We start from the raw sequence: 115,343 nt of genomic DNA on the forward strand, positions 1-115,343 counted from the left end.
GTGAGCAGTTCACGCAGCGGATGACGGGCCAGCACCTCGTCCACCTCCGGCGTCAGCGCCGCCGCCAGCCGCGCCGCCACCGGCAGGGACTCGTCACGCAGGGCGGCCACGGCGGCCCGCAGCACCGACCGCTGCCCGGTGGACTTCGGCACCCCGGCCCGCGCCCGCTCGTACAGCCGCGCGCCCTCCTCCAGGACCAGATCCGTGTCGAGGCCGGCCGGGATCTTGATGCGCGCGAGGTGCCGCCAGGTGGTGACCGGATCCCCCCACGCCTCCACCGTGAAGGACCAGTGGCCGGGCGTGTCCGCGGTGACGGTGGCCCCCCAGCGGTCGGTGCCCGGGGCGAGTTCACGCATCGGGGTCCAGGGGCCGGGGCGGCCCGCGGGATCCCTCAGTACGACGTTGGCGGCGACGGCGTCGTGGCCCTCGCGGAACACGGTGGCCGAGACCTCGAAGGGTTCGCCGGTCACGGCCTTGGCGGGCCTGCGGCCGAGCTGGACCAGCGGACGGACGTCCAGGACGGGTATGCGCCCGACGGCGGTGGCCTCGCCCGCGGAGGGTGGCTCCGGGGCCGGCGGCCCTGCCGCGGCGGTGCGTACGGGGGGTGCGCCGGTACGGGGGGTCGGGGGTGGTGACGAGTGGTGCGTGGCGGGCATGACCGCTCCTGTCCGCGTCAACGTGGGTGGGCGGATGGCTGTGGGGAGGTGGGTCCTGCGAACCCGGGGTCCACCTGCGTGGTGTACCCGTGGGCGTACCGAGGAAGCCTTCCCACCCTATTCGAGTGGGCAATCCGGCACTTTGGTAACTACTCACGCGTATGTCTACACACAAGTCCGGCCCCGTTCGCGGGGAACGGGGCCGGTGCCGAAACCGCGCCACCATCGGCCCGGGCTCTGCGAGCATCGGTCCCGGACTCTGCCGTTACCCGGACGGCACCTGGAGGATCCGGTCCGGCGAGCCCGCCCCCCGGTCGGACACCCGGCCCTGCGCGGCCCGCGCGACCAGCGCCGCGGCCACCTGGGCGGGCGTCGCGCGCGGGTGGTCGGCCAGATAGAGCGCGGCCGCGCCCGCCGCGTGCGGCGCCGCCATCGACGTACCGGAGTAGGTCGCGCTCGCGGTGTCGCTCGTCCGGGACGCCGACGTGATCGACACCCCCGGCGCGAACAGGTCGAGGGCCGAACCGTAGTTGGAGAACGGCGCCCGCGCGTCGTCGCGGCCGGTCGCGCCGACCGTGACGGCCTCCGGCACGTCCGCGGGCGAGTACAGGGCGGCCGCGCGCGCGTCGTTGCCCGCCGCGACCGTGTACGTGACGCCCGAGGCGATCGAGGCCCGGACGGCCGCGTCGAGCTGGGCGTTGTGCACACCGCCCAGACTGAGGTCGGCCACCGCGGGTCTGTGCGCGTGCCGCGTGACCCAGTCGATGCCCGCGATGACCCGGGCCGTGGTGCCCGCCCCCTTGTCGTCGAGCACGCGTACGGAGACCACGTCCGCCTTCTTGGCCACGCCGTACGACGTACCGGCGACGATGCCCGCGATGTGCGTGCCGTGGCCGTTGCCGTCGTCGGCGGTGGCGTCGCCGTCGACGAAGTCCCAGCCGTAGGCGGCGCGTCCGCCGAAGTCCCGGTGGGTGATCCGGACCCCGGTGTCGATGACGTACACCGTCACCCCGGCCCCCGCCGAGTCCGGCGCGGTGAAGCTCCGGTCCAGCGCCGGGCCCGGCCGGTCGAGCCGGTCCAGACCCCAGGACGGCGGGTTCGTCTGGGTGCGCTCCAGACCCACCCGGGTGTCCTGGACGACCGAGGCGACCCGGGAGTCCGCCGCCAGACGGCGGGCCTGTCCCTCGTCGGCCCGTACGGCGTAACCGTTCACCACCGTGTCGTAGGTCTGGCTGATTCTCACCCCGTATCGCACGGCCAGGTCCCGGCCGGCCGTCGACGGAGCCCGCGTGCTCCCCTTCAGCACCACCAGGTAACTTCCGTCGACGGAGCCGGGATCGCCGGCGCCGAGTATCCGCCCCTCCGGTACGGCGTGCGCGGGCAGCGTGGTGGCCGAGAGCACCGCGGCCGTGGTGACCGCGGTCAGGCCCGCCGCCCAGCGCAGACGCCGCTTCCGCGTCCGTGCCATGGTCCGAGTTCCCCTCCTCGACTCGGGCGTACGGCGGCCGCGGTGCCGGGTGCCCCGGCGCCGGCCGGTCCGCCACTGGCAGCTTTCCGTGCCACGTGAAGCGCCACAAGAAGGCCTATGGTGGTGGAATCGGCCATATCGGCCGGGAGGTGTCGGTTCCGGCCGAACGGGGGGTCTGCGGGCGAAGCTCCCAGCGGCGGCGCCACCGACGCCGGTACCGTCGACTGACGACGAGACGCACACCGCCGTGCGTCCGCACAGCGACATGCGCCGAGGTGGAATGTGAAGGCGATCCGTCGATTCACCGTCCGTCCCGTTCTCCCCGACTCCCTCCGGCCGCTCAGCGATCTGGCCCGCAATCTGCGCTGGTCCTGGCATACGGAGACCCGCGACCTCTTCCAGTCCGTCGACCCCGAGTGCTGGGCCGCCTCCGGCGGTGATCCGGTACGCCTGCTGGGCAGCGTGCCGCCCGCGAGGCTCACCGAACTGGCGGGCGACCGTCGCTTCCTGCGCCGCCTCGACGCGGTCGCGGGCGACCTCAACGACTATGTGACCGGCGCCCGCTGGTACCAGGCGCAGTCCGCCGAACTGCCGTCCGCCGTCGCCTACTTCTCACCCGAGTTCGGCATCACGGCCGCCCTGCCCCAGTACTCCGGCGGCCTCGGCATCCTGGCCGGCGACCATCTCAAGGCGGCCAGCGACCTCGGGGTGCCGCTCATCGGGGTCGGGCTGCTCTACCGGCACGGCTACTTCCGCCAGAGCCTGTCCCGGGACGGCTGGCAGCAGGAGCACTACCCCGTCCTCGATCCCAACGAGCTGCCGGTCGTCCAGCTCAAGGAGGCCGACGGCACCCCGGCCCAGGTCTCCCTCGCGCTGCCCGGCGGCCGCTCGCTGCGCGCCCGGATCTGGCTGGCCCAGGTCGGCCGGGTGCCGCTGCTGATGCTCGACTCGGACGTCGAGGAGAACGACCTCGGCGAACGCGGCGTGACCGACCGGCTCTACGGCGGCGGCAGCGAGCACCGGCTGCTCCAGGAGATGCTGCTGGGTATAGGAGGTGTCCGGGCGGTACGCACGTACTGCCGGCTGACCGGCCACCCCGAGCCGGAGGTGTTCCACACCAACGAGGGCCACGCGGGCTTCCTCGGTCTGGAGCGCATCGCGGAGCTGGGCGAGCGGGGGCTGGAGTTCGACGCGGCCCTGGAGGCGGTCCGCGCGGGGACCGTCTTCACCACCCACACGCCCGTCCCGGCCGGCATCGACCGCTTCGACCGCGAGCTGGTCGCCCGCCACTTCGGCCCCGAGGCCGAACTCCCGCACATCGACGTCGAACGCGTCCTGCGGCTCGGCATGGAGAGCTACCCCGGCGGCGAGCCCAACCTGTTCAACATGGCCGTGATGGGGCTGCGCCTGGCCCAGCGCGCCAACGGGGTGTCGCTGCTGCACGGCCAGGTCAGCCGGGAGATGTTCGCCGGGCTGTGGCCGGGATTCGACGCCGAGGAGGTGCCGATCACCTCCGTCACCAACGGGGTGCACGCCCCGACCTGGGTGGCCCCGGAGGTGCTGCGGCTCGGCGCCCGCGAGATCGGCGCCCAGCGCGCCGAGGACGCGCTGACGGTCGGCGGCTCGGACCGCTGGGACGCGGTGCGCGGCATCTCCGACGAAGAGGTCTGGGACCTGCGCCGGGACCTGCGCGAACAACTGGTGGTGGAGGTGCGGCGGCGGCTGCACGCCTCCTGGCGGCAGCGCGGCGCCGGTGCGGCCGAGCTGGGCTGGATCGACGGGGTCCTCGACCCGGACGTGCTGACCATCGGCTTCGCCCGCCGGGTCCCGTCGTACAAGCGGCTCACGCTGATGCTGCGCGACCGCGACCGGCTGATGGAGCTGCTGCTGCACCCCGAGCACCCGATCCAGATCGTGGTCGCGGGCAAGGCGCACCCGGCGGACGACGGCGGCAAGCGGCTGGTGCAGGAACTGGTGCGCTTCGCCGACGACCCGCGGGTGCGCCACCGCATCGTCTTCCTCCCCGACTACGGCATGGCGATGGCGCAGAAGCTCTACCCGGGCTGCGACATCTGGCTCAACAACCCGCTGCGCCCCCTGGAGGCCTGCGGCACCTCCGGGATGAAGGCGGCCCTGAACGGCTGTCTCAATCTCTCCGTCCTGGACGGCTGGTGGGACGAGTGGTTCCAGCCGGACTTCGGCTGGGCGATCCCCACGGCGGACGGCTCCGGCACGGACCCCGACCACCGCGACGACATCGAGGCGGCCGCGCTCTACGAGCTCCTCGAACAGCGGGTGGCACCCCGGTTCTACGAGCGGGGCCAGCACGGCCTGCCCGACCGCTGGATCGAGATGGTCCGCGAGACCCTCGCCCTGCTCGGCCCGAAGGTGCTGGCCGGGCGCATGGTCCGTGAGTACGTCGAGCGGCTGTACACCCCGGCCGCGCACACGCACCGCGCGATGACCCCGGCCGCGGCCGGTGAACTCGCCGCCTGGAAGACCAGGGTGCGCGCCGCCTGGCACGGGGTGAGCGTCGACCATGTGGAGACGGCCACCGCCACGGCCAGCGCCGAACTCGGCACCACCCTGGTGCTGCGGGTCCGGGTCGGCCTCGGCGCCCTCGCCGCCGACGACGTCGAGGTCCAGGCGGTCTCCGGCCGGGTGGACTCCGAGGACCGCATCACCGACGCGGCGACGGTCCCGCTGAAGCCGACGGGCGGCCCGGACCTGGAAGGGCGCTGGGTCTACGAGGGCCCGCTCTCCCTGGACCGCACCGGGCCCTACGGCTACACGGTCCGCATCCTGCCGACCCACCGGCTGCTCGCCTCCGGCGCGGAACTGGGCCTGGTGGCGGTGCCCTCGGAGGAACCGGGCGAGGGGGCGGGGGTGCTGATGCGGTAGCGCTCTTGGCGCAGCGTCCACCGTGGGTCGGTCTGGGTGAAAGGCAACGTTCACTTGTGAGGTTAATCACCGCCCGATCTTTGTGATCCCTTGAGGGACCAGTGATCGTTTGCCCGGTTTCTGCGATCTGGACGCTTTCACAGGCCCCGCCTAGATTCCCCTCCCGTTCGTGCCGTGAGAGGCGCGTGAGGGCATGGGGGAGGGATCGCGATGGGGAGACGTCTGTCCGGGCGTCCGTCGGTGCGTGGCTTAGGTGGACTGCTCGGCGCTCTGCTGGTCGCCGGGCTGCTCGCCTCGCCACCGTCGGCGGCCGCCGCTCGGACGCAGGCGCCGTCCGCCGCAGCCGGCGGCGCCGGCAGCGCGGCGGGCAGTGGCACGGCGAGCAGCGACACGGCGAGCAGTGGCACGGAGGACGCGGCGCTGGCCGAGGCCCGGCGCACCGGCAAGGACGTCGAGGTCGTCGCGCTGCGGAGCGAGACGGCCGAGGTGTTCGCGAAGCCGGACGGCACGCTGGAGGCGAACGAGCACCTGCGCCCGGTGCGCACGCGGGTCGACGGGGCGTGGAAGGACATCGACACCACGCTGGTGCGGCGGTCCGACGGATCGGTGGCGCCGAGGGTCACGGCGACCGGCATCGTCCTGTCCGGCGGTGGCGACCAGCCGCTGGTCCGGCTGGAGCAGGCGGGGCGGGAACTGTCGCTCTCGTGGCCCGGCCGACTGCCCGAGCCGGTGCTCGACGGCGCCACGGCCACCTACCCGTCGGTCCTGCCGGACGTCGACCTCCGGGTGCGTGCCGACATCGACGGCATCTCCCAGGTGCTGGTGGTCAAGTCGGCCGAGGCCGCGGCCGATCCGAAGCTGGCCGAGCTGCGGCTGGCGATGGACGCCGACGGCATGACCGTGAAGGAGGCCGCGGACGGCAGCCTCGCGGCGACCGACTCCGCCGCCGGCGGCACCGTGTTCGAGGCGCCGCGGCCGTTGATGTGGGACTCCAGCACGGCCGGGAACACCCCCGCCGACGCGGGCACGGCCGGATCGGCCTCCGCGAAGTCGGCCACCGCGAAGTCGGCCTCCCTGCGCACCGCCGCCGTCACCGCCACGGCGGTCGCCGCGGTCGACGACGAGGCGCCGGCGCCGGACGAGTCCGCCCAGGTCGCCCCGCTCGGCGTGCAGGTCACCGACGACGCGCTGGTGCTGACCCCCGACCGGAAGCTGCTGAAGGACGCGACCTACCCGGTCTACATCGACCCGCAGTGGTACTCGCCCGGCGCGGCCAACTGGACGATGGTGTCGCGATACTGGGCGTCCTCCCCGCAGTGGCGCTTCAACGACGCCTCCGACGCGGGCATGGGCTACTGCGCCGGCGACGTCCGCTGCGCCCCCCAGGACCTCAAGCGGCTCTTCTACGCCGTGCCGACCTCGCGGTTCGCGGGCAAGACGATCCTGTCCGCGGAGTTCGTGGTCAAGGAGACCCACTCCTACGACTGCAACAAGACGGACGTGCAGCTGTACCGCACCAAGGGCATCTCCAAGTCGACGACCTGGAACTCCCAGGACAACGACGCCTTCTGGATCGACCTGCTGCAGACGCGCAGCGAGGCGAAGGGGTGGAGCGGCGACTGCCCCGGCGGCAACGTGGAGTTCTGGGCGCTGCGCGCGGTCCAGCAGGCGGCCGCCAACGGCTGGGCGACCACCACGTTCGGCCTGCGGGCCAAGAACGAGAGCGACCCCTACGCGTGGAAGCGCTTCGCCGACGACGCCTGGCTGCGCGTGCAGTACAACCGGCCGCCCGGCCAGGTCAAGATGTCCCAGCTCAGCCAGAAGCCCGGCGGTGACTGCTCCACCACCGTCAAGCGGGTGCGGATCCTGCCGACGCTGCGCGCCGACGGTGTCAGCGATCCCGACAAGGACGACATAGCCGTGCAGTTCCAGGCGTCCTGGGACAACGGTGACAGCAAGGGCTGGGCCGCACGCTGGACCTCGTCCCTGTCGAAGTACAAGTCCTCCGGCTCGTCCTTCTCGGTGACCCTGCCGTCGAGCATCCCCAAGAACACCAAGATCGGCTGGCATGTGCGCTCGTACGACGGCGCGCAATGGTCACCCTGGTCCTACGAGGGTTCGGCCACGGACTGCGCGACGCTCTACGACACCAGTGTGCCCGCCGAGCCGTCGGTCGCCTCGACGCAGTACCCGGAGTCGAACCCGGAGAACCCCGACGACCCCTGGCTGGACGGCGTGGGCCGGTACGGCAGCTTCACCATCGACTCCACCGCGGCGGACGTCACCAAGTACTGGTTCGGCGTCAACGGCCAGCCCAGCAGCGCCCACACGCTGACCACCTCGGCCGGCGGCGCCAAGACCATGAAGTTCATGCCGACGAAGTCGGGCGTCAACTACATCACCGCGCAGGCCTTCGACGCCGCCGGCAACGGCAGCAGCATCGGCACGTACTACTTCCGGGTGCGTTCCGGACAGCCCGAGCGGATGTCCTGGCAGCTGGACGAGAACGCCGGCAGCGCCACCGTCGACGGCGCGGGCGGCCCCTGGGAGGCCACGCTGAGCGGGGGCGCCCAGACCGGCGTCGCCGGGGTCAGCGGCACCGGTCTCCACCTGGACGGCGTCGACGGCCACGCGGCCACGGTGTCGCCGGTCCTGAACACCGCCAAGAGCTTCTCGGTGTCGCTGTGGGCGAAGGTCGGGGACATCCCGGCGAACGCCCCGGAGGGTGCGGTGGCCCTCTCCCAGGCGGGCGGCGTACGCAGCGCCTTCGAGCTGTACTGGTCGCCGTCCCGCGCGGGATGGGTGTTCACGCGCAACAGCGCGGACTCGGAGAGCGCCACGGCGGCGCGCGCGATGCAGCCGGCCTGCGCGAGCGGTGACACGGCCTGCGCGAGCGCGCGGGCCAACACCTGGACCCATCTCGTGGGCGTCTTCGACAACCCCAACTCCCAGGTCAAGCTGTACGTGAACGGAGCGCTCTCCGGAACGGCCGCCTACAGCGGCCCCTGGGACGCCCGTGGCGCGACACTGATCGGCGCGACCCGCAAGTCGGGCGTCCTGGGCAGCTTCTTCAAGGGCGACCTGGACCAGGTCCAGCTGTTCGACTACCAGCTGACCGACAGTCAGGTCTCCACCCTGAACGCGAAGAATCCGGTGGTCAGCGGCGGCCGGCCGGCGAAGCTGGTCTTCCCGCTGGACGAGGCCGCGGGCACCACGCTGGTGACGGGCCGGTCGCAGAAGCTGTCGGCCACCCTGCGCGGCGGCGCCACCCTGGGCGGCGAGGGCGCGGCGGGCACGGCGCTCACCTTCGACGGCACCGACGACTACGCCGAGACGAGCCAGCCGCTGCTGGACACCTACCAGAGCTTCTCGGTGTCCCTGTGGGCGAGGCTGCCCAAGGACAAGGAAGCCCGGGCTATGACGGCGATCAGCCAGAGCAGCACCGTCAACCGCGGCTTCGAGGTCTACCACTCCTCCGCGCTCGGCGGCTGGGTCTTCCTGCGGGAGAGCGCCGACACCGCCGACGCGACCGTGGTGCGCGCCCAGGAGAACGCCTGCCCGGCGAACACCAACTGCGCGGCGGCCGGACTCGGTGAGTGGAGCCACGTCGTCGCGGTGTACGACTCCGACGCGGGCGAGATGCTGCTGTACGTCAACGGCGTGCTCAAGGCGACCAGCGCGTTCACCACGCCCTGGCTCGCCGTCGGCAAGGTGACGCTCGGCGCGGCGGGCAATACCACCGGCAGTCCCACGAGCCTGTTCCGGGGCGACCTGGACGACGTCCGCACGTACGACCGGGTGATCTCCGGCGACGAGGTCAAGAACCTGTTCAAGCAGCACCCGGTGGTCAAGGGGCGCTGGAAGCTGGACGCCGCCACCGGCACCCCGGCCACCTCGCCGGACGCCTCCACCGGCAACCGTCCGGTGACCCTCTACAACGGGGCCGGCACCGGCAGCGGCTGGGTGGACTCCGGGGCACTGGTCCTGGACGGCACCGACGACTACGCGGCCACCGGCTCGGTGCCGATCGACACCGGTCAGAGCTTCACGGTGACCGCCTGGGCGCAGGCCACGTCGGGGCGGCCGCAGCAGCCCGGCGCGGTGCTCAGCCAGGAGGGCTCGGTCAACAGCGCGTTCGTCCTGGGCTACGAGCCGGGGCCGGACGACGGCGACCCCTCGACGCCGATCGGCACCGGGCGCTGGCGGATCACCATGCCGGACAAGGACGGCACCTCGGCGACGGAGTCGACGGCGGACAGCACGCTCTTCGACGACTACAGCGCGAACGGCTGGAACCACCTGGCACTGGTCTACGACGCGTTCGCCGACACGATGAAGCTCTACGTCAACGGCCAGCTGGAGCAGTACGTCTGCGCCGACGACGACGCGGACGGCACCCAGGACGACCCGTCCTGCACGGACCACGTCTCCTGGGCCGACAACACCCTCGGCTTCAACGCCACCAGGACCCTCCAGCTGGGGCGGGCGAAGAGCGCGGGCGCGTGGGGCGACAACTGGTCGGGCGGCATCGACGACGTCTGGGCGTTCCAGGGCGCTCTCGACCAGGACCAGATCCAGCAGCTCTCGCTCGGCGCGGCGGGCCTGCCGACCACGGTGCCCGGCAGCGAGGTCGCGGAGTGACGGCGGCGCACGGGTGCACGACGACGGAGCGAAGGCAGCGAGGGGTGGGGAAGTGAACGGAAAGTCATGGCGGCGCGTCCGCAGACGGACGGCGCTGTTGATGTCGGCGACGCTGGTGGGCGTCCTGATCCAGGCGGTGACCGGGCAGTCCGCCGCCGCGGAACCCACCGGGCCGCCCGGCCTGCACGACCTGGAAAGGTCTCATCCCGGGCACGCCCGCACGATGGAGCCGCGCAGGCAGGACACCTCGTCGCTCACCCCGAAGGGGGACCCGGCGGCGGCCTGGCCGGCCGCCGGTGAGGCGACCGCCGCGGTGCCCGCCGCGCGCATCACGGCCGCGGGCGGCGCGGCCCGCACCCGGTTAGGCGGGCTGCCCCTGTCCGTACGCGCCCCGAAGGACGCGGGCAGGAGCGCCGACCGCGTCACCAAGGCGGATGTGCGCGTCCTGGACCACAAGGCGGCCGAGCGTGCCGGGGTCGGCGACGGCCTGCTGCTCACCGTCGGCCGGGCCGACGCGGGCACCCGGACGGGCAAGGTCGGCCTGGAGATCGACTACAGCCGGTTCGCGCAGGCGTACGGCGGCGGCTACGGCTCCCGGCTGCACCTGGTCAGGCTGCCCGCCTGTGCCCTGACCACCCCCGCCCAGGCGTCCTGCCGTACCGCGACACCGGTCGCCGCGGCCAACGACGTCGAGCACCACACCCTGACCGCGGACACGGTCACCGTCCCCGCCGGACCCGCCGAATCCGCCGGGACCGCCGGCCGGAGCGCGGCGGCGGTGGCGCCCTCGGCGACCGTCCTCGCCGTCACCGCCGCCGCCTCCGGCACCCAGGGCGACTACAAGGCCACCGCCCTGTCCCCGTCCGCGACCTGGCAGACCTCGCTCAACACCGGCGACTTCTCCTGGTCGTACGACATGGACGTACCGGACGTGCCCGGCAGCCTGGTCCCGAACGTGGGTCTCACCTACTCGTCGGGTTCCGTCGACGGCCGTACGACCACCAGCAACAACCAGGCCTCCTGGATCGGCGACGGCTTCGACATGTGGCCGGGCTCCATCGAGCGCTCGTACAAGTCGTGCGACGACGACGGGATCAAGGTCGACGGGAACAAGCCCGGCGACATGTGCTGGGGCTACGACAACGCCACGCTCAGCTTCAACGGCCACGGCGGCGAGCTGATCCAGGGCTCCGACGGCACCTGGCACCTGAAGAACGACGACGGGACCCGCGTCGAGCGACTGACCGGCTCCGCCTCCGACGCGCGCGACAACGGTGACAACAACCAGGAGTACTGGAAGGTCACCACCACCGACGGCACCCAGTACTACTTCGGCTACAACAAGCTGCCCGGCTGGAGCTCGGGCAAGGAGACCACGGACTCCACCTGGACGGTGCCGGTCTACGGCGACGACGAGAACGAGCCCTGCCACGCGAGCACCTTCGCCGGCTCCTGGTGCCAGCAGGCCTGGCGCTGGAACCTCGACTACGTCGTGGACACGCACGGCAACGCCATGGCGTACTACTACGACCAGGAGTCCAACAGTTACGGCCGCGCCCTGAAGGCCGCCGACGACACGCCGTACGTGCGCGGCGGCACCCTGGACCGCATCGAGTACGGCCTGCGCAGCGACACGGTCTACTCCGCCCAGCCGCTCGGCAAGGTCGACTTCACCTCCACCGAGCGGTGCATCCCCGAGACCGGGGTGACCTGTGCGGCGGACACCATCGACAGCAAGTCCTTCTACTGGTACGACACGCCCTGGGACCAGAACTGCAAGGCCGGCACGGACTGCACCGGCCAGTACTCGCCCACCTTCTGGACCCGCAAGCGCCTGGCCAACGTCACCACGCAGGTCCTCAAGGCGGACGGCACCTACGGCAACGTCGACTCCTGGGACCTGACCCAGCGCTGGGGCCAGGCCGACATCGACTACCAGCTGCTGCTGGACTCCATCCAGCACACGGGCAGGTCGGCCACCCCCGCGGTCACCCTGCCCAAGGTCACCTTCACCTACCACCAGGACGCCAACCGCCTGGACAGGACGGGTGACGGCACCGCGCCCTTCATCAAGGCCCGCGTGTCGAACATCGCCGACGAGTCCGGCGGCCAGGTGTCCGTCAACTACTCGGCGGCCGCCTGCTCCTGGGACAGCCTGCCGACCCCGGAGACCAACACCACGCGCTGCTACCCGCAGTACTACACGGCCTCCGGAGACGCGGACCCGAGCCTGCAGTGGTTCAACAGGTACGTGGTGACGTCGGTGACCCAGACCGACCGCACCCGGCAGTCCCCCGACGAGGTCACCGAGTACTCCTACCTGGACGGTGCCGCCTGGCACTACGACGACGACGAGGGCCTGACCAAGGAGAAGTACAAGACCTGGTCGCAGTGGCGCGGGTACCGGCACGTCCGGGTGGAGTCCGGCGGCACCTCCGGCATGGTGACCCAGGCCGACCACTACTTCCTGCGCGGCATGAACGGTGACCGGCTGAACAAGGACGGCGGCACCAAGGACGTCACCCTCGACAACGGGGAGGGCGCCACCATCGCCGACTGGGAGGCGCTCGCGGGCTTCGAGTACCGCACCGAGGACTACTCGGGTCCCGGCGGCCGCATCCTGGACAAGACGGTCAACCACGGCTGGTTCCACGAGACCGCCAAGCGCTCCCGCTCCTGGGGCACCACGACCGCCAACCACTCCGGCACGGACTCCACGCACACCTACACCTCGCTGGACGACGGCGTGGGCGACCGGTGGCGCGAGACCACCAGCTACACCACGTTCGACGACGCCACCGGCCGGGCCACCCAGGTGAACGACCTCGGGCAGACCGGTGACAGCGACGACGACCAGTGCACTCGGACGACCTACGCGGACAACCCCACGGCCAACATCTACGCGCTGGTCTCCCGGGTGGAGACGGTCTCGGTCAAGTGCGAGACCACACCCCAGCGGGACAAGCAGGTCGTCTCCGACGAACGTACGGCCTACGACGGGAACGACTACAACGCGGCACCCACCAAGGGCGACGCCCGCTACACCGCGACGCTGACCACCCACGACGGCAGCACCGCGACGTACCTGGAGAAGGGCACCGGCTACGACACCTACGGCCGCGCGGTCAGCACGACCGACATCACCGCGACCGTGAAGGCGGACGCGGCCGGCAAACTGACGCGCACCGCGCGCGGCGACGGCCGGACCACGACGACCGTCTACACCCCCGCCACCGGTGTCCCGACGAGCTACAAGGTCACGGGCCCGCCGACCAAGCCCACCGATGCCACCACCGCGCAGTCCGTGACGACCACCCTCGATCCGCTGCGCGGCGCCACCACGGCGATCGTCGACACCAACCTCAAGCGCATCGACTACACCTACGACGCTCTCGGCCGCTCCCTGAAGGTCTGGCTGCCCAACCGCGCCAAGGACACCCAGACGCCGAACTACGAGTTCAGCTACACCGTCGCCGACTCCCAGGCACCCGCCGTCGGCACCAGGACCCTGCGCAACGACGGGACCCAGGAGACCGCGTACGACCTGTACGACGGCTTCCTGCGGCCCACCCAGACCCAGGATCCCGGCCCGAACGGCGGCCGGCTGCTCACCGACACCTTCTACGACGCCCGCGGCCTGACCGTGAAGTCGTTCGCGAGCTACTACAACAGCTCACCGCCCTCCACGGTCCCGCTGACCCTGGACGACGCCCTCAGCGTGGAGACGCAGACCTGGATCGCCCACGACGGTCTCGGCCGGGAGACCGAGCGCAAGGAGGTCGCCGGCAACGGCGACGGCGACAGCACCACGGTGCTGTCCACCACCACGACCCGGTACGGCGGTGACCGCGTCACCGTCACCCCGGCCAAGGGCAGGGCCGCCACCACCACCGTCACCGACGCCCGCGGCAACACCCGCGAGCTGTGGGAGTACCACGGCAACACGCCCACCGGCGACCACGACGTGACCACCTACGACTACACGCCCGCCGGCAAGGTCTCCAAGGTCACCGACCCGGCCGGGAACAAGTGGACGTACGAGTACGACCTGCTCGGCCGTGCCACCCGGACGACCGACCCCGACAAGGGGACGATCGTCTCCACGTACGACGACCGGGGCAGCCTGCTCACCGTCAAGGACGACCGCACCAAGGACGCCGACAAGGTCACCCTCGCGTACGCCTACGACGGCATCGGCCGCAAGACCGAGCTGCACTCCACGAGCGTCACGGGCCCGTTGCTGGCCAAGTGGACCTACGACACGGTGACCAACGCCAAGGGACAGCCGGCGTCGTGGACGCGCTACGACGGCTCCAACGAGTACACGACCGCGGTCACCAGCTACGACGCCCTGTACCGGCCGACGCGCACCACGACCACGATCCCCGCGTCCGAGGGCGCTCTCCAGGGCACCTACCAGGAGGACACCGGCTACAACCTGGACGGCACGTTGAAGGGCGTCAGCTATCCGGCGGCCGGGTCGCTGGCCGGTGAGTCCGTCGCCTACGGCTACGACGCCACCCACCGCCTGATCACGGCGAAGGGCGCGACCGACTATCTGACCGCCGTCACCTACGACGACATCGGCAGGGCCCGCCGGGTCGAGGTCGGCACGACCGGCGGCAAGAAGACCTACCTCGACAACTCGTACGAGTGGGGCACCGGGCGGCTGAAGACCTCCCGGGTGGAACGCGAGGGCATCGCCGGCGTCGACCGCTCGACCGTCTACGGCTACGACGAGTCCGGCGACGTCCTGTCCATCTCCGACGCCTCACGCGACGGCACGGACAACCAGTGCTTCCAGTACGACTACCTCCAGCGCCTCACCGAGGCCTGGGCGCAGGGCACCACCGGCTGCGCGGCCGCACCGTCGGCCTCGCTGCTCGGCGGACCGGCCCCGTACTGGCGGTCGTACACCTACGACAAGACCGCGAGCGGCGCGTCGGAGGGCAACCGGTCCCGCGAGGTGGTGCACGACCCGAGCGGGGATACCGCGAAGGACATCGAGCACGACTACAGCTACCCGCCCGCGGGCACCACGCAGGCGCACACGCTGACCCAGGTGGACACCGCCGGCCCGAGCGGGAACACCGCGCGGAGCTCCTACTCCTACGACGAGACCGGCAACACCCACACCCGCACCATCGGCGGCAACACCCAGAACCTGGACTGGGACGCCGAGGGGCACCTGGCCAAGGTCACCGAGCCCGACGGCAGCGGCGGCTCGAAGACCACGACGTACGTCTACACCCCGGACGGCGAGCGGCTCGTCCAGCGCACCCCGACCGAGACCACGCTCTACCTGGGCGGCAGTGAGATCACGCTCGCCAAGGGTGCCACGAAGGCCAAGTGCACGCGGTACTACGACCTCGGCGACGGCGTCCAGGCGATCCGCGGCGACGACAACAAGGTCTCCTTCACGCTCGCGGATCACCAGGGCACCGGCCAGCTGTCCGTGGACGCCGCGTCCCAGGCGCTCCAGCAGCGCCGTACGACTCCCTTCGGCGCGCTGCGCGGCAGCACACCGTCCGCCTGGCCGGGCACCGAGGGCTTCGTCGGCGGCACGCAGGACACGGCGACCGGACTGACGCACCTGGGGGCCCGGGAGTACGACGAGTCCCTCGGCCGGTTCATCAGCGTCGACCCGCTGATGAACCTGGACGACCCGCAGTCGCTGAACGGCTACGCCTACAGCGACAACAACCCGGTCACCCTGAGCGACCCCTCGGGCACGACCCACTGCGACGTCGTCCCCGAGCTGTGCCACCACTCGACCCCCAAGCAGGGGGGACAGTGCCCGAGCCTGAAGAACCCGCAGTGCCCCGAGTACAAGGGCGGTGGCGGCACCAGCGACAAGGGCTCCGTCGGCGACCAGGTGAACAACCCGGACGTCGCCAAGGCCAAGAAGATCCAGAAGACCAGCCTGCTGGACGTCGCCAAGAACGTCGGCTGGGACTTGTTCAAGTCGTTCATCGGCTGGGACGACTTCATGGGCTGCCTCAACGGCGGTGTCTCCAGCTGCGTCAGCCTGCTGATCGACGTCATCCCGTGGGGGACGATGTTCAAGAAGGGCGCCGAGATCGTCAAGGGCGCCTGGAAGCTCTCCAAGGCCGTCATCAAGTTCCGCAAGGAACAGAAGTGGGCCCGCAAGATCATCGACGCGGCGGAGAGCTGCGTCGTCAAGCACAGCTTCCTGCCGGGCACCAAGGTCCTGATGGCGGACGGCTCCACCAAGAACATCGAGGACGTCAGGACCGGTGAATCGGTCGTCGTCACGGATCCCGAGACCGGGAAGACGTCGACGAAGAAGGTCGTCGCCACCATCACCACGGAGGACGACAAGGACTTCACGACCCTGACAGTGGCCACGGGCAAGGACGGCGCCACGTCCAAGCTCACAGCCACGGACACACACCCCTTCTGGGTACCGGAACTCCACTCCTGGATCAAGGCCGGCGAACTGAAGCCGGGTGAGGGACTGCGCACGAGCGCGGGTACCCGCGTCCGGATCACCGCGGTCTCCCACTGGACGGAGCTGCACCGCACGCACGACCTCACGGTCGACGAGGTGCACACCTACTACGTTGTGACGGGCGGGGTCGGCCTGCTGGTTCACAACATGGGGCGCAAGCCCGGCCAGCGACCCAACTATGACGCCGAGGGACCGCACACCACGTTCGTGCGACACGGCACGACGGGGCAGATCAAGAAGTATGCGGAGTGGGCGCCGCAGTCGAACCCTCGTAACCCGGCTCCGTTCGAACCCGTCAAGAGATTCGACCTGGAGGGTCCGTTCCACACCAATCCGGATGGCACTAAGGTGGATACGCCCCATATGAACCTTCCGGATGGGACGGCGCGTGGTCTCGAGGACTGGGAAAAGCCCATCGGATGCCCCTGAGGGAGATCGAGGTATGCGTTTCATTCTCTCCTGGTACGCGTCCAACTGCGACGGGGAATGGGAGCACGAGTTCGGCATCAGGATGGCCACGTCGGACAACCCCGGCTGGCACATCGAGATCGACGTGAGCGAGACCACTCTGGAAGGCGTGCTCGTGGAGCGCGTGCGGCGTGAACTTCCCGGAGGAGGCTGGATGATGGCCTGGAGCGACGGAACGGTCTTCCAGGCGGCCTGCAGTCCGCTCGTAGTCGGCGAGGTGGACGCGTTCTTCCAGAAGGTTGTCGAGGAATCCGCTCCCGGCTCGGGGGAGATTTCGGGCTGACTCGCCGGCGTCACCCACCCATCGGGGCCCACGGATCTTCCGTGGGCCCCGAAGCACTTGGCTCCGGCAGGCGCTCACTGCGTCGACAGGTCGTGTCACCGCTGGGCGGTGGTGGTCTCGATCTCTGCGGTGAACTTCTGGGCGGCTACGGGCTTGCCGTTGCTGTCGAGGACCGTGATGTCCCGGCCGTCGGCCTTGACCGCCGGGGTGCCGGTGACGTCGCTGTCGTAGAAGGTCTCGCCGACCTTGTCGGCCCAGGCGAGGTAGGTGCCTTCCTTGACGGCCTTGTTGAAGGCGTGCGTGCGCAGACCGGGCACCTTGTCGGCGATCTTCAGCAGTTCGGCGCTGCTGCCGAAGGTGTCCGTGGTCTCCTCCCGCGGCTGGGCGGCGTACAGGGCGGTGTGGAACTGCTTGAACAGGGCGGGGCTCTCGTTCAGGGCCGCTCCGAGCGCTCCGAGCGCGGTCCGGGAGCCCTTTCCTTCGAGGCGCTTGTCCAGGAAGGTGGCCATATGGAACTCGACCTTCACCTTGCCGGAGTCGGCGAGGGAGGTGAGGGTCGCGCCCAGGTCGCGCTCGAAGCCCGCGCAGTAGGGACAGCGCATGTCCTCGTAGACGCTCACGGTGACGGGGGCGCCCGCCTTCCCGTACGTGATCACCGTGCCGTCCTTGCCGGTGGTGTGCGCCGGGACGACGAGCTTCGCCGTCTTCGAAGCACCCCCCTCGGAGTCGCCGTCGGCGGCCAGCCCGATGCCGACACCGGCGGTGAGCGCGAGCGCGGTGGCCGCGGCGCCGATCACCAGGGCACGGCGTGAGGTCTTGTTGACGGGCATGGGCGTCCCTTGTCGCGTGGAGGCAGTGGACCGGTGGAGCCACTCTCGAGGCTAGAAGGGCGCACCATCTCCCCGGAAGGGTCCTTTGTCCCTTCCGGGGCGGGCCCGCCCACGCGGGCGCAGGGGGCTCAGACCTGGTCGTGCGGCGCGCACAGGCGGCGCAGTACCGTCCCGCAGCGCCGGGCATAGGCGTGTTGCAGGGTCCGCGTGGCCGCGCCGCCGGCCCGGGCGTACCACTTGGCCGGGCGGCTGAAGGCGGAGACGGTGAACCAGACCGTGCCGTCGCCGGTGCGGTGGACGACGAAGGACTCCTCGCCGCACTCGGGGTGACCGGGCAGCGTGCCGTAGGCCCAGCCGGCCCGGCGGGGCTCCTCGACCGCCCAGACCACCCGGCAGGGGGCCTTGATCAGGCCGGCCAGGGTGATGGTGACGTCCGCGCCGGGCTCGGCCCGGTCGGCCTTCGTGGTGACGCCGACGCCGAGCGCGCGGTGCATCTCCCAGGTGAGGACGGCTTCGGCGGCCCGGCGGAAGAGTTCCTCGCCCTCGCCGAGCCGGGTGCGTATGTGCAGGGGGTGGAAGCCGGGGGGACAGAAACCGGCGTGCTCGCGGGTCGCGCCGACGTCCGCGTACGTGAAGGACATGGGAAGCAAGGGTAGGGCGGTACCCCGGGACGTCGGAGTCCCGGGGTACCGCCCTGTCGACTGCCGTGCGGTCAGCTGACGTTGACCGCGGTCCAGGCCGCCGCGACCGCGGCGTACTGGGTGCTGCTGGAGCCGTACAGCGCGGACGCCGCCGACAGGGTCGCCGTACGGGCCGACTTGTAGTTCGTCGTCGACGTCATGTACGTCGTCAGCGCCTTGTACCAGATCTGGAGCGCCGCGGCCCGGCCGATGCCGGTGACCGTGGTGCCGGTGTACGTGGGCGAGTTGTAGGAGACGCCGTTGATGGTCTTCGCGCCGCTGCCCTCCGAGAGGAGGTAGAAGAAGTGGTTCGCGACACCGGACGAGTAGTGCACGTCCTTGCTGCCGACCGAGGAGGACCAGTAGTCCGCCGAGCCGCCGTCCTTGCTGGGCTTGTCCATGTAGCGCAGCGGGGTGCCGTCGCCGTTGATGTTGATCTTCTCGCCGATGAGGTAGTCGCCGACGTCGGAGGAGTTCGCCGCGTAGAACTCCACGCCCGTGCCGAAGATGTCGGAGGTCGCCTCGTTCAGGCCGCCGGACTCGCCCGAGTAGTTCAGGCCCGCGGTGTTGGAGGTGACACCGTGGCTCATCTCGTGGCCGGCCACGTCCAGCGAGGTCAGCGGGTGGGTGTTGCTGGAGCCGTCGCCGTAGGTCATGCAGAAGCAGCTGTCGTCCCAGAAGGCGTTGACGTAGGCGCTGCTGTAGTGGACGCGGGAGTAGGCGCCGACACCGTTGTTCTTGATGCCGTTGCGGCCGAAGGTGTCCTTGTAGAAGTCCCAGGTCTCCTGGGCGCCGTAGGCGGCGTCGGCGGCCGCGGTCTGGTCGGTGGAGGAGCTGGAGGCGGCGCCGGTGCCCCAGACGTTGTCCGCGTCGGTGAACAGCGTGCCGGTGCCGGAGGTGCCGTGGGCCAGGTTGTACGTCTTGTGGCCGCCGCGCGTGGTGTCGTACAGCTGGTACGTCGAGCCCGACAGGTTGGTGGTCAGGCTGACGGTGCCGGAGTACAGCGTCTTGCCGGTGCCGGTCGACGCGGTCTCGATGCCCTGGTACTCGAAGAGCTTCTTGCCGCTGGCCGCGTCGGTGATGACGTGCAGCTGGTTGGGGGTGCCGTCGTCCTGGAAGCCGCCGACGACCGTCTCGTAGGCGAGGACCGGGGTGCCGTTGCCCGCCCAGATCACCTTGCGGGGCGCGGCGTCCGCCGAGGTCTTCGCCGAGCCGGCCGCCTGCGCCGCGGTCAGCGCCTGCTTCTCCGCCGTGGCGGCGGCGATCTGCGGCTTGACGGAGGCGACCTTGAAGTTGGTCTTGAGACCCTTGGTCACGCCCTTGGTCGCGCCGGAGGCCGACTGGTGGACGATCAGGTCGCCGCCGAGCACCGGCAGACCCGCGTAGGTGCGCTCGTAGCGGGTGTGCACCGTGCCGTCGACGTCCTTGACGACGTCCTTGACGACCAGCTTCTCCTGGGAGCCGAGGCCTATCGCGGTGGCGGTCTCGGGCGCGTCGGCCTGCTGCTGCTGGATCAGCGTGGTGCGGGCGGCGGTGGAGAGCTGGAGGGGGGCCGCCGCGAGCGGTGCCGCCTTGGTGGAGTCCGCCGGGCTCTGGGCGACGGCGGTGCCGCTGGCGAGGCCGGTGGTGAGCAGGGCTCCGGCCGCGACCGCGGTGGCGATGGCCAGGGTGGTGCGCTTGTGACGCGCGTAGAGGGGGCTCACGCAAGCTCCTTGGTGGGGGAGTCCGGGCAGGGTGGGGTACTGCCCGGGTGATGTGAAGTTGCTGTGCTACGGCGGTTGGGGGAAGCCTCGCATCAAGGGCGCGTACATGTCAGGACCCCAAGGTGATGTTGACCGAAAGTCGACTGTCGGGTGAACGTTGCGGGAATGTAAATGGACTTGACCTCGGTAATGGACCGACCAGGTTCGCGCATGCGCATGGCAAAAAGCGGGCGCCGCCCCGGGGAGTCGAACCTCCGGGGCGGCGCCCTGTCCGCGGGTGCCGGGTGCGGCCCGCGGCCTACGGGAAGGTGAGCTTCCAGCTGTTGATGTAACCGGTGTCCTGGGCCGCCTGGTCCTGGACCTTCAGCTTCCACGTACCGTTGGCGACCTCGGAGGACGCGTTCACCGTGTAGGTCGCGTTCACGTTGTCCGCCGAGTCGGAGGAGCTGAAGTTCTTCAGGCGGTACGCCGACCCGTCGGGGGCCACCAGGTCGATCACGAGGTCGCCGCGCCAGGTGTGCACGATGTCGACCGAGACCTGAAGGTTCGAGGGGGCGTTGCCGGTCCGTCCGGAGACCGTGATCGACGACGTGACGGCCGCTCCGTTGTCCGGAATCGATACGTCGGCGGTGTTCTCGAAGGACGTGCCGCCACCGCCGCCGCCACCGGAGCGCGAGCCGACCGCGACGGCCGCCCAGGCGTCCTGCACCGCCTTGTACTCGGCGCTCGTCGTACCGTACAGGTCGCCCGCCGCCGCCAGGGTGCCGGTGCGGGCCGCCGCGTAGTTGGTGGTCGAGGTGAACTTCGTGGTGAGCGCGCGGAACCAGATCTTCTCCGCCTTGGCGCGGCCGATGCCGGTGACCGGAAGCCCGTCGGAGGTGGGCGAGTTGTAGCTGACGCCGTTGATGACCTTGGCGCCGCTGCCCTCGCTCAGCAGATAGAAGAAGTGGTTCGCGGGGCCCGAGGAGTAGTGCACGTCCACCGAGCCGATGCCGGAGTACCAGCTGTCCTTGGACGCGCCGTCCTTGCTGGGCTTGTCCATGTAGCGCAGCGGGGTGCCGTCGCCGTTGATGTTGATCTTCTCACCGATGAGGTAGTCGCCGACGTCGGTGGCGTTCGCCGCGTAGAACTCGACCGCCGTGCCGAAGATGTCGGAGGTGGCCTCGTTCAACCCGCCGGACTCACCGCTGTAGTTGAGGCCGGCGGTGTTGGAGGTGACGCCGTGGCTCATCTCGTGGCCGGCCACGTCGATCGCGGTGAGCGGGTGGGTGTTGCCCGAGCCGTCGCCGTAGGTCATGCAGAAGCAGCTGTCGTCCCAGAACGCGTTGACGTAGTTGTTGCCGTAGTGGACCCGCGAGTACGCGCCCACCCCGTCACCGCGGATGCCGGACCGCCCGTGCACGTTCTTGTAGTAGTCCCACGTCACCGCCGCCCCGTAGTGCGCGTCGGCGGCGGCGGTCTCCAGGTTGGACGCGCTGCCGTTGCCCCAGGTGTCGTCGGAGCCCGAGAAGAGGGTGCCGGTGCCGGAGGTGCCGTGGTTGAGGTTGTACGTCTTGTGGTTGCCGCGGGCGGTGTCCGTCAGGTTGTACGTCGACCCCGACTGCGTGCTGCCGAGCGTGACCGTGCCGCTGTACATCGTGTTCCCGGTGCCGGTCTCGATGCCCTGGTACTCGAAGAGCTTCTTGCCGGTGGCCGCGTCGGTGATCACGTGGAGCTGGTTGGGGGTGCCGTCATCCTGGAGGCCGCCGACGACGGTCTCGTAGGCGAGGACGGGCGTGCCGCTCGCGGCCCAGACGACCTTGCGCGGTGCCCGGTCGGCCGTGGCCCGCGCGGCGCCCGCGTCCTTGGCGAGGGACAGGGCCTGCCGCTCGGCCTGCGCGGCGGGGACGGCGGCGGTGAGCGAGGCGACCGAGACGGCGGACCGGGTGGCCCTGGTGACGGACGCGGTGGCTCCGGAGGCGGTGGTGTCGACGACCAGGTCGCCGCCGAGCACCGGGAGGCCGTCGTAGGTGCGCTCGTAGCGGGTGTGGACCGTGCCGTCGGCGTCCTTGAGGACGTCGCGGACGACGAGCTTCTCCTTGGCGCCCAGGCCCAGGTCCCGGGCGGTGTCCGCCCTGGCGGCGTCGGCCTCGCGGATCAGCGCGGCGCGCTGGGCCGGCGTCAGCCGGACCGATTCGGCGCCCGGTCTGACCTGGCCCGACACGGGCGCGGTCGGCGTCCGGTCGGGGGCGGCGGACGCGGCGCCGGACTGCACGGCCGCGGCGATCAGCGCCGAGACGCCGACGAGGGCGACGGCGGCGGTCTTGCGGTACGGGGTGTGGGAGGTGCGTCTGTGAGAGGAACTGCTGCTCAACACTGACTCCTTCTGCACGGCCGCGGATCGCACGGCCAGGGGAGACCGGACGGCTGGCCGGCCGTCCGGGCAGAACAAGGCGGTACGCAGAACCAGGTGCGTGAGAGCTGGGCCCGGCACAGGCACGAACCTGTGGGGTTGCTGTGAGCGGGCTGTGTGTAGCGTCGCAGGAGATGCGCCGAATGTCAGGAGCGTGTCAGGAAGTTGGCCGGAAACGGTTCGTTGTCCGGGGGTTCGTGTTCGATATACGGAGTGTTGGTCGAGGGGCCGGGTGCGGCCCCTCCGGGGAGTCAGGCGGGGGCGCCCCCACCCGCGCGGTCAGCCGGGGCGCGCCCTCCGACGGGTCAGACGGGTACGGAGCCGTCCGCCGGGTCGCCGTGCCAGGTCGCCCACAGCGCGGCGTACGCCCCGCCGGCCGCCACCAGCTCGTCGTGCGTGCCGAGTTCGGCGAGACGGCCGTCCTCCATCACGGCGACGCGGTCGGCGTCGTGCGCGGTGTGCAGCCGGTGCGCGATGGCGATGACCGTACGGCCGCGCAATACCGCGGCCAGGGCCCGCTCGGTGTGCCGGGCGGTCGCCGGGTCCAGCAGCGCGGTGGCCTCGTCGAGGATGAGCGTGTGCGGATCGGCCAGCACCACGCGTGCCAGGGCGAGTTGCTGCGCCTGGGAGCCGTCGGTGCCCAGGCCGCCCTCGCCGAGCTCGGTGTCCAGGCCGTCGGGCAGGGCGCGCACCCAGGCCTCGGCGCCGACCGTCGCCAGCGCCGCCCACAACTGCGCGTCCCCGGCGGACGGTTCGGCGATCCGCAGGTTGTCGCGGACCGTGCCCAGGAAGACGTGGTGCTCCTGGGTGACGAGCACGACCTGGCGGCGCAGCCGCTCCGGCCCGAGCTCCGAGACCGGCACCCCGCCCACCGTCACGGCGCCGGCGCTCGGCGCGTCGACGCCCGCGAGCAGCCGGCTCAGCGTGGTCTTGCCGGCGCCGGACGGGCCGACCACCGCCAGTCGTTCCCCGGGCCGCACGGTCAGGTCGACGCCGCGCAGCACCTCGCCGCCGCGGTCGTAGGCGTACCGCACCCCGGTCACGTCGATGCGGTCGTCCGAGGGCGGCGCGTACCGCCCGGCGGCGTCCGCGCGCGCGGCCCGCGCCAGCCCCTCCACCCGCGCGAACGACGCCCCGCTGCTCTGGAGCATCTCCACCCGCATGAGGACCTCGTCCAGCGGTGTGCCGAGCTGCTTCAGATACAGCGCGCCCGCCACCACCGCGCCCAGGCTCGTCCCCCCGTGGCCGTGCAGCACCCCGCCGACCAGCAGCACCCCGGCCACCGGCAGGACGTACGACGTCTCCACCGCCGGGAAGAACACCGTCCGCAGGAACAGCGTGTACAGCCGTCTGCGCCGGGAGACCTCCAGCGCCTCGCGGCTCGCCGCGATCCGCCGCTCGCCGAGGTGGAACGCCTCGACGGTACGCGCCCCGGACGCGGTCGCCCCGAGGATCTCGGCGACCTGCGAACCGGCCGCGCCCTCCGCCAGATAGCCCTCCCGGGCCCGGCGCAGATACCAGCGCAGCACCACCCCGATCGGGGCCAGGCAGGCCACCCCGACCACGCCGAGCAGCGGGTCGAGCGCGAAGACCGCGCCCAGCAGGAACAGCGCCTGCACGGAGTTGATCAGCAGCTCGGGCCCGGCGTCGCGCAGGGTGGTGCCGACGGTCGTCACGTCCGCCGTGCCGCGCGCCGTCAGATCGCCGGTGCCGGCCCGCTCCACCACGGACGCGGGCAGTGCCAGCGCCCGGTCGACGAACTCCTCGCGCACCCGCGCCAGCGTCCGCTCCCCGAACCGGTGTCCCGCGTACCGGGCCCAGCGTGCCAGCAGCAGCTGCCCGAGCGCGCACAGCACGATGCCGGCCGCGAGCCGGTCCACCGCCGCGACCCCGCCCCCGGCCCGCACCGTGTCGATGATCCGCCCCAGCAGCCAGGGCCCGGCCAGTCCGGCTCCGGCGGCCGCCGCGTTCAGCGCCAGTACGGCCCAGAACCCGCGCCCGTCGGCCCGCACCAGCCGCACCGCCGCCCGCCGCACCTCGGCGGGTCCGGCGACGGGCAGCTGCCCTCGGCTCATGCCACGACCTCCTCGGCACCGGCGGCCGCGCCCGTCCCGGTGCCCGCTCTCGTCCCGATGTCCGCGCCCGCCTCTGTGTCCGCGGCTGTCTCGGTGTCCGCGTCCGCGTCCGCGTCGGCGCCCCGCGCGACCAGGGCCCGGTAGCCCGGCTCCCGGGCCAGCAGCTCCCGGTGCGTGCCCGTCGCGGCCACCTTGCCGTCCACCACGAAGTGCACGGTGTCGGCGTGGTCGAGGACGAGCGGGGAGGTGGTGGTCAGCACGGTGGTGCGGCCGCTGCGGGCCGGCCGCAGCCGGGCCGCCACCGCCGCCTCGGTGTGCGCGTCGAGGGCCGACGTCGGCTCCACCGCCAGCAGTACCTCCGGGTCGGCCAGCAGCGCCCGCACCAGCCGGACCCGCTGCCGCTGCCCGCCGGACAGATTGCGGGCCCGCGCGTCGATCGCCGAGTCGAGCCCGTCCGGCAGACCCTGCACGATGTCGTCGGCCACCGCCGAGTGCACCGCCCGCCGGATGTTCCGCTCGGCCGGCTCCCGGCGGCCGCCGACCAGTTCCCGCAGCGTGCCCGCGAACAGGTCGGCGTCGTGGTCGGCGACCAGGATCCGCGCCCGGACCTGCGCCAGCGGGATCTCGTCCAGACGGGTCTCGCCCCAGGTCGCCGCCGACGGCGCGTACCGGCCGAGCCGGTCGAGCACGGCCGCCGTGTCGGCGGGCCGCGCCCCGGCCAGCGCGGTCAGTCGTCCCGGCGCCACCCGCACCCCGGACTCCGGGTCGTACAGCACCGCCGGTTCGGCCGGGGCGGCACACGCGCCGCCGTCCGGTTCGGGCTCCAGCCGCAGCAGCCCCACCACCCGCCGGGCGGCCACCACGCCCCGGGCGAGCTGGTGGCCGAACTCGACCAGGAACGCCACCGGGCCCACCAGGACCGCGACATAGCCGTACACCGCCACCAGCTCGCCCACGGTGATCTCGCCCTGGGCTGCCGACCGGGCCGCGAGCCAGGTCACCACGCCGAGGAACAGGGTCGGCAGTCCGACCCCGAGCGCCTGCATCCAGCTCGTCACCGCGCCGACCCGGTAGCCCTGCTCGCGCAGCCGCCGCGAGTCCCGGCGGAAGGCGTCCGCGAACAGCTCCTTGCCGCCCAGGCCGTTGAGGACCCGCAGACCGCCCGCCAGATCGCCGATGCGCGCGGTCAGTACGCCCTGCCGCTCCCGGTACTCCGACTCCGCGCCCTGCAACCGCCCCAGCAGCGGCCCCACCAGTACGACGATCACCGGCACCCCGAGCAGCACCACCACGGCCAGCCGTGCCGAGACCGACAGCAGCAGCCCGGCGACCACGGTGTAGGCGACGAGCGCGCCGACCCCGGGCCCGACCACCGTGAGGGACGTGCTGATCGTCTGCACGTCACCGACGCCGATCGTGACCACCTCGCCGGCCCCGGTCCGGCGGGCCAGCGAGGCCCCCAGCCGCACCGTGTGCCCGACGACCACCTTGACCGTGCGGAAGTTGGCGTCCATCCGCACCCGGGTCATCGTGCGGTGCCGCATGATGCCCAGCCAGGCGTTGAACGCCCCGACCGCGAACAGCGCGGCCGTCCACCCGGCGAGCGCGCCGAGGTCGCCCTGCTGGAGACCGTCGTCGATCGCCCGGGACATCAGATACGGCGTCGCCGCGCCGAGCACCATCCAGACACTGGCGATCACCGCCCCGGCGACGGACCGCCGGGGCTGCCGGGTCACCAGCCACCACAGGTAGTGCCAGCCACCGCGGACGTCGGGCGTGCCGGGGTCCTCGTACGCGTCGATCACTTCCGGGTCCCCCCGCTCAGACCAGACTGTCCCGCCAGGCCCGGTGCAGGTCGGAGAACCTGCCGGTGCCCGCGGTCAGTTCCGCCGGACTGCCGTCCTCCACGATCCGTCCGTGCTCCATGACCAGCACCCGGTCGGCGATCTCGACGGTCGACAGCCGGTGCGCGATCACCACCGCGGTACGGCCGCGCAGCACCGTCGTCATCGCCTGCTGCACCGCACGCTCCCCGGGGATGTCCAGCGAGCTGGTCGCCTCGTCGAGGATCAGCACCGCCGGGTCGGCGAGCAACGCCCGCGCGAAGGCGACGAGTTGCCGCTGACCGGCGGAGATCCGGCCGCCCCGCTTGCGGACGTCCGTGTCGTAGCCGTCCGGCAGGGCGCTGATGAACTCGTGCGCGCCGATCGCCTTCGCCGCCCGCTCGATCTCCTCCCGGCTCGCGTCCGGGCGGCCGATCGCGATGTTCTCGGCGACCGTGCCGGAGAACAGGAACGCCTCCTGGGTCACCATCACCACCCCGCGCCGCAGTTCGGGTAGCGCGAGGTCGCGCAGGTCGACGCCGTCCAGTGTGACGCGGCCCGCGGTGGGGTCGTAGAAGCGGGCCAGCAGCTTGGCCAGCGTGGACTTGCCGGCGCCGGTGGAGCCGACGACCGCGACCGTCTGCCCGGCCGGCAGGGTCAGGTCGAAGCGGGGCAGGATCTCGCCGCCGGTGCGGTAGGCGAACCGGACGCCGTCGAAGACGACCGTGCGCCCCGGGTGGTCGCCCTCGCGCGCGGGCAGCTCCAGGGGCCTGGCGGCCTCGGGCACGGACGGCGTCTGTGCCAGCAGGCCCGCGATCTTCTCCAGCGAGGCGGCCGCCGACTGGTAGGAGTTGAGGAACATGCCGAGCCGGTCGATGGGGTCGTACAGCCGCCGCAGGTACAGCACGGCCGCCGCCAGCACGCCCAGCGCCAGCGAGTCGTCCGCCACCCGCCAGGCCCCCCACAGCACGGTCAGGGCCAGGGCGGTGCCGGACACCAGCCGGGAGCCGACGACATAGCGGGCCATCTCCAGCAGCGCGTCGCCGTTGGTGCGCTCGTGGCGCCGGTTGAGGACGGCGAACTCGGCGTCGTTGGCGGCCTCGCGGCGGAAGGAGCGCACCGGCCGGATGCCGTTCATCGTCTCCACGAACTTCACGATCACCGCCGCGATCGCCGTGGACCGCTCCCGGTACACCTCGCCCGCGCGCCGCTGGTACAGCCGTACGAGCAGGTACAGCGGCACGGCCGAGGCCACCGCGACCGCGCCGATCCCGAGGTCCAGCCAGAGCAGCATCGCCCCGATGTACACGAACGACAGCAGGACCGTCACCAGCTCCTGCAAGCCCTCGTTGAGCAGCTCGCGCAGCGACTCGACGTCCGTCGTGGAGCGGGAGATCAGCCGGCCCGAGGTGTAGCGCTCGTGGAAGTCCACGCTGAGCGCCTGGGCGTGGCGGAAGATCCGGCCGCGCAGATCGAGCAGGACGTCCTGGTTCACCCGGGCGGAGACCACGGTGAACGCGTACTGCATCCCGCCCGACACCAGCGCGCACAGCAGATAGGCGACGGCCACCGCGATCAGCGGCCCGCGGTCGCCGTCGCGCAGCGCCGGCACGGCCCGGTCGATGGCGTACGCCACCAGCAGCGGCCCCGTCTGCACCGCCGCCTGCTGGAGCAGCAGCAGGGCCGTGGTCAGCGCCACCCGCCCCTTCATCGGGGCCAGCAGGGAGCGCAGCAGCGCGGCCGTGGCACCGGGCGGGGTGGGCAGTACGTCGCGGTCGAAGGGGTCGGCGGCCTGCTCGGGGCGCTCCGGTTCGTCCTCCCCCTCGGTGGCGGCGGCGGACGTCGTGGCGGCGGTCATCGGTCGCCCTCCTCGTGGCCGGACGGGTCTGCGGGATCGTCCCCGGACATCAGCCGGGCGTACTCCGTGCTGGTGCGCAGCAGTTCCTGGTGGGTGCCGACGGCCTGGATGCGTCCGTCGGCGAGCAGGGCGACCCGGTCGGCGAGCAGGACCGTGGACGGCCGGTGGGCGACGATCAGGGCCGTGGTGTCCACGAGCACCCGGCGCAGGGCGGCCTCGACGGCGGCCTCGGTGTGCACGTCCAGGGCCGACAGCGGGTCGTCGAGCACCAGGAACCGCGGCCGGCCGACCACCGCGCGCGCCAGCGCGAGGCGCTGCCGCTGGCCGCCGGACAGGCTCAGGCCCTGTTCGCCGACCTGGGTCAGCGTCCCCTGCGGCAGCGCGTGCACGAAGTCGGCCGCCTGGGCGACGGTCAGGGCCCGCTCCAGCTCCGGCGCGCCGGCGTCGCCGCCGGCGCCCATCAGGACGTTGTCCCCGACGCTCGCCGAGAACAGCGTGGGCTCCTCGAAGGCGACCGCGACCTTCGCGCGCAGCTCCTCGCGGGGCATGGCGGTGATGTCCTCGCCGTCCAGGGTGATCCGCCCGGACGTCACCTCGTGCAGCCGGGGGACGAGCGCGGTGAGCGTGGTCTTGCCGCTTCCGGTGGCCCCGACCAGGGCCATCGACTCACCGGGGCGGACGTGCAGTTCGATGTGGTCGAGGAGCGGCGGGGAGTCCGGCGCGGCGTCCGGATAGCGGAACCGGACGCCGTGGAAGCGCAGCCCGCCGTCCTCGGCGGGTGAGCCGTTCGCGGCGGGCGGGGCGTCCGGAGCGGTCGCCTCCGGCGGCGCGTCCATCACCTCGAAGAACCGCTCGGTCGCCGTCGACGCCTCCTGGCTCATCGCCAGCAGGAAGCCGATGGACTCCACCGGCCAGCGCAGCGCCAGCGCCGTCGACAGGAAGGCCACCAGCGTGCCCGCCGACAGCGCGCCGTCCGCCACCTGCACCGCCCCGACCACCAGGGCCGCCCCGATGGCCAGCTCCGGCAGGGTCACGATCACCGCCCAGATCGCCGCCAGCAGCCGCGCCTTGCGCAGTTCCGTGTCCCGCAGCGACCGCGCCAGCTCACGGAACGCCCGCGCCTGACTGCGGTGGCGCCCGAACCCCTTGACGATGCGGATGCCGAGCACGCTCTCCTCGACCACCGTGGTCAGATCGCCGACCTGGTCCTGCGCGCGCCGCGCCGCGTGCGCGTACCGCTCCTCGAAGACCACGCACATGACCACCAGGGGCACCGTCGGCCCCAGGATCACCAGGCCCAGCGTCCAGTCCTGGAGCAGCATGATGACCACGCCGATGGCAATGGTCACCCCGTTGACCAGCAGGAACGTCAGCGGGAAGGCGAGGAACATCCGGACCAGCATCAGGTCGGTGGTCGCCCGTGACAGCAGTTGTCCAGAGGCCCACCGGTCGTGGAAGGCCACCGGCAGCCGCTGGAGGTGCCGGTACAGCCGCGCCCGCATCGACGCCTCGACATGCGACAGCGGCCGCGCCACCAGCCAGCGCCGCAGGCCGAACAGCAGTGCCTCGGCGATTCCGAGCAGCAGCAGGTACAGCGCGCCCCGCCACACGCCCGCGGAGTCCCGGGCGGCGATCGGCCCGTCGACCATCCACTTCAGCACCAGCGGTATCACCAGCCCCACGCAGGAGGCGACGATCGCGATGAAGGCGGCGGTGAACAGACGCACCCGCACCGGGCGCACGTACGGCCACAGCCGTAGCAGGGTGCGCACGGCGGAGCGGTTCTCGGCGGCGGCAGGTGTAGTGGACATCAGGAGCGAGCCTACGGAACGCCACTGACGTCGCCCACCGAGTTTTGGCCGGACCCGGTTCGGACGAAGGTCCTACGACCTGCGTGTTCGCCAGGGTCGTACCCCCGCATCATCCGATCGGCTGATGCCCGTTCGAGCGGGACGGCCGATGTGCCCGCGGCGCTCCCCGCGGCACGCTCGACGCATGTCCGTCATAGAGGTAACCGACCTGCGCAAGGTCTACGGGGGCCGCGCCGTCGTCGACGGTGTCTCCTTCGCCGTGGAGGAGGGCGAGATCTTCGGCGTCCTCGGCCCGAACGGCGCCGGCAAGACCACCACCGTCGAGTGCGTCGAGGGCCTGCGCGTGCCCGACGCCGGCCGGGTCCGGGTCACCGGCCTCGACCCGGTCGCCGACCACGAACGGGTCGCCCGCGTCCTGGGCGCCCAGCTCCAGGAGAGCGAACTCCAGGCGAAACTCACCGTCCGCGAGGCACTGGAGCTGTACGCCGCCTTCTACCCCGACCCGCTGGACTGGCGCCCGCTCGCCGAGCGGCTGGGCCTGACCGACCGGCTCACCACCCGGTTCGGGAAGCTCTCCGGCGGCCAGAAACAGCGCCTGTCCATCGCGCTCGCCCTGATCGGCAACCCGCGGATCGTCGTCCTGGACGAACTGACCACCGGCCTGGACCCCCGCGCCCGCCGGGACACCTGGCAACTCATCGAGGACGTACGGGCGGGCGGGGTCACCGTCCTGCTGGTCACCCACTTCATGGAGGAGGCCCAGCGGCTCTGCGACCGGATAGCGGTGATCGACAAGGGCCGGGTGGCCGCCCTGGACACCCCGGCCGGACTGATCCGGCGTTCCGCGGGCGCCACCGTCATCAGCTTCACCCCGTCCGCCCCGCTGGACGACCGGGAACTGGACGCGCTCCCCGCGCTCGCGTCCGTCGAGCACAAGGACGGCCGCGTCACGCTCTCCGGCACCGACGAGACGGTCGACGCCGTTATCACCCTGCTCGCCCGCCACCGGATCACCGCCCACCAACTGCGCGTCACCGACGCCACGCTCGACGACGCGTTCCTCGATCTCACCGAGGAGAAGGAGAAGACACTGTGAACACCGCGGTCCTGCGTGCCGAGTTCCGGCTGTTCCGCCGCGAACCCGGCGCCGTCTTCTGGGTCTTCCTGTTCCCGACCCTGCTCCTGGTGATCCTCGGCTCGATCCCGTCGTTCCGGGACGCCGACGACTCCCTGGGCGGGCTGCGGCCGGTCGACGCCTACGTGCCCATCGCCGTACTGATCGCGCTGATCATGTCCGGGGTGCAGATCCTGCCCCAGGCGCTGACCGGCTACCGGGAGCGCGGCATCCTGCGCCGGATGCGGGTCACCCCCGTGCGGCCCACCGTCCTGCTGACCGCGCAGATGACCGTGCAGGGCGCGGTGGCGCTGGGCTCGGCGCTGCTCGCGCTCGCCGTCGGCAGACTCGCCTTCGACGTACGGCTGCCCGGACAGCCCGCCGGGTACCTGCTGGCGCTGCTGCTCGCGGCCGCGGCGGCCCTCGCCCTCGGCGCGGTCGTCTCGGCGCTGTCGCGCACCACGAAGGTCGCCGGCGCCATCGGCTCGGCGGTGTTCTTCCCGATGATGTTCTGCGCGGGCGTGTGGATCCCGGTGCGGGCGATGCCGCACGCGCTGGCCCGGGGGGTGACGCTGACCCCGTTCGGCGCGGCGGCCCGCGCCCTGGACCAGGCCGCCGCCGGACACTGGCCCGGCTGGGACCACCTGGGCGTGCTCACGGTCTGGACGGTGCTGCTGACGGCGGGCGCGGCGCGCTGGTTCCGGTGGGAGTGAGCCGACCGTGCCGGACACTGGCTGCATGACACAGGCCGAACATCCGGAGCGCAGGGCCTTCTTCGACCTCTGGGGGCCCTACGCCCTGCTCGCCGTGGGCGTGCTGACCGCCGCCGGTTCGGCCCGGGCGGTCGGGATGACACCGGCCGCGATGTGGGCCGCCGGCGTGCTGGTGGCCGCGTCCTTGCTGCTCCAGCTCTGCTGGGGACGGGCGGCCCGGAAGTGGTCGGGGCCCAACCGTACGAGCGCGACGCTGTACCTCGTCCGCTGGGCCCTCGGTTTCATGCTCACCTGGCTCAACCCCTTCTTCGCCTTCTACGCCGTCACCGGCTACTACAGCGCCGCCCGCCAGTTGACCCGGCGGCTGATGCTGCCGGGCCTCTTCCTGACCGCCGTCACCATGGCGGGCAGCGAGATCGGCGGCATGCCGCCGCGCGATCTGCTGTGGTGGCTCGGCTTCCTCGTGGTGTTCGGCGCCAACCTCGGACTGGTCGCCCTCTTCAACCGGTTCAACGTGCAGGAGCAGGCGCACGCCCGCACCCAGGCCGAGACCATCGCCGAACTCGGCCGCACCAACGCCGCGTTGCAGCAGGCCCTCGACGAGAACGCCGCGCTGCACGCCCAACTCCTCGTCCAGGCGCGGGAGGCCGGGGTCGCCGACGAGCGCCGACGGCTTGCCGCCGAGATCCACGACACCATCGCCCAGGGCCTGACCGGCATCATCGCCCAGCTCCAGGTCGTCGCGAGCGCCCCCGACCTGGACGTGGCCCGCACCCACCTGGGCCGGGCCGCCGACCTGGCCCGGCACAGCCTCGGCGAGGCCCGCCGCAGCGTGCACAACCTCGCCCCCGTCGCGCTCGCCGACGACGGGCTGCCCGAGGCACTGAAGAAGACGGTCGGCGAGTGGGGCGAACGGACGGGCATACGCGCCGAGTTCACCGTCACCGGTACGGCGGAGCAACTGCACGAGGAGGTCGCGGCGACCCTGCTCCGCATCGCCCAGGAGGCCCTGTCCAACGCGGCCCGGCACGCCGCAGCCACCCGCCTCGGCGTCACCCTGAGCTTCATGGGCGACGAGGTCACCCTCGACGTCCGCGACGACGGCACCGGCTTCGACCCCGAGAACCTGCCGCGGCGCACCCGCACCGGCGGGTTCGGCCTCGACGGGATGCGCGCCCGCGCCGAACGCATCGCCGGTTCCCTCGCCGTGGAGTCCGAACCGGGCCACGGCACCGCGCTGTCGGCTCGCGTACCGTTGGTGCGCCATGACCGATGACACCGCCATCTCGCTGCTGATCGTCGACGACCATCCCGTCGTACGCGACGGCCTGCGCGGCATGTTCGACTCCGCGCCCGGCTTCACGGTCGTCGGCGAGGCGGTGAACGGGGTGGAGGCCGTCGAACTGGCCGCCGCCCTCGACCCGGACGTGATCCTGATGGACCTGCGGATGCCGGGCGGCGGGGGAGTGGACGCCATCGCCGAACTGACCCGCCGCCGGGCCCGCGCCAGGGTCCTGGTGCTGACCACCTACGACACCGACTCCGACACCCTGCCCGCGATCGAGGCGGGCGCGACCGGGTACCTGCTGAAGGACGCGCCCCGCGACGAGCTGTTCACCGCCGTCCGGGCCGCCGCCGAGGGCCGTACGGTCCTCTCCCCGGCCGTCGCCTCCCGCCTGGTCAACGCCGTGCGCGCGCCCGGCGCGGAGCCGCTGTCCGCGCGCGAGCGGGAGGTCCTGGCCCTGGTCGCCCGGGGTACCCCGAACCGCGAGATAGCCCGCGAGCTGTTCATCAGCGAGGCGACCGTGAAGACCCACCTCACCCACCTGTACGCCAAGCTCGGCGTCAAGGACCGGGCGGCCGCGGTGGCGACGGCGTACGAGCGCGGGATCCTCGGCTGACCCGAACGCTCGCCGTTCAGCCGACCTTCAGCAGCAGCACGGACCGGGCCGGCACCGTGATCGCCTCCCCCGCCCGGTGCGTCACCCCCGGCGGCTGAGCCTGCTCCTCCCACGAGGTGTCCACCACCACCTCGTAGCGCTCCGCCCACGGCGGCCCCGGCAGCACGAAGCTCACCGGCCGGTCCCCGGCGTGCAGCACCGCCAGGAAGCTGTCGTCGACGACCGGCGCGCCCCGCTCGTCGCGGCCCGGGATGTCCCGCCCGGAGAGGTACATGCCCAGCGTGGCGGCGGGCGCGTACCAGTCCCGTTCCGTCATCTCCGCGCCCCGCGCGGTGAACCAGGCCAGGTCCCGCAGCCCGTCCGCCGAGTGCGCCCGCCCGGAGAAGAACGCCCGGCGGCGCAGCACCGGATGGCGGTGGCGCAGCGCGATCAGCCGTGACGTCAGCTCGAACAGGGCACGCCAGCCGGGTTCCTCCAGCAGGCTCCAGTCCAGCCAGCCGATCTCGTTGTCCTGGCAGTAGGCGTTGTTGTTGCCGCGCTGGGTGCGCCCGAGCTCGTCGCCCGCGACCAGCATCGGTACGCCGGTGGACAGCAGCAGGGTGGTCAGCAGGTTGCGGAGCTGGCGCCGCCGCAGCGCCCGTACCCCCTCGTCCTCGCTCTCGCCCTCCGCGCCGCCGTTCCACGACCGGTTGTCGTCCGTGCCGTCCCGGTTGCCCTCGCCGTTGGCCTCGTTGTGCTTGCGCTCGTACGACACCAGGTCGCGCAGGGTGAAACCGTCGTGCGCGGTGACGAAGTTGACCGAGGCGTACGGCCGCCGCCCGCCCCAGGCGTACAGGTCGCTCGACCCCGACAGCCGGTAGCCCATCTCGCGCACGTCCGGCAGGGCGTGCCGCCAGAAGTCCCGTACGGCGTTGCGGTAGCGGTCGTTCCACTCGGTCCACAGCGGCGGGAACGCGCCGACCTGGTAGCCGCCGGAGCCGACGTCCCAGGGCTCGGCGATGAGCTTCACCCGGCGCAGCACCGGGTCCTGGGCGATGACGGCCAGGAACGGGGAGAGCATGTCCACGTCGTGCATGGAGCGGGCCAGCGCGGCCGCGAGGTCGAAACGGAAGCCGTCGACGCCCATCTCCGTCACCCAGTAGCGCAGCGAGTCGGTGATCAGGCGCAGCACCTGCGGCTGGACCACGTGCAGGGTGTTGCCGCAGCCGGTGTAGTCGGCGTAGCGGCGGGCGTCCGACTGGAGCCGGTAGTAGCCGCGGTTGTCGATGCCCTTGAGGGAGAGCGTCGGGCCCAGCTCGCCGGCCTCCGCGGTGTGGTTGTAGACCACGTCGAGGATGACCTCGATGCCGGCCGCGTGCAGCGCCCGGACCATGTCCTTGAACTCGCCGACCTGCTGACCGGTCGTACCGGAGGCGGCGTACCCGGCGTGCGGGGCGAAGTAGCCGATCGAGTTGTAGCCCCAGTAGTTGCGCAGCCCCCGCCGCAGCAGATGGTCCTCGTGCGCGAACTGGTGCACCGGCAGCAGTTCCACGGCCGTCACGCCCAGCTTCACCAGATGCTCGACCGCCGCCGGGTGCGCGAGGCCCGCGTAGGTGCCGCGCAGCTCCGGCGGGATGCCGGGGTGCAGCTTGGTGAAGCCCCTGACGTGCAGTTCGTAGATCACCGAGTCGGCCCAGGGCGTCTTCGGGCGGCGGTCGTCCGTCCACTCGTCGTCCGGCGCGTCGTCGTGCACGACCACGCCCTTCGGGACGTACGGCGCGGAGTCCCGGTCGTCGCGCACGGTGTCGGCGACCTGCTGCTGGGGCCAGTCGCGGACATGCCCGTACACCTCGGGCGGCAGCCGGAAGTCGCCGTCCACCGCGCGCGCGTACGGGTCGAGGAGCAGTTTCGCCGGGTTCCAGCGGGCGCCGGTCCACGGGTCCCAGCGGCCGTGCACCCGGAAGCCGTACCGCTGACCCGGCATCACCCCCGGGACGAAGCCGTGCCAGATCTCGTGCGTCAGTTCGGTCAGCCGGGCGCGGGTCTCCCTGCTGTCCGGGCCGCGCCCGTCGAACAGGCACAGCTCGACCGCCTCGGCCCCGCCCGCCCACAGCGCGAAGTTGGTGCCCGCCACCCCGTCCGGGCCGACCCGGAAGCGGGCCCCCAGCGGCGTCGGCGCACCCGGCCACACCGGCATCCCGGGCGTCCTGCGCCGTGCGCCGTTGGCGGCGGCGACCGGACGCCCGTCCCCGGTGGCGCGCTCTTCCGCCACCGCCTCCTGCTCGGCTGCGCTGGACACGGTTCGGCCTCCCGCGGCTCATGGCACGACGTGGAACAACGGGTGACGGGCCCGCGGCGTCCCGGCCGCGGTCACCTGTCGCGTCGTCCTCCCCACTGTTCTGCCCAGCTCATGGCTCGCACTCACGTTTCCACGGGGCGCGCCGGTCGTTGGCATCCATGTGAGGCACGTACACGGGCGCGCACGGCGCGCGGGGGCCGCGCTGGCCGCCGTACTGACATGGGCAGGGCTGCTTGCGGGCGCCGCCGGCTGCGACACGGACCCGACGGGGGTGATCGGCGCCGGCGGGGCGCTCGGCAGAGCGCCGGCCCCCGAGGACGTCATCCGGATCTCGCCGGACGACGGCAGCAAGGAGGTCCGCCCCGGCCGGGCGCTGGGGATCCAGGTGCCGGACGGGCGCCTGGAGTCGGTGAAGGTCGTCAAGTCGCAGGACGCGCAGGAGACCCCGGTGCCCGGCCGCGTCTCCCCGGACCGGCGGCGCTGGGAGCCCACGGAGCAGCTGGCGCTCGCGGCGAAGTACACGGTCGACGTGGTCGCCGTCGACGACGACGGCCGCCGCTCGGCGCGGCACACCACCTTCACCACCTACGTCCCCGCGGAGCGGTTCATCGGGTACGTGACCCCGGAGAACCGTTCCACGGTCGGCACCGGAATGATCGTTTCGCTGGCCTTCAGCCGGAAGATCGACAACCGGGCCGCCGTCGAGCGGGCCGTCAGCGTCACCGCGCAGCCGCCGGTCGAGGTCCGCCCGCACTGGTTCGGCAAGGACCGCCTGGACTTCCGCCCCGAGCAGTACTGGAAGCCCGGCACCAGGGTCACCGTCAGCCTGCGCCTGCGGGACGTCGAGGGGGCGCGCGGGGTCTACGGACTCCAGTACCGGACGGTCTCCTTCACCGTCGGCCGCAGCCAGGTCTCGCTGGTCGACGCGGCGAAGCACACCATGCAGGTGCGGCGCGACGGCTCACTGGTGGCCACCGTTCCCATCACCGCGGGCGCCCCCAAGACCACCACCTACAACGGGAAGATGGTGGTGATGGACATGCTGGAGGTCACCCGGATGAACAGCCGCACGGTCGGCTTCGGCGGCGAGTACGACATCCCGGACGTGCCGCACGCCATGCAGCTGACCGAGTCGGGCACCTTCCTGCACGGCAACTACTGGGCGCCCGACGCCCCGGGGCACACCAACGTCAGCCACGGGTGCGTGGGGCTGCGGGACGTGAAGGGCGGCGCGTCGGACACCCCCGCGGGCTGGTTCTTCGACCGCAGCCTGATCGGTGACGTCATCGAGGTCGTCCACAGCGACGACAAGAAGGTCGCCCCCGACAACGGGCTGGGCGGCTGGAACATGGGGTGGAAGGAGTGGAAGAAGGGGAGCGCGGACAAGTGACCGGGCGGGACGCGGGACCGGATGACGGGGGAGGGACCTCAGTTGGGACTGAACGGTGACAATCGGCGGGCATCAGCCGCACTGATCATGTGGTTAATATGCGCCAGAGGGCGCATGGGGTGCGCCGGGGTGGCCGGACCGGGGTCCGGCGAGGGGAGAAGAGTTGAACGTGCGACCGATATCGGGGGCGTCGGTTGACGCGCGCGCGGGTGGGACGCGGAAGCGGGGTCGGGGCGGACTGATGGCGGCCGCCCTCGGCGTGCTGCTGGTCTCCGTCACCGCCTGCGGCGGCGGAGCGGACGCCGGATCCGGCGACGGCAAGGACAAGGGCAAGCAGGCGTCCGCGACCCAGAGCGCGCAGTCGGAGGCGGTCGTCACCATCGCCCCCAAGACCGGCGCCAAGGAGGTCGACACCAGCGGCGTCCTCAAGGTCAGCGCCACCAAGGGCAAGCTGACCGAGGTCACCGTCAAGGACGCCAAGGGCACGAAGGTCGACGGCACCATCTCGGCGGACGGCGCCGGCTGGACGCCCGCCACGCACCTGGCGGCCTCCACCAAGTACGAGGTCCACGCGGTCGCCAAGGACGCCGCGGGCCGCACGGCCGCCGAGGACTCCTCCTTCACCACGCTCAGCCCGAAGAACACCTTCATCGGCACCTTCACCCCCGAGGACGGCTCCACCGTCGGTGTCGGCATGCCGTTCTCGGTCCGCTTCACGCGCGGCATCACCAAGCCGGACGACGTGAAGAAGGCCATCGAGATCACGACCGAGCCCGCCGTGGACGTCGAGGGCCACTGGTTCGGCAACGACCGTCTGGACTTCCGCCCCGAGGAATACTGGAAGTCCGGCACCAAGGTCACCGTCAAGCTGAACCTCGACGGTGTCGAGGGCCGCAAGGGCGTCTACGGCAAGCAGTCGAAGACCGTCTCCTTCACCATCGGCCGCAACCAGGTGTCCGTCGTGGACGCCAAGAAGCACACGATGAAGGTCACGCAGGACGGCAAGACCGTCAGGACCATCCCGGTCACCACCGGCAAGGCCGGCTACGCGACCTGGAACGGCAGCATGGTCATCAGCGAGAAGTTCAAGGTGACCCGGATGAACGGCGACACCGTCGGCTACGACGGCGAGTACGACATCAAGGACGTCCCGCACGCCATGCGCCTGACCGACTCCGGCACCTTCGTGCACGGCAACTACTGGGGCGGCGACGCGTTCGGCAACTACAACGCCAGCCACGGCTGTGTCGGCCTGCGCGACGTGCGCGGCGGCTACGACAGCGGAGTGCCCGCCGCCTGGTTCTTCAACCACTCGATGATCGGTGACGTGGTGGAGGTCAAGCACTCCACCGACCCGGTGGTCGACCCGGCCAACGGCCTCAACGGCTGGAACATGTCCTGGGAGAAGTGGAAGGCCTGAGCGCCTGCCGACCGTACGGCCCCGGTGTGAGGTACCGCACCGGGGCCGCATGCGTTAATGCCCGTTAACCTGGCCCTCATGACTGTGCATCTTGAAGTCGCCGAAGGTGTGGGCACCATCCGTCTGGACCGCCCGCCGATGAACGCGCTGGACGTCGCCGTCCAGGACCGCATCAAGGAGCTGGCCGAGGAGGCCGCCCGCCGCGAGGACATCCGCGCGGTGGTGCTGTACGGCGGGGAGAAGGTGTTCGCGGCGGGCGCGGACATCAAGGAGATGCAGGCGATGGACCACACGGCGATGGTCCTGCGCTCGCGCGCCCTCCAGGACTCGTTCACGGCCGTGGCCCGCATCCCCAAGCCCGTGGTGGCGGCCGTCACCGGCTACGCCCTGGGCGGCGGCTGCGAGCTGGCGCTGTGCGCGGACTACCGCATCGCGGCGGACAACGCCAAGCTCGGCCAGCCGGAGATCCTGCTCGGCCTGATCCCGGGCGCGGGCGGCACCCAGCGCCTGGCCCGGCTGATCGGCCCCTCCCGGGCCAAGGACCTGATCTTCACGGGCCGCATGGTGAAGGCCGAGGAGGCGCTGGCACTGGGCCTGGTGGACCGGGTCGTCCCGGCCGCCGAGGTCTACTCGCAGGCGCACGCCTGGGCGGCGAAGCTGGCCCAGGGCCCGGCGCTCGCGCTGCGCGCGGCGAAGGAGTCGGTCGACACCGGCCTGGAGACGGACATCGAGACCGGACTGGCCGTGGAACGCACCTGGTTCGCGGGCCTGTTCGCCACCGAGGACCGCGAGCGCGGCATGCGGAGCTTCGTGGAGGAGGGGCCCGGCAAGGCCAAGTTCCAGTGACGGCGCGCCGGACGCAAGGTGAGGTTCCGGTGAGAACGGCTCGGTGAAACCGGCCCGGTGAAACTCTCCCGAACCACTTGCAATTGACACGGTGTCTGATCCCGGGTCCCTCGATGGGGCGGTTTATGGAAACCTTAAACAGGCCTTAAGCCCGCCTTGTCGAGGTGGCCTGTCGATCGCCTCGGATCTTGCCTCCGGTGCAGGTCGGAGGGGCTGTCGCGGACGCCGAACTGCCTCTGGCATATGCCGATCGAATCGGGCGGAATATTGCCTTCCGGGGGACGTATTCCTCCAGAACGACCCCGGAGAACCGTACGGACGGCCATGATGGGGGGCATGGCGGGGCTGGAGGGCATCGAACAGCCGCGGGGACAGGGCCGTCCGACGGCGGCGCGCTGGTCGCCTGCGGTCGAGGACGAACGAGCACTGAAGGCCCTGGAGCTGTTCGGCAATCCCACGGAGGCGGAGGTCCCGCTGCCGTCCCGCCCCGAGTCCGCCGCGACGGCACGTCGGCTGGCCCAGGTGGTGGTCCTGCGCCAGTGGGGCCTGACCCCCAAGATGGCCGAGGACGCGGTCCTGTTGGTCTCCGAACTCGTCGGCAACGCCGTACGCCACACCGGCGCCCGGGTCTTCGGCCTGCGGATGCGCCGCCGCCGCGGCTGGATCCGGGTCGAGGTCCGCGACCCCTCCCGGGGCCTGCCCTGTCTCATGCCGGTCCAGGAGATGGACATCAGCGGCCGGGGCCTGTTCCTCGTCGACAAGCTCTCCGACCGCTGGGGGGTCGACCTCCTGCCGCGGGGCAAGACGACCTGGTTCGAGATGAGAGTCGCCGAACGCTGAGGCCCGGGCGACCGTCTCGGTCCGGGCGACCGTCTCGGTCCGGGCGACCGTCTCGGTCCGGGCGACCGCTTCGGCCCGTACGACCGCTTCGGCCCGTACGACCCCGCGACCCGCGTCGGCCATCGGGGGAGCCAATCGCTCCTTTTCTTACAATGCACCCTTTAAATGGTGCGGATGACCCATACCGACCGTCGCACGGCACTGCGGGCGGGCGCCGGGCTCGTGACCGGCGGAGCACTGGCCGCCGGATGCGCCACGACCGGTGCCGCCGCCCACCCCGCACCCGCGAGCACCCCTCCCACCGGCGCCGCGCCCGCGCGCGCCGCCACCCCCGTCCCGGCCGTCGCCCCGGCCCCGCGCCGCCTGCCGGGCCGGCCCGCCGAGCTCACCCACGGGCCGCGCGACCGTCCCCGCGTGGCCCTCACCTTCCACGGCCAGGGCGACCCGGGCATCGCCCGCTCCCTGCTCACCGCGGCCGAGAAACGCGGCGCCCGGCTGACCGTCCTCGCCGTCGGCACCTGGCTCGACGACCACCCCGACATCGCCCGCCGCATCCTCGACGGCGGTCACGACCTCGGCAACCACACCCACCACCACCTGGACATCAACGCGATGTCCGAGTCCGGGGCGCGGGCCGAGATCCGCGCCTGCGCCGACCGGCTCAAGCGCCTCACCGGGTCCATCGGCACCTGGTTCCGCCCCTCCCGCTCCCCGCGCGCCTCGCCGCTCGTCGAACGGCTGGCGGCCCGCGCCGGATACCCGCACGTCCTCTCCTACGACGTCGACTCCCTCGACTTCACCGAGCCCGGCGCGGCCGCCGTCACCCGCAAGGTGCTCGGCGAGATCCGCAACGGATCCGTGGTCAGCCTGCACTTCGGCTACCCGGGCACGCTCGCCGCGCTCCCCGCCGTACTCGACGAACTCGGCCGCCGCGGACTGCACGCGGTCACCACCACGGAGCTGTTCAGCTGATGCACGCGAAACCGCTCGGGCGCGCCCTCCTGACCGCCGCCGCCCTCGTCCCCGTCACCCTTCTCGCCGCCTGCGGCTCCGGGGACCAGGCGCACGAGAGCGCCGCCACCAAGGCCGCGGCGATCCGGGAGCCCCGGCCCAAGCAGCAGGCCGACGACCAGAGCCTGCCCGGCATGCCCCCCGTCCTCGACCCGAACGACGTCTACGCCGCCGACCGCCCGAACCAGCTCTCGCCGGTGGTCAAGGACTTCCCCTCCCGCGTCTACGTCCCCAACACCCAGTCCGACACCGTCACCGTCATCGACCCGAAGACGTACCGGGTCATGGAGACGATCCCGGTCGGCCACCAGCCCCAGCACGTCGTGCCCTCCTGGGACCTGAAGACCCTGTGGGTCAACAACGACCTCGGCAACACCCTCACCCCCATCGACCCGAGGACCGGCACCGCGGGCAAGCCCGTCGAGGTGCACGACCCGTACAACCTCTACTTCACGCCCGACGGCAAGTACGCCGTCGTCATGGCCTCCCAGGACCGCGAACTCGTCTTCCGCGACCCCCACACCATGAAGCGGATCAAATCCCTGCCGGTGACCTGTTACGGCGTCAACCACGCCGACTTCTCCACCGACGGCCGCTACTTCATCGTCTCCTGCGAGTTCAGCGGCGAACTGCTCAAGGTCGACACCGCGAAGATGAAGGTGATCGCGCAGGAGAAGCTCCCCTACCAGGGCGCGATGCCGCAGGACGTCAAGATCTCCCCGGACGGCAAGACCTTCTACATCGCCGACATGAAGGCCGACGGCGTGTGGGTCCTGGACGGCGACCGGTTCACCCGGCCGACCCTGCTGCCCACCGGCAAGGGCGCTCACGGCCTGTACGTCAGCCGCGACTCCCACGAGATGTACATCTCCAACCGGGGCGAGGGCACCATCTCCGTCTTCGACTTCCGCAAGAAGGAACTGACCAGGAAGTGGCACCTGCCGAACGGCGGCAGCCCCGACATGGGAGGGGTCTCCGCCGACGGCAAGGTGCTGTGGCTGTCGGGCCGGTACAACTCCGAGGTGTACGCCATCGACACCGCCACCGGCCGGCAACTGGCCCGCATCAAGGTCGGCCACGGCCCGCACGGCCTCGCGGTCTACCCCCAGCCCGGCCGCTACTCGCTCGGCCACACCGGGGTCTTCCGCTGACGCCCGACCCGCCACCGGGCGCCCCGAGGCCGTCAGCGGGGCCCCAGCAGCGCCTCCGACCCCACCGGGACGTAACCGGCCGCCTGGAACGCCCGCAGACTGCGGGCGTTGCCCGGCGACACCTGGGCCCACACCGGCTCGCCCCCGCCGAGCTGCCGCGCCGCCGTCACCAGGCGCCGGCCCAGCCCTCGGTGCCGTAGCCCCTCGGCCACCTCGACCGCGACCTCCAGCCGCCCCGCGACCCCGCGCCCCAGCACCAGCACACCCCCCTCGGCGGTCCACACCCGCACGTCGTCCCGGCGCCGGCGGGAGGCGACGACCCGGGGATGGTCCGGGTCCTCGATCTCGGTGAGGGGCAGCGCCGGCCCGCCCGGCAGCGGGGAGCCGGCCAGGAGCAGGTCGATCGTGTCGTGGCGGCGGCCCGTGCGGTCCAGCAGGGCCGTCAGGAACCGGGGGTTCATGGACGCCGCGAGCGCGTCGCAGTCCACCGCGGCCAGCGCCTCGCGCACCCACCGCGGGTCCTCGTCGGTGAAGACCACGGAGTGCGCGGTGAAGGCGATGACCCCGGCGTCCCGGGGCGAGTGCTGGGGCACCACCGTCGTACCGCCGTCCGCCGCGGGGAACACCCCCCGGGCCGCCGCCTCCAGAATGTCCCGCAGGTTCCGCGTCATCGCGTCCCGTCTCCCCGCTTGAGTCTCCACCCACTGGAAGGCCCAGACTCGCAGACATGATCGAAGACGGCACCGGCCTTTTCACCATCGGTGAGCTGGCCCGAGCGACCGGCCTGAGCGTGCGCACCATCCGCTACTGGTCCGACGAGGGCGCGCTGCCCCCGGTGGGCCGCTCCGCGGGCGGCTACCGCCTCTACGACGCCGCGTCCGTGGCCCGCCTGGAACTGGTCCGCACCCTGCGCGAACTGGGCCTGGGGATGGCCGACGTCCACCGGGTGCTGACCGGTGAGACGACCGTCGCCCAGGTCGCGGCCGCGCATGTGAAGGCGCTGGACGCACAGATCCGGTCGCTGCGGGTGACCCGCGCGGTGCTGTCGACCGTGGCGCGACGCGGCTCGACCGCCGAGGAGATGACCCTGATGCACAAGCTGGCACGACTGTCGGCCGCCGAACGCGCGCGGATCGTCGAGGACTTCATGACGGAGATCTTCGAGGGGCTCGACACGGCCGACCCCGACATCCGGCGCAGGCTGCGGTTCGGCGCGGCCGAACTGCCCGAGGACCCCACACCCGAGCAGGTGGACGCCTGGGTGGAGCTCGCCGAGCTGATCCAGGACCCGGACTTCCGCGCCCTGATGCGCCGGATGATCGAGTTCAACGCGGCGGACCGGGGGCCGGACGTGCCGCCGGGCACCTCCCTGTGGTTCATGAGCCGGCTCGTCCAGCTCGCCGGCGAGGCGCTGCGCCGGGGCGTCGCGCCCGAGGCGCCGGAGGCCGAGGACGTGCTGCGCGAGGTGCTCGGCGACGCCGACATGGCCGAGGTCCTGGAGCGGCTGACCGCGGCCTCCAACGCCCGGGTCGCCCGCTACCGCGAACTGTCGGCCGCCGTGAACGGCGTCGAATGCCCGTCGGCGCACCGGGAGGAGTTCGCCTGGGTGGTCGCCGCTCTGCGCGTTCGTACGGGCCGTTAATCTGACCTGCGTCAGGACGACAGCAAGGTATGACGAAAAGGGGCGGACCGATGGCCGACATCGAGGCAGCACGCAAGGAATTCCAGCGGATCGACACGGACGGTGACGGCTTCATCACCGCCGCCGAGTTCAAGACCGCCCTCGCCCAGGGCGGCGACTGGAACGTCACGGAGTCGGTCGCGGAGGCCATCATCAAGACCCGTGACCTCAACGGCGACAAGGTTCTGTCGTTCGACGAGTTCTGGACCCACCTCAGCAAGTGACGCGGGGGGAAGGGGCGCCCGGCCGGCTCGGCGGGCGCCCCTTCGGCGTGTCCGGCCGGGTCCGGTCAGTCGCCCGCGGCCCAGTCGCGCAGCTCGTCCCGGTCGGAGAAGTCCGCCACGTCCTTGTCGCGCGGGTCGTCCGTGTACTGGTGGAAGAGCCACTTCGCCTTGATCCGCGGCTTGCCGGCGGTCACGTAGTCCGCGATCCACAGGCCGTCACCGGCGTACGAGGTGGTGTCGATGTTCAGCCAGAAGTTCCGGTTGCAGTACAGGACGACCCGGTGGTCCGGCCGCAGCTGCTTCACCCGGTGGATGAACCGGTCCTTCTCCGCGTTGCTCGCGTGGGTGCCGTCGCCGGTCGTCTCCCAGTCGACGGCGAGGATGTCGCCCGCCCGCTCCGGGGCCCTGGCGACGAACCAGGCCGCCTGGGCGGTGATGTCGCCGGGCCAGAGGAAGTGGTAGAAGCCGACGACCAGCCCGGCGTCGCGGCCGCACTTGGTCTGGGCGGTGAGCTTGGGGTTGACGTAGGAACGGCCCTCCGACGCCTTGACGAAGACGAAGGAGAGGCCGTCCGTGTCGTACGAGGAGGGCTGGTACGCGCTCACGTCGATGCCGCGCAGCATGTGAGGGACTCCCTTGACTGCCGGTGGGGATACAGGAGTTGAAGTTCATTTATGCCCCATTTCGGCACGGTCGATCCCTCGCCGGGGCGCCGGGTCCGGGACTCAGCCCCGGTCGGTCACCGACCCGAGCACCGCGGCCGACTTGGTCGACCAGTCCGAGGTGATGACGCTCGCGTGGTCCGCGGCGAGCAGCGACAGCCGGGCCGCCACCTCCGCGTCCGTGGGCGCGGTCGACGAGATGGCCGGTGACACACCCGCCGCGTCCGTCATGATCAGGACGTAGTGGTTCGCCGAGTAGAACGAGGTGTCGTAGGCGTTGTTCACGTAGGTCGCCGCGTCACCGTCGAAGAACACGAACCAGGGCCGGATGGAGGCGTCGTAGCGACTGGTGCGCGGGTCGCCGTTCGCCGCGCCGAGCACCGCGGGGAAGGCCTGTGCCTCGGAGAGGGTTCCGGCCGCGGCGAGGTCGCGCAGGTGGTCGCCGTACTCCTGGTCCGTCCAGTAGTGGTCGAAGGGGTTGGCCTGCTCCACGGTGCCGGGGATCAGTTCGAAGACCACCTTGCCCTTGAGGGCGTCCCGGGAGGGCCACGCGTCGGCCTTCGCGGCCGCGTCCGCCGTCGGGTACGTCCCGCCCAGCAGGTCCGACGGCTTGTAGACCATGCTGCCCAGCTTCTGTGCGACCAAGGTGTCGAATTCGTCCGGGCCGAGACCGATGGTGTTGTTGAATCCGTTCTTCATCTCCACCTTGAAGATGATCGGGCGGTGGTCCGGGTGGAGTTGATGCCAGGCCGCTATGTTGTCGAGGCAGCTGCCGAGATCCTGATCGCGGCTCTGCCCGTACAACTGGCCGGGGCTGGTGGCCTTCTCGCAGTTGTTGTCGTTGCCGAACGGATTGCTGTGGCTGACCCGCCACCGCCTGCTCAGCGGGTCGGTGTAGACGTCGAGTTCGAGGAGCGAGGCCCCCGAATCCAACGCCTGCGCGAAGTACGTGTACTTGTCCTTCTCGTAGGCGTTGTGCGTGCCGATCGCCGTCGTCCCCGAGAGGGTCGCCGAGGCCGCCTCGGCATGGGCCGGGACCACCGTCAGCATCGCCGCCGCGCCCAGCAGCGCGGCCACTCGTCTCACCGTGCGCATGTGTCAAGTCCCCTTGCTCGTCGTGGAGTTGACGGCAGCCTAGGGGGACGGGGTTACTGCGCGGTAGCCTCCGGCGGAACTCCGCTCACATCCGTGCGGGTCCGGGGGTGGCGGGGGATGGCGAAATCGGGCCGTGTGCAACCGTCGGCGTAATTCGGCGGTCTGACGCGGCGTCGAATTCCGTCGGCCGGATGCAGGGAAACAAAAGTGAAGACGCCATTCCGTGAGGTCCGGGGAACCGGAACCGTGATCGAGGAGACCTCCCGGGCACCGCACCCGGTGCGGCTCGACATCCAGGGACTACGCGCCGTGGCGGTGTCCCTCGTCGTCCTCTCCCACGCCGGTGTGAGGGGGTTCGGCGGCGGTTATGTCGGCGTCGACGTCTTTTTCGTCATCTCGGGTTTCCTCATCACCTCTTTGTTGTTACGCGAATTGTCGGCCACGGGTGCTATTTCGATCAGGAAGTTCTATGCCCGTCGGGCCCTGCGACTGCTCCCCGTCTCGACCCTCGTCGTCCTCGCCACCCTGATCGGCTCCTGGCTGTTCCTGTCGAAGGTCCGCTTCGAGGAGTACGCCGGTGACGCGGTGGCCGGCGCGCTGTACGCGGTCAACCTCCGGCTGGCCGTCGGCGGCACCGACTACCTCGCCGAGGGAAGTCCCCCCTCGCCGTTCCAGCACTTCTGGTCGCTGGCCGTCGAGGAGCAGTTCTATCTGCTCTGGCCGCTGCTGCTCCTGGTCAGCTGGAGGTGGTCCCGCCGAGGCGGACGGCTCGCGCTCCCGCTGGTCGGGTGCTGCCTCGTCTCCTTCTGGCTGAGCGTCGAGGTGACGGCGTCCTCGCCGCCCTGGGCGTACTTCGGCTCGCACACCCGCTTCTGGGAGCTCGGCGCCGGCGCCCTGCCGGCCCTGGCCGCCGAGCGGCTCACGCGACTGCCCGCCGCGGTCGCCGCCCCCCTGACCTGGGCCGGGCTGGCCTGTGTCGTCCTGGCGGCCGTCCGCTACGACACCGCCACCCCCTTCCCCGGGTATCACGCGCTGCTGCCGGTGCTGGGGGCCGGTCTCGTCCTGGCCGGCGGCTGCGCACCCGCGCGCGGCGACGCCCGGCTGCTGCTGGCCACCAGCCCCCTGGTCCGGCTCGGCGGACTGTCGTACGGCTGGTACCTGTGGCACTGGCCGGTGCTGGTCATCGTCCCCGCGGCGCTGGGCCGCCCCCTGGGCGGCGCTCGGGCGCTCGTGCTCTGTCTGCTCGCGCTGCCCCTGGCCCGGGCGACCCTGCGCCTGGTGGAGAACCCCGTACGGTTCCACCCGGCGCTGCGGGGCCGGCCGGGCCGCGCGCTGGCGCTCGGCGGCGGGCTGTCGGCGGGCGCCGCGGTGCTCGCCCTGACGGCGTCCCTGTTCCCGCCGCCGATCGACTCCGGCCGGGACGCGGTCGACACCCGGTACGAGATCGCGGCGGCGGCGGACCCGGCGCTGCGGGTGCGGCAACTGCTCGGGGCGTCCGGCACGAGCCTGCCCAGCAACCTCCGGCCCGCCCTGGCCGACGTCGAGGGCACGAGGTCCGCGCTCTACCGGGACGGCTGCCACGTCGGCTACGACAGCACCCGGAGCCCGGCGTGCGTGTACGGGGACCGCGCCTCGGACCGGGTCGTCGTGCTCTTCGGCGACTCCCACGCGGCCCAGTGGTTCCCGGCGCTGGACCGGCTCGCGCGGAACCACCGCTGGAAGCTGGTGTCGCTGACGAAGTCGTCGTGCAAGACCGCCGCGGTGACCATCGTCCACGACGGCGGGCCGTACACCTCCTGCGACCTCTGGCGCGACCGGGCGATCGACAGGATCAGGGCCCTGCGGCCCGCACTGGTGCTCGTCTCGTCCTCGGAGGCGGGCACCCCCGTCCGGCCGGCGGCCGACCCGGTCCGCCAGTGGAGCGACGGCTTCCGTACGACCTTCGACGCGCTCGCGGCGTCCGGCGCCCGGGTCGCCGTACTGCTCGACACGCCCTGGCCGAGGACGGACGCGGTCGACTGCGCGGCCAGTCACCCACTGCGCCTGGACCGGTGCGCGAACCGGCTCCCCGAAGCGATCCGCGACCGGTCCAGGCGCCAGGCGGTCACGGACGCGGCCAGGTCGGCCCGCGCCACGCTGATCGACCCCGTGCCCTGGCTGTGCACCCCGGCCGGTACCTGCCCGGTCCTGGTGGGCGACACGCTCGTCTACCGCGACGACAGTCACCTGGCCGAGGCGTACGCCGATGCCCTCGCCCCCGTCCTCGACGCCCGCCTGGCCGCGGCCCTTCGCACCGGTTCCGGCAAAGGCCCTTCAGGCACGCCCTAGCACTCGATGATGTTCACCGCGAGCCCGCCGCGGGCCGTCTCCTTGTACTTGACGCTCATGTCGGCGCCGGTCTCCTTCATGGTCTTGATGACCTTGTCCAGGGAGACCAGGTGCGAGCCGTCGCCGCGCATCGCCATCCGGGCGGCCGTGACCGCCTTCACCGCGGCCATGCCGTTGCGCTCGATGCACGGGATCTGGACGAGGCCGCCGACCGGGTCGCAGGTCAGACCCAGGTTGTGCTCCATGCCGATCTCGGCGGCGTTCTCCACCTGCTCGGGGGAGCCGCCGAACACCTCCGCCAGCGCGCCCGCCGCCATCGAACAGGCCGAGCCGACCTCGCCCTGGCAGCCGACCTCGGCGCCGGAGATGGAGGCGTTCTCCTTGAACAGCATGCCGATGGCACCGGCGGCGAGCAGGAAGCGGACCACGCCGTCCTCGTCCGCACCCGGGACGAAGTTGATGTAGTAGTGCAGCACCGCGGGGATGATGCCTGCCGCCCCGTTCGTCGGGGCGGTGACCACCCGGCCGCCGGCCGCGTTCTCCTCGTTCACCGCCATCGCGTACAGCGTGATCCACTCCATGGAGTGGGCCAACGGGTCGCCCGCCGCCCGCAGCTGACGCGCCGTCTTCGCCGCCCGGCGGCGCACCCGCAGACCGCCCGGCAGGATGCCCTCGCGGGACATGCCGCGCGACACGCACGCCTGCATCGTCCGCCAGATCTCCAGCAGCCCGGCCCGGATCTCCTCCTCCGTACGCCAGGCGCGCTCGTTCTCCAGCATCAGCGAGGAGATCGAAAGCCCGGTCTCCTTCGTCAGCCGCAGCAGCTCGTCGCCGGTACGGAAGGGGTACTTCAGGACCGTGTCGTCGAGCTTGATGCGGTCCGCGCCCACCGCCTCCTCGTCGACGACGAAACCGCCGCCGACCGAGTAGTACGTCTTCGTCAGCAGCTCGGCGCCCGAGGCGTCGTACGCCCACAGCGTCATGCCGTTCGCGTGGTACGCGAGGGTCTCGCGACGGTGCAGGACCAGGTCGTCGTCGAAGGAGAACGGGATCTCGTGCTCACCGAGCAGCCGGATCCGTCCGGCCTCCTTGATCTCCTCCACCCGGGCGTCGGCCCGCTCCACGTCCACCGTGCGCGGCGAGTCGCCCTCCAGGCCGAGCAGCACCGCCTTCGGGGTGCCGTGGCCGTGGCCGGTGGCGCCGAGCGAGCCGTACAGCTCGGCGCGTACGGACGCGACGGAGCCCAGCAGGCCGTCGCCGCGCAGTCTGCGGGCGAACATGCGCGCCGCGCGCATCGGGCCGACCGTGTGGGAGCTGGACGGGCCGATGCCGATCGAGAACAGGTCGAAGACCGAGACGGCCACGGTGACTCCTCAGAACGGGGGTGGAACAAGGGGTGGGGCACCGCGCTCACCTACTTCAGTGTGCGCGCGGTGCCCCGTGTCGCGGTACTACTTCCCCAGGGCGGGGTACAGCGGGTGCTTGGCGGCCAGGGCCTCGACCCGGGCCTTCAGCGACGCGGCGTCGTACGACGGCTTGAGCGTCTCGGCGATCACGTCCGCGACCTCGGCGAAGTCCTCGGCCGTGAAGCCGCGGCTGGCGAGGGCGGGCGTGCCGATGCGCAGGCCCGACGTCACCATCGGCGGGCGCGGGTCGTCGGGGACCGCGTTCCGGTTGGCCGTGATGCCGACCTCGTGCAGCCGGTCCTCGGCCTGCTGGCCGTCGAGCTCGGACTCGCGCAGGTCGACGAGGATCAGGTGGACGTCCGTACCGCCCGACAGGACGTTCAGGCCGGCCGCGCGGGCGTCCGGCGCGCTGAGCCGCTCGGCGAGGATCCGCGCGCCGTCCACCGTACGCTGCTGGCGCTCCTTGAACTCCGCGCTCGCGGCGATCTTGAAGGAGACCGCCTTGGCGGCGATCACGTGCTCCAGCGGACCGCCCTGGAAGCCCGGGAAGACCGAGGAGTTCAGCTTCTTCGCGAACTCCTTCTTCGCCAGGATGATGCCGCCGCGGGGGCCGCCGAGGGTCTTGTGCGTGGTGGAGGTGACCACGTCCGCGAACGGGACCGGGTTCGGGTGCAGACCCGCCGCGACCAGGCCCGCGAAGTGCGCCATGTCGACCCACAGGTAGGCCTCGACCTCGTCCGCGATCCGGCGGAACTCGGCGAAGTCGAGCTGCCGCGGGTACGCCGACCAGCCCGCGATGATCACCTTCGGGCGGTGCTCCTTGGCGAGCCGCTCGACCTCGGCCATGTCGACCAGGCCGGCCTCGTCCACGTGGTACGCGACCACGTGGAACTGCTTGCCGGAGAAGTTCAGCCGCATCCCGTGGGTCAGGTGGCCGCCGTGGGCCAGGTCCAGGCCGAGGACGGTGTCCCCGGGCTGGGCCAGCGCGAACAGCGCGGCCTGGTTGGCGGAGGCGCCCGAGTGGGGCTGCACGTTGGCGTACTCGGCGCCGAACAGCTCCTTGACCCGGTCGATGGCGATCTGCTCGGTGACGTCGACGTGCTCGCAGCCGCCGTAGTAGCGGCGGCCCGGGTAGCCCTCGGCGTACTTGTTGGTCAGGACCGAGCCCTGGGCCTCCATCACCGCGACCGGCGCGAAGTTCTCGGAGGCGATCATCTCCAGGGTGGACTGCTGGCGGCGCAGCTCGGCGTCGACCGCGGCGGCGACGTCCGGGTCGAGCTCGTGCAGGGGGGTGTTCATAAGCGACATGTGTCCGTGACTCCTCAGCCGGCGGAAAAGGCGGTGTACTCGTCGGCGGAGAGCAGGTCGGCCGGCTCGCCCGTGACGCGCACCTTGAACAGCCAGCCGCCCTCGAACGGCGCCGAGTTCACCAGCGACGGGTCGTTCACCACGTCCTCGTTGACCTCGGTGATCTCGCCGTCGACGGGGGAGTACAGGTCGCTGACCGACTTGGTCGACTCCAGCTCGCCGCAGGTCTCGCCCGCGGCCACCGTGTCACCGACCTCCGGGAGCTGTACGAAGACGACATCGCCGAGCGCGTTGGCCGCGTGCTCCGTGATGCCGACCGTCGAGACGCCGTCCTCGGCGCCCGACAGCCACTCGTGCTCCTTGCTGTAGCGCAGCTGCTGGGGGTTGCTCATGGCCTGAATTCTCCTGTACGCGGGGAAGTGCTGCTGAAAGGGGGACGACAGAAACCGCAGGTGGGCAGCGGAAAGTGCGCGGTGTCACATGCGGCCGCGCTCAGTGTCTACTTCTGGCGCTTGTAGAACGGCAGTGCCACGACTTCGTAGGGCTCGTGAGTGCCCCGGATGTCCACGCCGACACCCGCCGTGCCCGGCACCGCGTGCGCCGCGTCGACGTACGCCATGGCGATCGGCCTGCCCAGCGTCGGGGACGGGGCGCCCGAGGTGACCTCGCCGATCACCTCGCCGTCGGCGACGACCGCGAACCCGGCGCGCGGGATGCGGCGGCCCTCGGCGACCAGGCCGACCAGGACGCGCGGCGGGTCGTCCTGGGCGCGGGCGGCCGCCTCGGTCAGCGCCTCGCGGCCCACGAAGTCGCCGTCCTTCTCGAACTTCACGACCCGGCCGAGCCCGGCGTCGAAGGGCGTCAGGGAGGTGGTCAGCTCGTGCCCGTACAGCGGCATGCCCGCCTCCAGGCGGAGCGTGTCCCGGCAGGACAGGCCGCACGGGACCAGCCCGACGGGCGCGCCCGCCTCGGTCAGCGCCTGCCACAGCCGCTCCGCGTCGGCCGGGGCCACGAACAGCTCGAAGCCGTCCTCGCCGGTGTAGCCGGTGCGCGCGATGAGAGCGGGGACGCCCGCGACGGTGCCGGGCAGGCCCGCGTAGTACTTCAGGCCGTCGAGGTCGGCGTCGGTGAGGGACTTGAGGATGCCGGGGGACTCCGGGCCCTGCACGGCGATCAGCGCGTAGGCGTCGCGGTCGTCGCGGACCTCGGCGTCGAAGCCGGCCGCGCGCTCCACCAGCGCGTCCAGTACGACCTGCGCGTTGGAGGCGTTGGCGACCACCATGTACTCGGTCTCGGCCAGCCGGTAGACGATCAGGTCGTCCAGGATGCCGCCGTCGGCCCGGCAGATCATCGTGTAGCGGGCGCGGCCGACGCCGACGGAGGCGATGTTGCCGACCAGGGCGTGGTTCAGCAGAGCCGCGGCCTGCGGGCCCGTCACCGTGATCTCACCCATGTGCGAGAGGTCGAACAGACCGGCCCTCGTGCGCACCGCGGTGTGCTCGTCGCGCTCGGAGCCGTAGCGCAGGGGCATGTCCCAGCCGGCGAAGTCGGTCATGGTCGCGCCGAGCGAACGGTGCAGGGCGTCGAGCGCGGTGTGACGGGGTGGCGTGCTGCTCATCGGACGGTCGTCTCCCGGGGCGATGGGTCCCCCGCGCGGGAGCGAATCCGAGCACGGGGAAGGGCGAGGTCGTTCCTCCCCATCTGTCATCGGAACCTGAGAGGTTCGTCATGACCACCTGGGGTCACGACTTGCACCTTGGGTGGGACCGCTGTCGCAGCGGTCCGCTTTTCAGATGTGCCTCGCCCACGCGGTAACGGTGCCTGAGAGATTCAAGGGAGGGACTTGCTCCTTCGGCGCCCCGGGCAGCACGGCTGCCGGGAACTCTCCCGCGCGGATTCAAACGGCCGGTATGCAGTTGGCGGGCACATCATTGCACGCCTCGTCGGGCCGGGGCAGGCCCGCCTCGCCTCCCCGGGGGACGGGCCTGGCGGGGAGGCGGCTGTCACCGGCTTGTGGCGGAACGGGCACGAAATCCCGAAGCGCCGCGCATTACCTTCTCTTTACGCTCAGTGGGGAAAGGACTTACCTGACCCCAGGGGAGGACGATCACGGTGAACAGGATCACGGCGTACGTGGCCGGCTCGGCCGCCGCGCTGCCCGAGCAGTCCGCCGCCCCGGCGGTCGAGACGTGCGCCCCGCGGCCCGCGCCGGTCGTCCGCGATCTGCGCGAGCGCTCCGGGCACAGTCCGCACGGTCTGGTCTTCGGCCCCCACGACGTGGTCGTGGTCACCGGCCTGCCCGGCAGCGGCAAGTCCACGCTGATGCGGCGGGCGGTACGGGGGGTCGGCGTCGACTCCCAGGACACCCGCGACCGCTGGGACGACCGCGCGCCGAGCTTCCTGCCGTACGCCGTCTACCGCCCGCTCGTCCGCCTCGCCCACTACGCCGGCCTGCGCAGGGCCCTGCGCGCGGGCGGGGGAGTCGTCGTGCACGACTGCGGCACCCAGGCCTGGGTGCGCGACTGGCTGGCCCGCGCGGCCCGCCGTCGGGGCGGCACCCTGCACCTGATGCTGCTCGACGTCACCCCGTCCGCGGCGCTGGCCGGCCAGCGCGACCGGGGCCGCGGGGTGTCGCGCTACGCCTTCCTGCGTCACCGCCGCGCGGCCACCCGGCTGCTGCACGCCGTGGAGAAGGGCGAACTGCCCCGGGGCTGCGCCTCGGCGGTCCTGCTGGACCGCGAGGCGGCGGCCGTCCTGCGCCGGATCGACTTCACACCTTGAACCGGACGGGCCGGAGGCCGCCCGACCGCCCGGCCGCCCGGCTGTACGGCCGCCCGGCTGTACGGGTCGCTGCGGACTGCCGACTGCCGACTGCCGGCTGTCGGCAGCCGTGCCGGGACGGGCGGGTAGCGGCGTCCGGGACGGACCGGAAGGGGTGTCCGGGACGGGCGGGTAGCGGCGTCCGGGACGGGCGGGAAGGGGTGTCCGGGACGGACCGGAAGGGGTGTGCCGGACGGGGCCGGAAAGGACGTCCGGGACGGATCCGTCCGGCTGCCGGCGTCGATCCGTCCCGGGGACGATCCCGGGCGGGCCCGTACCGGTTAGCCTTTCAGCCACAGCAGCGGTTCCCAGCAGGCGGTAGAGAGATGGACTTCCCGGCGGACCTTCCCGCGGACCTTCCCGCGGGCTTCCCCGCACAGGCGCACCCCCATCCGCACGGCGGATGGCCCGGCAACGAACTGGAGGAGGTGCTCTCCGCCTCGCTCGGCGTCCCGACGGCCGGCGGCCGGATCGTCGAGGTCCTCGGCCGCAGCTTCGTCTGGGTGCCGCTGCCCAACGGCGGCGGCCCGCACAGCGGCCCCCTCGACCTGCCCACGCTGGAGATCGAGGGCCAGGTGTACGTGCCGGTCTTCAGCTCCGAGCAGCAGTTCCGCCAGGTCGTCGGCACGCACATGTCGTTCACCGTCGCGCCCGCGGTGGAGTTCGCCCGCGGGCTGCCGCCGCAGGCCGGCCTCATCGTGAACCCCGACGGCGTGGTGGGCGTCCCGCTGCCGCCGCAGGCGGTGGCGGAGCTGTGCCGCAGCGGACGGACCCCGCTGGACGGGTTCGCGAGCGGCGGCCGGGTGCGGCTGTTCGAGCCGGACTGGCAGGACGACCCGGTGGACTTCCTCGCCGCGGCCTCGGCCGAGTTCGCGGACACCGGGGTCGTCCTGACGGCCCGTCGTTGTCTGGCCGAGGTCGAGACCGGCGAGCCCGTGCTGTTCGTCGGGGTCGAGCTGTCCCGGTGGGAGGGCGACCTGCGGGTCCTGCCGATGGACGCGCTCGGCCGGGCGCTGGCCCGGGCCGCCGTCCCGTGGCCGGTGAACCTCGTCCTGCTCGACGTGGTCGAGGACCCGGTGACGGACTGGATGCGGGAGCGGGTCCGCCCGTTCTATCAGCGCGGTCACTGACCGCGGCTGCGGGCACCGGACACCGGACACCGGAGATCGGACACGACCACCGGTCACCGGCCCCCGGTGTCCCCCGGCCGTCTCCGGCCCCCGGGCGACGACCTCCGAACTCCTGGGCGGCTGTTGCCGACTCCGCCGCCTAAGGTGGTTTCATATCCAAGGCCACGTTTCTCGAAGGGGCGGTAAAGGGTGAGCGCGAGCGGCACTGCCGCGACCGGGCAGGTCGAGCACATGCTGCGCCAGGTGACGCCCGGGCGTTACGACGCCTACGAGGCGTTGCTGCGCGCGCTCGCGACCCCGTCCTCCGGCCAGGTCTGGATGCTGCTGTGGCACGGCCAGGCCGGCTCGCCCGACGCCCAGTACGGGAACATGGAGGTCGACGGCTACGGCTACGCGCCGTGCGTCACCTCCGCCCAGGAGCTCTCGGCCAGCGGCTGGAACCGTTCGTACGAGGTGGTGGACGGCCTCGACGTGGCCCGCACCCTCTACCCCGACCACTTCGGCCTCTGGCTGAACCCGCACGCCCCCGGCGGCGGGCTCGGCATTCCCTGGCTCGACCTGCGGCGGATCGCCACGGGTCTGGAGCGCCAGCCGGCCGGCCCGCTGCGGCTGTCGGAGCCGGCCATCGAGATCCCCCAGTTCTACGCCCTGCTCGCGCAGAACGCCCATCGCACCCCGGCGGTGCGCGCGCTGCGCCGCGCCTGGGTGCAGCCGACGCTGGGGGCGCCGTACCTCGTCATCGGGCTCGACGTGTACGACACCTCGCCGGCCGCCGTCGACTCGGTGCGCGCGATGATGCAGCAGTCCATCGGCGCGGTGCCGGACGGGCTGCCGGTGTCCACGGTGGCGATGTCCGACGAGCACGACCCGGTCGTGATGTGGATGCGGGCGGGCGGACGCCCGTTCTACGACCGTGAGGCCCACGTGCAGGCTCCGGCGGGCGGGTACGGATACCCGCCGGCACCTGGCCGCTACTGACGGCCCATCATCTCAAGGACGCGACGGCGCGCGGTGGCAGTGCCACGTCTTCGCGCGTAGATCGGTACGAAAAAGCACGAAGTGTCCTAATTTCCCGAACTCGTCCGCGTCCGACCCCCGTTACCCACTGTCCGGATAACGGAACCCTCTTGGTGGCATCACGTTTACGCATCCATTCATCGCCAAGTCTGGCGACCGATCGCCCAAGCATTGAAGACTCCCAGACCAGGGGAGTTTCGCCCCTGTGTACGACGGACTGATCACGCCGCTACCGCGGCAAGTGTGGGCCGGCTACCGCCGGTTGAGAGGGGTCCCTGCCAGATGACGGCACCATTGCACGAGCCGACCGCGGATGCGGCCCCGAGCGCGGCCGAAGAAGCGGCGGTTGTCACCGCCGACGCCAAGGCCGTACAGGGTCGTTCCCTGGGCCGGATCGCCTGGGAGCGCCTCAAGCGGGACAAGCTCGCCCTGACGGGCGGCATCGTGGTGCTCGTGCTCATCGCGATATCCCTGCTCGCGCCGGTGATCACGAGCCTCGTCGGGCAGGACCCCGACGCGTACCACGAGAACCTGATCGACCCGCTGTTCGGTACGCCCACCGGCTCCCTCGGCGGCCTGAGCGGCGACCACCTGCTGGGCGTCGAGCCGGTCAACGGCCGCGACATCTTCGCCCGCATCCTCTACGGGGCCCAGATCTCGCTCCTGGTGGGCTTCCTGTCGGCCGTCGTGGCCGTCGTCCTCGGCACCATCCTGGGCATCCTCGCCGGTTTCTTCGGCGGCTGGGTCGACTCGCTCATCAGCCGGGTCATGGACGGTCTGCTGGCCTTCCCGCAGCTGCTCTTCATCATCGCCCTGGTCTCGGTCATGCCGAACGACATGCTGGGCCTGCACGGCACCGGCGTGCGCGTCTTCGTGATGATCCTGGTCATCGGCTTCTTCGGCTGGCCCTACATCGGCCGCGTGGTGCGCGGCCAGACCCTCTCGCTGCGTGAGCGCGAGTACGTCGAGGCGGCCCGCTCGCTCGGCGCCGGTCAGCTCTACATCCTGTTCAAGGAACTGCTGCCGAACCTGGTCGCGCCGATCATCGTGTACACGACGATGATGATCCCCACGAACATCCTCACCGAGGCCGCGCTCAGCTTCCTGGGCGTGGGCGTGAAGCCGCCCACGGCCTCCTGGGGCCAGATGCTCTCGAACGCGATCGACTACTACGACTCGGACCCCATGTACATGGTCGTGCCCGGCGTAGCGATCTTCATCACCGTTCTGGCCTTCAACCTCTTCGGCGACGGCGTGCGTGACGCGCTGGACCCGAAGGCCTCCCGCTGAACCGCCGTACCCCAAGCGTCCCGTGGCCTCACACGGGGTCTCTCATCAAATCCGGAGGATCCGAGATCGTGACTACCCAACGCACCTCAGGGCGGCGTAAGCAGGCGCTGGCCGCTGCTGCCGCGGTCGCCGCGCTGATGACCACGGCGGCGTGCGGCGGCGGTGGCGGCACCGACGACAACGGCGGCTCCAAGTCCGGCGCCGCCGGCTTCGACGCCGCGAACAACAAGGTCGCCCAGGCCTCGCTGGCCAAGAAGGGTGGCACGCTGAAGTTCGGTTCGGCCCAGGACGCCGACTCGTGGGACACCACGCGTGGCTACTACGGCTTCATGTGGAACTTCTCCCGCTACTACAGCCGCCAGCTCGTCACGAACAAGACGGAGCCCGGCAAGGCCGGCGCCGAGGTCACCCCGGACCTCGCCACGGACGTCGCCAAGGTCACCGACGACGGCAAGACCTACACGTACACGCTGCGTGACGGCGTGACGTGGGAGGACGGCAAGCCGATCACCTCCAAGGACGTCAAGTACGGCATCGAGCGCGTGTGGGCGCAGGACGTGCTGTCCGGCGGCCCGGTGTACCTGAAGGACGTCCTGGACCCGAAGGGTGCCTACAAGGGCCCCTACAAGGACACGTCCGCGGACAAGCTGGGCCTGAAGGCGATCGACACGCCGGACGACAAGACCATCGTCTTCCACCTGCCTGCGGCCAACTCGGACTTCGAGGAGATGCTGGCCCTGACGTCGGCGTCCCCGGTCCGCCAGGACAAGGACACCAAGTCCAAGTACGGCCAGCACCCGTTCTCCTCGGGCCCGTACAAGTTCGAGTCCTACAACCCGGGCAAGGACCTCACCCTGGTCCGCAACACCTCCTGGGCCCAGGCGTCGGACCCGATCCGCAAGGCCTACCCGGACAAGATCACGGTCAAGTTCTTCTCGAACGCCAACGAGCTGGACCAGCGTCTGATCAGCGGTGACCTGGACCTGGACATGACCCAGACCGGCATGTCGCCGCAGGGCCGCACCACCGCCCTGAAGCAGCACAAGGACAACCTGGACAACCCGGTCACCGGCTACGTCCGTTACGCGGCCTTCCCGCAGAGCGTGAAGCCGTTCGACAACATCGAGTGCCGCAAGGCCGTCATCTACGGCGCCGACCACGTCTCGCTGCAGACCGCGCGCGGCGGCCCGGTCGCCGGTGGCGACATCGGCACCAACATGCTCCCGCCGTCCGTCGCGGGCGCCGAGGGCCAGAGCTACGACCCGTACGAGCTCAACGGTGCGGACAAGAACGGCAACGAGGCCAAGGCCAAGGCGGCCCTGAAGGCCTGCGGCAAGCCGAACGGCTTCTCCACCACCATCGCGGTGCGCAACAACAAGCCGGTCGAGGTGGCCACCGCCCAGTCGCTCCAGGCGTCGCTGAAGAAGATCGGCATCAACGCCGAGATCGACCAGTACGACGGCTCGCAGACCACCGGTATCATCGGTAGCCCCGCCAACGTGGCCAAGAAGGGCTACGGCATCATCATCATGGGCTGGGGTCCCGACTTCCCGTCCGTCCAGGGCTTCGGTCTGCCGCTGTGGGACAGCAAGTACATCCTCGACAGCGGTAACTCGAACTACTCGCTGATCAAGGACAAGGCCATCGACGGCCTGTTCGACCAGTACGTCACGACGCTGGACGACGCCGGCAAGACCAAGATCTCGACCGAGATCAACCACAAGGTCATGGAGGGCGCGTACTACCTGCCCTTCGTGTTCGAGAAGTTCATCAACTGGCGCGGTAGCAACCTGGCGAACGTGTACACCACCGACGGTTACAGCGGTCAGTACGACTTCGTCAACCTCGGCCTGAAGTCCACGAAGTAAACCCGGCACACCCGCCGAACGGCACGAAAGGCAGGTGAAGGCCGGCGCGGCGTGATCGCGGGCCACCGGACGACCTCCGGTGGCCCGCGGTCCGCAGCGGGCCGAGAGCTGTGCTCGCTTACCTCATCAGGCGGCTCTTCGCCGCCGCAGTGATGCTCGTGGTCATCATCATGGTGGTCTTCGGCATCTTCTTCCTTGTCCCCAAGTGGGCAGGCGTCGACGTCGCCACGAGCTTCGTGGGCAAGCAGGCGGACCCCGCGGCCGTCGAAGCCGTGCGGGTGAAGCTGGGCCTGGACGACCCGATCTACCTTCAGGTCTGGGAGTTCTTCAAGGGCATCTTCACCGGTCGCACCTACGCGGCCGGCGGCGATGTCACCCACTGCGCCGCCCCGTGCTTCGGCTACTCCTTCCGCAGCGAGCAGGCCGTCTGGCCGGTGCTCACCGACCGCTTCCCGGTGACCCTGGGTCTCGCGCTCGGTGCCGCCGTCCTGTGGCTGGTCCTCGGTGTCTCGGCGGGTGTCCTCTCCGCGCTCAAGCGGGGCACCCTGTGGGACCGCGGCGCGATGGTCGTCGCCCTCGCGGGTGTCTCCCTCCCCATCTACTTCACGGGCATGCTCGCCCTGAGCGTCTTCGTCTTCGGACTGAAGTGGTTCAAGGGCGAGTACGTACCGCTCGACCAGAGCTTCACCGGCTGGTTCGGCGGCATGATCCTGCCCTGGATCACCCTCGCCTTCCTCTACGCGGCGATGTACGCCCGGATCACCCGCGCCACCATGCTGGAGATCCTCGGCGAGGACTACATCCGCACCGCCCGCGCCAAGGGCCTGCGTGAGGGAACCGTCATCGGCAAGCACGCCATGCGCTCCACGATGACCCCCATCCTGACCATGCTCGGCATGGACCTCGGCGCCCTCATCGGCGGCGCGATCCTGACCGAGACCACGTTCAGCCTGCCCGGCCTCGGCCAGGCGGTGCTCAACGGCATCAGGAACCAGGACCTGCCCGTCATCCTGGGCGTCACCCTGGTCACCTCGCTGGCTGTGCTGATCGCCAACCTGCTGGTGGACGTCCTGTATGCCGTGATCGACCCTCGAGTGAGGCTTTCATGACCGAACTCAGCAAGAGCGGCGCGGCCGTGGGCGAGCCCACGTCCGCCTCGCCCGCTCCGAGTTCCTTCCTCGAAGTGCGCGACCTGAAGGTGCACTTCCCGACCGACGACGGCCTGGTCAAGTCCGTCGACGGGCTCAGCTTCAAGCTGGAGAAGGGCAAGACGCTCGGCATCGTGGGCGAGTCGGGCTCCGGCAAGTCGGTCACCTCGCTCGGCATCATGGGTCTGCACACCGCGGGCCAGTACGGCAAGCGCAAGGCGCAGATCTCCGGCGAGATCTGGCTGGACGGCACCGAGCTGCTGTCCGCCGACCCCGACCACGTGCGCAAGCTGCGTGGCCGGCAGATGGCGATGATCTTCCAGGACCCGCTGTCGGCGCTGCACCCGTACTACACGATCGGTCAGCAGATCGTGGAGGCGTACCGGATCCACCACAAGGTGGACAAGAAGACCGCCAAGCGGCGGGCCGTCGAGATGCTCGACCGGGTGGGCATCCCCCAGCCGGACAAGCGTGTCGACAGCTACCCGCACGAGTTCTCCGGCGGTATGCGTCAGCGCGCGATGATCGCGATGTCGCTGGTCAACAACCCCGAGCTGCTCATCGCGGACGAGCCGACGACCGCCCTGGACGTGACCGTCCAGGCGCAGATCCTCGACCTCCTCCGGGATCTGCAGAAGGAGTTCGGCTCCGCGATCATCGTCATCACCCACGACCTGGGCGTCGTCGCCGAACTGGCCGACGACCTCCTGGTGATGTACGGCGGACGCTGCGTCGAGCGCGGTCCGGCCGAGAAGGTGTTCTACGAGCCCCGCCACCCCTACACCTGGGGTCTGCTCGGCTCGATGCCGCGTCTCGACCGTGACCAGCAGGAGCGCCTCATCCCGGTCAAGGGCTCCCCGCCCTCCCTCATCAACATCCCGTCCGGCTGCGCCTTCAACCCGCGTTGCCCGTACGCGGACGTCCCCAAGGACAACGTCACCCGCACGGTCCGCCCCGAGCTGACCGAGGTCGGCGGCCAGCACTGGGCCGCCTGCCACATGTCGCAGGAGCAGCGGGAGCGTATCTGGACCGAAGAGATTGCGCCGAAGCTGTGAGCGAGAATCCGAAGGACGCAGCGGTGACGATTCCCGCGCAGAGCACGGGCAGCGAGGCCGCCGGCAAGTCCGGCGACCGCGAGGTCCTGCTGAAGGTGACCGGGCTCCAGAAGCACTTCCCGATCAAGAAGGGCCTGCTCCAGCGGCAGGTCGGTGCGGTCCACGCCGTCGACGGCCTCGACTTCGAGGTCCGCGCCGGTGAGACGCTCGGCGTGGTGGGCGAGTCCGGCTGCGGCAAGTCGACCATGGGCCGGCTGATCACCCGCCTGCTGGAGCCGACCGGCGGCAAGATCGAGTTCGAGGGCAAGGACATCACCCACCTCGGTGTCGGCGGCATGCGTCCGCTGCGCCGCGATGTGCAGATGATCTTCCAGGACCCGTACTCGTCGCTGAACCCGCGCCACACCATCGGCACGATCGTCGGTGCTCCCTTCAAGCTCCAGGGCGTCGAGCCCGAGGGCGGCATCAAGAAGGAAGTGCAGCGGCTGCTGTCGGTCGTGGGTCTCAACCCCGAGCACTACAACCGCTACCCGCACGAGTTCTCCGGCGGCCAGCGCCAGCGCATCGGCATCGCCCGCGCGCTCGCGCTCAAGCCGAAGCTGGTCGTGGCCGACGAGCCGGTCTCCGCGCTCGACGTGTCGATCCAGGCGCAGGTCGTCAACCTGCTGGACGACCTCCAGCAGGAACTGGGCCTGACGTACGTGATCATCGCGCACGACCTCTCGGTCGTCCGGCACGTCTCGGACCGGATCGCGGTGATGTACCTCGGCAAGATCGTCGAGCTGGCGGACCGCGACCTGCTGTACAAGGCGCCGATGCACCCGTACACCAAGGCGCTCATGTCGGCCGTGCCGATCCCGGACCCGGCGCGCAAGTCGGCCAAGAGCGAGCGCATCCTGCTCCAGGGCGACGTGCCCTCGCCGATCTCGCCGCCGACCGGCTGCCGGTTCCACACCCGGTGCTGGAAGGCGACGCAGGTCTGCAAGACCACCGAGCCGGTGCTCGTCGAGCTGAAGCCCGGCCAGCGGGTCGCCTGCCACCACCCGGAGAACTTCGAGGACCAGGCACCGCAGGACACCGTGCTGCTGACCGTCGCCAAGGCGGCGGCCGAGCTGGTGGCCGACGAGGTCCTCGCCGAGTCGGCGGCGACGTCGGCAGCGGTGGCGGCCGAGGTGGCCGAGGTGGCCGAGACGGCCGCCTCGGAGTCCGAGACCCCGGCTGCCGAGGCCGGCGAGTCCGAGGCGCCCAAGGGCGCCCAGGACTGACGCGACCTCAAGGGGCCCTTCCTGCTGCGCACGCAGCAGGAAGGGCCCCTTTCGGCTTTGCCCCGTTCCCCCGTTCCCCGTCTCCCCCGCGGGATTGCGGTCCGGTGATTCAGCCGCCGAAGAGGCGTCAGGTCCCAACTCCCTGTGACACATGACGAGTTGGCAAAGTCATGCACATGTTCATCCGAGAGGCCGCAGAGTCGGTCATGTCCGTCTGATCGGAACATGAACCGAAGGGATGACTCATGGCGCTCTCCCGTTCGGCACGACTGGGGGCCCTCGCGACCGCGGCGGCCTCCTTCCTCGTCATCGCGGCCTCTCCCGCCCCCACCCCCGGCGCGGACGGCATCGGCGACACCTACTTCCCGCAACTCGGCAACGGCGGCTTCGACGCCCGCCACTACGACCTCGACGTGGCGTACGACCCGGCCACCGGCCGACTGGACGGCCGTACGACCCTCACCGCCCGTGCGACGCAGAACCTCTCGTCCTTCGATCTGGACCTCCAGAAGCTGGCGGTCACGAACGTCGAGGTCGACGGCAGACGCGCCCGCTTCGCGCGCGAGGCCGACGAGATCCGGATCACCCCGCGCGACGCCCTGCGCAAGGGGCGGACCTTCACGGTCACCGTCACCTACGGCGGCGTTCCCGAACCCCTGGGCGGGCCCATCGTGTTCGGCTCGAACTACGGCTGGATGAAGACCACCGACGGCGTGTTCGTCGCCTGCGAGCCCAACGCCGCGTCCACCTGGTTCCCCTCCAGCGACCACCCCGCCGACAAGGCGACCTACGACATCCGGATCCGGGCTCCCAAGGGCCTGACCGCGGTCTCCAACGGGCGGCTCGTCTCCACGTACGACAAGGGCGGTTCGACGTACACCCACTGGCGCGAGACGAAGCCCATGGCGACCTATCTCGCGACCGCGACGGTCGGGAAGTTCGACGTGCGCACCGGGAAGACCCCCGGCGGCATCCCGATCTACGTGGCGATCGACCCGGTCCTGGCGAACAGCAACAACGTCGACGTGTACGCCCTGACCGCCGAGGCCACCGACTACTGGTCGCAGATCTTCGGGTCGTACCCCTTCGAGGAGACCGGCGCGATCGTCGACGACATGCCCGAGGCGGGCTTCTCCCTGGAGGTGCAGTCGAAGCCGGTCTACTCGGCCGTGCGCAGCGAGTCGACCATCGTGCACGAGCTGGCCCACCAGTGGTTCGGGGACTCGGTCTCGGTCGAGCGCTGGAAGGACATCTGGCTCAACGAGGGCTTCGCCACGTACGCCCAGTGGCTGTGGGCCGAGCACCGCGGGACCCGCTCGGCGCACGACTCCTTCCTGGCCGGCTACGACGCCCGCCCCGCCGACTCCGCCTTCTGGCAGACGGTCGTCGGCGACCCGCAGCGCGACACCATGTTCGCCTCGGCCGTCTACCAGCGCGGCGCGATGACGCTCCAGATGCTGCGCGAGCGCATCGGGGACGACGCCTTCTTCCGGCTGCTGCCGGCCTGGACGAAACTGCACCGCTACGGCAACGCGAACACGGCCGACTTCATCCGGCTGGCGGAGCGGATCTCCGGGCGGCAGCTCGACGATCTCTTCCAGACCTGGCTGTTCACGACAGGGAAACCAACTCTTTGAGCCTCGTGAGCCTCGCTTTGTAAGGTTCACGGCTGCCATTGGGTGAGAATGGCAGGGTGCTCCAAGAACTGTTCAGTCCCTCCGTCCAGCATCGCCTCGACCTGATCGGCATCTTCGTCTTCGCCATCTCGGGTGCGCTGCTGGCCGTCCGCAAGAACTTCGACGTCTTCGGCATCGCCGTCCTCGCCGAGGTGACCGCGCTGGGCGGAGGGCTGTTCCGGGACCTGATCATCGGTGCGGTGCCCCCCGCCGCCTTCACCGACCTGGGCTATTTCGTCACCCCGCTGCTCGCCGCCCTCCTGGTCGTCTTCCTGCACCCCCACGTGGAGCGCATCCAGACCGGGGTGAACGTCTTCGACGCGGCCGGTCTGGGCCTGTTCTGCGTCACCGGCACGACGAAGGCGTACGCCTACGGGCTCGGCCTCCCCCAGTCGGCCGCCCTGGGCCTGGCCACCGCCGTCGGCGGCGGTGTGCTGCGCGACGTGCTGGCCAACGAGGTCCCCTCGCTGCTGCGCTGGGACCGCGACCTGTACGCGGTGCCGGCCATGGTCGGCGCCACGATGGTCGCGGTCTGCATCCGCTACGACGTCCTCACCCCGACCGCCAGCGGCTTCGCCGCGCTCACTGCCTTCGTGCTGCGCCTGCTCGCGATGAAGTACCACTGGCGAGCGCCGCGTGCGTGGAACCGGCGGTCGACCGTGCGTGAGGAGTAGCCCCGCGGACCGTGACGGGGTGGCGTCCCACCCGCGAGGACAGCCAGCGGAAGGCCGGCACCACCTGCGGCCGCCACAGCGCCATGGTGTGCCCGCCCGCGCTCTTCGGGATGAACACCACCTGCACGTTCGTCGGCGCGTGCGCGGCCTGGCGCAGCGCGACACCGGCCTCGTAGCCGTCGTGCGGCTGCCCGGAGGCGTAGAGCGAGACCGGCGGCGGGTAGGTGGCCCGGCGCAGCAGCAGCAGTGGGTTGTTGCGGGCGCGCAGGGCCGGGCTCTGGGCGGTGAGCGAGTCGCGCTCGCCGATCGGGTCGTTGTAGCCGGACAGGCTCACCGCGGCCCGGTAGCGGTCCGGGTGGGCGATGGCGAGCTTGAGGGCGCAGTGCGCGCCGGCCGAGTAGCCGGCCAACGCCCAGCCGGCCGGTGCGGGTTCGGTCCGGAAGTTGTCCATGACCATCTTCGGCACGTCGACGCTCAGCCAGGTGTCGGCGTTGACCGTGCCCGGGATGTTGGCGCAGCCGGTGTCGATCCCGGCCAGCAGGGTGGTGCGCGGGGCGACCAGGATGAAGGGCGCGATCTGGCCGGAGCGCATCAGCGGCAGCAGCTGCTCGTGCACGTGCAGCGCGCCGAACCACGCCCTGGCGGAGCCGGGGTAGCCGGGCAGCACCTCGACGACGGGGAATCTGTGGTGCCGGTAGGCGGGCTCGTTGTACTGCGGCGGCAGCCAGACGTAGACCTCGGCGTCGACGCCGGAGACCCGGCCCTTGAGCTGGGTGACCCGCACGCCGCCGGCCGCGTGCATGCCCGGTCCCTCGCCGAGGGTGAAGTGCTGCTCGACTCTGGGCAGCTTCTCCAGCGCTATGCCGCCGGTGCCGTCCGAGCCGAGGTTGGCGGCCTGCTCGACGTGGCTGCCGGTGCCCAGCAGGTCGGCCCAGTTGTCGTAGAGGTTGTTGGCGTTGTTGACCAGGGTGAAGACCAGGGCGACGGCGGTGCCCTGTGCGAACAGCAGCATCAGTATCCGGGCGGTCGCGCGCGCGGCCCACGGTCCCGGCGTCCGCGACCACAGCAGCAGCGGCAGGGCGACGGCGACGGCGGAGAGCACGATCAAGGTGATGAGGAACGCAGTCCCGGTGAGGCTCATGTCCTCATAGAGGGCGAAGAAGGCCTCGGGGTTACGGACGAGTATGGACACTTACCAAGAAATTGCCGGAACCTCACCCGAGTGCTCACTTGGCTGCTCTGTGAAGGCTTGTTCAAAGCTACCGCTTAGTAATTTCTTCTTGTACGGTTCAGGCATGTCAGAAGCAGCTATCGCACCGTCCGCCCCCCTCGGCTCCGCCCGCACCGGCGCATCCCCGGCGCGGGCCGCGATCGGCGACAGCGAGTTCGACCGGGACACCGCGCTCACCCGCCGCGAACCCGGCGTCTACGACATCGAGCTCTCGGCCGGCTGGACCATCATCAGCGCCGTCAACGGCGGCTATCTGCTGGCCGTCCTCGGCCGCGCGCTCGCCGACGCCCTGCCGCATCCGGACCCGTTCACGATCTCGGCGCACTATCTGACGGCATCACAGCCCGGCCCGGCGGTCGTGCGCACCGAGACCGTCCGCACCGGCCGTACCCTCTCCACCGGCCAGGCCTCGCTCTTCCAGCTCGACGAGCAGGGCGACGAGGTCGAGCGGATCCGCGTCCTCGCCTCCTACGGCGACCTCGCCGCGCTGCCCGACGACGTCCGTACGGCGGCCCGGCCGCCCGAGATGCCGCCGCCCGAGCAGTGCTTCGGCCCCCAGGACGCGCCGAGCCCGGTTCCGGGCAGCTCGGCCATCACCGACCGCCTGTTCCTGAAGCTGGACCCGTCGACCCTGGGCTGGGCGCTCGGCAAGCCGTCCGGCAAGGGGGAGATGCGGGCCTGGTTCGGCCTGGCCGACGGCCGGGACGCCGACCCGCTCTCCCTCCTGCTCGCGGTGGACGCGCTGCCGCCCACCGCCTTCGAGATCGGCCTGTCCGGCTGGGTCCCGACGGTCGAGCTCACCGTCCACGTCCGCTGCCGCCCCGCCCCGGGTCCGCTGCGCGTCGCCATCACCACCCGCAACCTCGCCGGCGGCTTCCTGGAGGAGGACGCCGAGGTCTGGGACAGCGCCGACCGGCTGGTGGCGCAGTCCCGGCAGCTGGCCCGGGTCAGGCTCGGCTGAGCGGGGTCCGCCCCAGCCAGGCCGCCAGCCGCTCGTAGGCGTCGGCCCCCCCGGGGGCCTCGCGGCGGGTGTCGAACGGGGTCTCCTCGTCCCGGGGACGCGAGTCGGGCAGCACCCGCTGGGCCGTGGCCAGGGCGAACTCCGCCAGCTCCGGGTCGAGGGCGAAGGCGTGGCCGACGGCCTCGGCGAGGTCCCAGGTGTGCGTCACGATCTCCATCACGTACCCGGACAGGGCCGCGTGACCCGGTACCTCGCCCCAGGGCACCCGCACCGGGGTCGTCATCCGCTCGTCGGTCTCCCACGCCTTCAGCACCCGGACGCGCACCTCGTCGTAGGCCGCCGCCCAGCCGTCGTCCTCGACGCCCTCGGCGACCGGCTCCACGGCGAGCCCGTCACCGCCCTCGCCGACCACGGCGATCCGCCGGGTGCCGCCGACGACATGGCTCAGCAGGGCCCGCACGTCGAACTCGGTGCAGGGGGTCGCGCCGTCGAGCTGCTCGGGGCGCACCGTCCTGATGAGCGCGGAGGCCTGCTCGGTGGCGCGGGTGTAGACGGGACGCGGGTCGGTGTAACCGGTGGTGGTCATCGTGTGCCTCTCCTGTGGTGGGTACGGAGAGGAGCATGCGTCGAAAACCTGACAGATTCCGTCAACATTTGTGCGAGATCCCCGACGGCGCGATCCTGGGCCCGTGAAGTCCGACCGGCTGCTGTCGATCCTGCTGCTGCTCCAGACCCGGGGCCGGGTCCCCGCGCACGAACTTGCCGGCCGGCTCGAGGTGTCGGTGCGCACCATCTACCGGGACGTCGAGGCGCTGTCCGCCTCCGGCGTGCCCGTGTACGCCGAGCGCGGCCGCCACGGAGGCATCGAACTCCTCGCCGGATTCCGCACGGACGTCACCGGCCTGACCGCAGACGAGTCCCGCGCCCTGTTCGTCCTGGCCGCGCAGGGCGCCCATGCCGCGCTCGGTCTCGACGCGGCCCTCGGCTCGGCCCTGCGCAAGGTGATGGCGGCCCTGCCCGCGCCGCACCGGCCCGCCGCCGAGGTGACCAGCCGCCGCATCCTGGTCGACGCCACCCGCTGGCGCAGCGGCCCCGGGCGGTCCGTCGACCTCCAGGTGCTCCAGGACGCGGTCTTCGCCGACCGCCGGCTGAGGGTGAGCTACCGGCACGGCGGGCAGCGTGAGCCCCGCACGTACACCCTGGACCCCTACGGCCTGGTCGCCAAGGCCGGCGTCTGGTACCTGGTCGCCGACCGACGCGCGGCCCCGCGTCTGTTCCGTGCCGACCGGGTGCGCTCGGCGCGGCTGCTCGACGAGCCGGTCCGGCGCCGGGCGGGTGTCGAACTCGCCGACGTCTGGGAGGTGCTGCGCCGCCAGGTGGAGGAGCGGCCCGAGAGCGCGATCGACGTCACGGTGCGGGTCCGCCGCGAACGTCTTGACATGTTCCAGCGGATGGTGGGGGCCCTGCTGACCGAACTCCCCGAGGACGACGGGGAGGGCGACTGGGTCGTCGCCCGGCTGTCCTACCCGGCGCTGCGCGCGGTGCGCCAACTCCTGGGCTTCTCCGACCAGGTGGAGATCCTCGACCCGCCCGAGGCCCGCGCCGAACTGCTGCGCGCGGTCGGCTCCGTCACGGCCCTGTACCAGGAGGCGGGCCGCGCCGACGAGTGAACCCACAGGTGAGCGGGGGTGGTTGGGCCGCGCTTTGCCCGATTGACAGGCCAGGGACAGCGGGGCCCCAAGAAAGCCTCATGGGCCGTTGGTTGAGTGCCCCTCTCAACGCCCTCTCATCTTCCCTGGAGTTGTCTCTCATGAAGCGTGCGCGTCTCGTCCCCGCCGTGGTCCTGCTGGCGATCTCGCCTCTGGCCCTGGCGGCCTGCGGCTCGGGCGACTCGTCGTCGAACAGCGGCAGTTCCGGGCAGCAGACGTGTCAGGCACCGTCCGGCATGCCGAGCCGGAACGCCTCCGGCAGGCCGAGCGGCGCCCCCTCGGGGATGCCCAGCGGGATGCCGAGCGGCGCCCCCACGGGCAATCCGTCGGGAATGCCCAGTGGGATGCCGAGCGGGATGCCCAGCGGCGGTCCCGGCGGTGCGCAGGGCGGCGGCCAGGGCGGTCCCGGCGGCGGCTGCGGCGGTCCGGGCGGCGGCCAGGGGCAGCAGCAGGCCCAGCAGGGCTGAGCCGATACGCCCTACGGCGGGAGGCGCCGCACCCGGTCACCGGGTGCGGCGCCTCCCGCCGTAGGGCGTGCGGGTCAGTCGAGCCAGTGCCGGCGGCCGATGGCGATGAGCCGCAGCTGCCGGGTGGCGACCTGTCCGATGCGCTCCCGCTCCTCCGGCGGCGCGTCCAGGCTCTCCAGGAAGAGCGAGGCGGAGATGAGCATCTGGTCGACGTAGAGGTGCGCGAGCATCAGCAGGTCCGCGTCGCTCCACCCCTCGGCCACGCGGTCCTTGGCCAGTTCGTCCCGTACCTCCTCGGCGAACCGGACCAACTGGTCCCGGATCGCCTCCCGCACCGGCTGCACCCCGCCGTGCCGCTCCCGGGCGATGAAGCGGACGTGGGCCGGATGCGCCTGCACATGGCCGGCGATCAACCGCACGGCGCGGGCGATGCGTTCGTCACCGGTTTCGGCGGCGGTGACCGTCGTGCGGATCATCGGGTGCAGGCTGCCGAGCGCCTCCTCGACCAGGGCCACGCCCAGGTCGGCCGTGGAGCGGAAGTGCCGGTAGAAGGCCGTCGGCGCGACGCCGACGGCGCGGGTCACCTCGCGCAGGCCGAGACTGCTCAGGCTCTGCTCCTCCAGCAGGCCCAGCGCCGCTTCCAGCAGCGCCTGCCGGGTCTTCTGCTTCTGCGCCTGCCGGATGCCGAGGGTGTGACTCATAACACCTAGTTAACAACTGTTCTCTGGAATTGAAAAGCCGTCGTGCGCGTTAGACTCAAGAGTCAGTGAACAACTGTAACCACAACCGTTCACCAGACCGCCTTGGGGCGTATCCACGAGCCGCAGGGCGAATCCGCGAGAGGTATCTCGGAGGGGGATCCGAACACATGCTGTTCCTCGTCGCCGCACTCCTGCTGCTCGGCGTGGTCATGGGCACCGTCGCCCACGCGCCGCTGCCCTTCACCGTCGCCGTCGCCGTCGTCGTCGCGGCCTGGCTCGGCATCTTCGCCCTGCGCGAACTGCACGGCCGCCGCCGCGCCTCGGCGCACCGGCCCACCACCGCCCGCCCGACCGCCGGGAGCTGACCGTCATGTACCTCACCGCACCGGCCACGCGCCGTACCGGCACCCGCGACGCCGACGGCATGGCCGTCGCGTCCTTCATCCTCGGCCTGCTCGGTCTCCTCGCCCTCAACCTCTTCCTCGGCCCGGTCGCCATCACCCTGGCGGCGGTGGCCCTGTGGCGCGGCACCGCCCGTCGCGGCCGCGCCTGGCTCGGGCTGGCCCTGGGCATCTCCGACCTGCTGCTCCTGCTGGCGTTCATGCAGGTGGACAACACGGTGTCGTGGGGTTTCTGAGCCCGGGAACCGGCTGACGCCGACGCGGCCGCGGACGGGGCGCCCGCAGCCCCGGCCCGGTCGACAGGGCCCGTAGAATCGGGCTCACCATGGCATACCTCGACCACGCCGCGACCACCCCGATGCTCCCGGAGGCGGCAGAGGCACTGACCGCCCAACTGGGCGTCACAGGCAACGCCTCCTCCCTCCACGCAGCCGGCCGCAGAGCCCGCCGTACGGTCGAGGAGTCCCGCGAGACCCTCGCGGAGGCGCTCGGCGCCCGCCCCAGCGAGGTCGTCTTCACCTCCGGCGGCACCGAGGCCGACAACCTCGCCGTGAAGGGTCTGTACTGGTCCAGGCGGGCCGCCGATCCGCGCCGGACCCGCGTCCTGGCCAGCCCCGTCGAACACCACGCGGTCCTCGACGCCGTGCACTGGCTGGCCGAGCACGAGGGCGCCACCGTCGAGTACCTCCCGGTCGACTCCCACGGCCGGGTCCACCCCGAGGCCCTGCGCGAGGCCGTCGGCCGCGACCCGGACGACGTCGCCCTGGCCACCGTGATGTGGGCCAACAACGAGATCGGCACGGTCCTCCCGGTCCGTGAACTCGCCGAGGCGGCCGCGGAGTTCGGCATCCCGTTGCACGCCGACGCGGTCCAGGCCTTCGGGCAGGTCCCGGTCGACTTCGCCGCCTCCGGCCTCGCCGCGATGACGGTCTCGGGCCACAAGATCGGCGGCCCGTACGGCATCGGCGCCCTGCTCCTGGGCCGCGAGCACACCCCCGTACCCGTGCTGCACGGCGGCGGCCAGGAGCGCCATGTCCGCTCCGGCACCCTCGACATCCCGGCGATCGCCTCCTTCGGCGTGGCCGGCCGGCTGGCGGCCGAGGGGCGCGAGCGGTTCGCCCGCGAGATCGGCGCCCTGCGCGACGACCTGGTCACCCGGGTACGCGCCGCGGTGCCCGACGCGATCCTGGGCGGCGACCCCGACCCGGCCGGCCGCCTCCCGGCCAACGCGCACTTCACCTTCCCGGGCTGCGAGGGCGACTCCCTGCTCCTGCTGCTGGACGCGCAGGGCGTCGAGTGCTCCACGGGCTCCGCCTGCACCGCGGGCGTGGCCCAGCCCAGCCATGTCCTCCTCGCCACCGGCGCCGACCCGGACCTGGCCCGCGGCACCCTGCGCTTCTCCTTCGGCCACACCTCCACCCAGGCGGACGTCGACGCGGTCGCCAAGGTCATCGGCCCGGCGGTCGAACGCGCGCGGGCGGCGGGGCTCACCTAGGCCGAGGGGCGCCCATCGAGGCGTCAGGACGTGATATGCGTCACGCAGTCTGTGGCCGGGGTCGTCGTACGGGACCGGGCCGCGAGGCGCCGACGCTCACGTCGTGGCGTACGCGCTCACGACGCCGTCGCGTGCGGCCGCGCCGAGGCGGCGCCCGCCGCCCGCACCAGCCGCAGGTACCGCTTCCAGTCCCAGTGCGGCCCGGGATCCGTGTGGTCCGTCCCCGGTACCTCCACGTGCCCGACGATGTGCGTACGGTCGACGGGTATCCCGTACCGCGCGCATATCGCCGCCGTCAGCCGCGCGGAACCCTCGTACATCGCGTCGGTGAACGACGAGGCCCGCTCCACGAAGCCCTCGTGCTCGATGCCGACGCTGCGCTCGTTGTACGCCCGGTTGCCCGCGTGGAACGCCACGTCCAGCTCACGGATCATCTGCGTGACGTGCCCGTCCTTGCGCACGATGTAGTGCGCCGCGGCCCCGTGCCGCGGATCCTGGAAGGCCTTCACCGCGCTGTCGAAGCCGCCCTGGGTGACATGGACGACCACCCGGTCGATCGTGTAGTCGTCCGGCCGGTCCGCCCGGCGGTAGTTCGCGGGCGAGGCCGCCACCCACCGCGCCCCCCGGAAGTCGACCGCCCCCGCCACCCTCGGCTTCTCCACGCCCGGCAGCCGCCACCACAGGTGCCCCAGCTCCTCGCGCGCGAGCGCGGCGGTGCCCACCGCGGCCACGAGCCCGCCGATCAGCAGCCCCCGCCGCCCGATCCGCTGGTCCGCGTCGCCGCTCTTCGCTCCCGCCCGCTTCTCCCCCATGTGATCGTCAACGCAAACCCGTGAGCTCCGGTTCCCGCGCCCCCTTACCCTTGAAACGCTATGACTGACACCCCGCGCTCCCGCCCCCTCCGCGTCCTCGCCGCCATGTCGGGCGGAGTCGACTCCGCCGTCGCCGCCGCCCGCGCGGCCGAAGCGGGCCACGACGTGACCGGAGTCCACCTCGCGCTCTCCGCCAACCCGCAGTCCTTCCGCACCGGCGCGCGCGGCTGCTGCACGATCGAGGACTCGCGCGACGCCCGGCGCGCGGCGGACGTCATCGGTATCCCGTTCTACGTCTGGGACCTCGCCGACCGCTTCCGCGAGGACGTGGTCGAGGACTTCGTCGCCGAGTACGAGGCGGGACGCACCCCGAACCCGTGCCTGCGCTGCAACGAGAAGATCAAGTTCGCCGCCCTGCTGGACAAGGCGCTGGCGCTGGGCTTCGACGCGGTGTGCACGGGCCACTACGCGAAGGTGCTGGTCCGCGAGGACGGCACCCGTGAACTGCACCGCGCCTCCGACATGGCCAAGGACCAGTCGTACGTCCTCGGTGTGCTGGACGACCGGCAGCTCGCGCACGCCCTCTTCCCGCTCGGCGACACGCTCACCACGAAGGACGAGATCCGCGCCGAGGCCGAGCGCCGGGGCCTGGCCGTGGCCAAGAAGCCCGACTCGCACGACATCTGCTTCATCGCCGACGGCGACACCCAGGGCTTCCTCGCCCGGCGGCTGGGCAAGGCCGAGGGCGACATCGTCGACGAGTCCGGCACCAAGCTGGGCACCCACGAGGGCGCGTACGGTTTCACCATCGGCCAGCGCAAGGGACTGCGCATCGGCGTCCCGGCCGCGGACGGCAAGCCGCGCTACGTCCTCGACATCTCGCCGGTGAACAACACGGTCACGGTCGGCCCGGCGGACTCCCTCGACGTGTCCGCCCTGACCGCCATCAAGCCCCGCTGGTGCGGCGCCGCCCCGGCCGGTCCCGGCACCTACACCGCCCAGCTGCGCGCCCACGGCGGCGAGACGGAGGTGAGCGCCCACCTCGTCGACGGCGAGCTGCGGGTCACCTTCACCGAGCCGGTCCGCGGCGTGGCCCCCGGCCAGGCGATCGTCCTGTACGACGGCACGCGCGTGGTGGGCTCGGCGACGATCGCGTCCACGGTACGGGCGGCGGCCGGGGTGGCCTGAGCCCTCCCGGCGGCCGCGAGGCCGCCCGAGCCCTTCCGGCGTCGGCGGGGGCGGCCCGGGCCTTTCCGGCAGCCGCGAGGCCGCCCGAGCCCTTCCCGCGCGCGCTATTCGCCGAAGAACTCCGTCAGCACCGGCGCGAGCGCGGTCGGGTCCACCATGTGGGTCTGGCCCTCCAGGACCCGGTAGGTGCCCTCGGGCGCGGACTCGGCGACCGCCTTGGTCGCCTCCCGCAGCCACGTCGGACTCGCCCCGCCCGCGACCGCCAGGACCGGGACGCCGACCGAGGCCAGCCGCTCGCGGGGGACCAGGCCGTCGCCCATGACGGTGTTGTCGTAGGCCAGGGTCGGGGCGGCCGCCTCCATGGCGGGCCACATGGGGGACTGCCGGGCGCTCTCGATCATGCCCTCGGCCAGGCCGGTCAGCCGCAGGAACAGCGCGACCGCGTCCCCGCGCCGCCCCTCGGCCAGAGCCCGGTCCAGGTTCTCGGTGTACTCGGCGCGTTCCTTCGCGCCGCCGCCCCCGAAATCGGCGAACGGCGTCTCGTACACCGCGATCCGAGGCGTCGGCACCCCGGCGGCGGCCGCCGCCAGGACCAGCGCGCCACCCGACGAGACACCGCACAGCCGCGCCTCGCCGCCCACCGCCTCGATCAGCGCCGCGATGTCCTCGACCTCACGGTCCACCGCGTACGGAGCGGTGTCACCGCTGCCGCCGCGGCCCCGGCGGTCGTACACGACGACGTCGAAGCGGTCCGAGAGGGCCGCGGCCAGGGGCGCCATCGTGCCGCCCGTGGACATGGCGCCGCTCACCAGGACGACCGCCGGGCCCTGTCCGGTGCGTTCGTAGGCGAGGGAGGTCCCGTCGCGCGAGATGGTCTTGTTGTCCATGTCTGACGAGACTGCCACTCGGCACCGGATTAGTCGCTCACAACACCTCGACTTCGTAGAAGCAGAGGTGGTCCTTGATCTCGGCGACGTCCGGCTTCGGGTCGGGGTAGAACCAGACGGCGTCCGCCGCGTCCGGCAGCGACCAGTAGGAGGCCGTGCCCTTGAAGGGGCAGTACGTGTGCGTGTCGGAGGCGGTCAGCAGGTCGAGGCGCACGTCCTCGGGGGGAATGTAGTACCGCGCGGGACAGCCCGTCTCGCGCAGCACGAGGGGACGGTCGCTCTCCGCCAGGGTCCGGCCGTCGTGGACGACCCGGACGCGCTGTGTGCCCTGCTCGATGGTGATCGTGTGTCCTTCAGCCATACCGTGGACAGCGCTTGCGGGGCGCCGCTTCTTCCCACGTACCGTGTCCCCCATGCGTATCTGTGTCTTCCTCTCCGCCGCAGACCTCGACGACCGCTACACCCGTCCCGCGCGCGAGTTCGCGCAACTGCTCGGCAAGGGCGGGCACACGCTCGTGTGGGGCGGCTCGGACGTCGGTCTGATGAAGGTGGTCGCCGACGGCGTGCAGGGGGCCGGCGGGCGGCTCTGCGGGGTCTCCGTGGGCTTCCTGGCGGCCACGGCCCGCCCGGGTGCCGACGAGATGGTGATCGCGGCCGACCTCGCCGAGCGCAAGCGGCTGCTCCTGGAGAAGGCCGACGCGGTGGTGGTGATGGTCGGCGGGACCGGGACGCTGGACGAGGCGACCGAGATCCTGGAGCTGAAGAAGCACGGGCACACCACCAAGCCGGTCGTGCTGCTGAACACCGCGGGCTTCTACGACGGCCTGGAGACGCAGTTCCGGCGCATGGATGCCGAGGGCTTCCTGCCCCGCCCCCTCGCCGAACTGGTGTTCTTCGCGCAGGAGCCGCTCGCCGCGCTGGCCTACCTGGAGGCCGCGACACCGACGGCTCCCGCCGGGGGCGCCGGCCTGGAGTGATGCGAGCATGGCGGCATGGCAACTCATGTGATCACCGGGGCGGGGTCGGGCATCGGCGCGGCCGTCGCCCGCCGTCTGCACGCGCGCGGGGACGAACTCGTGCTGCACGCGCGCGACGCCGGCCGTGCGAAGGAACTGGCGGCCGAGTTCGACGGGGCGCGCACGCTGGTCGGTGACCTGGCGGATCCCGACAAGCTGAGCTGGGCGTTCTCCCACCAGAGCCTGCCGGACCGGGTGGACTCCCTGCTGCACATCGCGGGCGTGGTCGACCTGGGGCCGGTCGGCGACCTGACGCCCAAGGCGTGGCGCCACCAGCTCAACGTCAACCTGATCGCCCCCGCGGAGCTGACCCGCCACTTCCTGCCCCAGCTGCGGGTCTCCCAGGGGCACGTGCTCTTCGTCAACTCCGGCGCCGGGCTCAACGCCCACGCCGACTGGTCTGCGTACGCGGCCTCCAAGCACGGCCTGAAGGCCCTCGCCGACTCGCTGCGCCACGAGGAGCACGCGAACGGCGTCCGCGTCACCTCCGTCTACCCCGGCCGCACCGACAGCCCGATGCAGGCCAAGGTCCACCGGCAGGAGGGCAAGGAGTACGACCCGGCGCGGTGGATCGACCCCGAGTCCGTCGCGACGACGATCCTGATGGCCCTCGACCTGCCCCGGGACGCGGAGGTCAACGACCTGACGGTACGGCCCGGCCGGTGAGCCCGCGATGACCGGCGGGCACGACGGCGGACCGCTCTGCGGACGCCGACCGCTCGCACCCGGGGGTGGCGTGGGCGCCCCGCGGGTTACGTAGGCTTCCGGGGTGAGCGAAAACAGCCAGGCCGGCTTCGGCCCCGCGACCGGGATCGGCTCGATGCCCGGCGGCGACGCCCGGGAGGCCGCCAAGACCGTCGCCGGGTCCTTCGAGGACTTCCCGTTCCTGCCCGAGCTGCCGGCCCGCGGCCCCGGCGCGGACATGGTCGGGCGGACCGCCGGGATGCTCGTCGAGCTGTACGCGCGCGTGGAGCCCAGCGGCTGGCGGCTCGGGGACCGGCCGGGGCGGGACACCAAGCGGGCCAGGTCGTGGCTGGGGGAGGACCTGGACGCGCTGGAGGAGTTCACCCAGGAGTACACGGGCCCGCTGAAGGTGCAGGCGGTGGGCCCCTGGACGCTGGCCGCCGCGCTGGAGCTGAGGAACGGCGAGGTCGCGCTCTCCGACCCCGGCGCCTGCCGCGACCTCGCCGGCTCGCTCGCCGAGGGGCTGCGGCTGCACCTCGCCGAGGTGCGCCGCCGCATCCCCGGCGCCCGGCTCGTCCTCCAGCTCGACGAACCCTCCCTCACCGCCGTGCTGCGCGGCCAGGTGAAGTCGGCCAGCGGCTACCGCACCCACCGCGCCGTCGACCGGCAGTTGGTGGAGGCCACCCTCCGCGACGTCGTCGGCGTGCACGACGAGGGCCCGGTCGTGGTCCACTCCTGCGCGCCGGACGTCCCGTTCGCGCTGCTGCGCCGGGCCGGGGCGGCGGCCGTGTCCTTCGACTTCTCACTGCTCACCGAACGTGACGACGACGCGATCGGCGAGACGGTGGAGGCGGGCACCCGGCTGTTCGCCGGTGTCGTGCCCGGCACGGACTCCGCATTGTCGGACCCTGCCGGTAGCGTCATGGGTGTCAGAACGCTGTGGCGCAGGCTGGGGCTGCAACCGGGGCTGCTCGCGGAGGCGGTGACGGTCACTCCGTCGTGCGGCCTCGCGGGGGCGTCCCCCGCGTACGCGCGCAGGGCGCTCGCCCACTGCGTTTCGGCGGCGAGATCCCTCGCGGACAACCCAGAGTAACGGGAGGACGACACGGTGGCCGGCGACCAGCAGGCGGAGACGACGGTGCCCGCCGAGGCACGGGAGCAGCACGCGCAGCTCGCCGAGCAGATCGAGGAGCACCGCTTCCGGTACTACGTGAAGGACGCTCCCGTCGTCAGCGACGCGGAGTTCGACCGACTCCTGCGCGCGTTGGAGGCGCTGGAGGAGGAGCACCCCGGGCTGCGCACGCCCGACTCGCCGACCCAGAAGGTCGCGGGGTCCTACGCGACGGAGTTCACGGCCGTCGAGCACCGCTCACGGATGCTCTCCCTGGACAACGCCTTCGACGACGAGGAGTTGGCGGCCTGGACGGACCGCGTCGCCAGGGAACTGGGCGACCAGGAGTACCACTTCCTGTGCGAGCTGAAGGTGGACGGCCTCGCCGTCAATCTCACCTACGAACGCGGCCGTCTCACCCGCGCCGCCACCCGCGGCGACGGTCGCACCGGCGAGGACATCACCCCGAACGTGCGCACGATCGCGGAGATCCCCGACCGCCTCCCGGGCGACGACGTCCCCGACCTGGTGGAGATCCGCGGCGAGGTCTACTTCCCGATGGAGAAGTTCGAGGCGCTGAACGCCCGGCTGGTCGCGGCCGGCGACAAGCCCTTCGCCAACCCCCGCAACGCCGCCGCCGGTTCGCTGCGCCAGAAGGACCCGCGGGTCACCGCCGGGCGCCCGCTGCACATGGTCGTCCACGGCATCGGCGCCCTCGAGGGCTTCACGGGCATGACCCGTCTCTCCCAGGCCTACGACCTGCTGAAGACCTGGGGCCTGCCCACCTCCACGCACAACCGGGTGGTCGACGACCTGGACGGCGTACGCGCGTTCATCGCCCATTACGACGGCGAGAACCGTCATTCCGTGGAGCACGAGATCGACGGTGCCGTCGTCAAACTGGACGAGATCCGGCTCCAGGGCAGACTCGGGTCCACCGCTCGGGCCCCGCGCTGGGCGATCGCCTACAAGTACGCGCCGGAAGAGGTCAACACCAAGCTCATCGACATCAAGGTGGGCGTCGGCCGCACCGGTCGCGTCACGCCCTACGCGCAGGTCGAGCCGGTCACGGTCGCGGGCAGCGAGGTCGAGTTCGCCACCCTGCACAACCAGGAGGTCGTCAAGGCCAAGGGCGTGCTCATCGGCGACACCGTGGTGATCCGCAAGGCCGGTGACGTCATCCCGGAGATCCTCGGTCCGGTGGCCGACCTGCGGGACGGCACCGAGCGGGAGTTCGTGATGCCGGCCGAGTGCCCCGAGTGCGGGACGCCGTTGCGGCCCATGAAGGAGGGCGACATCGACCTCCGCTGCCCCAACGCGCGTACCTGCCCGGCCCAGTTGCGCGAGCGGGTCTCCTACCTCGCGGGCCGTGAGTGCCTGGACATCGAGAACTTCGGTGCGGTGGCCGCCGCGGCGCTGACCCGTCCGCTGGAGCCGGCCGACCCGCCCCTGGTGGACGAGGGCGACCTGTTCGACCTGACGGTGGAGAAGCTGCTGCCCATCAAGGCCTATGTCCTCGACCCGGACAGCGGCCTGCCCAAGCGCGATCCCAGGACGGGCGAGGAGAAGGTCGTCACGGTCTTCGCCAACCAGAAGGGCGAGCCGAAGAAGAACACGCTCGCGCTGCTGGAGAACATCGAGGCGGCCAAGGCCCGCCCCCTCGCCCGCTTCCTGAACGGCCTGTCCATCCGGCACGTCGGTCCGGTGGCGGCGCAGACCCTCGCGCGCGAGTTCCGTTCGGTCGACCGGATCGAACAGGCCACCGAGGAGGAGCTGGCCGCCACCGACGGCGTCGGTCCCGTCATCGCCGCCGCCCTCAAGGAGTGGTTCGCCGAGGACTGGCACCGCGAGATCGTCCGCAAGTGGAAGGCGGCCGGAGTCCCGCTGGAGGACGAGTCGTCCGGCGAGGACCAGGGCCCGCGCCCGCTGGAGGGTCTCACCGTCGTCGTGACCGGCACCCTGGAGAACTTCACCCGCGACGGCGCCAAGGACGCGTTGCAGAGCCGCGGTGCGAAAGTGACCGGATCGGTCTCCAAGAAGACGTCGTTCGTCGTTGTGGGTGAAAGCCCCGGATCGAAGTACGACAAGGCGATGCAGCTGAAGGTGCCCGTACTGAACGAGGACGGCTTCGGTGTGCTGCTGGAACAGGGGCCGGAGGCGGCGGCCGAAGTCGCCCTTCCGGTCGCGGAGTAGCGGTGGAAGGCCACCCGATCGGCGCATACCAGATGCATAGGGGTGGCGGGGTCTCAATCGGGCAACCGTCGACGACCGCTGCCCGTGGAAGCCTTCCGCGGCCTACTGTTGGGATGTGCGCCTGCCGTGCCCGGCTGCGGCCGGGGCATCCCCCTGCTCCTGGTGGGCACGGGGAAGGGCTTTCCAGCCCGGCGCCGTCGCAGGTTGTCGGGCATCGGGCCGTGTGGTGTGGGCACCGCCGGCTGTGAGAGGGACGGGAATGGAACCGACCGAGAGCGCCGCTCCGGACGCACGGCTGAGCCTGCGTCGGGTCACCGGCGCCTGGCGGGACAGCCGGTGGGGGACGCGGCCTTCGGCGCACGAGGGTGCGGAGGGGCGCGCGGTCGCCCTGCGCACCCCCGTGGACGGTCACGGCCCCGCCCGCGACCTCGTGGCCGACAGCCTCGACGGCACCCGTCTCGACGCCCCGCACACCCCCGGCCTGCCCGGTGCCGAATCCGGACTTCACCCGTCCTGGCCCGCGCTGCCCGCGGCCGTCGTCGCGGCGGCCGCCTTCGTCCTGGGCGCCGGTTTCTACCGGGCCTTCACCGGCAGCCACGCGCTCTTCCCGTGCGGCGCCGTCGGCTGGTCGCTGGCGATCCTGACCGGCATCATCGTCGGCCACCTCGTCATGCTGGGCCGCTCCCGCTGGTGGGGCGGAACCGGATCGGGCGCCGCCCTCACCCTCGCCGTGCTGCTCCTCTACGGCTGGGTGGCGGCCGGCATGGTCAGCCTCACCGTCGTCGTGCTGGTCGGCATAGCCAGACGCCACCGCTGGCGGCAGGGCGTCCTGCACGGCGCGGTGGACATCCTCGGCATCGGCGCCGGGGCCCTGGTGCTTGCGGCCTTCGGGCGGGTGCCGTCCGTCGAGGCCCCCTGGAACCCCGACAGCTGGACCCTCTACACCGCCCCCCAGGTGGTGCTGGTCGCGGCCGCCTACCTCGTGGTGACCCGCACCCTGCTGTGGTACCTGAACGCCCCGCGCAACGGCGGACTGCCCACCGTCGCCCGCACCGCCCTGGTCAGACAGGGCCTGGTCGCGGTCGCGCTGCTCGGCATCGCCCCCCTCGTCTGTGTGGTCGCCGCCGCCGAACCCGTCCTGCTGCCGCTGTTCTCCATCCCGCTGGTCGCCCTCGACTCCACCCTGTGGATCGCGCGGGCCCGCGCCGAGGAGCAACTGCGTGACCCGCTCACCGGCCTGCCCAACCGTCAGTGGCTGCTGGAACGTATCTGGACGGCCCTGGACGACGCCGAGCGGATCGGCGCCCGCTCCGCCCTCATGCTGATCGACCTGGACCGCTTCCGTTCGGTCAACGACACCCTGGGCCATCTGGCCGGCGACCGGCTGCTGCTCCAGATAGCCGACCGGCTGCGGGTGGCCCTGCCGCGCGGGGCGGAGGCCGCGCGGCTCGGCGGCGACGAGTTCGCCGTGTTACTGCCGGTCGCCGACTCCACCACATCCGCCACCCGCATCGCCCGCGGCCTGGTCGCCGCCCTCAGCTCCCCGCTCGACCTCGACGGACTCACCCTCGTCCTGGAGGCCAGTGCGGGCGTCGCCGTCTTCCCCGACCACGCCCTCGACGCCGAGGGGATGCTGCGCCGGGCGGACGTCGCCATGTACCAGGCGAAGCGGGACCGCACGGGGGTGGAGGTCTACGAGTCCAAGCGCGACTCCAACACCCCGGACCGGCTCGGCCTGCTGGGTGACCTGCGCCGCGCCCTCGACGCCCACGAGGTCCAGCTCCACTACCAGCCCAAGGTCCGCTTCGACGGACAGGTGGCCGGTCTGGAGGCGCTGGTCCGCTGGGTGCACCCCGAGCGCGGCAAGGTCCCGCCGGACGAGTTCATAGCGATCGCCGAGTCCTCCGGGCTGATGCCGCATCTGACGGAGTACGTCCTGGAGACGGCGCTGGCCCAGGTCGCCCGGTGGCGCGCCGAGGGCCTGTACGTGCCCGTCGCGGTCAACGTCTCCCCGCGCGACGTCCACACGCCCGGCTTCGCGGGCTCCGTCGCCGCCCGGCTCGCCCGGCACGGGGTGCCCGCCGGGGCGCTCCAACTGGAGATAACGGAGCACGTCCTGCTGGAGGACCCGCAGCGGGCCGCCGACACCCTGGCCGCGCTGACCGGGCACGGCGTGAAGATGTCGCTGGACGACTTCGGCACCGGTTACTCCTCGCTGGTGCATCTGCGCCGGCTGCCGGTCAGCGAGCTGAAGATCGACCGCTCGTTCGTGGCCCGGCTGGCCGTGGACCCGCAGGACGCGGAGATCGTCCGCTGCACGGTCGACCTGGCCCATTCCCTGGGTCTGCTGGTCGTCGCCGAGGGCGTCGAGGACGACGAGACCTGGGAACGGCTGCGTGATCTCGGCTGCGACGCCGTGCAGGGCTGGCTGGTCGCCGCCGCGATGCCTCCCGAGGAGACCACGGCATGGCTGCGCGCGCGCGGATCGCGCGGCTGGCAGCGCCCGGCAGCGGCCCTGCCCGCAGCGGCGTCCGACGACTGACCGTCGCCCCACCGGCCCCACTCCCGCAGATCCGCGACCCGTCGGCCACGCCCGGCCCCCGCCCGCCCGGACCGCCCCTGCCCGGACCGCCCGTACTCGTCGTCCCGCGCAGGCCGTCCCCGCTCGGCCGGCTGCCCGCCCGGACCTTCCGTGCCGTCCGCCCCCGCTCGCGCCCCCCGCCTGCCCGGACCGCCCCTGCTCGGACCGGCCCTGCTCGGACCGGCCCGTGTTCGCTGTGCCCACGCCAGCCGCCCGCGTCGGCTGCCCGCCCGCGTCGGCTGCCCGCCCGCGTCGGCTGCCCGCCCGCGTCGGCTGCCCGCCCGCGTCGGCTGCCCGCCCGCGTCGGCTGCCCGCCCACGTCGGCCGCCCGCCCACGCCGGCCGCCCCCGCCGGGTCTGCCGTCCGTCGGTGTGTGCAGGGGGCGCTCATTCTGTTCGGGACATCCCGCCGGTCCACCGGCCGTACGCGGGAGCATCCGGCTGTCGCCGCTACGCCAGCTCCGCTCCTGTCCCTTGCGCTGCTGGCAAGGAGATCCGACGTGACCGTCACCGCGTACACCATGGCTGTCGTGCTCGATCTGTTCGTCGTGTTCAACGGATACCGGTTCCTGTTCCGGCCCGGCCGTCGCCGGCTACGGCGTCCCCGCCGGGGCCGCCTACCTCCCGATCAAAGGGGCGCGGGACGGCGTCCTCGGCCTGATGGGGCCGGCACTTCTCGCGTTCGTCGGTGCCCGCGCCGAGGCGTGGTTCATGCTCGTCGTGGCGATCCTGCCGCTCGGCGACACGCTGACAGCGCTGCGCCACGGCGGCGCGAAGGCCGTCGCCTTCGGGGTCCACTTCGCCACCGCGGTGGTGGTGCTGATCAGCGCCGGGCTGCTCTTCGCCGTCTGAGTCCACCCGTCACGTCCGCCTGCGCACCGTTACGACCAACAGGGGGTTCGACCATGTCGATGTTCGTACCGAAGTTCGATTCGTCCGTGATCGTCCGCGAGGCGGAGGCCGAGAAGCTCGGCGACGATCCCGTCGCCGTCCGGCTGCTGGCCGACAGCAGCGCCAGCGGCGGGGCGCTGTCCACCGTGCGGATCACCCTCGCGGACGGTGCCGACGGCGCCCGCCCGCACCTGCACCGCAACTCCGCCGAGATGTTCTTCATGCTGGACGGCGCCGCCGAACTGCTCTCCGGCGACGACGTCGTCACCACCGAGCGCGGCGACCTGGTGATCGTCCCGCCGGGCAGGCCCCACGCCTTCGCCGCCGCCCCCGGCAGCGCGGCCGACATCCTCGTCGTGATCACCCCGGGCGTCGAGCGCTTCGGCTACTTCCGCCACCTCCAGCGCATCCGCCTGGGTGAGGTCGGCCCGGAGAGTCTGCTGGAGGTACAGGAGCTCTACGACAACCACTTCCTGCGCAGCGAGGCCTGGGACGGCCGCCGCTGACGGGGGTCCGGGGGCCGGTCCGGGGGAAACCGTTGCGCGGGCACCGCGCCCGGCCCCCTAGGATTGGGGCCAAACCACTCACTCACCCCAGAGGAACGCTGCATGCCTGGCATCACGCGCGAGGAGGTCGCCCACCTCGCTCGGCTGGCGCGTCTGGAGCTGAAGGGCGAAGAGCTCGACCACTTCGCCGGACAGCTGGACGACATCATCGGCGCGGTGGCCCGCGTCAGCGAGGTCGCCGACCAAGACGTACCGCCGACCTCGCACCCGCTCCCGCTGACGAACGTCATGCGGGCGGACGAGGTCCGTCCGTCGCTCACCCCCGAGCAGGCGCTCTCCGGCGCCCCGGCCCAGGAGCAGCAGCGTTTCAAGGTGCCGCAGATCCTGGGGGAGGACTAAGAAGTCATGACGGACATCATCAAGCTCACCGCCGCCGAGACCGCCGAGAAGATCGCCTCCGGCGAGCTCACGGCCGTCGAGGTCACCGAGGCCCACCTGGCCCGGATCGAGGCCGTCGACGAGAAGGTGCACGCCTTCCTGTACGTCGACCGCGAGGGTGCCCTCGCCCAGGCCCGCGCCGTCGACGCCAAGCGCGAGCGCGGCGAGAAGCTCGGCCCGCTGGCCGGCGTCCCGCTCGCGCTGAAGGACATCTTCACCACCGAGGGCATCCCGACGACCGTCGGTTCGAAGATCCTCGAGGGCTGGATCCCGCCGTACGACGCGACCCTCACCAAGCGGCTGAAGGCCGCCGACGTGGTCATCCTCGGCAAGACCAACATGGACGAGTTCGCCATGGGGTCCTCGACCGAGAACAGCGCCTACGGCCCGACCGGAAACCCCTGGGACCTGACCAAGATCCCCGGCGGCTCCGGCGGCGGCTCCAGCGCCGCCCTGGCCTCCTTCCAGGCCCCGCTGGCCATCGGCACCGACACCGGCGGCTCCATCCGCCAGCCGGCCGCCGTCACCGGCACGGTCGGTGTGAAGCCGACCTACGGCGCGGTCTCCCGCTACGGCATGGTCGCCTTCTCGTCCTCCCTCGACCAGGGCGGCCCCTGCGCCCGTACGGTCCTGGACGCGGCGCTGCTGCACGAGGTGATCGCCGGGCACGACCCGCTCGACTCCACCTCCATCGACGCCCCGGTCCCGCCGGTCGTCGAGGCCGCCCGCAACGGCAGCGTGGCGGGTATGCGCGTCGGCGTCGTCAAGCAGTTCCGCGGCGAGGGCTACCAGGCCGGCGTCATCCAGCGCTTCGACGAGTCCGTCGAGCTGCTCAAGGAGCTGGGTGCCGAGATCGTCGAGCTGGACTGCCCGTCCTTCGACCTGGCCCTGTCGGCGTACTACCTGATCGCGCCCTCGGAGTGCTCGTCCAACCTGGCCCGCTTCGACGGCCTGCGCTACGGCCTGCGCACCGGCGACGACGGCACCCGTTCGGCCGAGGAGGTCACCTCCCTCACCCGTGAGGCGGGCTTCGGCCCCGAGGTCAAGCGCCGCATCATGCTCGGCACGTACGCCCTGAGCTCCGGCTACTACGACGCGTACTACGGCTCCGCGCAGAAGGTCCGCACGCTCATCACGCGGGACTTCGAGAAGGCGTTCGAGCAGGTCGACGTGATCGTCTCGCCGACCACGCCCACCACCGCCTTCGCGATCGGCGAGCGCGCCGACGACCCGATGGCGATGTACCTCGCGGACCTGTGCACGATCCCGACCAACCTGGCGGGCAACGCGGCCATGTCGCTGCCGTGCGGCCTCGCCCCGGAGGACAACCTCCCGGTCGGGCTCCAGATCATCGCCCCGGCGCTGAAGGACGACCGGCTGTACAAGGTCGGCGCCGCCGTCGAGGCCGCCTTCGTGGAAAGGTGGGGGCACCCGCTGATCGAGGAGGCTCCGTCGCTGTGAGCAAGGCACTGTCCAAGGCCAAGGGCTTCAAGAAGTCGAAGTCCGGCACGTACCTGTCCATGGCCACCACCGCCTTCGGCGCACTGGGTGTCGCCAAGCAGATCAAGAAGGCCCGCGCCGAGCACGACACGCTGCGCCTGGTCGACGCCACGGTGTCGGCCGTCGCGATCGTCACCGGCCTCGCCATCCTTTACCGCGAGCTGAAGCGGCTGGGCGACGACGACGTCCTGCTGGGCTGAGAGGGAAGTTTCACCGTGACCACCACGACCGACCTGGTGTCGTACGAGGACGCGCTGGCGTCGTACGACCCCGTCATGGGCCTCGAGGTCCATGTCGAACTCGGCACCAAGACCAAGATGTTCTGCGGGTGCTCGACCGAGCTGGGCGCCGAGCCCAACTCGCAGACCTGCCCGACCTGCCTCGGCATGCCCGGCGCGCTCCCGGTCGTCAACGCGATCGGCATCGAGTCGGCCATCAAGATCGGTCTCGCGCTCAACTGCGAGATCGCCGAGTGGTGCCGCTTCGCCCGGAAGAACTACTTCTATCCGGACATGCCGAAGAACTTCCAGACCTCCCAGTACGACGAGCCGATCGCCTTCGACGGCTACCTCGACGTGCAGCTGGAGGACGGGGAGACCTTCCGCGTCCAGATCGAGCGCGCCCACATGGAGGAGGACACCGGCAAGTCCACCCACGTGGGCGGTGCCACCGGCCGTATCCACGGCGCCTCGCACTCCCTGCTCGACTACAACCGCGCGGGCATCCCGCTCATCGAGATCGTCACCAAGCCGATCGAGGGCGCGGGCGAGCGGGCCCCCGAGGTCGCGCGGGCGTACGTCCGTGAGCTGCGCGAGGTCATCAAGGCGCTCGGCGTCTCCGAGGCCCGCATGGAGATGGGCCAGATGCGCTGCGACGTGAACCTGTCGCTGCGCCCCAACGGCACCGAGAAGTTCGGTACACGTTCCGAGACCAAGAACGTGAACTCGCTGCGGTCCGTGGAGCGTGCGGCCCGCTTCGAGATCATGCGGCACGCGGCCGTGCTGAGCAGCGGCGGCACGATCATCCAGGAGACCCGGCACTTCCACGAGGACACGGGGTCGACGACCTCGGGCCGCGTGAAGGAGGAGGCCGAGGACTACCGGTACTTCCCCGAGCCGGACCTGGTGCCGGTGGCGCCGTCCCGCGAGTGGGTCGAGGAGATCCGCGCCGGACTGCCCGAGCTGCCGCTGGTGCGCCGCAACCGGCTCCGCGAGGAGTGGGCGGTCTCGGGGACCGACATGCAGTCGATCCTCAACGCCGGCGCCCTGGACCTGATCGTCGCGACGATCGACGCCGGGGCCGACGCCGCCTCCGCCCGCAAGTGGTGGATGGGCGAGCTCGCGCGCAGCGCCAACGAGTCCGGCAAGGCGCTGGACGAGCTGGCCATCACGCCGGAGCAGGTCGCCCGGGTCACCGAGCTGGTCTCGAAGGGCGACCTGAACGACAAGCTGGCGCGCCAGGTCATCGAGGGCGTCCTCGCGGGCGAGGGCACCCCGGACGAGGTCGTCGACAAGCGCGGTCTGAAGGTCGTCTCCGACGAGGGCGCGCTCACGACCGCCGTCGAGGAGGCCATCGCGGGCAACCCGGGCGTCGCGGACAAGATCCGCGGCGGCAAGGTGGCCGCGGCCGGCGCCCTGGTCGGCGCGGTCATGAAGGCCACGCGCGGCCAGGCTGACGCGGCCCGCGTCAAGGAGCTGATCCTGGAGAAGCTGGGCGTCAGCGAGGGCTGACGTTCGTTCGCTCCCCGGGGGGACACACCGGTTCCGGTGTGTCCCCCCGGGCGTGACCCTAGGGGCGGCGCCCGACGACCCGTACGAATCCGAGGGCGCGCCCCCGGTCCGCGCGGAGCATCTCCGCGCACCGGCCGGCCATCCGGACGTGGAAGTCGTCCGTGCTCTCCTCGGCGACCACCTCGCACCACAGCAGCCAGTCCCGCCAGCCGTCCGGCTGCCAGTCGGCCGCCTCGACCTCGACGGCCCCGCTGCGGGTCCAGTGGCGGCGCCACCAGCCGGGGGAGTGGAAGCACCAGAAGTCGGGCTCCCACCAGGGCTTCAGGTGCTCCGGCGGCTCGGTGCCCGTGACCTCCTCCTTCAGCGCCGGTACGACGACGCCGATCCGCCCGCCCGGCTTCAGCAGCCGGGTCAGCGTGGGCAGGTACAGATCGTCGGTGCCGAAGTACTGGTAGGCGTCGACGGACACGATCGCGTCGAAGCCGCCCTCCCCGAACGGCAGGGCGTGCGCCTCGGCGTGCACGGGCAGCACGCGGTCGGCGACGCCCGCCTCGGCGATGCGTACGGCGTTGTCGTCGGGCTTCACCCACAGGTCGGCGGCGGTGACCTGGACGCCGTACTCCCTGGCCAGGAAGACGGAGGTCATCGCGCGGCCGCAGCCGAGGTCGAGCACCCGGGCGCTGGGCCGAAGCCGGTCCAGCCCGAGTGCGGGGGCCAGCCACTCCAGCAGCCACAGGGCGTGCGGGCCCATCTGGTTCTCGACGGTCCAGCGGATGTCGTAGCGGCCACTGAGCGGATAGCGGACCTGGGACAGACGGTCAGCGAGGGTGGCGGTCGTGGTGTTCGGGGTGTCGTCCGGGGGGTTGTTCGGGGTGGCGCCGGATGTGATCTCGGACATGGGCGAACGGGCTCCTCGGGTCCTCGGAAAGGGAACGGATGGCGTAGGAGCTCGGTCGAACCGTCAAAAAATGCACCTGCTCGGGTCGGCGGCGATGTGCCGGAACGGCGGACGGCCGGGACGCTAACAGGTGCCGAGCCGCCCCGCAGCCGGATTTGCCGGCCGGAGCGACTACGCTCGCCCGCCATGAGCGGACGTACTGATTCCACGACGGACACCGAGAGGGACGCGGACATAGCCGAGGCCGAGGTGCGGGACGAGAGCGACCGGCCGGACGGCCCGCAGGACCGGGAGGACCCGGCCGATCCGGTCGATCCGGCTGATCCGGTCGATCCGGCCGAGCCGGAAGCCCCGGAAGCCGCCGAGGCTCCTACGGTCCCGGAAGCCGCCGAGGCTCCTACGGTCCCGGAAGCCCCGCAGGACTCGGAGCGGTCGCAGGATTCGGAGGACTCGGCCGATCAGGGGGGTTCGGGGGGCCCGGAGAACCCGGACGACCCGGAGGGACTGGAGGGCCTGGACGACCCGGAGGGCCTGGACGACGCCGCCGACCCCGACGACCTGGAGGACCATGCCGAGGACGCGCGGCGGGCTCGCTGGACGGCGACCGTCACCGGGGTGCTGCTGACCCTGATGGGCCTCGCCGCGGCCCTGCTGCGCTGCGTCGGTCCCGCACCGGCCCTCGCCCCCGCGGCCTACGCCCTCGGCGCCGTCGTCTGCGCGCCCGCCGCGGTCCTGGGACACCGCGGGCACACCCGGCGGGCGCTGTGGCTGCTGATCGCCGGAGTGATGGTGATGGCGGTCGGCGACCAGGTCGACTGACGTGGCCGAAGGGGTGCTGGAGACCCCGGCGGCACACTGTGACTTGCCTCCCAGAAGGCAATGAATCCGACAAACGATCGCTTAAGCCTGAAAGAGTGGCAACGCACCGCTCATGCGTTCTTTGCTGGCTCTTCAGTTCTTCGTGGCTGTTCCCGGTCAAAGATCCAACGATGTAATCCGGGAGCACGACTGTGTCAGCCCTCGCGCGCTGGTGTGTCCGACACCGCATCCTCGTCGTCGTACTGTGGCTCCTCGCTTTCGCCGGGATGACCGCGGGCGCGTCCGTCGCCGGCTCCGCCTACACCAACGACTACGAGGTCCCCGGGACCGAGTCGGGCCGCGCCGTGAAGCTGCTCCAGGACGGCTTTCCCGGCCTGGGCGGAGACAGCGACACGGTCGTCTGGCACACCACCTCCGGCACCGTCCGGGCCGCCGACGTCGAACAGACGATGACCGGCACCCTGGACAGGATCGCGGACCTGCCCGGGGTGGCCTCCGTGACCGGCCCCTACGGCGACCAGGGCGCGAGCCGGATCAGCGCCGACGGACGGACCGCGTACGCCACCGTCACCTTCGACCGCCCCGTCGAGCAGATCACCAAGGCCGAGGTGCGGCCGGTGGTCGAGGCCGCCCAGGCGGCCCGGAGCACCGATCTCCAGGTGGAGCTGGGCGGCAGCGCGATCGCGCTCACCGAGTCGTCAGGCGGGCACGTCTCCGAGATCGTCGGCGTGGTCGTCGCCGGTGTCGTACTGTTCCTGGCCTTCGGTTCGCTGGCCGCCTCGCTGCTGCCCATCGCCACCGCCCTGGTCAGCGTGGGCACCGCCTACGCCGGGATCGCGCTGCTCGGGCACGCCATGACCGTCGCCGACTTCGCCCCCATGCTCGGCATGCTGGTCGGGCTGGGCGTCGGCATCGACTACGCCCTGTTCATCGTCACCCGGCACCGGCGCGGCCTCAAACGCGGCCTCCCGGTCGACGAGGCCGTCACCAACGCCGTCGCCACCACCGGACGGGCCGTCGTCTTCGCCGGAGCCACCGTCTGTATCGCCCTGCTGGGCATGCTGATCCTGCGGCTGAGCTTCCTCAACGGCGTCGCGATAGCCGCCGCCCTCACCGTGGTGCTGACGGTCGCGGCCTCCGTGACCCTGCTGCCCGCCCTGCTGTCCTTCATCGGCCCGCGCTCCCTGAGCCGCCGTGAGCGCCGCCGGCTCCTGGAGCACGGACCCCAGCCCGAGCTGCCGACCGGGTTCGCCGCCCGCTGGTCGGCGTTCGTCGAGCGCCGCCCCAAGCTGCTCGGCACCCTCGCCGTCGCCGTCGTCGCCGTCCTCGCGCTGCCCACCTTCTCCTTGCACCTGGGCACCTCCGACCAGGGCAACAACCCGAAGACCGCCACCACCCGCCAGGCCTACGACCTGCTCGCGGAGGGCTTCGGCCCCGGCGTCAACGGTCCCCTCACCCTCGTCACCGGCGTCGGCGGGGCCGAGGACAAGGCCGCCCTCGACAACCTCGACGCCACGCTGCGCAGCACCGAGGGCGTCGCGGCCGTGACGCCGGTCACCTACGACGCCCAGGGCCGCACCGCCTACCTCACCGTCGTCCCCGACTCCGCGCCGCAGTCCCGCAGCACCAGCGACCTCGTCGACCGGCTGCGCACCGAGGTGCTGCCGCGCGCCGAGAAGGGCACCACCCTGGACGTGGGCGTCGGCGGGGTGACCGCGGCGTACGACGACTTCGCGGGCGTGATCGTCGGCAAGCTGCCGCTGTTCGTCGGGGTCGTCATCGGGCTCGGCTGCGTCCTGCTGCTGCTCGCCTTCCGCTCGATCGGCATCCCGCTCAAGGCCGCCGCGATGAACGTGGCCGCCGTCGCCGCCGCCTTCGGTGTCGTCGTCATGGTCTTCCAGTGGGGCTGGGGCAGCGAACTGCTCGGTCTGGGCCGCGCCGGCCCGATCGAGCCCTTCCTGCCCGTGATCATGGTGTCCGTGCTCTTCGGCCTCTCGATGGACTACCAGGTCTTCCTGGTCAGCCGGATGTACGAGGAGTGGCTGGAGACCGGCGACAACCGCCGTGCCGTCCGGGTCGGCCTCGCCGAGACCAGCCGGGTGATCAACTCCGCCGCGATCATCATGATCTCGGTCTTCCTCGCCTTCGTGCTCAGCGGTGACCGGGTGATCGCCATGTTCGGCATCGCCCTCGCCTCCGCCGTCGCCATCGACGCCTTCGTCCTGCGCACCCTGCTCGTGCCGGCCCTGATGCACATGCTCGGCGGCGCCAACTGGTGGCTGCCCGCCTGGCTCGACCGCAGGCTGCCGCGCATCAGCATCGAACCCCCCGAGTGCCGCGCCGCGCACGAGCGGCTCGCGGACCTCACGGGCGTACCGGAGGCCGACGCCGCGGCGGAGACGGGCGCCGTACCGCAGCCGGACGTGGCGGCGAAGTAGCGGCAGCGCGCGCGTACCGCTCACAACGATCGTTAAGAGAGCTCTCAGACTCCGTCCGTACGGTGCGGGGCATGGGAACGAAGACACTTGACGAGACCGGTGCCGAGACGGGCGCCGAGGCGACGAACGACGAGGAGAAGCGGGACGCCACCACGACCGACGACGCCACCGCGGACGGGGTGACCGGAGCCGAGGCCGAAGCCGAGGAATCAGCCGCCGACGCCGACGCCGACGCCGCCGCCGACGCCGCCGCCGACGACGCGGACGACGCGGACGTCGAAGGCCTCGACCTGCCGCGGGAGGACGGCCCCTCCGGGGTCGGCCAGGGCGCGGCCGCCGTGGTCTCCGCGGCCCTCGGCCTGGTCTCGCTCACCGGCAGCTGGATCTCCACGGTGGCCGCCGCGCGCGAGACCCTCATCGGCCAGCTCAAGACCTCGTCGTCCGCGAGCGTCGCCACGCAGATCAAGGAGATCTACGGCGACGCCTGGCAGACCACCGCCCTGTGGGGCGGCGTGTTCGCGCTGGCCGCCCTGATCGTCGCTGTCGTGGTGCTCGTCAGGCCCGCGTTCGGAGCCCCCGGCAAGCCGCAGGCACCGTGGATCAAGTCGGTCGCCTGGGCCGGTGTCTCGCTGGGCGTCGTCGGCCTGCTGCTGGCCGTCCTCAAGTACACGGACATCCTGCTCGGGCTGCCCTCCGCGAGCTGACACCCAGGGCCGCAACCCCGCAGGTCCTCAGGGGCCCCACGGCGTACGTAAGTGCCTTACGCGCGCCGCAGGGCCCCTGAGGCGCGTCTAAGGCCCCGCCGCCCCCGGAAGATGCGGAACTCTCCCGATGTGGCGGACCCCCCTGGCGGACGAAGGTGGAGTCATCGCAGCGAGCGATGACACGACACCGACACTCACCGCACAGGGGACACACCATGTACGAGTACGAGCTCCAGCAGATCCGTTCCGCCGAGCTGATCCGCCGCGCCGACGAGGAGCGGCTGGCCCGCGCGGCCGTCCGCGGCCGCCGCGCCGCCCGCCGGGAGGCCGAGCAACGGCTCCAGCCCGCCGAGTCGCATACCCGCCGCCTCCGGCGGCTGCGGCTGAACCGCGCCGCGTGAACGCGGTAGGGGCCCCGGCGGCCGGCCGCCCCCGGCAGCCGGCCGGGGGCGGGACCGGGGCCCGGACGGAGCGCCAGGCCGAGAGGGCCGAGAGGGCCGAGGGGGCCGAGGGGGCAGCTGGGGGTGCAGTGGGCGGCGGGACCGTACCGGCCCTCTCCTTCCCGCCGTCCGGCCCGGCCCGGCCCGAGCCCTGTGCGATGCTCGGGCCCGTGCAGAACAGTTCCGTCAGTCCCGTGTTCGTCGGCCGTGCCGAGGAGTTGGGCATCCTGGACGACGCGCTGGCCCGTGCGGCCGCTGGCGAGCCGCAGGCGCTGCTGATCGGCGGCGAGGCCGGGGTGGGCAAGACCCGGCTCGTCGAGGAGTTCGCGACCGTCGCCCGCGGCCGGGGCGCCGTCGTCGCCGTCGGCGGCTGTGTCGAGATCGGCGCCGACGGACTGCCCTTCACGCCGTTCTCCGCGGCTCTGCGCGCGCTGCGCCGGGAACTGCCCGACGCCCTGGCCGACGCGGCCGCCGGGCGGCAGGAGGAGCTGGCCGGGCTCCTGCCGGAGCTGGGCGAGGGCGTCCTCGGCCGCTACGAAGAGGAGGGCATGGCCCGCCTCTTCGAACTCACCGCCCGGCTGCTGGAGCGGCTCGCGGCCGACCGCACCGTGGTGCTGGCCCTGGAGGACCTGCACTGGGCCGACGCCTCGACCCGCCACCTCCTCGCCTACCTCTTCCGCACCCTGCGCACCGGCCGGCTCGTCGTCCTCGCCACCTACCGCGCCGACGACATCCACCGCCGGCATCCGCTGCGGCCCCTGCTCGCCGAGCTGGACCGGCAGCGCACGGTCCGCCGGATCGAGCTCGCCCGCTTCGACCGGGCGGAGGTGCGCCGCCAGATCGCCGGGATCCTGGCCACCGAACCGGACCCCGCCCAGGTCGACCACATCTTCGAGCGCTCCGACGGCAACGCCTTCTTCGTCGAGGAGCTCGCCGTGGCCGCCGGCGCGGGCTGCCCCACTGGGCTCACCGACTCGCTGCGCGACCTGCTGCTGGTCCGGGTCGAGAGCCTGCCCGAGTGCGCCCAGAACGTCGCCCGGATCGTCGCCGAGGGCGGTTCCACCGTCGAGTACCAGTTGCTCGCCGCCGTCGCCGGGCTCACCGAGGACGACCTCATCGAGGCGCTGCGGGCCGCCGTGAACGCCCACATCCTGCTCGTCGCCCCGGGCGGCGACGGTTACCGCTTCCGGCACTCCCTGGTCCGCGAGGCGGTCGGCGACGACCTGCTGCCCGGTGAGCGCGCCCGCCTGAACCGCCGCTACGCCGAGGCCCTGGAAGCCGACTCCACGCTCGTCCCGGCCGACGAGCGTGTCATGCGCCTGGCGAGCTACTGGTACCACGCCCACGACCCGGCCAAGGCCCTGCCCGCCGTCCTCGAAGCCTCCGCCACGGCGCGCTGCCGACACGCCTACAGCGAGCAGCTGCGGCTGCTGGAACGCGCCATGGAACTGTGGGACGCCGCCCCCGAGGCCGTACGGTCCCGACTCCGCCCGCTCGACTACGTGCAGGCCTACCCGGCCGACGGCCAGGACGGCCAGGACGGCGCGGAGGGGCGCGAGGGCGCCTCCCTGTGCTACCTCGACCTGCTGGCCGAGGCGGCCGTCGCGGGCCGGTTCTGCGGCGAGCGCGAACGCGCCCTGAAGATCACCAAGCGCGCGCTGAGCCTGCTGGACGAGGAGCAGGACCCGCTGCGCGCCGCCTGGTTCTGGGTCCAGCGCTCCCGGCTGCTGCAGGCGCAGGCCCGCGGCGACGGCTGGCCGGAACTGGCCTCCGCCCAGGAACTGGTGCGCGGTCTGCCGCCGTCGCGGGTGCACGCCGAGGTACTGGGCAGCGTGGCCGCCTGGCTGATGTCGCACGCGCCCGGCCCGGGGGCCCTGGCGGCCGCCGAGCGCGCCGTGGAGTACGCGCGCATGGTCGGGGCCGACGAGATCGAACTGAACGACCGCCTCACCCTCGGCGGCCTCATGGTCGACGCCGGGGACATAGAGGCCGGACTCGCCGAGATGCGGGACGTCAAGGAGCGGGCGCTGCGCCTCGGCCTCGTCAACGTCGCGGGGCGCGCCTACGTGAACCTGCCCACCGAGCTGGAGGCGGTCGGGCGCTCCCGGGAGGCCGTCCCGATCCTCGAGGAAGGGGTCTTCTACGTAAGGAAGTTCGGCCTCGGGGAGACCGAGGGCTGGGTGTGGGGCAACCTCGCCGAGTCCCTCTGCTCGCTCGGCCGCTGGGACGAGGCCGCCGACGCGGCGCGCAACGCCGTACGCCTCGGGTGCAACGGCCGTCCGCAGGCCGACAGTTCCCTCCTGCTGGCCCAACTCGCCCTGTCCCGCGGCGACCTCGTCGAAGCCGCCGGTCAACTGAAACGGGCGGCAGCGTACTTCGGCTCCTTCGAGGCCGCGCTCCCGCAGTCGATCCCGCTCGCGCTGGTCACCGTCGGCCTCGCCGCCGCCGAGGGCCGACTCCTCGACGCCCGCGTCGCACTCGACCACGCCCTCGACGCAGGCTTCCCCACCGGCACCCAGCGCTACGCCTGGCCCCTGCTGCTGGCCGCGGCCGCCGCCGAGGCCGACGCCCGCGCCCTGCCCGTCGCGCAGCAGGGGCGCCGCCGGACCCTGGAGCGCATCCTGGAGTCCGCGAAGACCCTCACCACGGACGCGCCCGTCTGGCTCGCCCACGAGCGGTGGGTCCGCGCCGAGGTGCGCACGAGCGAGGGCCGGGCCACCGCCGAGACCTGGTCGGAGGTCGTCACAGCCTTCGAACAGCTGGAACGTCCCCACGACCTCGCCCGCATCCGGTACCGCCTCGCCGAGGCGCTCCTCACCACCGGTGCCGAGCGCCCGGGCGGCACCCCCGCCGACGACGGCGACGAGCGGGCCCGCGCGGCCGAGCTGCTCCGCCTCGCCCACGCCGTCGCCGAGGAGCTCGGCGCCCGCCCGCTGGCCGACGCCGTCACCCGGCTCGCCCGGGGCGCCCGCCTCTTCCCGGCGGCCCGCGCCCCGGAGCGGCCGGCCGACCCCGCCGAAGCCCTGGGCCTGACCGGCCGGGAGCGCGACGTCCTGCGTCTCGTCGCCGCCGGGCGCACCAACCGCCAGATCGCCGAGGAGCTCTTCATCTCCCCGAAGACGGCCAGCGTCCACGTCTCCAACATCCTGGGCAAGCTCGGGGTCTCGGGCCGGGGAGAGGCGGCGGCGCTGGCGCACCGGGCGGGACTGTTCCCGGCCGGCCCGCTGCCCTTTGAACGGCTGCCCCCGGGTCCGCGGACCTGAGTCGTAGGGTGGAGGAAACCGCCAGGAGGAGGACCTGTGTTCGATGCCTTCGCGGAACTCTTCGCCCCGGGCCGCAAGCACACCCGTGACGAACAGAACCGGCTGGAACTGACCCGCGAGGACACCGGGGACAGCGATCCCGGACGTGGACCGATAGACCTCACGTCGGGCAAGGTCGTCGTACGCCTGCCCCCGCCGGAGCCGGAACCGGAGCCGGATGCGCCCGGCCCCGGCGACGGGTGAGCGACCGGGGCGGCCGGGGCGGGAGGGAGAAGGGGACCGGCGGCGGGCGGTTCAGCTCACCTCCAGCTCCAGGATCCGGTCGTCCCCCGGCTTCGGGTCCCCCCGGCCGTCCGTGTTGCTGGTGACCAGCCACAGCTTGTCGCCGCCCGCCGACACCACCGTGCGCAGCCGGCCGTACGTGCCGGTGAGGAAGGCCTGCGGAGCCGCCGAGGTCTCGGTCCCCTTGAGCGGGACGCGCCACAGGCGTTGCCCCTTCAGCCCCGCCATCCAGACGGAGCCCTGCGCGTGGGCGATCCCGCTGGGGGAGGCGTCGTCCGTGTGCCACTGGGCCACCGGGTTCTGGTACTTCGGATCGGACGACCTGCCCTCGGCGTCCGGCCAGCCGTAGTCGGCGCCCGGCTTGATCGCGTTGAGCTCGTCCCAGGTGTCCTGGCCGAACTCCGAGGCGAACAGCCGCTGTTTCGTGTCCCAGGCCAGCCCCTGGACGTTGCGGTGTCCGTACGAGTACACGGGGGAGTCCGGGAACGGGTTGCCCGGGGCGGGCTCGCCCTCCGGGGTCAGCCGCAGGATCTTGCCGCCGAGGGACTTCCGGTCCTGCGACAGGCCCCGGTCGCCGCTCTCGCCCGTGCCGGCGTAGAGCATCCGGTCGGGACCGAAGGCGATCCGGCCGCCGTTGTGGATCATCCCCTTGGGGATGCCCTTGAAGACCGTGTCGGGCGCGCCCAGTTGCTCGCCCGCGGGTTTCGCGGGGTCGTAGAGCATCCGGACGATGCGGTTGTCGGAGGCGGAGGTGAAGTACGCGTAGATCATGTGGTCCGAGGCGAAGTCCGGGGAGAGCGCGATGCCCAGCAGGCCGCCCTCGCCGGCGGGGGACACCCCCGCCACCTCACCCAGCTCCGTCTTCTTGCCGGTCCCCTCGTCGACGAGGGTGATCGTCCCCTCGTCCCGGGAGGAGACGAGCAGACCGCCGCCGGGGACCGGGGCCAGCCCCCACGGGGTCTTGAGGCCCTCGGCGACCGTGCGCAGCACTTTCACCGAGCCCTTCGCGGGCGGTGTCTCCTCGGCGGCCGGGCCGGTGGCGGACGCCGCCGCGCTCGTACGGTCCGACGCGGCGCCCGACGGTTCCTGGCCGGATCCTTCCGCGCCGGATGAGCAGCCGGCCGTCAACAGGAGGGTGCCTGCGGCCAACACGGACGTCACAGCACGACGTTGCACGATCATGGTCCCTTCGACGCGGAGGGTCTTCCTTGTCTACGACGCTCCCGCCCGAAGGGTTCCCGAGCGGGCCCCCGACGCCCGTACGGTTCCCCGCGCGCGCCCAGTGGGAACCTTTGTACGAACGAATCTCCGCGTGCGCCCCGCGGGCTTCCGGCTCAGTCCCAGGACCCCATCGCCCCCGGCAGCCCGGCCACCTCCGCCAGGTCGTCGGCCGTCAGCCGCAGTGCCGCCGCCGCCGCGTTCTCCGTCACCCATCGTTCCCGCTTCGCGCCCGGCACCGGCAGCACGTGCCGCCCCTGGGCCAGCACCCAGGCCAGCGCCACCTGGGCCGCCGTGACGTGCTCGCCGTGCCGCCGGGCCACCCGGCGCAGACCGACGACGATCGGCTGGTTCTCGGCCATCATCTCGGCGGTGAAGCGGGGGTGGCGGGCGCGCATGTCGTCCGGTTCGAAGCCCTCGCCGGGGGTCAGCGTGCCGGTCAGGAAACCGTTGCCGAGCGGCATCGCCGCCAGGAAGCCGACCCCGCGCGCCGCGCACCACGGCACCAGCGCGTCCAGCGCCTCCGGCGACCACACGGACAGCTCGGCCTCCACCGCGCTCACCGGGAACACCTGTTGCACGCGCTGCAACTGACGGATCGTCGCGTCGTGCAGCCGCGCGCCGGTCCGGCGTCCGCCGCGCGCGCCCACCGCGCACAGCCCGAGCGCCCGCACCTTCCCGGCCCGCACCAGCTCCGCCATCGCGCCCCAGGTCTCCTCGACGGGAACCTCGGGGTCGGCCCGGTGCAGCTGGTAGAGGTCGATGACGTCCGTCTGGAGCCGGCGCAGCGAGGCGTCGCACGCTCTTCTCACGTACTCGGGGCGCCCGTTGGCCACGATGTGCTGCTCACCGACCAGCAGGCCGACCTTGGTGGACACGAACGCGTCCTCGCGCCGTTCCTTCAACACCCGCCCCACCAGCAGCTCGTTGGTGAACGGGCCGTACATGTCGGCCGTGTCGAGCAACGTCGAGCCCAGGTCAAGGGCCCGGTGCACCGCTCTCGTCGACTCGTCGCCGCGCTGCCGCGAACCGCTGTAGGCCCAGCTCATCGGCATGCACCCGAGTCCGACGGCCCCCGTCGCGAGCGCCCCCGCACCGATCGTCCTGCGCTCCACCTGCTCGTGAACCTCCCTCGCCCGGCCTCCAACCTAACCTCTGCCTCCGGTTGGCCTGACATAGCCTCCTGACCATGAGTGCTGACGTATGGCTTCCCATTCCGCCGGACGAGATCGAGGGCCTTCCGCAAGGGCCCGCATACCTGTTCTGGAACGGCGAGGCGGACTTCCCCGCGGACCCGGCCGACTGCGCCTTCTACGTCGTGCCCTACATGAAACCCGCCGACGTCACCCTCCGTCCCCTGCCGGCGATGAGCTCCGTCCAGGTGGTCCAGACGCTGTCCGCCGGCACCGACCATGTGGAGCCCGGTCTCAAGTACCTGCGCCCCGGCGTGCAGTTGTGCAACGCGCGCGGAGTGCACGACGCGAGCACGGCCGAACTCGCGCTGGCCCTGATCCTCGCCTCGCTGCGGGGCATCCCCGACTTCGTGCGGTCCCAGGACCAGGGCCGGTGGGCCGGCGGCTTCCGGCCGGCGCTCGCCGACAAGAACGTCCTCGTCGTCGGGTACGGAGCCATCGGCGAGGCCGTCGAGGACCGGCTCGTCCCGTTCGAGGTGGCGCGGGTGGCGCGAGTCGCGCGCTCCGAGCGCACCACGGCGCGCGGGCGGGTGCATCCGCTCACCGAACTGCCCGCCCTGCTCCCGGAGGCGGACGTCGTCGTCCTCGCCACCCCGCTCACGGAGAGCACCCGCGGTCTGGTCGACGGGGCCTTCCTGGCCCGGATGAAGGACGGCGCGCTGCTGGTCAACGTCGCCCGCGGGCCGGTCGTCGACACCGAGGCGCTGCTCAGGGAGCTGGAGAGCGGTCGCATCACCGCCGCCCTGGACGTCGTGGACCCCGAACCGTTGCCCCCGGGCCACCCGTTGTGGCACGCGCCCGGTGTGCTGATCAGCCCGCATGTCGGCGGTCCGACGTCCGCGTTCCTGCCCCGCGCCAAGCGGCTGCTGGTCGACCAGTTGGGGCGTTTCGTGAACCGGCAGCCGCTGCGCCACGTGATCCGTACGACAGGCGCGACCGACATGTGAGCCACGGCGAGCACCCTCCGCAGTCCCGCGGGCGCGGTGCGTGCCCGCCTGTCCTGCGTCGTTACGGAGCGTAGAGGAACTATGTCCCTGAGTGACGAGACTGGTGTATCGTCCCGACAGGGGCTGCGCCGCGCACCGTTCGGCGCCGGGGATGGATATTTCAGACTTGTGAGGGGGGCGACGGGCGATGCACGGCCTATGGACGACCGACCCGACGCGTCGGGACCGCCGACGGCGGCCCTGGCGCACGGCCGCGCGTAGACGACGCGGTCACCATGCCGATCACAGTGGTAACCACAACCATCACCACCGCAGGCACAGCTGTCGCAGGAGAGCGCATCCAGCGCACCGGGACCCCGGGGACCCGGGGGCCGCGCGGAGCGGGAGGGACCGGTGAGTTCGCTCCGGCCTTCCGTGACCGCCCTCGACGGGACGCTGCGCGCGCAGCCCGCCGTGCGGGCGCCGCTGTTCGGCCCCTCGGCCCCCGGCGGCGGCTCGAGCCTGGTCCACCAGCTCGCCCTGGCCCTGGCGTGCGCGGTCTACGCCGTCGGTTCCGCGCTCGGCTGGGGCTCCGACGAAGTCGCGCTGATCATGGGTGACTTCGGGCTGAGTGCCGCGGCGGGCAGCGCCGCCGTGTCGTGCTTCCTCTACGCGCGCACCCGGCGCGTCCGCTTCCGGTCGGCCTGGCTGCTGTTCGCCCTGTCCTCGGCGATGGCCGCCCTGGGCAACGGCGTATGGGGGTGGTACGAGGTCGTCCTGGAGCGGCCCGTGCCCAGCCCCAGCTACGCCGACCTGTTCTTCCTGTGCTTCGCCCCGCCCGCGATCGTGGGGCTGCTGGTGCTGGCCAAGCGGCCGGTGACCAAGGCCGGCTGGGTCTGCCTGGTCCTGGACGCCTGGCTGATCGGCGGCTCGCTGATCACCCTGTCCTGGAGCCTGGCGCTCGCCCAGGCGGCGAAGTTCGACGGGCCGAGCGTGGCGCACACCGCGCTGTCGCTGGCCTACCCGCTGCTCGACATCGCCCTGGTCAGCATGGTGCTCGCGCTGCACTTCCGGCGTTCGGCGGTCAACCGCACCGCGGTCAACACCGCGATCGGCGCGCTCGCCCTGACGGTGATGTGCGACGCCCTGTTCACCTCGCCGCTGCTGCACGACAACTACCGCTCCGGCCAGCTGCTCGACGCGGGCTGGTTCGCCGGCTCCCTGCTGCTCGCGTACGCCCCCTGGGCCGCGCCCCGGCCGAAGGAGCCGACGGGCGACGAAGGGCACACGCGCGTGGTGCGCGAGCACCTGCCCGGACAGCGTCCCGGCGGCCACTCCGGCGAGCCGCCGCAGCAGACACCGCGCGACCCGGAGCGGGGCACACCGCCGGGCGTGTCCGACGGGACCCCCGAGGGAGCGTCCCCCGGGGCGCCGCAGGGCGGTGATCACAGCCGGTATCCGGTCACCCGGCCCATCACCGGATCCCTCGCCGCCCTCACGCCCTACCTCGCCGCCGCCGTCTGCACGCTGGGCATCCTCTACAACGTCCTCGACGGACACAGCGTCGACCGGGTGGTGCTCTTCACCGGCGGCACGGTCGTCCTCGCCCTCGTGGTGCGCCAGGGCATCATGCTCCTCGACAACATCACCCTCACCCAGGAACTGGCGCAGCAGGAGAACCACTTCCGCTCCCTGGTGCAGGGCTCCAGCGACGTCATCATGATCGCCGCACCCAACGGCATCCTCCGGTACGTCTCCCCGGCCGCCGCCGGGGTCTACGGACGGCCCGCGGAGGACCTGGTCGGCACCGAACTGGCCGCTCTCATCCACTCGGAGGACCTGGGCTGCGTGGTGCACGAGGTGCGCCGCTTCCTCGCCGCCAGCCCCCTGGAGGAGGCCACCACCCGGATCGAGTGCCGTTTCAGGTCGGGTGACGGAGGCTGGCTGAACGTCGAGTCCACCGTCAACCGCCACCACGGCGGTCTGATCTTCAACAGCCGGGACGTCACCGAGCGGGTGCGGTTGCAGGCGCAGCTCCAGCACAACGCCGAGCACGACCCGCTCACCGACCTGCCCAACCGCGCGCTGTTCACCCGGCGGGTGCAGCAGGCGCTGTCGGGCCGCCGAGCCGCCGACCGCACCGCCCTGCGCGGCACCGCCGTGCTCTTCATCGACCTCGACGGCTTCAAGGCCGTCAACGACACGATCGGGCACCAGGCGGGGGACGAGCTGCTGGTCCAGGCCGCCCGCAGACTGCAGGACGCCGTCCGGCACGGGGACACCGCCTCCCGGCTGGGCGGCGACGAGTTCGCGGCCCTGATCACCGGCGACGGAACCCGGGACCGTACCGCCCGGGAACGCCACATCCTGGAGCTCGCCGACCGCCTCAGGATCACGCTCTCCCAGCCGTACGTGATCGACGGCAACGAGGTCCGCGTCGCCGCGTCCATCGGCGTCGCCTTCGCCGAGCCCGGCCTCGGCGCGGGCGAGCTGCTGCGCAACGCCGACCTCGCCATGTACCGCGCCAAGGCCGCCGGCAAGGGCCGGGTCGAGCTGTACAAGCCGCAGATGCAGCAGGACGTCGTGCGCAAGGCCGAACTGGCCACACGGCTGCGTGCCGCGCTGCACGACGGCGAGTTCGCGCTGCTGCACCAGCCCGTGGTCGGCCTGGAGGACGGCCGGATCGCCTCGGTCACCGCCCAGGCCCGCTGGCGCTCCTCCCAGGGCGTGCTCTTCACGCCCGCCGAGTTCCTGCGGGTCGCGGAGGACAGCGACAAGACCGCCGAGCTGGGCCGCTGGGTCCTGGAGGAGGCCGTCGAACAGGCCGCCGAACGGATCGGGACCGGCCTGGGCGTGCCGGTGGTCGTGCGGGTCAGCGCCCGCCGGCTGCTCGACCGCTCGATGCCGCTCGGCTCCGTCGAGGCCCTGCTGACCCGGCACGGCCTGCCGTCGGGGTCCCTGGTGATAGAGCTCGCAGACACCGAGCCCAGGGTGCCGCTGGACGAGCTGGAGCGCCGCCTGAGCGCCCTGCGGCGCCTGGGTGTCCGTATCGCCCTGGACGGCTTCGGCAGCGGCTACGCGGCCATCACGGCGCTCCGCAGACTTCCCGTCGACGTGCTGAAACTCGACCGCTCGCTCGTCGAAGGGGTCGTGGAGTCGGCCCGGCTGCACAAGATCACCAGCGGGCTGCTGCGGATCGCGAGCGATCTGGGGCTCCAGTCCGTGGCCGACGGCGTGGACCTTCCGGAGCAGGTCGTCGCCCTGCGCGCGATGGGCTGCACCCATGGCCAGGGCATGGCGTTCTCCGGCCCGCTGGACGAGTACCGGCTGCGCCGGGCGCTCGCCTCCGGCCACTATCCGGTGCCGCACGGACCGGCCGAGCCCGCGTTCGTGGGCGGCGGTGGCGCCGGGGCGTACCCGGGCGGGGTGGCCGCCGTCCTCGGGGGCGGAACGGCTCTCCGCTCACATAATGAGACTCCCGTCCCACCCACTTGACAGTGGATGTGCGCCGGGGGGAGGGTCAGTGCCATGCGCACCCGAATTCTCGTACTTGGACAGCGCGTCGGCTGAGCTGGGAACGACCGGAGAGGATCCGGAATCCCCAGCGACCTCACCGGCGCGCTCCCCTCGCTTGCCTTTCGGCACGAGGGGTTTTTTGTTGCACAGAGCCTGGCGTGCAACAGCCGCACACCGCACGAACTTCGCAAAAACCCTCAGCATCGAGAAGAGAATGACGATGACCGAGCAGGCCACCGGGGCCCACCATCCGCAGCCGCGGCCCCGATCCGGAGGACAGTCCGCGTCCGTCGAGCACGTCACGGGCGCGAAGTCCCTCATCCGCTCCCTCGAGGAGGTCGGGGCCGACACGGTATTCGGCATTCCCGGCGGTGCGATCCTCCCCGCCTACGACCCGTTGATGGACTCGACCCGGGTGCGCCACGTCCTGGTCCGCCACGAGCAGGGCGCCGGCCACGCGGCCACCGGGTACGCGCAGGCCACCGGCCGGGTCGGCGTGTGCATGGCCACCTCGGGGCCGGGTGCGACCAACTTGGTCACGCCGATCGCGGACGCCCACATGGACTCCGTGCCGCTGGTCGCGATCACGGGCCAGGTCGCCTCCAAGGCGATCGGGACCGACGCGTTCCAGGAGGCGGACATCGTCGGCATCACGATGCCGATCACCAAGCACAACTTCCTGGTCACGAAGGCGGAGGACATTCCGCGGGTGATCGCGCAGGCGTTCCACATCGCCTCCACCGGCCGCCCCGGACCGGTCCTGGTCGACATCGCCAAGGACGCCCTCCAGGCGCAGACCACGTTCTCCTGGCCGCCGGTCATGGACCTGCCGGGCTACCGCCCGGTGACCAAGCCGCACGCCAAGCAGATCCGCGAGGCCGCCAAGCTGATCACCTCCGCGAAGCGGCCCGTCCTCTACGTCGGCGGCGGAGTGATCAAGGCCAAGGCCACCGCCGAGCTGAGGGTCCTCGCCGAGCTCACCGGAGCGCCCGTCACCACCACCCTCATGGCGCTGGGCGCGTTCCCCGACAGCCACCGGCTGCACGTGGGGATGCCGGGCATGCACGGGTCGGTCACCGCCGTCACCGCGCTGCAGAAGGCCGACCTGATCGTCGCCCTCGGCGCCCGCTTCGACGACCGTGTCACCGGCAAGCTGGACAGCTTCGCCCCGCACGCCAAGATCGTCCACGCGGACATCGACCCCGCGGAGATCGGCAAGAACCGCGAGGCGGACGTGCCGATCGTCGGTGACGCCCGTGAGGTGATCGCGGACCTGGTCCAGGCGGTGCAGAAGGAGCACAGCGAGGGCCACAAGGGCGACTACACCGCCTGGTGGAAGGACCTCGACCGCTGGCGCGAGACCTACCCGCTGGGTTACGAGCAGCCCGACAACGGCTCGCTCTCCCCGCAGCAGGTCATCCAGCGCATCGGCGAGCTCGCCCCCGAGGGCACGGTCTTCGCGGCGGGCGTGGGCCAGCACCAGATGTGGTCCGCGCACTACATCCAGTACGAGAAGCCCTCGACCTGGCTGAACTCCGGCGGCGCCGGGACCATGGGGTACGCGGTCCCCGCCGCCATGGGCGCCAAGGCGGGCGTGCCGGACCGGACCGTCTGGGCGATCGACGGCGACGGCTGCTTCCAGATGACCAATCAGGAACTGACGACCTGCGCCCTGAACAACATCCCGATCAAGGTCGCGATCATCAACAACGGCGCCCTGGGCATGGTCCGCCAGTGGCAGACCCTGTTCTACAACCAGCGCTACTCCAACACCGTGCTGCACTCCGGTCCGGGGGCGACCGGCAAGGAGCCGAGCGCCGGCACCCGCATCCCGGACTTCGTGAAGCTGTCGGAGGCGATGGGCTGTCACGCCATCCGGTGCGAGTCGCCGGACGACCTCGACAAGGTCATCGCGGAGGCGAACTCCATCAACGACCGCCCGGTCGTCGTGGACTTCATCGTCCACGAGGACGCGATGGTGTGGCCTATGGTCGCCGCAGGCACCTCCAACGACGAGATTCTGGCCGCCCGGGACGTCCGCCCCGACTTCGGCGACAACGAAGACGACTGAGCGAGAGAGACCACACCGCAATGTCCAAGCACACGCTCTCCGTCCTGGTCGAGAACACGCCCGGCATCCTCGCCCGGATCGCCGCCCTGTTCTCCCGCCGCGGCTTCAACATCGACTCGCTCGCGGTGGGTGTCACCGAGCACCCCGACATCTCCCGCATCACCATCGTGGTGCAGGTGGAGGACCTGCCGCTCGAGCAGGTCACCAAGCAGCTCAACAAGCTCGTCAACGTGCTCAAGATCGTCGAACTGGAGCCGGGTTCGGCCGTTCAGCGCGAACTCGTTCTGGTGAAGGTGCGCGCCGACAACGAGACGCGCTCCCAGATCGTCGAGATCGTCCAGCTCTTCCGCGCCAAGACCGTCGACGTCTCCCCGGAGGCCGTGACCATCGAGGCCACCGGCAGCGGCGACAAGCTGACGGCCATGCTCAAGATGCTGGAGCCGTACGGCATCAAGGAACTCGTCCAGTCCGGCACGATCGCCATCGGCCGCGGCGCCCGCTCGATCACGGACCGGTCGCTGCGCGCGCTGGACCGATCTGCGTAAGTCTGGGTAGGGGCGGCCGGCCGTCGGCGGGCCGCCCGTATACCGAGACCCGAAACCTACCCTTCCCCTCATCGTCATACGGTGAGAGCAACACCTGCACACCAAGGAGAGAACCCAAAGTGGCCGAGCTGTTCTACGACGCCGACGCCGACCTGTCCATCATCCAGGGCCGCAAGGTCGCGGTCATCGGCTACGGCAGCCAGGGCCACGCGCACGCCCTGTCGCTGCGTGACTCGGGTGTCGACGTGCGGGTGGGCCTGCACGAGGGCTCCAAGTCCAAGGCGAAGGCCGAGGAGCAGGGCCTGCGCGTGGTGACGCCCGCCGAGGCCGCCGCCGAGGCCGACGTCATCATGATCCTGGTGCCGGACCCGATCCAGGCCCAGGTCTACGAGGAGTCCATCGCCCCGAACCTGAAGGACGGCGACGCGCTGTTCTTCGGCCACGGCCTGAACATCCGCTACGGCTTCATCAAGCCCCCGGCCGGCGTGGACGTCTGCATGGTCGCCCCGAAGGGCCCGGGCCACCTGGTGCGCCGTCAGTACGAGGAGGGCCGCGGCGTTCCGTGCATCGCCGCCGTCGAGCAGGACGCCACCGGTGGCGCCTTCGCGCTGGCGCTGTCGTACGCCAAGGGCATCGGCGGCACCCGGGCCGGCGTCATCAAGACGACCTTCACCGAGGAGACCGAGACCGACCTGTTCGGTGAGCAGGCCGTCCTGTGCGGTGGCACGGCCGCGCTGGTCAAGGCGGGCTTCGAGACGCTGACCGAGGCCGGCTACCAGCCGGAGATCGCGTACTTCGAGTGCCTGCACGAGCTGAAGCTGATCGTCGACCTCATGTACGAGGGCGGCCTGGAGAAGATGCGCTGGTCGATCTCCGAGACCGCCGAGTGGGGCGACTACGTCACCGGTCCGCGCATCATCACCGACGCCACCAAGGCCGAGATGAAGAAGGTCCTCGCCGAGATCCAGGACGGCACGTTCGCCAAGAACTGGATGGACGAGTACCACGGCGGTCTGAAGAAGTACAACGAGTACAAGCAGCAGGACTCCGAGCACCTGCTGGAGACCACCGGCAAGCAGCTGCGCAAGCTGATGAGCTGGGTCGACGAGGAGGCGTAAGCCTTGTGACCGAAGGGCCGGGGCGGCGCGCTCCGGCCCTTTCGGCAGACCCTGGGTAACACCGGGAATCAGTGTGTTGTCCAACCCGTCCAGCCACGGACGGGTGATCCTTACGCAGAGGCGCAAGACAGCCTTTGCCGCACTACTACACTGCTCCACTACATACGCGTCAGGCCCACAGCGTCGTGCGTCTTCCACGCGGCTAGCCCCCTCCTCCGCCTGCGGCCGTCGGGACGGCCGTCCGCACGCGCCCCCATGGCCTGGCGGGCATGGGAGGTGCCCCAGACTTGTGAGGACTCACGTGAGCTCGAAACCTGTCGTACTGATCGCCGAAGAGCTGTCGCCCGCGACCGTGGAGGCGCTGGGCCCGGACTTCGAGATCCGGCACTGCAACGGAGCCGACCGAGCCGAACTGCTCCCGGCCATCGCCGACGTCGACGCGATTCTGATCCGCTCGGCCACCAAGGTCGACGCCGAGGCCGTCGCCGCCGCCAAGAAGCTGAAGGTCGTCGCGCGAGCCGGCGTCGGCCTGGACAACGTGGACGTCTCCTCGGCGACCAAGGCCGGCGTGATGGTCGTCAACGCCCCCACCTCGAACATCGTGACCGCCGCCGAGCTCGCCTGCGGTCTGCTCCTGGCCACCGCGCGCCACATCCCGCAGGCCAACACCGCCCTGAAGAACGGCGAGTGGAAGCGGAGCAAGTACACCGGTGTCGAGCTGGCCGAGAAGACCCTCGGCGTGGTCGGCCTGGGCCGCATCGGCGCCCTCGTCGCGCAGCGCATGTCCGCGTTCGGCATGAAGGTCGTCGCCTACGACCCCTACGTGCAGCCCGCGCGCGCCGCCCAGATGGGTGTGAAGGTGCTGTCCCTGGACGAGCTGCTCGAGGTCTCCGACTTCATCACCGTCCACCTGCCCAAGACCCCCGAGACGGTCGGCCTGATCGGCGACGAGGCGCTGCGCAAGGTCAAGCCGAGCGTGCGCATCGTCAACGCCGCGCGCGGCGGCATCGTCGACGAGGAGGCGCTGTACTCCGCCCTCAAGGAGGGCCGGGTCGCCGGCGCCGGTCTCGACGTGTACACCAAGGAGCCCTGCACGGACTCCCCGCTGTTCGAGTTCGACCAGGTCGTGGCCACCCCGCACCTCGGCGCGTCGACCGACGAGGCGCAGGAGAAGGCGGGCATCGCGGTCGCCCGGTCCGTGCGCCTCGCCCTCGCCGGCGAGCTCGTGCCGGACGCGGTGAACGTCCAGGGCGGTGTCATCGCCGAGGACGTCAAGCCGGGTCTGCCGCTCGCCGAGCGCCTCGGCCGGATCTTCACCGCGCTGGCCGGTGAGGTCGCGGTCCGCCTCGACGTCGAGGTGTACGGCGAGATCACCCAGCACGATGTGAAGGTGCTGGAGCTGTCGGCGCTCAAGGGCGTCTTCGAGGACGTCGTCGCCGAGACGGTCTCCTACGTCAACGCCCCGCTGTTCGCGCAGGAGCGCGGCGTCGAGGTGCGGCTGACCACCAGCTCCGAGTCGCCCGACCACCGCAACGTGGTCACCGTGCGCGGCACCCTCGGCAACGGCGAGGAGGTCTCCGTCTCCGGCACGCTGGCCGGCCCCAAGCACCTCCAGAAGATCGTCGCCGTCGGTGACTACGACGTCGACCTGGCGCTCGCCGACCACATGGTGGTGCTGCGCTACGAGGACCGTCCGGGCGTCGTCGGCACGGTGGGCCGCATCCTCGGTGAGGCCGGTATCAACATCGGCGGTATGCAGGTCGCCCGTGCGGCGGTCGGCGGCGAGGCGCTGGCCGTGCTGACCGTGGACGACACGGTGCCGCCGACGGTGCTGGCAGAGGTCTCGGCGGAGATCGGCGCGACGTCGGCCCGGTCGGTCAACCTCGTCTGAGTCTGTCCGGCATGCCCGGGGGCCGGCGCTCCCGGGCTCCCGCGAACCGCGTGTGAAAGGCGCCGGGCGGGCTGAGGATCCTCAGCCCGCCCGGCGCCTTTTCGTGTGCCGTCACCCCGCAGGCGGTCACCCGGCCTTGACGTGGATCTTCCGCAGGGTCAGCGCCGCCAGCACCGCCGCCGCGACCAGCAGCGCCGCCCCCGCGATCCCGGCCGCCTGCATCCCGTCGGTGAAGGACGCCCGCGCCGCCGCCGCCAGGGCGTCACCCGTGCGCCCCGGGAGCCGGCCGGCGAGGGCGAGCGCGCCGCCCAGCGTCTCGCGGGCCCCGGCCGGTGCCGAGGACGGCATCGCGTGGCGGTAGACCGCGGTGCCGATGGAGCCGAGGACCGCCATGCCCAGGGCGCCGCCGAACTCCCCGCCGGTCTCCAGGAGGGAGGCGGCCGAACCGGCGCTCTCGGCCGGGGCCGCGCTCAGCGCCAGGTCCGTCATCTGGGAGATGACCATGACGATGCCGGAGGCGAGCACCCCGCACGCGGTCAGGACCAGCCAGAGGGAGTCGGTGCCGGCCAGGGCGAGCAGACTGTAGCCGGCCGCGCCGATCAGCAGGCCCGCGGTGACGACATAGGCGCGGTTGACGCCCTTCTGGACCAGGGCGGTCGCCGCCGGGGCGGCCATGCCGATCGGTACGGACGGCAGCAGCGCCCACAGGGCCGCTTCCATCGCGCTCTTGCCCAGCACCGACTGGAGGTACTGGGTGGTGAAGAACGCCGAGCCCAGCATCGCGAAGGACGAGACGAGGTTGAGGACGACGGCCGGGGCGAAGCCGGTGCCGCGGAACAGGGCCGGAGAGATCATCGGGTGCTCCACCGTGCGCTGGCGGTGGACGAAGAGGACCGCGAAGAGCAGGCCGACGGTGATCGCGACTACGTACCGCACGTTCCAGCCGTCGGAGGGGATGCCCTTCAGGCCGTAGACGACGGGGAGCACCGCGGCCATGGAGAGCGGGACGCTCGGCCAGTCGAAGCGGCCGGGCCGCGGGTCCTTGGACTCGGGGAGCAGGACCGGGCCGAGGACCAGCAGCAGCGCCATCGCGGGCAGGTTGACCAGGAACACCGAGCCCCACCAGAAGAACTGCACGAGTACCCCGCTGAGCACCGAGCCCAGTGCGATCCCGGCCGTCATCACGCCGGACCACAGACCGATCGCCTTGGCGCGCTGGCCGGGGTCGGTGAACATCGTGCGGACCAGCGCCATGGTCGAGGGCATCAAGGTCGCGCCGCCGACGCCGAGGACCGCGCGGGCCGCTATCAGGGTCTCGGGGCTGTTCGCGTAGGCGGCCACCGCCGAGGCGGCACCGAAGGCGGCGGCGCCGATCAGCAGCAGCCTGCGCCGGCCGATGCGGTCGCCGAGCGACCCCATGGTCATCAGCAGGCCGGCCAGGACGAACGCGTAGATGTCGAAGATCCACAGCTGCTGGGTTCCGCTGGGCGCCAGATCCGCGTTGATCGCCGGGATCGCGAAGTAGAGGACGGAGACGTCCATCGAGACCAGCAGCAGCGGAAGCATCAGCACGGCCATGGCGGTCCACTCGCGGCGGCCGGCGAGGGCGGCCGGGGGTGTGGCGGTGCCTGGCGCGGTGGTCTCGGTCGGGTTGGTGCCGGGTCGGTCGGTGCTCGGCGAGTTCGTCATGCCGAGGAATGTACGCACGTATTAAACGGTTGTCTAGAACGCTTGTATAAGTCACGCGTCTAGGACGGTTGTATGGATCGGCGGTAGGGTGTCGTGCATGGGACATCGTGAGGAACTGCTCGAAGGCGCCAAGCGCTGCCTGCTCCAGAAGGGCTTCGTGCGCACCACGGCCCGCGACATCGTCAAGGAGTCGGGGACCAACCTCGCCTCGATCGGCTACCACTACGGTTCGAAGGACGCCCTGCTGGTGCAGGCCTACATCTCGCTGATCGAGGAGATGGGCGACAGCTCCGACCCCGGCTCCGGCTCCGACCCCGGCCCTGGCTGGGGCGCGGGCGGCGGGGCCTCGGCGCCCCCCGGATCGCTGGAACGCTTCCAGGAGGTGTGGGGGAACATCATCCGGTCCGTCCCGCACTCCCGGGCCGTGTGGCTGCTCAGCTTCGAGCTCATCCTCCAGGGGGACCAGCTCCCCGAGGTGCGCAAGCTTCTGGCGGCGGCGCAGGAGCAGGGCCGTTCGGGGATCCTGCCCCTGTTCAACGGCGTTCCGGAGGAACAGCTCGACGGCGAGAGCGTGGACACCGAGGGCCGCTTCTACCAGACCCTGCTCAACGGGCTGATGGTCCAGTGGGTCTTCGACCCGGACACCGCCACCAGCGCAGAACAGCTCACCGAGGGCCTGCGCCGGGTGCTGGCCGCGGCGGAGCGCGCGTGAACGGGGTCGTGGGTGTCGGAGCCCTGCTGCTCGACCCGGACGGCCTGATCCTCATCGGCCGCCGCGTCAAACGGGGCGAGCCCGAGACGTGGTGCCTGCCCGGCGGCCATGTGGAGCCGGGGGAGACCTTCGAACAGGCGGCGGTGCGCGAGGCCGGGGAGGAGACCGGCATACCCGCCGCGGTCCTGCACGACGTGCGCGCCTTCGCCGTCACCCTGCGCACCGACGCGTCGGCCGTGGGGGTCACCGCCTGCGTGGCGGCACGGCTGCGGGAGTCCCGCGAGGCCGTGCTCACCGAGCCGGACGTCTTCGCCGAGTGGCGCTGGGTGCGCCCGGCGCAGGCGCCCGGGCCGCTCTACCCGGCGAGCGAGACCCTGCTGGCGCTCTGGCACGGGCGGCCGGTCCCGGCGGGCTGGACGGCTTACCCCACGGACCCGGGCGCTGTCCGGCACCCTTGACGGCCTGTCGCACGGCCCCGGGCGTGATCCGGCACCCTTGACGGCCTGTCCACGGACCCGGCGCTCAGCGCGCGTCGGCTCCGTCGTCCCGCAGCCGCGCGCCCTTCAGCGCCATGTGCAGCAGCAGCCGGTCCTCCCCGTCGTCCAGGTCCAGCCCCGTGAGCTGCTCGACCCGGGACAGCCGGTAGTACAGGGTCTGACGGTGGATGCCCAGCTCCGCCGCCGTACGCCCGGCCTGGCCCGCGCAGTCGAGGTAGGCCTCGGCGGTGCGCGCGAGGTCCCGCTGGGCCGGGGACAGCAGGGCCTGTACGGCACGGTCGCGGGCGGTTGCCGGGGGCAGCGCGGTCAGCAGCCGGTACGGCCCGATGGCCGACCACTCGGCGACCGGCCCGAGCCGGGGCTCCGCCCGCGCGGCCCGCGCCGCCGCCGAGGCCTCGTGCCAGGCGGCGGCCAGTTCGGCGAGACCGGTGCGCGCCTCGCTCACCCCGGCCGCGGCGGCCCCCTCCTGCACCCCGGCCGCCCCCGCGGCCCCTTCCTTCAGCAGCCGGGCGGCCGTGGTCAGCGCGGGCGCGCGCACGTCCGCGGACCGCAGCCGCACCAGTACCGCGAGGCTCTGCCCGGTGGCGCCCCGGGGGACCGTGCACAGGGCGGTGGCGTGCGGCACCGCCCGCGCCGACGGCGCGGCCTGCGGATCCTCCGTCCGCCAGGGGGCCACGCAGACGACCGCGTGCAGACCGTCCGCGCGGGCGCCCAGTGCCGTGCGCAGCTCCGTCACCGCCATCTCCTGCTGCCAGCCGCGCTCGGCCGTCAGTACCGCCCGCAGCTCCCGGGACAGGTCGGCGCCGTGCTGCGCCTCGTCGGCCAGCAGCTCCCCGATCCGGCCGGCGACCCGCATGGCGGCGGCCAGCTGCGCCTCGGAGGGGCCCGGGTCGTCGTCCAGCAGCCACACGTAGCCGAGGACGACACCCCGATGACGGGCCGGCAGACAGATGCGGCCCCGGTACACGCCCGCCTCCGGGGTGGGCGGGATCCGCACCGGTCCTGCCGCCCGGGTGATGCCGAAGCCCTCGAACCAGGTGCGCACCGCCGTCGTGGAGCGGCGGGTCAGGATCGAGCGGGTGCGCACCGGGTCCAGGGCCGCGGCGTCCAGCTCGTCCTCGCTGTCGTACGCGCCGAAGGCGATCAGCTCGAAGTCGCGGTTCTCCAGCGTCGCCGGGGCGCCCAGCAGTTCCGAGAGCTCGTCGACCAGCTCCTGGTAGTCAGCCCGGTGGTGGAAGGGCGCGGCGTCCGACGTCACTCCGGCATTCTCCCGCATCCACGGGGGCCCTTCATACATCTGTCTGAGAACCGGGGCACGGATGCGTGACAGCTGTCGATGGCCCACGATCGGAGAGATCCTTAGGTTTCACGGTGGTTCTCCGTGCCGTACCCGAATCGTCGGTGAGCGGCCGTTTCGTGCTTGTCTGTGGAGGTGCCCCGTGCTGGGTCCCGTGATTCTCGCCGCGTCGCGCAGCGACCGGATGCGCCGTCTGATCTCGGCCGCTCCGGTGACCAAGCCGGTCGTCGACCGCTTCATCCCCGGTGAGACCGTCGACCAGGTCGTCCCGATCATCAAGGACCTCACGGGCAAGGGCCTGGAAGTCACGATGGACGTCGTCGGCGAGGACATCACCACCCCCGAGCAGTCCTACGCCGCCCGGGACGCGTACCTGGAGCTGATCGGCCGCCTCGAGGAGCTCGGTCTCGGCACCAAGGCCGAGATGTCGGTCAAGCTGTCGATGTTCGGGCAGGCCCTGGAGGGCGGTCACGAGCTGGCCCTGGCCAACGTCCGCCCGGTCGTCGAGGCCGCCGCCGCCATCGGCACCACCGTCACGCTCGACGCCGAGGACCACACCACCCTCGACTCGATGTTCGCCATCCACGAGGAGCTGCGGAAGGACTTCCCGCAGACCGGCTGTGTCATCCAGGCCTACCTCTTCCGCACCGAGGACGACGCCCGCCGGCTCGCCGCGGCCGGCAGCCGCGTGCGCATCGTCAAGGGCGCCTACAAGGAGCCCGCCGAGGTCGCGTACCAGAAGAAGTCGGACACCGACAAGGCGTACGTCCGCATCCTGAAGATCCTCATGGAGGGCGAGGGCTACCCGATGATCGGGTCCCACGACCCGCGCCTCATCTCCATCGCGCAGGAGCTCGCGCGGACCGCCGGGCGCAAGCTGGACGAGTACGAGTTCCAGATGCTGTACGGCATCCGCAGCGACGAGCACGTGCGGCTCGCCGCCGAGGGCCACCGCATGCGCGTCTACACCGCGTACGGCACCGACTGGTACGGCTACTTCATGCGTCGCCTGGCGGAGAAGCCGGCCAACCTCCTCTTCTTCGCCCGCTCGATCCTCACCAAGGGCTGAGACCGAACACCCGCTCGACTCAAGGAGTTACGGAAAAAATGGACGCTGTGACCCAGGTCCCCACCCCCGTCAACGAGCCGGTGCACGGCTACGCCCCCGGCTCGCCCGAGCGCGCCCGCCTGGAGGTCAAGCTCAAGGAGCTGGCCGAGAACCCGATCGACCTGCCGATGACCATCGGCGGCGAGAAGCGCATGGGCGGCGGCGACCGTTTCGACGTCGTGCAGCCGCACAACCACAAGGCGCGCATCGGCACCTACGCCAACGCCACGCAGCAGGACGCCCAGGACGCCGTCGACGCGGCCCTCGCCGCCGCCCCCGCCTGGCGCGCGATGTCCTTCGACGACCGCGCGGCGATCATCCTGCGCGCCGCCGAGCTGCTGGCCGGTCCCTGGCGCGAGACGCTGGCCGCCTCCACCATGCTCGGCCAGTCCAAGACCGCCCAGCAGGCCGAGATCGACACCCCCTGCGAGCTCGTCGACTTCTGGCGCTTCAACGTCCACTACGCCCGCCAGATCCTCGCCGAGCAGCCCCCGGCGAACTCCCCGGGTGTGTGGAACCGCATGGACCACCGCCCGCTGGAGGGCTTCGTCTACGCGATCACGCCGTTCAACTTCACGGCGATCGCGGGCAACCTGCCCACCGCCCCGGCGCTCATGGGCAACGTCGTCGTCTGGAAGCCGTCCCCGACGCAGACCCACGCCGCCGTGCTGCTGATGCAGCTCCTGGAGGAGGCGGGCCTGCCCAAGGGCGTCATCAACCTCGTCACCGGTGACGGCATCGAGGTCTCCAAGGTCGCGCTGGAGCACCGCGACCTGGCCGGCATCCACTTCACCGGCTCGACCAAGACCTTCCAGTACCTGTGGAAGACGGTCGGCAACAACATC

Annotated in this window: 89 protein-coding genes, 1 pseudogene and 2 riboswitches (1 of these 92 running past the window's edge); of the genes and pseudogenes, 61 read left to right on the forward strand and 29 right to left on the reverse strand. The window is 71.8% G+C overall.

Features of this window, described 5'->3' with window-relative positions; translation table 11 throughout:
• Both ACWC24_RS06715 and ACWC24_RS06720 read right to left on the reverse strand, forming a co-directional pair.
• A partial coding sequence (locus ACWC24_RS06715; protein ID WP_450661746.1) for a maltotransferase domain-containing protein occupies positions 1-656 on the reverse strand: 656 nt, incomplete at its 3' end.
• 265 nt (positions 657-921) lie between these two features.
• On the reverse strand, positions 922-2,124 hold the full coding sequence (locus ACWC24_RS06720) for a S8 family peptidase (protein WP_450661747.1): 1,203 nt from the start codon (positions 2,122-2,124) through the stop codon (positions 922-924).
• A gap of 282 nt (positions 2,125-2,406) precedes the next feature.
• Between ACWC24_RS06720 and ACWC24_RS06725 the strand changes: the two genes are divergently transcribed.
• The 4 genes from ACWC24_RS06725 (at position 2,407) to ACWC24_RS06740 (ending at position 16,889) form a co-directional block, all read left to right on the forward strand.
• Positions 2,407-5,025: a glycosyltransferase family 1 protein gene (locus ACWC24_RS06725; protein WP_450661748.1), complete on the forward strand. Its 2,619-nt coding sequence runs from the start codon at positions 2,407-2,409 to the stop codon at positions 5,023-5,025.
• 240 nt (positions 5,026-5,265) lie between these two features.
• Positions 5,266-9,666 (forward strand): LamG domain-containing protein, encoded by a 4,401-nt coding sequence (locus ACWC24_RS06730; RefSeq protein ID WP_450661749.1) that lies wholly within the window; start codon positions 5,266-5,268, stop codon positions 9,664-9,666.
• 52 nt (positions 9,667-9,718) lie between these two features.
• The gene (locus tag ACWC24_RS06735) at positions 9,719-16,567 is read left to right on the forward strand and encodes an RHS repeat-associated core domain-containing protein (RefSeq protein WP_450661750.1); all 6,849 of its coding nucleotides are present in this window, start codon (positions 9,719-9,721) and stop codon (positions 16,565-16,567) included.
• 13 nt (positions 16,568-16,580) lie between these two features.
• The gene (locus ACWC24_RS06740) at positions 16,581-16,889 is read left to right on the forward strand and encodes an Imm53 family immunity protein (protein ID WP_450661751.1); all 309 of its coding nucleotides are present in this window, start codon (positions 16,581-16,583) and stop codon (positions 16,887-16,889) included.
• Positions 16,890-16,984: 95 nt separating this feature from the next.
• On the opposite strand, the gene ACWC24_RS06745 is transcribed toward ACWC24_RS06740, so the two are convergent.
• The 8 genes from ACWC24_RS06745 to ACWC24_RS06780 all read right to left on the reverse strand — a co-directional run bounded on the left by ACWC24_RS06745 (position 16,985) and on the right by ACWC24_RS06780 (position 30,061).
• Positions 16,985-17,719, reverse strand: a complete 735-nt coding sequence (locus tag ACWC24_RS06745; RefSeq protein ID WP_450661752.1) for a thioredoxin domain-containing protein — start codon at positions 17,717-17,719, stop codon at positions 16,985-16,987.
• A 128-nt stretch (positions 17,720-17,847) separates the two neighbouring features.
• Positions 17,848-18,360 (reverse strand): DUF1990 family protein, encoded by a 513-nt coding sequence (locus ACWC24_RS06750; RefSeq protein WP_450661753.1) that lies wholly within the window; start codon positions 18,358-18,360, stop codon positions 17,848-17,850.
• A 71-nt stretch (positions 18,361-18,431) separates the two neighbouring features.
• Positions 18,432-20,102, reverse strand: a complete 1,671-nt coding sequence (locus ACWC24_RS06755; protein WP_450661754.1) for a M4 family metallopeptidase — start codon at positions 20,100-20,102, stop codon at positions 18,432-18,434.
• Between the two features lie 298 nt (positions 20,103-20,400).
• Positions 20,401-22,455 carry a M4 family metallopeptidase gene (locus ACWC24_RS06760; RefSeq protein ID WP_450661755.1) on the reverse strand — a complete coding sequence of 685 codons (2,055 nt, stop codon included), beginning with the start codon at positions 22,453-22,455 and terminating at the stop codon, positions 20,401-20,403.
• A gap of 344 nt (positions 22,456-22,799) precedes the next feature.
• A complete protein-coding gene (locus ACWC24_RS06765) occupies positions 22,800-24,569 on the reverse strand; it encodes an ABC transporter ATP-binding protein (RefSeq protein ID WP_450661756.1) in 1,770 nt (589 codons plus the stop codon).
• Positions 24,566-26,374, reverse strand: a complete 1,809-nt coding sequence (locus tag ACWC24_RS06770; protein ID WP_450661757.1) for an ABC transporter ATP-binding protein — start codon at positions 26,372-26,374, stop codon at positions 24,566-24,568. The genes ACWC24_RS06765 and ACWC24_RS06770 overlap by 4 nt, the downstream gene beginning before the upstream one ends.
• A gap of 16 nt (positions 26,375-26,390) precedes the next feature.
• Positions 26,391-28,250, reverse strand: a complete 1,860-nt coding sequence (locus ACWC24_RS06775; protein ID WP_450661758.1) for an ABC transporter ATP-binding protein — start codon at positions 28,248-28,250, stop codon at positions 26,391-26,393.
• A complete protein-coding gene (locus tag ACWC24_RS06780) occupies positions 28,247-30,061 on the reverse strand; it encodes an ABC transporter ATP-binding protein (RefSeq protein ID WP_450661759.1) in 1,815 nt (604 codons plus the stop codon). Before ACWC24_RS06780 ends, ACWC24_RS06775 begins: the two co-directional genes overlap by 4 nt.
• A gap of 184 nt (positions 30,062-30,245) precedes the next feature.
• On the opposite strand from ACWC24_RS06780, the gene ACWC24_RS06785 reads away from it, so the two are divergent.
• Genes ACWC24_RS06785 through ACWC24_RS06800 form a run of 4 tightly spaced genes read left to right on the forward strand, consistent with a single transcriptional unit; the run spans position 30,246 to position 33,789 of the window.
• Entirely contained in the window at positions 30,246-31,157 is a 912-nt protein-coding gene (locus ACWC24_RS06785; protein WP_450661760.1) for an ABC transporter ATP-binding protein, read from the forward strand.
• The gene (locus ACWC24_RS06790) at positions 31,154-31,888 is read left to right on the forward strand and encodes an ABC transporter permease (RefSeq protein WP_450661761.1); all 735 of its coding nucleotides are present in this window, start codon (positions 31,154-31,156) and stop codon (positions 31,886-31,888) included. The genes ACWC24_RS06785 and ACWC24_RS06790 overlap by 4 nt, the downstream gene beginning before the upstream one ends.
• Positions 31,889-31,913: 25 nt before the next feature.
• A complete protein-coding gene (locus tag ACWC24_RS06795; protein ID WP_450661762.1) occupies positions 31,914-33,164 on the forward strand; it encodes a sensor histidine kinase in 1,251 nt (416 codons plus the stop codon).
• Positions 33,154-33,789 carry a response regulator gene (locus ACWC24_RS06800; RefSeq protein WP_450661763.1) on the forward strand — a complete coding sequence of 212 codons (636 nt, stop codon included), beginning with the start codon at positions 33,154-33,156 and terminating at the stop codon, positions 33,787-33,789. The genes ACWC24_RS06795 and ACWC24_RS06800 overlap by 11 nt, the downstream gene beginning before the upstream one ends.
• A 16-nt stretch (positions 33,790-33,805) precedes the next feature.
• Here ACWC24_RS06800 and glgX read toward each other — a convergent pair whose 3' ends face one another.
• Positions 33,806-36,067: a glycogen debranching protein GlgX gene (glgX, locus tag ACWC24_RS06805; RefSeq protein WP_450661764.1), complete on the reverse strand. Its 2,262-nt coding sequence runs from the start codon at positions 36,065-36,067 to the stop codon at positions 33,806-33,808.
• Between the two features lie 160 nt (positions 36,068-36,227).
• Between glgX and ACWC24_RS06810 the strand changes: the two genes are divergently transcribed.
• The 6 genes from ACWC24_RS06810 to ACWC24_RS06835 all read left to right on the forward strand — a co-directional run bounded on the left by ACWC24_RS06810 (position 36,228) and on the right by ACWC24_RS06835 (position 42,725).
• Positions 36,228-37,457, forward strand: a complete 1,230-nt coding sequence (locus ACWC24_RS06810; protein ID WP_450661765.1) for an Ig-like domain-containing protein — start codon at positions 36,228-36,230, stop codon at positions 37,455-37,457.
• A gap of 163 nt (positions 37,458-37,620) precedes the next feature.
• Positions 37,621-38,877: a L,D-transpeptidase gene (locus ACWC24_RS06815; protein WP_450661766.1), complete on the forward strand. Its 1,257-nt coding sequence runs from the start codon at positions 37,621-37,623 to the stop codon at positions 38,875-38,877.
• A 78-nt stretch (positions 38,878-38,955) separates the two neighbouring features.
• A complete protein-coding gene (locus tag ACWC24_RS06820) occupies positions 38,956-39,723 on the forward strand; it encodes an enoyl-CoA hydratase/isomerase family protein (protein ID WP_450661767.1) in 768 nt (255 codons plus the stop codon).
• 336 nt (positions 39,724-40,059) lie between these two features.
• Positions 40,060-40,563 (forward strand): ATP-binding protein, encoded by a 504-nt coding sequence (locus ACWC24_RS06825; RefSeq protein ID WP_450661768.1) that lies wholly within the window; start codon positions 40,060-40,062, stop codon positions 40,561-40,563.
• 174 nt (positions 40,564-40,737) lie between these two features.
• Positions 40,738-41,535 carry a polysaccharide deacetylase family protein gene (locus ACWC24_RS06830; RefSeq protein WP_450661769.1) on the forward strand — a complete coding sequence of 266 codons (798 nt, stop codon included), beginning with the start codon at positions 40,738-40,740 and terminating at the stop codon, positions 41,533-41,535.
• Positions 41,535-42,725 (forward strand): YncE family protein, encoded by a 1,191-nt coding sequence (locus ACWC24_RS06835; RefSeq protein ID WP_450661770.1) that lies wholly within the window; start codon positions 41,535-41,537, stop codon positions 42,723-42,725. The genes ACWC24_RS06830 and ACWC24_RS06835 overlap by 1 nt, the downstream gene beginning before the upstream one ends.
• A gap of 32 nt (positions 42,726-42,757) precedes the next feature.
• On the opposite strand, the gene ACWC24_RS06840 is transcribed toward ACWC24_RS06835, so the two are convergent.
• Positions 42,758-43,396 (reverse strand): N-acetyltransferase family protein, encoded by a 639-nt coding sequence (locus ACWC24_RS06840; protein WP_450661771.1) that lies wholly within the window; start codon positions 43,394-43,396, stop codon positions 42,758-42,760.
• Positions 43,397-43,452: 56 nt separating this feature from the next.
• On the opposite strand from ACWC24_RS06840, the gene ACWC24_RS06845 reads away from it, so the two are divergent.
• A complete protein-coding gene (locus tag ACWC24_RS06845; protein WP_450661772.1) occupies positions 43,453-44,367 on the forward strand; it encodes a MerR family transcriptional regulator in 915 nt (304 codons plus the stop codon).
• 50 nt (positions 44,368-44,417) lie between these two features.
• A complete protein-coding gene (locus ACWC24_RS06850; protein WP_450661773.1) occupies positions 44,418-44,630 on the forward strand; it encodes an EF-hand domain-containing protein in 213 nt (70 codons plus the stop codon).
• 65 nt (positions 44,631-44,695) lie between these two features.
• Here ACWC24_RS06850 and ACWC24_RS06855 read toward each other — a convergent pair whose 3' ends face one another.
• Complete coding sequence (locus tag ACWC24_RS06855) at positions 44,696-45,253, reverse strand: glycoside hydrolase family 25 protein (protein WP_450661774.1); 558 nt, start codon at positions 45,251-45,253, stop codon at positions 44,696-44,698.
• Positions 45,254-45,355: 102 nt separating this feature from the next.
• Positions 45,356-46,387, reverse strand: a complete 1,032-nt coding sequence (locus ACWC24_RS06860) for a phosphatidylinositol-specific phospholipase C domain-containing protein (RefSeq protein ID WP_450661775.1) — start codon at positions 46,385-46,387, stop codon at positions 45,356-45,358.
• Positions 46,388-46,594: 207 nt separating this feature from the next.
• On the opposite strand from ACWC24_RS06860, the gene ACWC24_RS06865 reads away from it, so the two are divergent.
• A complete protein-coding gene (locus ACWC24_RS06865; RefSeq protein WP_450661776.1) occupies positions 46,595-48,715 on the forward strand; it encodes an acyltransferase family protein in 2,121 nt (706 codons plus the stop codon).
• Here the strand turns inward: ACWC24_RS06865 and ACWC24_RS06870 are convergent.
• The 4 genes from ACWC24_RS06870 to gcvT form a co-directional block, all read right to left on the reverse strand.
• Positions 48,712-50,079, reverse strand: coding sequence for an L-serine ammonia-lyase (locus ACWC24_RS06870; RefSeq protein ID WP_450661777.1), 1,368 nt, complete (start codon positions 50,077-50,079; stop codon positions 48,712-48,714). The genes ACWC24_RS06865 and ACWC24_RS06870 overlap by 4 nt on opposite strands.
• Before the next feature lie 87 nt (positions 50,080-50,166).
• Positions 50,167-51,429, reverse strand: a complete 1,263-nt coding sequence (locus tag ACWC24_RS06875) for a serine hydroxymethyltransferase (protein WP_450661778.1) — start codon at positions 51,427-51,429, stop codon at positions 50,167-50,169.
• Positions 51,430-51,443: 14 nt separating this feature from the next.
• Positions 51,444-51,821, reverse strand: a complete 378-nt coding sequence (gene gcvH, locus ACWC24_RS06880; RefSeq protein WP_385527997.1) for a glycine cleavage system protein GcvH — start codon at positions 51,819-51,821, stop codon at positions 51,444-51,446.
• A gap of 107 nt (positions 51,822-51,928) precedes the next feature.
• Positions 51,929-53,047 (reverse strand): glycine cleavage system aminomethyltransferase GcvT, encoded by a 1,119-nt coding sequence (gene gcvT / locus ACWC24_RS06885; protein WP_450661779.1) that lies wholly within the window; start codon positions 53,045-53,047, stop codon positions 51,929-51,931.
• A 73-nt stretch (positions 53,048-53,120) separates the two neighbouring features.
• A riboswitch (glycine riboswitch) is annotated at positions 53,121-53,228 on the reverse strand.
• A riboswitch (glycine riboswitch) is annotated at positions 53,229-53,329 on the reverse strand.
• Positions 53,330-53,535: 206 nt separating this feature from the next.
• Between gcvT and ACWC24_RS06890 the strand changes: the two genes are divergently transcribed.
• The 10 genes from ACWC24_RS06890 to ACWC24_RS06935 all read left to right on the forward strand — a co-directional run bounded on the left by ACWC24_RS06890 (position 53,536) and on the right by ACWC24_RS06935 (position 65,372).
• Positions 53,536-54,210: an AAA family ATPase gene (locus ACWC24_RS06890; RefSeq protein ID WP_450661976.1), complete on the forward strand. Its 675-nt coding sequence runs from the start codon at positions 53,536-53,538 to the stop codon at positions 54,208-54,210.
• Positions 54,211-54,575: 365 nt separating this feature from the next.
• A complete protein-coding gene (locus tag ACWC24_RS06895) occupies positions 54,576-55,379 on the forward strand; it encodes an enhanced serine sensitivity protein SseB (RefSeq protein WP_450661780.1) in 804 nt (267 codons plus the stop codon).
• Positions 55,380-55,568: 189 nt separating this feature from the next.
• A complete protein-coding gene (locus tag ACWC24_RS06900) occupies positions 55,569-56,357 on the forward strand; it encodes an enhanced serine sensitivity protein SseB C-terminal domain-containing protein (protein WP_450661781.1) in 789 nt (262 codons plus the stop codon).
• Between the two features lie 321 nt (positions 56,358-56,678).
• Positions 56,679-57,686, forward strand: coding sequence for an ABC transporter permease (locus tag ACWC24_RS06905; RefSeq protein ID WP_450661782.1), 1,008 nt, complete (start codon positions 56,679-56,681; stop codon positions 57,684-57,686).
• Between the two features lie 68 nt (positions 57,687-57,754).
• Complete coding sequence (locus ACWC24_RS06910) at positions 57,755-59,554, forward strand: ABC transporter substrate-binding protein (protein ID WP_450661783.1); 1,800 nt, start codon at positions 57,755-57,757, stop codon at positions 59,552-59,554.
• Positions 59,555-59,664: 110 nt separating this feature from the next.
• Entirely contained in the window at positions 59,665-60,663 is a 999-nt protein-coding gene (locus ACWC24_RS06915; RefSeq protein WP_450661784.1) for an ABC transporter permease, read from the forward strand.
• Positions 60,660-61,757, forward strand: coding sequence for an ABC transporter ATP-binding protein (locus ACWC24_RS06920; protein ID WP_450661785.1), 1,098 nt, complete (start codon positions 60,660-60,662; stop codon positions 61,755-61,757). The genes ACWC24_RS06915 and ACWC24_RS06920 overlap by 4 nt, the downstream gene beginning before the upstream one ends.
• A 23-nt stretch (positions 61,758-61,780) precedes the next feature.
• Complete coding sequence (locus tag ACWC24_RS06925; RefSeq protein WP_450661786.1) at positions 61,781-63,022, forward strand: ABC transporter ATP-binding protein; 1,242 nt, start codon at positions 61,781-61,783, stop codon at positions 63,020-63,022.
• 245 nt (positions 63,023-63,267) lie between these two features.
• Entirely contained in the window at positions 63,268-64,659 is a 1,392-nt protein-coding gene (locus ACWC24_RS06930; RefSeq protein WP_450661787.1) for a M1 family metallopeptidase, read from the forward strand.
• 56 nt (positions 64,660-64,715) lie between these two features.
• A complete protein-coding gene (locus ACWC24_RS06935) occupies positions 64,716-65,372 on the forward strand; it encodes a TRIC cation channel family protein (RefSeq protein ID WP_162469389.1) in 657 nt (218 codons plus the stop codon).
• On the opposite strand, the gene ACWC24_RS06940 is transcribed toward ACWC24_RS06935, so the two are convergent.
• Positions 65,281-66,513 (reverse strand): alpha/beta hydrolase, encoded by a 1,233-nt coding sequence (locus tag ACWC24_RS06940; protein WP_450661977.1) that lies wholly within the window; start codon positions 66,511-66,513, stop codon positions 65,281-65,283. The genes ACWC24_RS06935 and ACWC24_RS06940 overlap by 92 nt on opposite strands.
• Positions 66,514-66,667: 154 nt before the next feature.
• On the opposite strand from ACWC24_RS06940, the gene ACWC24_RS06945 reads away from it, so the two are divergent.
• Positions 66,668-67,564 carry a thioesterase family protein gene (locus tag ACWC24_RS06945; RefSeq protein ID WP_450661788.1) on the forward strand — a complete coding sequence of 299 codons (897 nt, stop codon included), beginning with the start codon at positions 66,668-66,670 and terminating at the stop codon, positions 67,562-67,564.
• Here ACWC24_RS06945 and ACWC24_RS06950 read toward each other — a convergent pair.
• Positions 67,551-68,150 carry a TIGR03086 family metal-binding protein gene (locus ACWC24_RS06950; protein ID WP_450661789.1) on the reverse strand — a complete coding sequence of 200 codons (600 nt, stop codon included), beginning with the start codon at positions 68,148-68,150 and terminating at the stop codon, positions 67,551-67,553. The two genes, ACWC24_RS06945 and ACWC24_RS06950, sit on opposite strands and share 14 nt — an antisense overlap.
• A 103-nt stretch (positions 68,151-68,253) precedes the next feature.
• On the opposite strand from ACWC24_RS06950, the gene ACWC24_RS06955 reads away from it, so the two are divergent.
• Both ACWC24_RS06955 and ACWC24_RS06960 read left to right on the forward strand, forming a co-directional pair.
• Positions 68,254-69,234, forward strand: coding sequence for a helix-turn-helix transcriptional regulator (locus ACWC24_RS06955; protein WP_450661790.1), 981 nt, complete (start codon positions 68,254-68,256; stop codon positions 69,232-69,234).
• A 140-nt stretch (positions 69,235-69,374) separates the two neighbouring features.
• Positions 69,375-69,740 carry a hypothetical protein gene (locus ACWC24_RS06960; protein ID WP_450661791.1) on the forward strand — a complete coding sequence of 122 codons (366 nt, stop codon included), beginning with the start codon at positions 69,375-69,377 and terminating at the stop codon, positions 69,738-69,740.
• Between the two features lie 74 nt (positions 69,741-69,814).
• On the opposite strand, the gene ACWC24_RS06965 is transcribed toward ACWC24_RS06960, so the two are convergent.
• Complete coding sequence (locus ACWC24_RS06965) at positions 69,815-70,441, reverse strand: TetR family transcriptional regulator (RefSeq protein ID WP_450661792.1); 627 nt, start codon at positions 70,439-70,441, stop codon at positions 69,815-69,817.
• Positions 70,442-70,608: 167 nt separating this feature from the next.
• On the opposite strand from ACWC24_RS06965, the gene ACWC24_RS06970 reads away from it, so the two are divergent.
• From ACWC24_RS06970 to ACWC24_RS06980, 3 genes are all read left to right on the forward strand, one after another.
• Complete coding sequence (locus tag ACWC24_RS06970; RefSeq protein WP_450661793.1) at positions 70,609-70,806, forward strand: hypothetical protein; 198 nt, start codon at positions 70,609-70,611, stop codon at positions 70,804-70,806.
• Positions 70,807-70,811: 5 nt separating this feature from the next.
• Entirely contained in the window at positions 70,812-71,078 is a 267-nt protein-coding gene (locus ACWC24_RS06975) for a DUF4190 domain-containing protein (RefSeq protein WP_450661794.1), read from the forward strand.
• An 89-nt stretch (positions 71,079-71,167) separates the two neighbouring features.
• Positions 71,168-72,337, forward strand: a complete 1,170-nt coding sequence (locus ACWC24_RS06980) for a cysteine desulfurase family protein (RefSeq protein ID WP_450661795.1) — start codon at positions 71,168-71,170, stop codon at positions 72,335-72,337.
• A gap of 116 nt (positions 72,338-72,453) precedes the next feature.
• Here the strand turns inward: ACWC24_RS06980 and ACWC24_RS06985 are convergent, their stop codons facing one another.
• Positions 72,454-73,149 (reverse strand): N-acetylmuramoyl-L-alanine amidase, encoded by a 696-nt coding sequence (locus ACWC24_RS06985; protein ID WP_450661796.1) that lies wholly within the window; start codon positions 73,147-73,149, stop codon positions 72,454-72,456.
• A gap of 60 nt (positions 73,150-73,209) precedes the next feature.
• On the opposite strand from ACWC24_RS06985, the gene mnmA reads away from it, so the two are divergent.
• Positions 73,210-74,337, forward strand: coding sequence for a tRNA 2-thiouridine(34) synthase MnmA (gene mnmA, locus ACWC24_RS06990; RefSeq protein ID WP_450661797.1), 1,128 nt, complete (start codon positions 73,210-73,212; stop codon positions 74,335-74,337).
• A 104-nt stretch (positions 74,338-74,441) separates the two neighbouring features.
• On the opposite strand, the gene ACWC24_RS06995 is transcribed toward mnmA, so the two are convergent.
• Together ACWC24_RS06995 and ACWC24_RS07000 are read right to left on the reverse strand one after the other, a co-directional pair.
• Positions 74,442-75,224, reverse strand: a complete 783-nt coding sequence (locus ACWC24_RS06995) for an alpha/beta fold hydrolase (RefSeq protein ID WP_450661798.1) — start codon at positions 75,222-75,224, stop codon at positions 74,442-74,444.
• Positions 75,225-75,261: 37 nt separating this feature from the next.
• Positions 75,262-75,585, reverse strand: a complete 324-nt coding sequence (locus tag ACWC24_RS07000; RefSeq protein WP_450661799.1) for a DUF427 domain-containing protein — start codon at positions 75,583-75,585, stop codon at positions 75,262-75,264.
• 52 nt (positions 75,586-75,637) lie between these two features.
• On the opposite strand from ACWC24_RS07000, the gene ACWC24_RS07005 reads away from it, so the two are divergent.
• From ACWC24_RS07005 to gatB, 11 genes and pseudogenes are all read left to right on the forward strand, one after another.
• A complete protein-coding gene (locus ACWC24_RS07005) occupies positions 75,638-76,201 on the forward strand; it encodes an LOG family protein (protein WP_450661800.1) in 564 nt (187 codons plus the stop codon).
• 15 nt (positions 76,202-76,216) lie between these two features.
• Positions 76,217-76,906 carry an SDR family oxidoreductase gene (locus ACWC24_RS07010; RefSeq protein ID WP_450661801.1) on the forward strand — a complete coding sequence of 230 codons (690 nt, stop codon included), beginning with the start codon at positions 76,217-76,219 and terminating at the stop codon, positions 76,904-76,906.
• Between the two features lie 154 nt (positions 76,907-77,060).
• Positions 77,061-78,017 (forward strand): methionine synthase, encoded by a 957-nt coding sequence (locus ACWC24_RS07015; protein WP_450661978.1) that lies wholly within the window; start codon positions 77,061-77,063, stop codon positions 78,015-78,017.
• A gap of 15 nt (positions 78,018-78,032) precedes the next feature.
• Positions 78,033-80,228: an NAD-dependent DNA ligase LigA gene (ligA, locus tag ACWC24_RS07020; protein ID WP_450661802.1), complete on the forward strand. Its 2,196-nt coding sequence runs from the start codon at positions 78,033-78,035 to the stop codon at positions 80,226-80,228.
• 259 nt (positions 80,229-80,487) lie between these two features.
• Entirely contained in the window at positions 80,488-82,770 is a 2,283-nt protein-coding gene (locus tag ACWC24_RS07025; RefSeq protein ID WP_450661803.1) for a putative bifunctional diguanylate cyclase/phosphodiesterase, read from the forward strand.
• A gap of 538 nt (positions 82,771-83,308) precedes the next feature.
• Positions 83,309-83,660 (forward strand): annotated as a pseudogene (locus ACWC24_RS07030) (DUF4267 domain-containing protein).
• A 53-nt stretch (positions 83,661-83,713) separates the two neighbouring features.
• Positions 83,714-84,205 (forward strand): cupin domain-containing protein, encoded by a 492-nt coding sequence (locus ACWC24_RS07035; protein WP_450661804.1) that lies wholly within the window; start codon positions 83,714-83,716, stop codon positions 84,203-84,205.
• Positions 84,206-84,307: 102 nt separating this feature from the next.
• On the forward strand, positions 84,308-84,604 hold the full coding sequence (gene gatC / locus ACWC24_RS07040; RefSeq protein ID WP_015036350.1) for an Asp-tRNA(Asn)/Glu-tRNA(Gln) amidotransferase subunit GatC: 297 nt from the start codon (positions 84,308-84,310) through the stop codon (positions 84,602-84,604).
• Positions 84,605-84,610: 6 nt separating this feature from the next.
• Positions 84,611-86,104, forward strand: coding sequence for an Asp-tRNA(Asn)/Glu-tRNA(Gln) amidotransferase subunit GatA (gene gatA / locus ACWC24_RS07045; RefSeq protein ID WP_450661805.1), 1,494 nt, complete (start codon positions 84,611-84,613; stop codon positions 86,102-86,104).
• A complete protein-coding gene (locus ACWC24_RS07050; protein ID WP_162468499.1) occupies positions 86,101-86,343 on the forward strand; it encodes a hypothetical protein in 243 nt (80 codons plus the stop codon). The genes gatA and ACWC24_RS07050 overlap by 4 nt, the downstream gene beginning before the upstream one ends.
• 15 nt (positions 86,344-86,358) lie before the next feature.
• Positions 86,359-87,873, forward strand: a complete 1,515-nt coding sequence (gene gatB / locus ACWC24_RS07055; RefSeq protein WP_450661806.1) for an Asp-tRNA(Asn)/Glu-tRNA(Gln) amidotransferase subunit GatB — start codon at positions 86,359-86,361, stop codon at positions 87,871-87,873.
• A 58-nt stretch (positions 87,874-87,931) separates the two neighbouring features.
• On the opposite strand, the gene ACWC24_RS07060 is transcribed toward gatB, so the two are convergent.
• On the reverse strand, positions 87,932-88,771 hold the full coding sequence (locus ACWC24_RS07060; protein WP_450661807.1) for an SAM-dependent methyltransferase: 840 nt from the start codon (positions 88,769-88,771) through the stop codon (positions 87,932-87,934).
• Positions 88,772-88,957: 186 nt separating this feature from the next.
• Between ACWC24_RS07060 and ACWC24_RS07065 the strand changes: the two genes are divergently transcribed.
• From ACWC24_RS07065 to ACWC24_RS07090, 6 genes are all read left to right on the forward strand, one after another.
• Complete coding sequence (locus ACWC24_RS07065; protein ID WP_450661808.1) at positions 88,958-89,590, forward strand: hypothetical protein; 633 nt, start codon at positions 88,958-88,960, stop codon at positions 89,588-89,590.
• Between the two features lie 191 nt (positions 89,591-89,781).
• The gene (locus tag ACWC24_RS07070; protein WP_450661809.1) at positions 89,782-92,028 is read left to right on the forward strand and encodes an MMPL family transporter; all 2,247 of its coding nucleotides are present in this window, start codon (positions 89,782-89,784) and stop codon (positions 92,026-92,028) included.
• A gap of 71 nt (positions 92,029-92,099) precedes the next feature.
• The gene (locus ACWC24_RS07075; protein WP_450661810.1) at positions 92,100-92,732 is read left to right on the forward strand and encodes a hypothetical protein; all 633 of its coding nucleotides are present in this window, start codon (positions 92,100-92,102) and stop codon (positions 92,730-92,732) included.
• Positions 92,733-92,947: 215 nt separating this feature from the next.
• Complete coding sequence (locus ACWC24_RS07080) at positions 92,948-93,133, forward strand: hypothetical protein (RefSeq protein WP_450661811.1); 186 nt, start codon at positions 92,948-92,950, stop codon at positions 93,131-93,133.
• A gap of 197 nt (positions 93,134-93,330) precedes the next feature.
• Positions 93,331-96,435, forward strand: coding sequence for a helix-turn-helix transcriptional regulator (locus tag ACWC24_RS07085; RefSeq protein WP_450661812.1), 3,105 nt, complete (start codon positions 93,331-93,333; stop codon positions 96,433-96,435).
• Positions 96,436-96,471: 36 nt separating this feature from the next.
• Positions 96,472-96,678 carry a DUF6191 domain-containing protein gene (locus ACWC24_RS07090; RefSeq protein WP_450661813.1) on the forward strand — a complete coding sequence of 69 codons (207 nt, stop codon included), beginning with the start codon at positions 96,472-96,474 and terminating at the stop codon, positions 96,676-96,678.
• A 51-nt stretch (positions 96,679-96,729) separates the two neighbouring features.
• On the opposite strand, the gene ACWC24_RS07095 is transcribed toward ACWC24_RS07090, so the two are convergent.
• Positions 96,730-97,899, reverse strand: coding sequence for a PQQ-dependent sugar dehydrogenase (locus ACWC24_RS07095; protein ID WP_450661814.1), 1,170 nt, complete (start codon positions 97,897-97,899; stop codon positions 96,730-96,732).
• A gap of 152 nt (positions 97,900-98,051) precedes the next feature.
• Positions 98,052-99,050 carry an aldo/keto reductase gene (locus ACWC24_RS07100; RefSeq protein WP_450661815.1) on the reverse strand — a complete coding sequence of 333 codons (999 nt, stop codon included), beginning with the start codon at positions 99,048-99,050 and terminating at the stop codon, positions 98,052-98,054.
• A 74-nt stretch (positions 99,051-99,124) separates the two neighbouring features.
• On the opposite strand from ACWC24_RS07100, the gene ACWC24_RS07105 reads away from it, so the two are divergent.
• From ACWC24_RS07105 to serA, 6 genes are all read left to right on the forward strand, one after another.
• Positions 99,125-100,075 (forward strand): 2-hydroxyacid dehydrogenase, encoded by a 951-nt coding sequence (locus ACWC24_RS07105; protein ID WP_450661816.1) that lies wholly within the window; start codon positions 99,125-99,127, stop codon positions 100,073-100,075.
• Between the two features lie 393 nt (positions 100,076-100,468).
• Positions 100,469-103,549, forward strand: a complete 3,081-nt coding sequence (locus ACWC24_RS07110; RefSeq protein ID WP_450661817.1) for a putative bifunctional diguanylate cyclase/phosphodiesterase — start codon at positions 100,469-100,471, stop codon at positions 103,547-103,549.
• A 235-nt stretch (positions 103,550-103,784) separates the two neighbouring features.
• A complete protein-coding gene (locus ACWC24_RS07115) occupies positions 103,785-105,641 on the forward strand; it encodes an acetolactate synthase large subunit (RefSeq protein ID WP_450661818.1) in 1,857 nt (618 codons plus the stop codon).
• A 20-nt stretch (positions 105,642-105,661) separates the two neighbouring features.
• The gene (ilvN, locus tag ACWC24_RS07120) at positions 105,662-106,186 is read left to right on the forward strand and encodes an acetolactate synthase small subunit (RefSeq protein WP_450661819.1); all 525 of its coding nucleotides are present in this window, start codon (positions 105,662-105,664) and stop codon (positions 106,184-106,186) included.
• A gap of 119 nt (positions 106,187-106,305) precedes the next feature.
• The gene (ilvC, locus tag ACWC24_RS07125; RefSeq protein ID WP_450661820.1) at positions 106,306-107,304 is read left to right on the forward strand and encodes a ketol-acid reductoisomerase; all 999 of its coding nucleotides are present in this window, start codon (positions 106,306-106,308) and stop codon (positions 107,302-107,304) included.
• Between the two features lie 301 nt (positions 107,305-107,605).
• Positions 107,606-109,195: a phosphoglycerate dehydrogenase gene (serA, locus tag ACWC24_RS07130; RefSeq protein ID WP_450661821.1), complete on the forward strand. Its 1,590-nt coding sequence runs from the start codon at positions 107,606-107,608 to the stop codon at positions 109,193-109,195.
• 126 nt (positions 109,196-109,321) lie between these two features.
• Here the strand turns inward: serA and ACWC24_RS07135 are convergent, their stop codons facing one another.
• A complete protein-coding gene (locus tag ACWC24_RS07135) occupies positions 109,322-110,884 on the reverse strand; it encodes an MFS transporter (protein WP_450661822.1) in 1,563 nt (520 codons plus the stop codon).
• Between the two features lie 97 nt (positions 110,885-110,981).
• Here ACWC24_RS07135 and ACWC24_RS07140 point away from each other — a divergent pair, with 97 nt between their 5' ends.
• Both ACWC24_RS07140 and ACWC24_RS07145 read left to right on the forward strand, forming a co-directional pair.
• Complete coding sequence (locus tag ACWC24_RS07140) at positions 110,982-111,596, forward strand: TetR/AcrR family transcriptional regulator (RefSeq protein ID WP_450661823.1); 615 nt, start codon at positions 110,982-110,984, stop codon at positions 111,594-111,596.
• On the forward strand, positions 111,593-112,054 hold the full coding sequence (locus tag ACWC24_RS07145) for a nucleotide triphosphate diphosphatase NUDT15 (protein WP_450661824.1): 462 nt from the start codon (positions 111,593-111,595) through the stop codon (positions 112,052-112,054). The genes ACWC24_RS07140 and ACWC24_RS07145 overlap by 4 nt, the downstream gene beginning before the upstream one ends.
• Positions 112,055-112,118: 64 nt before the next feature.
• Here the strand turns inward: ACWC24_RS07145 and ACWC24_RS07150 are convergent, their stop codons facing one another.
• A complete protein-coding gene (locus ACWC24_RS07150; protein WP_450661825.1) occupies positions 112,119-113,369 on the reverse strand; it encodes a PucR family transcriptional regulator in 1,251 nt (416 codons plus the stop codon).
• A 163-nt stretch (positions 113,370-113,532) separates the two neighbouring features.
• Between ACWC24_RS07150 and ACWC24_RS07155 the strand changes: the two genes are divergently transcribed.
• A complete protein-coding gene (locus ACWC24_RS07155) occupies positions 113,533-114,459 on the forward strand; it encodes a proline dehydrogenase family protein (protein ID WP_450661826.1) in 927 nt (308 codons plus the stop codon).
• A 38-nt stretch (positions 114,460-114,497) separates the two neighbouring features.
• Positions 114,498-115,343 carry the 5' portion of an L-glutamate gamma-semialdehyde dehydrogenase gene (pruA, locus tag ACWC24_RS07160; RefSeq protein ID WP_450661827.1) on the forward strand. It continues 795 nt past the right edge of the window, so the window shows 846 of its 1,641 coding nt (coding positions 1-846); the start codon lies at positions 114,498-114,500; its stop codon lies off the right edge, out of view.

This window comes from Streptomyces sp. NPDC001443 (genome assembly GCF_053597355.1).

Coding starts and splice junctions, on each gene's coding strand:
- gcvT (WP_450661779.1), bottom strand. CDS start 53,047: ATGAGCAGCACGCCACCCCGTCACACCGCGCTCGACGCCCTGCACCGT.
- ACWC24_RS07095 (WP_450661814.1), bottom strand. CDS start 97,899: ATGATCGTGCAACGTCGTGCTGTGACGTCCGTGTTGGCCGCAGGCACC.
- ACWC24_RS07005 (WP_450661800.1), top strand. CDS start 75,638: ATGCGTATCTGTGTCTTCCTCTCCGCCGCAGACCTCGACGACCGCTAC.
- ACWC24_RS06965 (WP_450661792.1), bottom strand. CDS start 70,441: ATGAGTCACACCCTCGGCATCCGGCAGGCGCAGAAGCAGAAGACCCGG.
- ACWC24_RS06985 (WP_450661796.1), bottom strand. CDS start 73,149: ATGGGGGAGAAGCGGGCGGGAGCGAAGAGCGGCGACGCGGACCAGCGG.
- ACWC24_RS06740 (WP_450661751.1), top strand. CDS start 16,581: ATGCGTTTCATTCTCTCCTGGTACGCGTCCAACTGCGACGGGGAATGG.
- ACWC24_RS06945 (WP_450661788.1), top strand. CDS start 66,668: ATGTCAGAAGCAGCTATCGCACCGTCCGCCCCCCTCGGCTCCGCCCGC.
- ACWC24_RS06775 (WP_450661758.1), bottom strand. CDS start 28,250: ATGACCGCCGCCACGACGTCCGCCGCCGCCACCGAGGGGGAGGACGAA.
- ACWC24_RS07025 (WP_450661803.1), top strand. CDS start 80,488: ATGGAACCGACCGAGAGCGCCGCTCCGGACGCACGGCTGAGCCTGCGT.
- ACWC24_RS06830 (WP_450661769.1), top strand. CDS start 40,738: ATGACCCATACCGACCGTCGCACGGCACTGCGGGCGGGCGCCGGGCTC.
- ACWC24_RS06840 (WP_450661771.1), bottom strand. CDS start 43,396: ATGACGCGGAACCTGCGGGACATTCTGGAGGCGGCGGCCCGGGGGGTG.
- ACWC24_RS06905 (WP_450661782.1), top strand. CDS start 56,679: ATGACGGCACCATTGCACGAGCCGACCGCGGATGCGGCCCCGAGCGCG.
- ACWC24_RS06765 (WP_450661756.1), bottom strand. CDS start 24,569: ATGAGCCGAGGGCAGCTGCCCGTCGCCGGACCCGCCGAGGTGCGGCGG.
- ACWC24_RS06785 (WP_450661760.1), top strand. CDS start 30,246: ATGTCCGTCATAGAGGTAACCGACCTGCGCAAGGTCTACGGGGGCCGC.
- ACWC24_RS06835 (WP_450661770.1), top strand. CDS start 41,535: ATGCACGCGAAACCGCTCGGGCGCGCCCTCCTGACCGCCGCCGCCCTC.
- ACWC24_RS07060 (WP_450661807.1), bottom strand. CDS start 88,771: ATGTCCGAGATCACATCCGGCGCCACCCCGAACAACCCCCCGGACGAC.
- ACWC24_RS06980 (WP_450661795.1), top strand. CDS start 71,168: ATGGCATACCTCGACCACGCCGCGACCACCCCGATGCTCCCGGAGGCG.
- ACWC24_RS07105 (WP_450661816.1), top strand. CDS start 99,125: ATGAGTGCTGACGTATGGCTTCCCATTCCGCCGGACGAGATCGAGGGC.
- ACWC24_RS06825 (WP_450661768.1), top strand. CDS start 40,060: ATGGCGGGGCTGGAGGGCATCGAACAGCCGCGGGGACAGGGCCGTCCG.
- ilvN (WP_450661819.1), top strand. CDS start 105,662: ATGTCCAAGCACACGCTCTCCGTCCTGGTCGAGAACACGCCCGGCATC.
- ACWC24_RS06860 (WP_450661775.1), bottom strand. CDS start 46,387: ATGCGCACGGTGAGACGAGTGGCCGCGCTGCTGGGCGCGGCGGCGATG.
- ACWC24_RS06975 (WP_450661794.1), top strand. CDS start 70,812: ATGTACCTCACCGCACCGGCCACGCGCCGTACCGGCACCCGCGACGCC.
- ACWC24_RS06960 (WP_450661791.1), top strand. CDS start 69,375: ATGAAGCGTGCGCGTCTCGTCCCCGCCGTGGTCCTGCTGGCGATCTCG.
- ACWC24_RS07085 (WP_450661812.1), top strand. CDS start 93,331: ATGCTCGGGCCCGTGCAGAACAGTTCCGTCAGTCCCGTGTTCGTCGGC.
- ACWC24_RS07010 (WP_450661801.1), top strand. CDS start 76,217: ATGGCAACTCATGTGATCACCGGGGCGGGGTCGGGCATCGGCGCGGCC.
- ACWC24_RS06855 (WP_450661774.1), bottom strand. CDS start 45,253: ATGCTGCGCGGCATCGACGTGAGCGCGTACCAGCCCTCCTCGTACGAC.
- ACWC24_RS06940 (WP_450661977.1), bottom strand. CDS start 66,513: ATGAGCCTCACCGGGACTGCGTTCCTCATCACCTTGATCGTGCTCTCC.
- ACWC24_RS06895 (WP_450661780.1), top strand. CDS start 54,576: ATGGACTTCCCGGCGGACCTTCCCGCGGACCTTCCCGCGGGCTTCCCC.
- ACWC24_RS06795 (WP_450661762.1), top strand. CDS start 31,914: ATGACACAGGCCGAACATCCGGAGCGCAGGGCCTTCTTCGACCTCTGG.
- ACWC24_RS06995 (WP_450661798.1), bottom strand. CDS start 75,224: ATGGACAACAAGACCATCTCGCGCGACGGGACCTCCCTCGCCTACGAA.
- gatA (WP_450661805.1), top strand. CDS start 84,611: ATGACGGACATCATCAAGCTCACCGCCGCCGAGACCGCCGAGAAGATC.
- ACWC24_RS07000 (WP_450661799.1), bottom strand. CDS start 75,585: ATGGCTGAAGGACACACGATCACCATCGAGCAGGGCACACAGCGCGTC.
- ACWC24_RS07135 (WP_450661822.1), bottom strand. CDS start 110,884: ATGACGAACTCGCCGAGCACCGACCGACCCGGCACCAACCCGACCGAG.
- ACWC24_RS06950 (WP_450661789.1), bottom strand. CDS start 68,150: ATGACCACCACCGGTTACACCGACCCGCGTCCCGTCTACACCCGCGCC.
- ACWC24_RS06845 (WP_450661772.1), top strand. CDS start 43,453: ATGATCGAAGACGGCACCGGCCTTTTCACCATCGGTGAGCTGGCCCGA.
- ACWC24_RS06820 (WP_450661767.1), top strand. CDS start 38,956: ATGACTGTGCATCTTGAAGTCGCCGAAGGTGTGGGCACCATCCGTCTG.
- ACWC24_RS07115 (WP_450661818.1), top strand. CDS start 103,785: ATGACGATGACCGAGCAGGCCACCGGGGCCCACCATCCGCAGCCGCGG.
- gcvH (WP_385527997.1), bottom strand. CDS start 51,821: ATGAGCAACCCCCAGCAGCTGCGCTACAGCAAGGAGCACGAGTGGCTG.
- ACWC24_RS06800 (WP_450661763.1), top strand. CDS start 33,154: ATGACCGATGACACCGCCATCTCGCTGCTGATCGTCGACGACCATCCC.
- ACWC24_RS06970 (WP_450661793.1), top strand. CDS start 70,609: ATGCTGTTCCTCGTCGCCGCACTCCTGCTGCTCGGCGTGGTCATGGGC.
- ACWC24_RS06745 (WP_450661752.1), bottom strand. CDS start 17,719: ATGCCCGTCAACAAGACCTCACGCCGTGCCCTGGTGATCGGCGCCGCG.
- ACWC24_RS06930 (WP_450661787.1), top strand. CDS start 63,268: ATGGCGCTCTCCCGTTCGGCACGACTGGGGGCCCTCGCGACCGCGGCG.
- ACWC24_RS07015 (WP_450661978.1), top strand. CDS start 77,061: ATGCCCGGCGGCGACGCCCGGGAGGCCGCCAAGACCGTCGCCGGGTCC.
- ACWC24_RS07080 (WP_450661811.1), top strand. CDS start 92,948: ATGTACGAGTACGAGCTCCAGCAGATCCGTTCCGCCGAGCTGATCCGC.
- ACWC24_RS07150 (WP_450661825.1), bottom strand. CDS start 113,369: ATGCGGGAGAATGCCGGAGTGACGTCGGACGCCGCGCCCTTCCACCAC.
- ACWC24_RS06780 (WP_450661759.1), bottom strand. CDS start 30,061: ATGTCCACTACACCTGCCGCCGCCGAGAACCGCTCCGCCGTGCGCACC.
- mnmA (WP_450661797.1), top strand. CDS start 73,210: ATGACTGACACCCCGCGCTCCCGCCCCCTCCGCGTCCTCGCCGCCATG.
- ACWC24_RS06920 (WP_450661785.1), top strand. CDS start 60,660: ATGACCGAACTCAGCAAGAGCGGCGCGGCCGTGGGCGAGCCCACGTCC.
- ACWC24_RS06720 (WP_450661747.1), bottom strand. CDS start 2,124: ATGGCACGGACGCGGAAGCGGCGTCTGCGCTGGGCGGCGGGCCTGACC.
- gatC (WP_015036350.1), top strand. CDS start 84,308: ATGCCTGGCATCACGCGCGAGGAGGTCGCCCACCTCGCTCGGCTGGCG.
- ACWC24_RS07035 (WP_450661804.1), top strand. CDS start 83,714: ATGTCGATGTTCGTACCGAAGTTCGATTCGTCCGTGATCGTCCGCGAG.
- ACWC24_RS07140 (WP_450661823.1), top strand. CDS start 110,982: ATGGGACATCGTGAGGAACTGCTCGAAGGCGCCAAGCGCTGCCTGCTC.
- ACWC24_RS06850 (WP_450661773.1), top strand. CDS start 44,418: ATGGCCGACATCGAGGCAGCACGCAAGGAATTCCAGCGGATCGACACG.
- ACWC24_RS06750 (WP_450661753.1), bottom strand. CDS start 18,360: ATGTCCTTCACGTACGCGGACGTCGGCGCGACCCGCGAGCACGCCGGT.
- ACWC24_RS07065 (WP_450661808.1), top strand. CDS start 88,958: ATGAGCGGACGTACTGATTCCACGACGGACACCGAGAGGGACGCGGAC.
- ACWC24_RS07075 (WP_450661810.1), top strand. CDS start 92,100: ATGGGAACGAAGACACTTGACGAGACCGGTGCCGAGACGGGCGCCGAG.
- ACWC24_RS06875 (WP_450661778.1), bottom strand. CDS start 51,429: ATGTCGCTTATGAACACCCCCCTGCACGAGCTCGACCCGGACGTCGCC.